This is a genomic window from Clostridium celatum DSM 1785, assembly GCF_000320405.1.
Taxonomy (GTDB): Bacteria; Bacillota; Clostridia; order Clostridiales; family Clostridiaceae; genus Clostridium; species Clostridium celatum.
In genome coordinates, this window is sequence record NZ_KB291649.1 from 50,280 (window position 1) to 140,620 (window position 90,341).

The 90,341-nt window shown below is 27.9% G+C and carries 78 protein-coding genes, 1 tRNA gene, 1 other RNA gene, 2 riboswitches and 1 other annotated feature; of the genes, 25 read left to right on the forward strand and 55 right to left on the reverse strand.

All coding sequences use genetic code 11. The annotated features are described in order from the left end of the window. The 12 genes from HMPREF0216_RS09215 to HMPREF0216_RS09270 all read right to left on the reverse strand — a co-directional run. Positions 1–78 (reverse strand): zinc-ribbon domain containing protein (locus tag HMPREF0216_RS09215; protein WP_040419604.1); only part of this gene is annotated, 78 nt, incomplete at its 3' end. A gap of 211 nt (positions 79–289) precedes the next feature. After that, complete coding sequence (locus HMPREF0216_RS09220; protein WP_005213774.1) at positions 290–1,015, reverse strand: DUF421 domain-containing protein; 726 nt, start codon at positions 1,013–1,015, stop codon at positions 290–292. Positions 1,016–1,601: 586 nt separating this feature from the next. Next, the gene (locus tag HMPREF0216_RS09225) at positions 1,602–2,582 is read right to left on the reverse strand and encodes an AraC family transcriptional regulator (protein WP_040419605.1); all 981 of its coding nucleotides are present in this window, start codon (positions 2,580–2,582) and stop codon (positions 1,602–1,604) included. Positions 2,583–2,663: 81 nt separating this feature from the next. Continuing rightward, positions 2,664–3,395 carry an SDR family NAD(P)-dependent oxidoreductase gene (locus HMPREF0216_RS09230; RefSeq protein ID WP_242824720.1) on the reverse strand — a complete coding sequence of 244 codons (732 nt, stop codon included), beginning with the start codon at positions 3,393–3,395 and terminating at the stop codon, positions 2,664–2,666. A gap of 598 nt (positions 3,396–3,993) precedes the next feature. After that, complete coding sequence (purD, locus tag HMPREF0216_RS09235) at positions 3,994–5,232, reverse strand: phosphoribosylamine--glycine ligase (RefSeq protein ID WP_005213777.1); 1,239 nt, start codon at positions 5,230–5,232, stop codon at positions 3,994–3,996. A 125-nt stretch (positions 5,233–5,357) separates the two neighbouring features. Beyond that, positions 5,358–6,863: a bifunctional phosphoribosylaminoimidazolecarboxamide formyltransferase/IMP cyclohydrolase gene (gene purH, locus HMPREF0216_RS09240; protein ID WP_005213778.1), complete on the reverse strand. Its 1,506-nt coding sequence runs from the start codon at positions 6,861–6,863 to the stop codon at positions 5,358–5,360. Positions 6,864–6,876: 13 nt separating this feature from the next. Continuing rightward, entirely contained in the window at positions 6,877–7,479 is a 603-nt protein-coding gene (gene purN, locus HMPREF0216_RS09245) for a phosphoribosylglycinamide formyltransferase (protein WP_005213779.1), read from the reverse strand. Continuing rightward, on the reverse strand, positions 7,467–8,468 hold the full coding sequence (purM, locus tag HMPREF0216_RS09250) for a phosphoribosylformylglycinamidine cyclo-ligase (protein ID WP_005213780.1): 1,002 nt from the start codon (positions 8,466–8,468) through the stop codon (positions 7,467–7,469). Before purM ends, purN begins: the two co-directional genes overlap by 13 nt. A gap of 10 nt (positions 8,469–8,478) precedes the next feature. Further along, positions 8,479–9,894: an amidophosphoribosyltransferase gene (gene purF, locus HMPREF0216_RS09255; RefSeq protein WP_005213781.1), complete on the reverse strand. Its 1,416-nt coding sequence runs from the start codon at positions 9,892–9,894 to the stop codon at positions 8,479–8,481. 104 nt (positions 9,895–9,998) lie between these two features. Next, entirely contained in the window at positions 9,999–10,703 is a 705-nt protein-coding gene (gene purC / locus HMPREF0216_RS09260) for a phosphoribosylaminoimidazolesuccinocarboxamide synthase (protein WP_005213782.1), read from the reverse strand. Then, positions 10,703–11,182, reverse strand: coding sequence for a 5-(carboxyamino)imidazole ribonucleotide mutase (gene purE, locus HMPREF0216_RS09265; protein WP_040419586.1), 480 nt, complete (start codon positions 11,180–11,182; stop codon positions 10,703–10,705). Before purE ends, purC begins: the two co-directional genes overlap by 1 nt. Positions 11,183–11,348: 166 nt before the next feature. After that, positions 11,349–15,095, reverse strand: coding sequence for a phosphoribosylformylglycinamidine synthase (locus tag HMPREF0216_RS09270; protein ID WP_005213784.1), 3,747 nt, complete (start codon positions 15,093–15,095; stop codon positions 11,349–11,351). Positions 15,096–15,435: 340 nt separating this feature from the next. On the opposite strand from HMPREF0216_RS09270, the gene HMPREF0216_RS09275 reads away from it, so the two are divergent. The 3 genes from HMPREF0216_RS09275 (at position 15,436) to HMPREF0216_RS17730 (ending at position 17,582) form a co-directional block, all read left to right on the forward strand. Further along, entirely contained in the window at positions 15,436–16,077 is a 642-nt protein-coding gene (locus HMPREF0216_RS09275; RefSeq protein WP_005213785.1) for an undecaprenyl diphosphate synthase family protein, read from the forward strand. 22 nt (positions 16,078–16,099) lie between these two features. Beyond that, the gene (locus HMPREF0216_RS09280; RefSeq protein WP_005213786.1) at positions 16,100–17,134 is read left to right on the forward strand and encodes a phytoene desaturase family protein; all 1,035 of its coding nucleotides are present in this window, start codon (positions 16,100–16,102) and stop codon (positions 17,132–17,134) included. Positions 17,135–17,222: 88 nt separating this feature from the next. Further along, positions 17,223–17,582: a phytoene desaturase family protein gene (locus tag HMPREF0216_RS17730; RefSeq protein ID WP_005213787.1), complete on the forward strand. Its 360-nt coding sequence runs from the start codon at positions 17,223–17,225 to the stop codon at positions 17,580–17,582. A 50-nt stretch (positions 17,583–17,632) separates the two neighbouring features. Here the strand turns inward: HMPREF0216_RS17730 and HMPREF0216_RS09285 are convergent, their stop codons facing one another. Next, positions 17,633–23,416, reverse strand: coding sequence for a glycosyl hydrolase family 95 catalytic domain-containing protein (locus HMPREF0216_RS09285; RefSeq protein ID WP_005213788.1), 5,784 nt, complete (start codon positions 23,414–23,416; stop codon positions 17,633–17,635). 347 nt (positions 23,417–23,763) lie between these two features. Between HMPREF0216_RS09285 and HMPREF0216_RS09290 the strand changes: the two genes are divergently transcribed. Then, on the forward strand, positions 23,764–25,944 hold the full coding sequence (locus tag HMPREF0216_RS09290; protein ID WP_005213789.1) for a HelD family protein: 2,181 nt from the start codon (positions 23,764–23,766) through the stop codon (positions 25,942–25,944). A 115-nt stretch (positions 25,945–26,059) separates the two neighbouring features. Here HMPREF0216_RS09290 and rbr read toward each other — a convergent pair whose 3' ends face one another. From rbr to HMPREF0216_RS09305, 3 genes are all read right to left on the reverse strand, one after another. Further along, a complete protein-coding gene (gene rbr / locus HMPREF0216_RS09295) occupies positions 26,060–26,650 on the reverse strand; it encodes a rubrerythrin (protein WP_005213790.1) in 591 nt (196 codons plus the stop codon). A gap of 406 nt (positions 26,651–27,056) precedes the next feature. Beyond that, positions 27,057–28,001, reverse strand: a complete 945-nt coding sequence (locus HMPREF0216_RS09300) for an SPFH domain-containing protein (protein ID WP_005213792.1) — start codon at positions 27,999–28,001, stop codon at positions 27,057–27,059. Positions 28,002–28,003: 2 nt separating this feature from the next. Further along, the gene (locus tag HMPREF0216_RS09305) at positions 28,004–28,432 is read right to left on the reverse strand and encodes an NfeD family protein (RefSeq protein WP_005213793.1); all 429 of its coding nucleotides are present in this window, start codon (positions 28,430–28,432) and stop codon (positions 28,004–28,006) included. Between the two features lie 331 nt (positions 28,433–28,763). Here HMPREF0216_RS09305 and HMPREF0216_RS09310 point away from each other — a divergent pair, with 331 nt between their 5' ends. Then, positions 28,764–30,668, forward strand: coding sequence for an NAD(+) synthase (locus tag HMPREF0216_RS09310; protein WP_005213794.1), 1,905 nt, complete (start codon positions 28,764–28,766; stop codon positions 30,666–30,668). A gap of 46 nt (positions 30,669–30,714) precedes the next feature. Here the strand turns inward: HMPREF0216_RS09310 and HMPREF0216_RS09315 are convergent, their stop codons facing one another. The 6 genes from HMPREF0216_RS09315 to HMPREF0216_RS09340 all read right to left on the reverse strand — a co-directional run bounded on the left by HMPREF0216_RS09315 (position 30,715) and on the right by HMPREF0216_RS09340 (position 37,056). Continuing rightward, entirely contained in the window at positions 30,715–31,368 is a 654-nt protein-coding gene (locus tag HMPREF0216_RS09315; protein ID WP_005213795.1) for a deoxynucleoside kinase, read from the reverse strand. A gap of 79 nt (positions 31,369–31,447) precedes the next feature. Continuing rightward, positions 31,448–33,376: an HIRAN domain-containing protein gene (locus tag HMPREF0216_RS09320; protein ID WP_005213796.1), complete on the reverse strand. Its 1,929-nt coding sequence runs from the start codon at positions 33,374–33,376 to the stop codon at positions 31,448–31,450. 117 nt (positions 33,377–33,493) lie between these two features. Continuing rightward, entirely contained in the window at positions 33,494–34,357 is an 864-nt protein-coding gene (locus HMPREF0216_RS09325; RefSeq protein WP_005213797.1) for an NAD(P)/FAD-dependent oxidoreductase, read from the reverse strand. 14 nt (positions 34,358–34,371) lie between these two features. Further along, entirely contained in the window at positions 34,372–34,686 is a 315-nt protein-coding gene (gene trxA, locus HMPREF0216_RS09330) for a thioredoxin (protein WP_005213798.1), read from the reverse strand. A gap of 155 nt (positions 34,687–34,841) precedes the next feature. Further along, entirely contained in the window at positions 34,842–36,551 is a 1,710-nt protein-coding gene (locus tag HMPREF0216_RS09335) for an ABC transporter ATP-binding protein (RefSeq protein ID WP_005213799.1), read from the reverse strand. 127 nt (positions 36,552–36,678) lie between these two features. Continuing rightward, complete coding sequence (locus HMPREF0216_RS09340) at positions 36,679–37,056, reverse strand: NUDIX hydrolase (protein ID WP_005213800.1); 378 nt, start codon at positions 37,054–37,056, stop codon at positions 36,679–36,681. 185 nt (positions 37,057–37,241) lie between these two features. Between HMPREF0216_RS09340 and HMPREF0216_RS09345 the strand changes: the two genes are divergently transcribed. Together HMPREF0216_RS09345 and HMPREF0216_RS16340 are read left to right on the forward strand one after the other, a co-directional pair. Then, positions 37,242–37,826 carry a restriction endonuclease gene (locus tag HMPREF0216_RS09345; protein ID WP_040419589.1) on the forward strand — a complete coding sequence of 195 codons (585 nt, stop codon included), beginning with the start codon at positions 37,242–37,244 and terminating at the stop codon, positions 37,824–37,826. Continuing rightward, entirely contained in the window at positions 37,816–38,334 is a 519-nt protein-coding gene (locus HMPREF0216_RS16340; protein WP_005213802.1) for a restriction endonuclease, read from the forward strand. The genes HMPREF0216_RS09345 and HMPREF0216_RS16340 overlap by 11 nt, the downstream gene beginning before the upstream one ends. A gap of 75 nt (positions 38,335–38,409) precedes the next feature. On the opposite strand, the gene HMPREF0216_RS09355 is transcribed toward HMPREF0216_RS16340, so the two are convergent. Next, on the reverse strand, positions 38,410–39,249 hold the full coding sequence (locus HMPREF0216_RS09355) for a CvfB family protein (protein WP_005213803.1): 840 nt from the start codon (positions 39,247–39,249) through the stop codon (positions 38,410–38,412). An 8-nt stretch (positions 39,250–39,257) separates the two neighbouring features. Next, entirely contained in the window at positions 39,258–39,761 is a 504-nt protein-coding gene (locus HMPREF0216_RS09360) for a gamma carbonic anhydrase family protein (protein WP_005213804.1), read from the reverse strand. Between the two features lie 133 nt (positions 39,762–39,894). Here HMPREF0216_RS09360 and HMPREF0216_RS09365 point away from each other — a divergent pair, with 133 nt between their 5' ends. Continuing rightward, positions 39,895–40,923, forward strand: a complete 1,029-nt coding sequence (locus tag HMPREF0216_RS09365; RefSeq protein ID WP_005213805.1) for a CehA/McbA family metallohydrolase — start codon at positions 39,895–39,897, stop codon at positions 40,921–40,923. 93 nt (positions 40,924–41,016) lie between these two features. Here the strand turns inward: HMPREF0216_RS09365 and HMPREF0216_RS09370 are convergent, their stop codons facing one another. Further along, positions 41,017–41,319: a hypothetical protein gene (locus HMPREF0216_RS09370; RefSeq protein WP_341349486.1), complete on the reverse strand. Its 303-nt coding sequence runs from the start codon at positions 41,317–41,319 to the stop codon at positions 41,017–41,019. Between the two features lie 204 nt (positions 41,320–41,523). Here HMPREF0216_RS09370 and HMPREF0216_RS09375 point away from each other — a divergent pair, with 204 nt between their 5' ends. Further along, positions 41,524–41,991 carry an Lrp/AsnC ligand binding domain-containing protein gene (locus HMPREF0216_RS09375; protein ID WP_005213807.1) on the forward strand — a complete coding sequence of 156 codons (468 nt, stop codon included), beginning with the start codon at positions 41,524–41,526 and terminating at the stop codon, positions 41,989–41,991. 84 nt (positions 41,992–42,075) lie between these two features. On the opposite strand, the gene HMPREF0216_RS09380 is transcribed toward HMPREF0216_RS09375, so the two are convergent. Beyond that, the gene (locus HMPREF0216_RS09380) at positions 42,076–43,818 is read right to left on the reverse strand and encodes a phosphoenolpyruvate carboxykinase (ATP) (protein WP_005213808.1); all 1,743 of its coding nucleotides are present in this window, start codon (positions 43,816–43,818) and stop codon (positions 42,076–42,078) included. Positions 43,819–44,001: 183 nt separating this feature from the next. Here HMPREF0216_RS09380 and HMPREF0216_RS09385 point away from each other — a divergent pair, with 183 nt between their 5' ends. Further along, complete coding sequence (locus tag HMPREF0216_RS09385) at positions 44,002–44,880, forward strand: ComEC/Rec2 family competence protein (RefSeq protein WP_005213809.1); 879 nt, start codon at positions 44,002–44,004, stop codon at positions 44,878–44,880. Positions 44,881–44,962: 82 nt separating this feature from the next. Here the strand turns inward: HMPREF0216_RS09385 and HMPREF0216_RS09390 are convergent, their stop codons facing one another. Then, the gene (locus HMPREF0216_RS09390; protein ID WP_005213810.1) at positions 44,963–45,814 is read right to left on the reverse strand and encodes a ribonuclease H-like domain-containing protein; all 852 of its coding nucleotides are present in this window, start codon (positions 45,812–45,814) and stop codon (positions 44,963–44,965) included. A 241-nt stretch (positions 45,815–46,055) separates the two neighbouring features. Between HMPREF0216_RS09390 and HMPREF0216_RS09395 the strand changes: the two genes are divergently transcribed. The 3 genes from HMPREF0216_RS09395 to HMPREF0216_RS16795 are packed head-to-tail and all read left to right on the forward strand — an operon-like array spanning position 46,056 to position 48,256. Then, entirely contained in the window at positions 46,056–46,277 is a 222-nt protein-coding gene (locus tag HMPREF0216_RS09395; RefSeq protein ID WP_005213811.1) for a FeoA family protein, read from the forward strand. Between the two features lie 26 nt (positions 46,278–46,303). Then, positions 46,304–48,061, forward strand: a complete 1,758-nt coding sequence (gene feoB / locus HMPREF0216_RS09400; RefSeq protein WP_005213812.1) for a ferrous iron transport protein B — start codon at positions 46,304–46,306, stop codon at positions 48,059–48,061. A gap of 54 nt (positions 48,062–48,115) precedes the next feature. After that, on the forward strand, positions 48,116–48,256 hold the full coding sequence (locus HMPREF0216_RS16795; protein ID WP_423219173.1) for a FeoB-associated Cys-rich membrane protein: 141 nt from the start codon (positions 48,116–48,118) through the stop codon (positions 48,254–48,256). Positions 48,257–48,326: 70 nt separating this feature from the next. Here HMPREF0216_RS16795 and HMPREF0216_RS17910 read toward each other — a convergent pair whose 3' ends face one another. The 3 genes from HMPREF0216_RS17910 to argS form a co-directional block, all read right to left on the reverse strand. Then, on the reverse strand, positions 48,327–48,953 hold the full coding sequence (locus tag HMPREF0216_RS17910) for an AI-2E family transporter (RefSeq protein WP_005213814.1): 627 nt from the start codon (positions 48,951–48,953) through the stop codon (positions 48,327–48,329). Positions 48,954–49,035: 82 nt separating this feature from the next. Beyond that, a complete protein-coding gene (locus HMPREF0216_RS17915) occupies positions 49,036–49,443 on the reverse strand; it encodes an AI-2E family transporter (RefSeq protein WP_005213815.1) in 408 nt (135 codons plus the stop codon). Positions 49,444–49,497: 54 nt separating this feature from the next. Further along, positions 49,498–50,868: an arginine--tRNA ligase domain-containing protein gene (gene argS / locus HMPREF0216_RS09415; protein ID WP_005213816.1), complete on the reverse strand. Its 1,371-nt coding sequence runs from the start codon at positions 50,866–50,868 to the stop codon at positions 49,498–49,500. Positions 50,869–51,041: 173 nt separating this feature from the next. Between argS and HMPREF0216_RS09420 the strand changes: the two genes are divergently transcribed. Further along, entirely contained in the window at positions 51,042–52,559 is a 1,518-nt protein-coding gene (locus HMPREF0216_RS09420; RefSeq protein ID WP_005213817.1) for a Ppx/GppA phosphatase family protein, read from the forward strand. A gap of 12 nt (positions 52,560–52,571) precedes the next feature. On the opposite strand, the gene HMPREF0216_RS09425 is transcribed toward HMPREF0216_RS09420, so the two are convergent. Further along, entirely contained in the window at positions 52,572–53,219 is a 648-nt protein-coding gene (locus HMPREF0216_RS09425) for a site-2 protease family protein (RefSeq protein WP_005213818.1), read from the reverse strand. A gap of 164 nt (positions 53,220–53,383) precedes the next feature. After that, complete coding sequence (locus HMPREF0216_RS16345) at positions 53,384–54,874, reverse strand: LCP family protein (RefSeq protein ID WP_005213819.1); 1,491 nt, start codon at positions 54,872–54,874, stop codon at positions 53,384–53,386. Positions 54,875–55,291: 417 nt separating this feature from the next. Between HMPREF0216_RS16345 and rocF the strand changes: the two genes are divergently transcribed. Beyond that, positions 55,292–56,188 (forward strand): arginase, encoded by an 897-nt coding sequence (rocF, locus tag HMPREF0216_RS09435; RefSeq protein WP_040419590.1) that lies wholly within the window; start codon positions 55,292–55,294, stop codon positions 56,186–56,188. Positions 56,189–56,400: 212 nt separating this feature from the next. Then, positions 56,401–57,027, forward strand: coding sequence for a 3'-5' exonuclease (locus HMPREF0216_RS09440; RefSeq protein WP_040419592.1), 627 nt, complete (start codon positions 56,401–56,403; stop codon positions 57,025–57,027). A gap of 61 nt (positions 57,028–57,088) precedes the next feature. Here HMPREF0216_RS09440 and pflA read toward each other — a convergent pair whose 3' ends face one another. Further along, positions 57,089–57,808 (reverse strand): pyruvate formate-lyase-activating protein, encoded by a 720-nt coding sequence (pflA, locus tag HMPREF0216_RS09445; RefSeq protein ID WP_005213822.1) that lies wholly within the window; start codon positions 57,806–57,808, stop codon positions 57,089–57,091. 489 nt (positions 57,809–58,297) lie between these two features. Here pflA and HMPREF0216_RS09450 point away from each other — a divergent pair, with 489 nt between their 5' ends. Genes HMPREF0216_RS09450 through HMPREF0216_RS09470 form a run of 5 tightly spaced genes read left to right on the forward strand, consistent with a single transcriptional unit; the run spans position 58,298 to position 62,609 of the window. Beyond that, complete coding sequence (locus HMPREF0216_RS09450) at positions 58,298–58,837, forward strand: helix-turn-helix domain-containing protein (RefSeq protein WP_005213823.1); 540 nt, start codon at positions 58,298–58,300, stop codon at positions 58,835–58,837. A 23-nt stretch (positions 58,838–58,860) separates the two neighbouring features. Then, on the forward strand, positions 58,861–59,904 hold the full coding sequence (gene potA, locus HMPREF0216_RS09455; protein WP_040419594.1) for a spermidine/putrescine ABC transporter ATP-binding protein: 1,044 nt from the start codon (positions 58,861–58,863) through the stop codon (positions 59,902–59,904). A 2-nt stretch (positions 59,905–59,906) separates the two neighbouring features. After that, the gene (locus tag HMPREF0216_RS09460; RefSeq protein ID WP_005213825.1) at positions 59,907–60,752 is read left to right on the forward strand and encodes an ABC transporter permease; all 846 of its coding nucleotides are present in this window, start codon (positions 59,907–59,909) and stop codon (positions 60,750–60,752) included. Then, complete coding sequence (locus HMPREF0216_RS09465; RefSeq protein ID WP_005213826.1) at positions 60,749–61,546, forward strand: ABC transporter permease; 798 nt, start codon at positions 60,749–60,751, stop codon at positions 61,544–61,546. The genes HMPREF0216_RS09460 and HMPREF0216_RS09465 overlap by 4 nt, the downstream gene beginning before the upstream one ends. Before the next feature lies 1 nt (position 61,547). After that, positions 61,548–62,609 (forward strand): ABC transporter substrate-binding protein, encoded by a 1,062-nt coding sequence (locus tag HMPREF0216_RS09470; RefSeq protein ID WP_040419595.1) that lies wholly within the window; start codon positions 61,548–61,550, stop codon positions 62,607–62,609. Positions 62,610–62,673: 64 nt separating this feature from the next. Here HMPREF0216_RS09470 and ndk read toward each other — a convergent pair whose 3' ends face one another. Continuing rightward, positions 62,674–63,087 carry a nucleoside-diphosphate kinase gene (gene ndk, locus HMPREF0216_RS09475; protein ID WP_005213828.1) on the reverse strand — a complete coding sequence of 138 codons (414 nt, stop codon included), beginning with the start codon at positions 63,085–63,087 and terminating at the stop codon, positions 62,674–62,676. 113 nt (positions 63,088–63,200) lie between these two features. Between ndk and HMPREF0216_RS09480 the strand changes: the two genes are divergently transcribed. Further along, entirely contained in the window at positions 63,201–63,473 is a 273-nt protein-coding gene (locus tag HMPREF0216_RS09480; protein WP_005213829.1) for an acylphosphatase, read from the forward strand. Between the two features lie 55 nt (positions 63,474–63,528). On the opposite strand, the gene HMPREF0216_RS16350 is transcribed toward HMPREF0216_RS09480, so the two are convergent. The 13 genes from HMPREF0216_RS16350 to HMPREF0216_RS09545 form a co-directional block, all read right to left on the reverse strand. Beyond that, on the reverse strand, positions 63,529–64,284 hold the full coding sequence (locus HMPREF0216_RS16350) for a glycoside hydrolase family 73 protein (RefSeq protein ID WP_005213830.1): 756 nt from the start codon (positions 64,282–64,284) through the stop codon (positions 63,529–63,531). Positions 64,285–64,534: 250 nt separating this feature from the next. Then, positions 64,535–65,941, reverse strand: coding sequence for an alanine/glycine:cation symporter family protein (locus HMPREF0216_RS09490; protein ID WP_005213831.1), 1,407 nt, complete (start codon positions 65,939–65,941; stop codon positions 64,535–64,537). A gap of 236 nt (positions 65,942–66,177) precedes the next feature. Continuing rightward, positions 66,178–66,272: riboswitch (glycine riboswitch) on the reverse strand. Beyond that, a riboswitch (glycine riboswitch) is annotated at positions 66,273–66,347 on the reverse strand. It abuts the riboswitch before it with no gap. A 68-nt stretch (positions 66,348–66,415) separates the two neighbouring features. Continuing rightward, a complete protein-coding gene (locus tag HMPREF0216_RS09495) occupies positions 66,416–67,918 on the reverse strand; it encodes a 2-isopropylmalate synthase (RefSeq protein ID WP_040419596.1) in 1,503 nt (500 codons plus the stop codon). A 101-nt stretch (positions 67,919–68,019) separates the two neighbouring features. Next, positions 68,020–68,215, reverse strand: a binding site (T-box leader). A gap of 65 nt (positions 68,216–68,280) precedes the next feature. Continuing rightward, positions 68,281–69,240 (reverse strand): D-2-hydroxyacid dehydrogenase, encoded by a 960-nt coding sequence (locus tag HMPREF0216_RS09500; RefSeq protein ID WP_005213833.1) that lies wholly within the window; start codon positions 69,238–69,240, stop codon positions 68,281–68,283. 102 nt (positions 69,241–69,342) lie between these two features. Further along, positions 69,343–69,430, reverse strand: a tRNA-Leu gene (locus HMPREF0216_RS09505). Between the two features lie 60 nt (positions 69,431–69,490). Continuing rightward, positions 69,491–70,255 carry a potassium channel family protein gene (locus tag HMPREF0216_RS09510; RefSeq protein WP_005213834.1) on the reverse strand — a complete coding sequence of 255 codons (765 nt, stop codon included), beginning with the start codon at positions 70,253–70,255 and terminating at the stop codon, positions 69,491–69,493. Positions 70,256–70,432: 177 nt separating this feature from the next. Continuing rightward, positions 70,433–71,929, reverse strand: a complete 1,497-nt coding sequence (malQ, locus tag HMPREF0216_RS09515; RefSeq protein ID WP_005213835.1) for a 4-alpha-glucanotransferase — start codon at positions 71,927–71,929, stop codon at positions 70,433–70,435. Between the two features lie 32 nt (positions 71,930–71,961). Then, positions 71,962–72,978, reverse strand: a complete 1,017-nt coding sequence (locus HMPREF0216_RS09520) for a LacI family DNA-binding transcriptional regulator (protein WP_005213836.1) — start codon at positions 72,976–72,978, stop codon at positions 71,962–71,964. Positions 72,979–73,291: 313 nt separating this feature from the next. Next, entirely contained in the window at positions 73,292–74,257 is a 966-nt protein-coding gene (locus HMPREF0216_RS09525) for a PucR family transcriptional regulator (RefSeq protein WP_005213837.1), read from the reverse strand. Between the two features lie 30 nt (positions 74,258–74,287). After that, positions 74,288–75,397, reverse strand: coding sequence for an ABC transporter ATP-binding protein (locus HMPREF0216_RS09530; RefSeq protein WP_040419598.1), 1,110 nt, complete (start codon positions 75,395–75,397; stop codon positions 74,288–74,290). A 361-nt stretch (positions 75,398–75,758) separates the two neighbouring features. Continuing rightward, complete coding sequence (locus HMPREF0216_RS09535; protein ID WP_005213839.1) at positions 75,759–76,076, reverse strand: hypothetical protein; 318 nt, start codon at positions 76,074–76,076, stop codon at positions 75,759–75,761. A gap of 28 nt (positions 76,077–76,104) precedes the next feature. Continuing rightward, positions 76,105–76,590: a thiol peroxidase gene (tpx, locus tag HMPREF0216_RS09540; RefSeq protein ID WP_005213840.1), complete on the reverse strand. Its 486-nt coding sequence runs from the start codon at positions 76,588–76,590 to the stop codon at positions 76,105–76,107. A 186-nt stretch (positions 76,591–76,776) separates the two neighbouring features. Further along, positions 76,777–78,795, reverse strand: a complete 2,019-nt coding sequence (locus tag HMPREF0216_RS09545; RefSeq protein ID WP_005213841.1) for a molybdopterin-dependent oxidoreductase — start codon at positions 78,793–78,795, stop codon at positions 76,777–76,779. Between the two features lie 228 nt (positions 78,796–79,023). On the opposite strand from HMPREF0216_RS09545, the gene HMPREF0216_RS09550 reads away from it, so the two are divergent. Beyond that, a complete protein-coding gene (locus tag HMPREF0216_RS09550) occupies positions 79,024–80,574 on the forward strand; it encodes a ClC family H(+)/Cl(-) exchange transporter (protein ID WP_005213842.1) in 1,551 nt (516 codons plus the stop codon). A 111-nt stretch (positions 80,575–80,685) separates the two neighbouring features. Here HMPREF0216_RS09550 and HMPREF0216_RS09555 read toward each other — a convergent pair whose 3' ends face one another. Beyond that, positions 80,686–81,351: a TVP38/TMEM64 family protein gene (locus tag HMPREF0216_RS09555; protein ID WP_005213843.1), complete on the reverse strand. Its 666-nt coding sequence runs from the start codon at positions 81,349–81,351 to the stop codon at positions 80,686–80,688. A gap of 243 nt (positions 81,352–81,594) precedes the next feature. Between HMPREF0216_RS09555 and HMPREF0216_RS16355 the strand changes: the two genes are divergently transcribed. Continuing rightward, a complete protein-coding gene (locus HMPREF0216_RS16355; protein WP_051040691.1) occupies positions 81,595–82,356 on the forward strand; it encodes an alpha/beta fold hydrolase in 762 nt (253 codons plus the stop codon). A gap of 52 nt (positions 82,357–82,408) precedes the next feature. On the opposite strand, the gene rnpB is transcribed toward HMPREF0216_RS16355, so the two are convergent. The 7 genes from rnpB to HMPREF0216_RS09590 form a co-directional block, all read right to left on the reverse strand. Beyond that, positions 82,409–82,774, reverse strand: an RNA gene (gene rnpB, locus HMPREF0216_RS16360) — RNase P RNA component class A. A 46-nt stretch (positions 82,775–82,820) separates the two neighbouring features. Continuing rightward, positions 82,821–83,045 carry a hypothetical protein gene (locus HMPREF0216_RS09565; protein WP_040419599.1) on the reverse strand — a complete coding sequence of 75 codons (225 nt, stop codon included), beginning with the start codon at positions 83,043–83,045 and terminating at the stop codon, positions 82,821–82,823. A 252-nt stretch (positions 83,046–83,297) separates the two neighbouring features. Then, a complete protein-coding gene (locus HMPREF0216_RS09570) occupies positions 83,298–84,083 on the reverse strand; it encodes a Nif3-like dinuclear metal center hexameric protein (protein WP_005213846.1) in 786 nt (261 codons plus the stop codon). 10 nt (positions 84,084–84,093) lie between these two features. Then, positions 84,094–84,786 carry a tRNA (adenine(22)-N(1))-methyltransferase gene (locus tag HMPREF0216_RS09575; protein WP_005213847.1) on the reverse strand — a complete coding sequence of 231 codons (693 nt, stop codon included), beginning with the start codon at positions 84,784–84,786 and terminating at the stop codon, positions 84,094–84,096. A 156-nt stretch (positions 84,787–84,942) separates the two neighbouring features. Next, positions 84,943–86,073 (reverse strand): RNA polymerase sigma factor RpoD, encoded by a 1,131-nt coding sequence (gene rpoD / locus HMPREF0216_RS09580; RefSeq protein WP_040419601.1) that lies wholly within the window; start codon positions 86,071–86,073, stop codon positions 84,943–84,945. 8 nt (positions 86,074–86,081) lie between these two features. Further along, positions 86,082–87,860 (reverse strand): DNA primase, encoded by a 1,779-nt coding sequence (gene dnaG, locus HMPREF0216_RS09585; RefSeq protein WP_005213850.1) that lies wholly within the window; start codon positions 87,858–87,860, stop codon positions 86,082–86,084. Between the two features lie 227 nt (positions 87,861–88,087). Further along, the gene (locus HMPREF0216_RS09590; protein WP_040419602.1) at positions 88,088–89,116 is read right to left on the reverse strand and encodes a deoxyguanosinetriphosphate triphosphohydrolase; all 1,029 of its coding nucleotides are present in this window, start codon (positions 89,114–89,116) and stop codon (positions 88,088–88,090) included. Between the two features lie 149 nt (positions 89,117–89,265). Here HMPREF0216_RS09590 and HMPREF0216_RS09595 point away from each other — a divergent pair, with 149 nt between their 5' ends. Then, a complete protein-coding gene (locus tag HMPREF0216_RS09595) occupies positions 89,266–90,315 on the forward strand; it encodes a CotS family spore coat protein (RefSeq protein WP_005213852.1) in 1,050 nt (349 codons plus the stop codon). Positions 90,316–90,341: the final 26 nt, after the last annotated feature.

The following is a 90,341-nucleotide window of genomic DNA, read 5'->3' on the forward strand; positions in this document are numbered from 1 at the left end:
TTTGTAGAATTCTTGTTCTCCTACTGAAAATATGAATTCGCTTCCGCAATCTCTGCATGTTATTGTCTTATCTGTCATAAATATTCCTCCTAAAATTAAAGATTCTAAATTGATATAATAATCTCTAATTTTTGAGAAACTATTTACCTAAATGAAACTTTCTTTGTTAGCAACTTTGCTACTCTCTTATAATAACATAGTATTTATTTAATTACAACCTTTTTAAGATTATTTTTATAAATATTTTTAAATTGATACATTTTTTTCCATAATCGCACATTATTAACCTTTATTCAATCCCAAATTTATTTTCTGAATTAAAATCATTAGGATACTTTTCTGAAATAATAAGCTTTTTATTTTTATCTACACCAGCATAAAAAACATCTTCAATATTTTTTATATTTTTTCTTTTAAGTTCAGACTGTAACCAACTTTTATCTATACCTGCTATTTCAAGATTCTTATCTATTATTTTTCCATCAATTATAATATCATTTATTAAAGAAAAACTCTTTACCTTTAAATCCATATCATATGGAGTTATTGGCTTCTTATTAGATTTTATTAAAACCGATAATTGACCACTACTCTCCATAATTGCAAATTGTACATCCTCTAAACTAAAAACATCCTTTTCTCTTAACTTCATTATAAGCTCATTTATTGTAATCCTAAGTCTTTTCATATTTTTATCAATAATACGTCCATTTTCTATTAATATCAAAGTCTTAGCATTTATTATTCTTCTAGCTGTATAACTTTTTAAATTTAAATAACTAGTTACTATAGTTAACAATGTAAAAATTATTAATGCTATAATTCCCGAAAAAACTACATGATCTTTATCAATTATAATTTTAGCAATCATTGATCCCATAGAAACACTCATTGCAAAATCAAAAAAATTCATTTGTAAAATAATTTTAATACCAATTAATTTACTAAGAATCAGTGCTAAAATATATATTAAAATACATTTAATTATTGTGCTTAATAATATAGTACTATACATTTAAAATTAATCTCCTTATCTAAAATATAGTTATATTTTAAGTAAGTAAATTAATTTTATTCATAATAACCTCGTAAATTAAAACCTCATTTACTTATGATGTGGTTCTCAGTATCAGTATTAAGTGATAAGTGAGCTTTTTCTTAATATAATATTTATTTAACTACAGCATTTTTAATTGTTTTTTGTATAATAATTTAAATTGATATAATATTAGTAAAAATTAAAATTTTTTAATCTTTTTAGTATAAACACTAATTGTCAAATACTTTATAAAAATTATTTAAACTTTAAACCAGATTGTACTGTATAATTTACATTTGTTTCTAAAAATGAAATGTAAATAATTAAAGTTTGATAATACTATTTACAGCAAGCATATTCTTAATAGTATTATTAAAATTTATAGTTTTACTTCTTGATAAAATATCAAAAAAAATAGTAGCCCCAACTCGTAATTGGAAACTACTGTTTTTTATTAAATAACTTTAATGCTATCAACTGCCCAAACAACTAAAATGGTATATTAGGCAAATCAGAATATTTTTTTATTTTATTCTTGTGTATATATTCTACATAATTATGCTTATAACAATTTCTTGTATTCACTCATACTTTTCCCTGTCCATACTGTAAATGCCCTAAGAAAAGAATTTAGCTCCTGATATCCAAGTAAATATGCTATATCACTTGTTGACATATCAGTGTTATTTATATAGTTAATAGCTAACATTTCACGTGTATTATTTAACTGTTTTTGAAAAGTTGTACCCTCATCTGAAAGCTTACGTTGTAATGTCCGCTTTGAAACTCCAAGTTTTAAAGCTACATCATCTATTCCAAACATTCCTCCAGGTAGAAGCTCCGTTAATGCAGTCCTTACACGTGCTCCCATAGAAGTATCCACATCAAGCTCTGATAATCTTTTGGATAGCTCCGGTTTAAAATAATTCCACATAGATTCATCGTAACTAATAAAAGGTTTTTGAAGATCCTCCATATGGTATGATATTATGTTTCTTTCTCCTTTTTCTACACTTATACCTAAAAACGATTCAAAAGCTTTTGTTTTAACTGGTATTCTCATTTCTACCTTTGCTGGTATTATTACTTCATTTGTGGCTCTTCTAATAATTTCAGTCAAGAAAACAAACTCTGTTTCCACAAGGAACTGTGGTAACTCATAATTTCCATCCTCTGTTGTATATTCAACAGACATAATACCATCCTTTTCTATTAAAAGCATTACCATTGGACCAATTAGTTTCTTATACTTTGAAAGTCGTTCTAAACATCTAACTCCATTCTTACTGCAATAAGCTGCAAAGATAGGTGGTGAAAAACATTCAATATTATCCATACTTGCCATCTTAACTGGCACTTCTGAATTTTCAATAAAACCACCCACTACCTCCATAAACTTAAAATACTCTTTCTGTAACATAGTACTGGACTTTTTACTAAATAAATCTTCTGGTAATTCTGCTTTTCTTAATACTTCTTCCATGTTAATTCCGTAATGTTTAAATAAATCAACATATTTTCCCTCCAGTATAAACCTTCTCAAAATATCACATCCAATATTATTTTTTTGCACTTCCTGCAATCTGTTGACTATATACAAAATCTAGCATTGCTTTTTTAGGCATTATTGGTGCAGAGACATAAATATTTTTTGCCATCCTGGTAATCCTGATATTACATTTAACTTACCAGATAACATTCCATTATAACCATCTCTTGCAACAGTATCAGGAGAAACAGCATTAGAAAATAATTTTGTATCTTGTAATCCTCCTGTTTTAGCAAATCCTGTTTCCATCGCTCCTGGCATTAATGCTGTAACAGTAACTCCAGTTCCCTTTAATTCTCTCCAAAGTGAATTAGACCAACTTGTAACATATGACTTTGTTCCATAATAAACAGCTTGTAGCGGTCCTGGGATTATTGCTGCTGTAGAAGATACATTCAATACTTTACCACTACCACGCTTAACAAAGTCAGGAAGAAACAACTTACAAAGTCTTGTTGGTGCTTCAATATTTACTGCTATCATAGACATATCCTGTGACATACTTCTATCCCTTGTAAAATCACCTTGTCCACCAAAACCAGCATTATTTATTAAATAATCAACTGTCCATCCATTTTCTCTACATGTATTATATATTTTTTCTGCCGCATCTAACTTAGATAGATCCACTGCTATTGTATGTACTATAACTTCATATTTCTTTTCAATTTCTTTCTTTTGCCTATCCAGTTTTGATTGATTTCTTCCTACCAGAATTAGTTCTCCACCCTTAGATGCATGAATATTAGCAAAACAAGTTCCAAGACCTCCGTAAGATCCTGTAATTAATGCTACTTTATTTTTCATAATAACATTCCCCTTTCCTACTTTGCATTTAACTGATAGTAATAATATAACCAAACAGCATTTTAATATGAACATCATTATGCGCCAAATTATCATTAGCTTATGCCACATTTCATCTTATATTTAAAAATAAAATTCTAGTAATTTTCTCTTTTCTTAATATAAACATTTATATAAAAATCAATTTATTATATAATTCTTAAGGTACTATACAGATTCCCTTAAGAATTATATTGTTTTAGTTTCTAAAATACATGTACAATTTTTTTAATAAATATTATATCCTTATTTTCGATACCTCTTCATTAAAATCACATACTATTAAATTCTCAGCTAAATGTATAGTAAAAAATATATTATTTATATTTATGCTTTTCTATCACTTATAAACTATTTTTCTTTTATATATCATATTTTTCATAATGCTGTCCTACTTTTGGCTATTAAAGTTGGCCTACGAAATCTACTTTAATATTGACAAAAGGAGTTTTTTCCATACTTACCGCTTAAGCTAATTGAACACACTTGCATAGCAAGTGGTTTTTTAAATACAAAAAACACCATCAGTATTTATACTGATGGTGTTTTTTCACATATATTATATATCTCTTCTAAAATATTTTCCTTCAAAATTAACCATTTCAGTTAACTTATAAGCTTCTTCTCTAGCTTCCTGAATACTTCTACCTCTTCCAACAACAGATAAAACTCTTCCACCACTAGTTCTTAAAACTCCATCAACTAATTGAGCTCCAGCTAAGAACACTTTATCCTTAATACTTTCATCAATAGTTATTTCAAATCCTTTTTCAAAAGTTCCTGGATATCCCTTAGAAGCTAAAACCACATTAACACAAGCTCCATCATACCATTTAACTTCTACTTCATGTAATCTGCCCTCTAAAGCTGCTTCTACTAAATCTACTAAATCACTTTCCATTAAAGTTAATACTGATTGTGTTTCTGGATCTCCCATTCTTACATTATATTCTAAAAGGTAAGTTCCCTTCTTTGTTATCATTAATCCAAAGAATATAATTCCTTTAAAATCAAAGCCTTCTTCTTGAATTCCTTTTAAAGTATTAGCTACTATGTTTTCTTCAAAATCCTTCATTACATCTTCAGTAACAAATGGGTTTGGTGCTAAAACTCCCATACCTCCAGTATTTGGTCCTTTATCTCCATCAAAGATTTGCTTATGGTCTTTTCCTGAAATAAAAGGTATTAAAGTTTTACCATCAGTAATTGAAAGAATTGAAGCTTCTACACCTTCAAGGAATTCTTCAATAACAACTTTTTGTCCAGCTCCCTTAAATATATCTGAAATCATAAAATCATCAATAGTTTTCATAGCTTCTTCTTTAGTTTCTGCAATTACAACACCTTTACCAGCTGCTAATCCATCAGCTTTAATAACTATTGGATATTCACAGTTTTCTAAATAACCTTTAGCTTCATCACATTCTGTGAAAGTTCCATATTGAGCAGTTTTAACTCCATACTTCTTCATGAAATCCTTAGAGAAAGCTTTACTTCCTTCTAATTGAGCTCCCTTGCTATCAGGACCAAAACATCTCAATCCTGCAGCTTTAAATTTATCTGTTATACCTTTTGTTAGTGGATCTTCTGGTCCAACAAAAGTTAACTCTATATTATTTTCTCTTGCAAATACCACTAATTCATCTATATCAGTGATATTAACATTTTCACATTTATTTTCAATTGCAGTTCCACCATTACCAGGTGCTACAAATATCTTACTAACTCTTTCACTCTTAGCTAATTTCCAAGCAATAGCATGCTCTCTTCCACCAGAACCAACTAATAATACTTTCATACAAAATCCTCCTTCTATCCGCCCGCAGGGTCACTCCATTTTTTTACAATATATCTCTATACAAGTAACTGCCTCAAAAATCACCAACTGTTAATAATTGGTCTGACCCCTGAGGCAGTTTTTTTCTAGTGTTTGAAGTGTCTTATTCCTGTGAATACCATTGCTATTCCATGTTCGTTACAAGCATCAATTGATTCTTGGTCTCTCATTGAACCACCTGGTTGAATTATTGCTTTAATTCCATGCTTAGAACATTCATCAACTATATCTCTGAATGGGAAGAATGCATCTGAAGCTAGTATTGTTGCCCCTTCACCTCTTCTTAAAGCATCCATTGTTGGCCAAATTCTATTAACTTGTCCTCCACCGATTCCTACAGCAACACCATCTTTAACTGTAACTATAGCATTTGATTTAACGTATTTAACTACTTTCATACCAAATACCAAATCTCTCATTTCTTCTTCAGTTGGCGCTTTTTCTGTAACAACCTTTAATTCTTCTAAAAGCTTAGTATCTTCTTCTTGTACTAAAATTCCTCCATCAACTGTTACCATGAATTTCTTATCACATGGCTTAACGTTGCATCTAATTACTCTTAAGTTCTTCTTAGTTCTTAAAACTTCTAATGCATCTTCATCAAACTCTGGAGCTGCAACTACTTCTAAGAATATTTTTACCATTTCTTCTGCTGTAGCTTTATCAATTTTCTTATTGATAGCAACTATTCCACCAAAGATAGAAGTTGGATCTACGTCATGTGCTTTAGTGTAAGCTTCTAAAGCAGTTTCACCTATTGCAACACCACATGGAGTATTATGTTTTAATGCACAACAAGCTGTTTCTTCAAATTCATTAGCAACTTTCCAAGCAATATCTAAATCCTTTATATTATTATAAGAAAGTTCTTTACCATTTAATACTTCAAAGTCATTCATACCACCATCAAATTCATTTGAAACATAGTATGCAGCACTTTGATGTGGATTTTCACCGTATCTTAAGCTTTGCTTTTTCTTATATGAAACTGAAAGATATTCTGGATATTCTTCTTCATCAGCTAACATAAAGTTAGAAATTGCTGCATCATATGCACTCATTAAATTAAATACTTTACCAGCTAACTTCTTTCTTAACTTATAGCTAACATCTCCTGTTTCTTTAATTTCTGCCATTACAGCTTCGTAATCAGAAACATCACTTATAACAACAACATCTTGGAAGTTCTTAGCTGCTGCTCTTAACATTGTTGGACCACCAATATCTATAAATTCAACTTTTTCTTCAAAACTTAAATCTTCTCTTACTTTTTCAAAGAAAGGATATAAATTAACTATAACCATATCTATAGTTTCAATATTTCTTTCTTTTATAGTATTCATATGCTCAGCATTTCCTCTTATAGCAAGTATTCCTGCATGAATAATTGGGTGAAGAGTTTTAACTCTTCCATCTAGCATTTCTGGAAAGTTAGTAACTTCATTAACTTCTGTTACAGCAACTCCATTTTCCTTTAAGTGCTTATAAGTTCCTCCTGTTGAAATAACTTCAACACCTTGCTCTGCTAAAAACTTTGAGAAATCTAAAATTCCAGTCTTATCAAATACACTAATTAATGCTCTTTTAATCATGTAAAAATCCTCCCTATTTTAAAATATTTACTCTACCATCTATAATCTCAATCTTACCTCTGCTAAATAAATCAATAGCTCTAGGTAATAATTTATGTTCTTCCACCAAAACTCTCTTTTGTATATCTTCTGCAGTATCTTTAAAATATACTGGTACTACTTCTTGAAGAATTATTGATCCCCCATCAACTTCTTCATTAACAAAGTGAACTGTACATCCTGTAAATTTAACTCCTGACTTTCTTACTGCATTGTGTACATGCATTCCATACATCTTATCCCCACAAAAACTTGGTATAAGTGATGGATGGATATTAATTATCTTATCTTTAAATTCTTTCAATATTTCCCCATCTAATATTGAAAGATATCCAGCTAAAACTATTAAATCAACTTTTCCTTTTGTTAATTCTAATATTTTATTAGAAGTTTCATTTCCATACTCTTTTCTTGAAACAACATGTATAGGAATCCCTGCATTTTTAGCTCTTTCTAACCCATAAATGCCATCTTTACTTCCAATAACCATTTCAACCTTAAAAGAATCTTGTCCATAATCTAAAATTGATTGGAGGTTTGATCCTCCACCAGATACAAGTACTGCTACTTTAAGCAAACTCCTTCACCTCCAGCTGTTACAACACCAATTTCATAAGCTTTTTCACCTAATTCAATAAGTTCTTTAATAACAGCATCAACATCTTTTTCATCAACGCATAATACAAAACCAATTCCCATATTAAATGTGTTATACATATGATCTCTATTTACACCTTTGTTAATCATATCTTCAAATATTGATGGTAATGGATAGCTGTCCTTTCTTATTTCAGCAGTTAATTCAGATCCATTAAACATTCTTGGAACATTTTCAATAAATCCTCCACCTGTTATATGAGACATCCCCTTAATATCAAACTTTTCAATTAATCTTAATATTGGTTTAACATATATCTTTGTTGGAGTTATTAATGTCTTCCAAACTTCTTCTCCATTAAATTCTTCATTTAAGTCTGTATATAATTTTCTAACTAAAGAGAACCCATTTGAATGTACTCCTGATGAAGCAATACCAATTAGCTTATCTCCCGGTTTAATATTTTTTCCGTTTATTATTTTATCTTTATCAACAATTCCTACTGCAAACCCTGCAATATCGTATTCCCCTTCTTTATAAAATCCAGGCATTTCAGCAGTTTCTCCACCAACTAAAGCACAATCTGACATTACACATCCATCTGAAACACCTTTAACTAAATCTGCAGCAACTTCTGCTTCTAGCTTTCCACAAGCTATATAATCTAAGAAGAATAATGGCTTAGCTCCATGACATAAAATATCATTTACACACATAGCTACACAGTCAATTCCAACTGTATCATATTTCTTAGTTTTGAATGCTAATTCAAGCTTAGTTCCAACACCATCTGTACCTGAAACTAAAACTGGTTTCTTATAACCTTCTGGTAATTCAACCATTCCAGCAAAACTTCCAAGTCCATTTAAAACATATTCGCTCATTGTTCTTTGTGCATATTCTTTTATAAGCTTTACTGATTTGTAACCTTCTTCTATATTAACTCCTGCGTCTTTATAAGTTATCATTGTAAATTACCTACCTTTCAGTTTCTATTGGTGTTGCAACAGGATATACTCCATTAAAACATCCTACACAATATCCTTGGTTTGCATTAAAGCACTTATACATACCTTCCATAGATAAATACCCTAAAGAATCACAACCAATTATTTCTCTTATTTCTTCTAAAGAATGGTTGGCTCCTATAAGTTCTTTTCTATAAGGAGTATCAATTCCAAAATAACATGGGTATTGAACTACTGGTGATGCAACTAAGAAGTGAACTTCTTTTGCTCCAGCTCTTCTAAGTGAATCTACTAAATGTTTTGAAGTAGTTCCTCTTACTATTGAATCATCTATAAGAATAACTCTTCTATCTTTGACATTTACTTTTAAAGGATTTAATTTAACAGCTACTGCTCTTTCTCTCACTTCTTGAGAAGGAGTTATAAATGTTCTTCCTACATATCTATTTTTAACAAATCCAGTATCGTAAGGAATTCCTGATGCTTTAGCATATCCTATAGCTGCTGGTATTCCTGAATCTGGTACTGCAACTACTACATCTGCATCTATTTGATTTTCTCTATATAATTGCTCACCTGCTCTTACTCTTGATTCGTGAACATCCAATCCATCTATTATAGAATCTGGCCTTGCAAAATATATATATTCAAAAGCACAAGTTTGACATTGTGTATTTTCAGAATATCTATATGATTTAATTCCATTTTCATCAATTACAACAATTTCCCCTGGATCAATATCTCTAACAAGTTCTGCTCCGATTGCATCTAATGCACAACTTTCAGATGTTAATATATATCCTTCTTCTATTTTTCCTGATGAAAGTGGTCTAATTCCATGTGGATCTCTTACACCTATAAGTTTATTCTCTGTTAATATAACCATTGCAAATGATCCTCTAACAGCTTGGATAGCATCTAATACTGCTCTTTCAATACCTTTTTTAGCACCTCTTGCAATTAAATTAGCAATTACTTCTGAGTCAATTGACGTGTGGAATACATGGCCACCATCTTCAAGTAATTCTTTTATAACATCGGCATTAACTAATGTTCCATTATGAGCCATAGCAATTGGACCAAGCTTTGTTTGGCTTAATAATGGTTGTGCATTTTCTATTCTTGTATCACCTGATGTTGAATATCTAACATGTCCTATAGCTGCAAAACCTTTTAAGCTATTTATATCCTCTTGAGAAAAAGCTTCTGTAATAAGTCCCATTCCCTTTTTAATATTTACTTCTTCACCATTCGCTACAGCTATACCGGCACTTTCTTGCCCTCTATGTTGAAGTGCATATAATCCGTAATATGTCATTGAAGCTACATCCATTTCTCTATTGCTGTAAACTCCAAAAACTCCACATTCATCCTTAAATTTATCATTACTTGGATCCATTATTATATTATCTAACTTTGGATTCATAACTTTTAACCCCCACCATTAAATTAGTTTTTAGTTAGTAGTTTAAAGTTAGCAGTTTAAGTTTATTTTTCATTAACTCCTAACTACTAACTTCTACCTCCTAACTATTCTTGTATTCTCTTTAATATTTCAACGTAAGCATCTTTAACATTTCCAAGATCTCTTCTAAATCTATCCTTGTCTAATTTTTCTCCAGTAGTTGCATCCCAGAATCTGCAAGTATCTGGTGAAATTTCATCTGCTAAAACTATTTCTCCGTTATATCTACCAAACTCTAATTTGAAGTCTATTAATCTAATGTTAGATTTTAAGAACATCTCTTTTAAAATATCGTTAATTTTAGCTGTTAAAGAATATATTTTTTCTAATTCTTCAAAAGTTGTTGCTCCAATACCAACTGCATGGTAATCATTTATTAATGGATCTCCCAGTGAGTCATCTTTATATGATAATTCAAATACTGTAGTTTTAAGTTCCGTTCCTTCTTCTAGTCCTAATCTCTTAGCCATAGAACCAGCCGCAACATTTCTCACGATAACTTCTAGTGGTACTATTTCAACCTTATTACATAATTGCTCTCTATCATTTAACTTTTTAATAAAGTGAGTTGGAACTCCTTTGTTGTTTAACATTTCAAATAACATTGAAGTTATAGCATTATTTAAAACACCTTTGTCTTCGATTTGGCCTTTCTTTTCTCCGTTAAAAGCTGTTGCATCATCTTTGTAGTAAACTACTACTTCATCAGATTTGTCTGTAGCGTATATTTTTTTTGCCTTACCTTCGTACATCATTTCTAATTTTTCCATTACAATTCCACTCCTTCACCATTTTCAGCAATAAACTTTTCTTTCATATTTTTTCTATATTCAACTAATTTAGCTTTTAATTCTTTATCATTAACTGAAAGCATTTGTACTGCAAGCATTCCAGCATTATAAGCATTATTTATTCCAACTGTTGCAACTGGAATAGATTTTGGCATTTGAACTATTGAAAATAATGCATCTAATCCTTCAATTGCTTCTTTACATGGAACTCCTATAACTGGCATTGTTGTTTGTGAAGCTATTACTCCTGGTAAGTGTGCTGCAAGTCCAGCTCCTGCAATTACAACTTCACATCCTTGTTCTTCAACTTCTCTTAAAGTTTCTTCTAATTTTTCTGGAACTCTATGTGCTGATAAAACAAATGCTTTATACTCAATACCAAATTCCTTTAAGCAATTAGCTGCTCCTCTCATTATTTCAGTATCAGATTTAGACCCAAAAAATATTGCTACTTTCATACTAACCTCCACCTTTTTAGTTAAGTAGTTAAGAAATTAAGTTTTCCACTTAATTTCTTACTATCTTAACCTTGCTTTAAGCAAATTTAACTTTTATTTATTCGCTTCTAATGTAACTTCGCTTTTACGAAGTAAGTTCATCTTGCTAAATCAAATATTTGTAGATTTACTTGAAGTATTTAACTCCTGATTCAAAAATCTTTTGATCAAAGCTTCCTGGTACATTCTTATAAAGGTTATCCCCTATTCTTTCAGAGTGACCCATCTTTCCAAGCACTCTACCATCTGGACTTGTTATCCCTTCTATTCCAAGCATTGAACCATTTGGATTGAATGGCATATTTAATGCTATATTTCCTTTATTATCAACATATTGAGTTGCTACTTGTCCATTTTTAATTAATTGTTTTAATAGCTTTTCTGGAGCAACAAATCTACCTTCTCCATGAGAAATTGCTACATTATGAATATCTCCAAGCTCTACCCCACTAAACCATGGTGATTTTCTAGAAACAACCTTAGTTTGAATTATTGAACTCATATGTCTATTAATTTCGTTATAAGTTAATGTTGCCATGTCTTCTTCTATATCAACAATTTCTCCATATGGTACTAAACCTAACTTGATTAATGCTTGGAAGCCATTACAAATACCTAACATTAATCCATCTCTATTCTTTAATAAATCCATAACAGCATCTTTAATTCTTTCATTCCTAAATACTGTTGATATAAATTTACCTGAACCGTCTGGTTCATCACCTGCAGAGAATCCTCCTGGTAACATTATTATTTGACTTTCTCTAATTTGCCTTTCTAATCTTTCAATTGATTCTACAAAAGCATCCTTAGAATAATTTCTAAATACTAAAGTTTCTGTTTCTGCACCAGCATTTCTAAATGCTCTTTCACAATCATATTCACAGTTTGTTCCTGGGAATACCGGAATTACTACCTTAGGTTTAGCAACCTTTATAATAGGTGACTTACTATTTTCTTCTTTATATAAAACTGTTTCTACTTTTTCATTCTTATATTCAGTCTTAATCTTAAATACTTTTGATAATTTACCTTCATAAGCTTCTTCTAATGATGTTAAACTTAAATTTAAATCATATTCTTCTGAAATTATTGCCTCATCTTCTATTGCATATCCTATTGCCTTATAAGCGCATCCTTCAAATTCTTTATCTATATTTACATCTTGCTTCACTTCTAAAACTAAACTTCCATAGTTTAATCCAAAAAGTTCTTCCTTATCTAGATTAAAGAATTTAACCCCAATTTTATTTCCAAAAGCCATCTTTGAAAGTGTTTCAGCAACTCCACCAAATTTAACTGATGCTGCTGATATTACTTTACCTTCTAAAATTAGCTCATGTAACCTTTCTAAGTTTTTCTTATATTCATCAACTTTCAATGTATAATCTTCATTTCTCTCTGCCTTTAAGAATACTAGCTTCGAACCTACTTCTTTAAGTTCTGCACTAATTATATTCTTTGCTTTTTCAACTCCAACAGCAAAAGCCACTAATGTTGGAGGAACATCTATCTCCCCAAAGCTTCCTGACATTGAGTCTTTACCACCAATTGCAGGTATTCCTAAATCTATTTGAGCTTGGTATGCACCAAGTAATGCTGCAAATGGTTTACCCCATCTTTCTGGATTTTTTCCTAGTTTTTCAAAGTATTCTTGAAGAGTTAATCTTGCCTTTCTGTAGTCGCCCCCAACTGCTGCAAGCTTTGTAACTGCTTCAATTACTGAGTAATATGCCATATGATAAGGACTCCATACTCCTAAATCTGGATTAAATCCATAGCTCATTACGCTAGCCTCTTTAGATACTCCATTTAATACTGGAATTTTAGCTACCATTGCTTCTTGCTCTGTATTTGAATATTTACCACCAAATGGCATAAGAACTGTTCCTGAACCTATAGTTGAGTCAAATCTTTCAACTAATCCTTTTTGTGAAGCTACATTTAACTTCTTTAAATTATTAAGCCATTCTTCTTTAACATCTACATCCCCAACTGTTAAAGGATATTCGCTTGGTAATTTAACTTCTATATTAGTTGATTGTCTTGCTCCATTTGTATCTAAGAAACTTCTTTTTAAATTAACTATTTCTTTGCCTCTCCAATACATTCTTAATCTTTCTGTATCTGTAACCTCTGCAACAACAACTGCTTCTAAGTTTTCTACTTTAGATAATTCTATAAATCTATCTGCATTTTCTTTATTTACTACTACAGCCATTCTTTCTTGTGATTCAGAAATTGCAATTTCAGTTCCATCTAAACCTTCATACTTCTTAGGAACCTTATCTAAGTTAATATCTAGTCCTCTTGTTAATTCTCCAATTGCAACTGATACTCCACCAGCACCAAAGTCGTTACATCTTTTTATCATCTTTGCAACTTCTGCATTTCTAAATAATCTTTGTATTTTTCTTTCTGTTGGTGCATTACCCTTTTGAACCTCTGCTCCGCATTCATTTATTGAATCTTCAGTATGTTCTTTTGATGAACCTGTTGCTCCACCAACCCCATCTCTACCAGTTCTACCACCTAAAAGTATTACTATATCTCCTGGATTTGGCTCTTCTCTAACTACATTTTCCTTTGGTGCTGCTGCTATAACTGCACCAACCTCCATTCTCTTAGCAACATAATTTGGATGATATACTTCCGAAACTTGTCCAGTTGCTAAACCAATTTGATTTCCATATGAACTATAACCATGTGCTGCACCTAATGTAATAGTTCTTTGTGGTAACTTACCTTTTATTGTTTCTTCTACTGGCACTGTAGGATCCGCTGCACCAGTAACTCTCATAGCTTGATATACATATGTTCTACCTGAAAGTGGATCTCTTATAGCTCCCCCTAAACAAGTTGCCGCTCCACCAAAAGGTTCAATTTCAGTTGGGTGATTATGTGTTTCATTTTTAAACATCACTAAGTATTCTTCATTCCCATTATCTGTTTCTATGTTAACTTTTATTGAACAAGCATTTATTTCCTCGGAAATGTCTAAATCATCTAACATCCCTCTTTTTCTCATTTCTTTCATAGTAATAACTGCTATATCCATTAATGTTTCATCTCTATCAGTTTCTCCATAAACGAAATCTCTTGATTTTAAATAAGCTTCATATGATTTTTGTACTGCATTATTTAATTTACCTATTTCAATTGTTACATCTTCAATTGCAGTACTAAATGTTGTATGTCTACAGTGATCTGACCAATAAGTATCAATTACTTTTATTTCTGTAATTGTTGGCATTTTGTTTTCTGATTTGAAATAATCTCTTATCATTACTAAATCATCAATACTCATTGCAAGTCCTAGCTCTTTATGGAATTCTTCTAATTGAGCTCTATTTTTGCCAACAAAATCTTCAAGGATTTCTACATCGTTAGGTTCTGCTAATTTTGAAGAAAGTTCAATATTATCTATTGTTACTTCTCTTGAATCTACTGGATTTATATAATAACTTTTTATCTTATTTACATCTTCTTCAGTTAAATTTCCCTTTAGAACTATTACCTTAGCTGACTTTACTTCTACCCTATCTTCAGCAGTTAATAATCCAATACATTCAGATGCTGAATCTGCTCTTTGATCGTATTGACCTGGTAAAAATTCAACAGCAAATGCTACTTCATCATCAGTTATCGGAAAATTTTCTTCATATAAATTGTCTACTGTTTTTTCAGCAAATATGGTATATAGTGATTTTTTATAATAATCTTCTTTTATTTGTCCCAATATATACTTATTAATAACTCTTACACCCTGAAGATTATCTATTCTAAGGTTACTTTTAAAATCTTCCATAAGACTTTTTGCTTCAACATTAAAACCGTCTTTCTTCTCTACAAAAATGCATTTAAATCCTAACATCTTATACCTCCACACCTTTTAAAAACACGAACATTTTTCATATTTTTTATTTAATATTTCGTATTGATTAAATTTTACCAATCCTTTTTTATTTTGTCAACATTTATTACATTTTATATTTCTATTTTTCGTCACTATTCCGAACTTTATTTTAATTATTATTTATTTTTTTCGGTATAAATTATTTTCTATAGATTTTTATCCCTTAATTATATTTTTCTAAATAATATTTTATATTTTTATTTTTATTAAAAATGGATAAATTAGTATTAATATCTATTAAATAAGCAATACTATATAGAAGAATTTATTTAACTATATTTATAGGGAGTGGTATTAAATGAAAATTCCAAATCATATTGGAATAATTCCTGATGGTAACAGACGTTGGGCAGAAAATAATGGCTTAAATAAAGAAAATGGATATAAGTGTGGTATAAATCCTGGTCTTTTTCTTTTTAAACTTTGTCATGAGCTAGGCATAAAAGAAATTACATATTACGGATTTACCACTGATAATACAAAAAGACCTAAAGTTCAAAAAGACGCCTTTACTCAAGCTTGCATTGATGCTGTAAATCTTTTATCTAAAGAAAATGCTGAATTATTAGTAGTTGGAAATACAGAATCTCCTTGCTTTCCAAAAGAACTCCTTCCTTTTACTGAAAGAAGAGTATTTGGTAAAGGAGGAATCAAAGTTAATTTTCTTGTTAATTATGGCTGGGAATGGGATTTAAATTTATCTAGACTTACTCATAAACAAAGAAAGCCTATTGATATAGCACTTCATTCAGAAGATATATCTAGGATTGATTTAATTATTCGTTGGGGTGGCAGACGCAGACTAAGTGGATTTTTACCAATACAATCTGTTTATTCTGATTTCTATGTAGTAGATGATTATTGGCCAGATTTTATACCTCAACACCTTTATGATGCCTTAGATTGGTATTCTGATCAGGATGTTACATTAGGAGGATAATAAGAATAAGGATGTGATTGAAATGAAAAAAGCTATTGTAATAGGAGGTGGAGTAAGCGGATTATCTATAGCTGCTAGACTTTTATATAAGGGATTTAATGTAGAGATTTATGAAAAAAACAAACATATAGGTGGTAAAACAAATTTTCTGACTCTTGGTGATTTTAGATTTGATTTAACTGCCTCTTTAATAATGATGCCTAATGATTATATCCAAGTGTTTACTGATTGCAATAAAAATTTTAAAGACTATTTTACTATTAAACCTATAAATACTTTATATAAAGTTTTTTACTATGATGGTACTTATTACGACTTCAAAACATCATTGCCACAGCTTTGTAAAACAATTGATAATATTAGCTATAATGACATTGCTAGCACCTACGGTTATTTTAACTTTATTTCTTCTAATTATAAAAAATATTTACTTTCTGAAAAATATTTTTTAAATAAACCTTTTATAAATAATCTTGATTTTTTTAATCCACTAACTTTAAATAAAGCTTCAAAACTTCATACATTAACCTCTTGTTATAAAGATTGTAGTAAATATATAAAAAATAATAAACTTAAAAATTATTGTCTATTTCAAAGCATGTATGTAGGTGTATCCCCATATTCATCACCTAATATATATAATTTAATTCCTGCTGTAACTCAATACAAAGGTCTTTATTACATACAAGGTGGAATGTATGCTTATGTAAAAGCTTTAGAAAAGTTAGTTCTTGATTTAGGCGGATCCATTAATACTAGCTCCGCTGTAAAAGAAATAATATTTAATAATAAAAAAGCTGTTGGAGTTAAAGTTAAAAATAGAACTAAATTTTCTGATATAGTAGTTTGTTCTACTGATTATTCTTATGCTATGTCAAAACTTATTAGTTCAAAAAAAATTGAACCATTTAAAACTGATATTAATAATTTTAAATACTCCTGTTCAACTTTTATACTATACTTAGCATTAGACAAAAAATATCCTGTACTTAATATACACAACATATACATAAATAAAGATTTTAAAAAAAATTTAGAGGCTCCTTTTTATCAATAAGCTATCTAAAGATCCATCCTTATATATTTATTGTCCTAGTTCAATAGATAACTCACTTTGTCCTAAGAATTGTGAAACAATAAATGTAATGGTTAGAGTACCAAACTTATTATCAAAAGATATAGTTTGGAATACATCGACCATAAAAAACATTGAAAAAAGCATATTTAAAATCTTATGTGGCATAAAAGGCCTTGAAGATATTAAATCTCATATAGTGTATAAATCCTATCTTACTCCTGAAGATTTTAAAAATACTTATAATACATACTATGGATCAGCTTTTGGTATTAGCCATAATTTAAATCAAAGCTTAATATTTAGACCTCAATACTCTATACCTAAGATTCATAATCTTTATTTTACTGGTGCTTCTATCCACCCTGGAAATGGAATATCAATGGTTTTAAAATCTTCTAAAATATGTGCTGACTCAATAAAAAATTAATAGAAGGAGTTAAAACTAACTCCTTCTACATCTTAATTAATAAATAGTAATTATCTTTTTCTTTTAAATAATACTATACCTGCAACAGCTAATATTCCACCAACTAATCCAACAGCCATAGCTGATCTTCCACCTGTTTGTGGTAATTTACCACTATTAGATGTACTTCCACTATTTCCTGAATTGTTTGCTGTGCTATTATTTGATGTATTATTTGAACCATTACTATTTTCTGCATTACTTGAATTATTATTTTCATTTCCTGCATTTGATTGTAATGAATTCATAGCATTTCTTAAATTAGCTTCAGCTTTTGCAATTTCTTCTGAAGTTGCATCTTCACTTGCAAATACTTTATTTGCTTCTTCTAATGCTTTTTCAACTGCTTTAAAGCTTGCAACTGTATATTTATTACTATCTAAGCTTTCTGCTTTATTTATTAATTCTTCTAACTTATCCTTACTTGGTTTTAATCTTAATTGTAAGAATGATTTTAATAATCTTGTATAAGTTTCTGATACTTCATCTTCCATTGCATTTTCATCTGCTATTACATTATTTGCAATAGTTAATGCATCTTGCATTTTGCTCCAAGTTGAAGCTATATATTCTGACTCATTTAATCCGTTAATTCTTTCTATTAATGTTATTAAAGCTGTCTTATCGCCCTTCTTGAATTCTAACATTTGCATTGCATTACTTAATCTATCAAATGATGCATTTACTTCTTCTTGAGTTGCTTCATCATTTGCTAAAATTTCTTGTGCTTCTGCAAGTGCTGCTTTAAATTCATTTGCAACTGCTGGCACTACATTAGAAAGTTCTTCATCAGTTACTTCTAAAGCAGTTTCTACAGCTATTTCTAAATGTAATTTAATTACATTGCTTGGAGGTGTTACTGGCTTTTCTACTAAAGCTTCAATTGCTGCTTCTAAAGCAGATTTTGCAGTATCAACCTCTTCTTGAGTTGCTTCTTCATTATCCAATACTTTATTTGCTTCTTGTAAAGCAGTAGTTAACTTACTCCAGCTTTCTTGAGTATATTCACTTTCAATTAAAGTGTTAGCATTATCAACTACAACTTGTAATACTGATTTATCAACTTCAGGTGTTGGTGGAACTTCTTCTCCATTATCTGATGTTGTGAAGTTTACGCTTGCTGGTACTAATGAAGTATTTCCAGCTGCATCTACAGCAATTACTTTAACAGTATAATTAATATCTTTATTTAATTCTTCTAAAGTATAAGTTAATTCTGATACTTCACCTTGAAGAACTCCATTTAAATAAACTCTGTATGCAACTACAGCAACATTATCAGTAGCTTCACTCCATGTAACTTCTGCAGTTGTTTCAGATGTAACATTTACGTTAATAGCTTCAATATTACTTGGTCTTTCTTTATCTGCACCTACTGTAGTTATAGCAGTAACAGCTTCAAAAGCACTTGCTCTCCCAGCTTCATTTACAGCTTTAACAACAAAAGTATATTCAGTATTTTCATTTAAGTTTGAAACTCTGTAGTAATTGCTTACTGTTTCACCAATCTTTACATCACCTTCATAGATTTCATAAACTACAGCTTCATCTATTACTGGCCATGTAAGAACTAATGTAGAGCTTTCAACACCAATAGCTTCAACCTTTGAACCTGCTGGAATAACTGGCCCTTGCGCTTCTTGAGCAACTAAAGCATTTGCTTTTTCAGTAAGCGTAGCTACTGCATTTGCTACTTCTTCAACAGTCGCTTCATCATTATTCATTACAGTTACAGCATTATTATAAGCATTTTTAAATTCGCTCCATGTTTCAGCTGTATAGTTAGCTTCAGCTTTGTGGCTGTGTTCTTCAATTACATTTTGTAATTCTGATTTATTAACAATTTCACTATCTACTGGTTTTAATACCTTGAAGTAGTCTAAGTTAACTGCATTTTTACCATCACGAGCTACAGCTGTCATTAAAATAGTGTGTTCACCATTTTCTAAATCTTTAAATGCTGCGACTAAAGATTGGTCATCTCCAGTACTACTTCCTGCTAATGAGAAGTTTCCTTGCGCTTTTCCATCAATTGATATATCAAAGCTTGCAAAGTTTGCATGTTTTTGAGCATAAACTTCTATGCCAGTTCCTGTGAATGTGTAAGAAATTGTAGCACCTGTACTTGATTCTGTTTTAGTTCCACCATGGTGTCTATCTGATTCACCAGCCCAAACTGACCAGTTTCCACCCCAAGTTATATCTGGATTTTTAGTATTATCCATATATCCATCTTCAACTATCACTTCATTAACATTTACTTCTGCAAGAGCTACTGTTATATCAACATAGCCACTTATAGAAGCATCATCTTTTGAAGTTGCTGTAACTCTAACAGTTCCATTAACTTCACCAGTAGTTAATACTCCATTTTCATCAATAGTTGCAATAGTAGAATCATTTACAGACCATGTAACATCTTTATTAGTAGCATCATTTGGAAGAACTGTTGCTACCATTTGAACTTCACTATTAGCCTTACCTACAGTTGTTATTCCTGATTTAGTTCCAACTGATATTGATGTTGGCTTAACAGATGAATTATCTAATACTTTAAATGCATCAAGTTCAACTTTAGTTCTACTTGCAGCATCAACCTTTGTATTTGTTGCTTTAACAACAATTGTATGCTTGCCATATTCTAAATTTTCATTAGAATATACAACCTTTTGTCTTACTGTAGAAGCACTATATGTGCTAACTTCACCTTGGCTAACTCCATCAATAATTATTTCAAACTTACCTCTATCGTGATTAGTACAGCTAATTACTTCTATTCCTGTACCAACGAATGTTAAAGTAGCTGTTTCTCCACCAACTGGACTTTCAATAAATTTAATTGTTCCAGCATAGTTTACAGACTCACTCCAGTTACCCCATTCACCTGAATAAGAAATACGCGCATCTCTATCATCAATATATCCAGACATATTTCTTAAGTCGTTTACTGATACACTTGAAGATATATTTGATTCTATTCCATTTACTACTGCTGAAACGCTATAAGCAAATGTACCTAATATATCTTGTGCATTATTATCTTCAAAAGTAACTTCTGAAATATTTTCTGCAACTAGTACAACATCACCATTATTAACTTGACGATATACATTATAAGTAACATTGTCTCCTTCAACTGCATCCCATGATAAATTTACTGAACTATCTAATATTCTTTCTGCAGTTAAACCTGTAGGTGCATCTAACTTTTCTTCAGCTCCTGGAATTTCAGTTATTGTATAAGTTTCACCAACTTCTGTATTAAATGAAATCTTATCTTCTTCAACAACTGTAAACTCTATATTTTCTCCCTTAGAGTTAGTTACTTTAGCAAGATTTAATCCAGCATACTTAGCTACTGCTTCTCCACCATTGTTAGATTTAACAGTTAATTCATATGCAACTCCATTTGACCATTTTGCACCAACTTCAAAGTTTCCTCTTGCAAGTAATCCATCATATGAACCATCAGCCCATGTATCTGGAAGTGCTGGTAAGAAGTATACATATCCCATATTACTTTGCATTAACATTTCAGCTATTCCTGCTGTTGCTCCAAAGTTACCATCGATTTGGAAAGGTGGATGTGCATCCCAAAGGTTAGAATAAGTTCCTCCCCCGTTAGCTTGTCCTGTTCCAACTCTCTTTAATTGCTTAGTTAATAATTCATAAGCTTTATTTCCTTCACCTGCTCTAGCCCAAGAATTAATTCTTTGTCCCATTCCCCATCCAGTAGATTGATCTGTTCTATTATTTAATGATACTAAAGCAGCATCTAAAAGCTCTGGAGTTTCAACTGAAATAGAATCTCCTGGGAATAATCCTAAAAGATGAGACATATGTCTATGTCCGTATCCTTCACTTGGAATACTATTTAAAGTAGTTTCTTCAAACCATTCTTTAATTTGACCATCATCACCAATTTGAATTGGATCTAATTTAGATTGAGTATCTTTCCACTCTACAACTAAATCTGCATCTACACCTAATGTTTCTGCAGCTGTAATTGTATCTTCATATAATTGCCATATTAATGTTTGTTCGTATGTGTTACCAACTGTTCTTGGTCCATGTTCTGGAGAATATGTTGGTGAAGAAACCATTCTTTGTTGTACTTCATCCCATACTAACATATTTTCATAAAGATTTACTTCTTCTTTCATCATTGGATAAATTACATCTCTCATGTATTCAACATCACCAGTGTATTCATACATTTCCCAAACATTTTGTAATATCCATGGCACTGCTGCTGGAGACCATCCCCAGTCAAAGCTCCAACCTGGACAAGTCCATCCAAATGGAGTATTTTGAGTATGAGCCATAAATCCATTTGCTTCAATATATTCTCCATTTTCATCCTTAGCACTTTCTACTCCAGCATAAATTCTTGCTGTTTCACGTCCTGGCTCTCTTAATGAATCAATATACTCAACTAAAGGAGTAGCACATTCAGCCATATTAGTAGAATAAGTTGGCCAATAATTCATTTGAAGATTTACATTCATGTGGTAATCTGAACTCCAAGCAGGGTTATTTTTATTATTCCACACCCCTTGTAAGTTAGATGGAAGTTGAGAATCTTCTCTTGAAGAAGCAATTGTTAAATATCTTCCATATTGGAAGAACATTACTTCAAGAGCTCTTCTTGCTTCTTCAGAAACTGTGTTGTTTCCATATCCACTTAAAAGTTCATCTGTTGGAATATTGGGTAAAGCTTGTCCTAAATCTAAATCAACTCTATCAAATATACTTTTATAATCAGCTATATGATCAGCTTTAACCTCTTCATAAGATTTTCCATCTAAAGCTTCAATAACATCTCCAACTCTAGCATCTAATTCTTCAGCAGTTTCTCCTGTACGATACTCAGGATAATCATTTTTATAATCTGTAGCTGCTGATATATAAATTGTAGCTGAAGTTGCATTTTCTACTGTTAACTTATCAGTACCTTCTGTAACTTCACCATCATCACTTACTATCTTTAATTGTGAGTTATATTTTAATTGATTGTCTGATACTTCACCTTCTAATGTAATAGTATCATTTTCTACTATAGTTGTTGCTCCTTGCTTTGAAGGGAAACTTACATCGAAATTAAGTTTATTTTCACCATTAGCCTCAACTCTTATAACCATAACATCATCTGGATGACTTACGAAGTTTTCTCTAATATATTCAGTATCTCCATAAGTATAATTTACAGATGAAATAGCATTTCTTAAATTAAGATCACGAACATAATCTGTTACGTTATTTTCGTCAATTCCAATAAAATCTAAATTTATTTCTCCCCAAGCTTGATATGCTCCATATCCATCACTAATACCAACTAATTGATTACATAAAGAACTAGCTGTAGCATCACCTTCATCTGTATGAAGTGCAAAATTTTCTCTAACTTGTTGTAAAATTTCATACATTGGTGTTATACCATCATTAGCATATTCCTTGTTACCACCATTATAATTAGGACGTTTGTCACTTGGACCGCCTGTCCAAAGTGTCTTTTCATTAAATGTGATACGTTCATGTACTATTTCTCCGTATACATTCCCTCCAATATCTCCATTCCCAATAGGTAAAGTATACTCTTGCCACATATTATCTTCAGTAAGCCCAGCTGCTCCTTGTGAAGAAGGCTTTGTGTACCACAATCTCAAATCGTTTTCATCAAAATGTGAGTTCTTATTGGCTTCAGTATTTGTATCAGCTACAACAGTTTGGCATAAAGATACTGCCATTGTACCTGCTAATACTGCAGACAAAATCTTTTTTCTTCTTTTTCCCATATTATCCTCCTCATTATTTTTAATTAGCTTCCCCTTTAACCTAATTGCAATCCAGTTTTTTTCAAAAAAATATATTTTTCCCTGGATAATTTCATATTATCAAACTTAACTTTTTAGGTCAATAAAATAGCAATTTAGTTACTTTTTTTGCCAATATATTTATATAAAAAAAAAATTGCCGCAAGCCTAAACTTACGACAACAAATCCTACGTAACCCTAAAGGGTTATTTATATTATATCCGTTTTCTAGCACATTTATTCATAAATAAAGTTAATATTCCTTACTTGACACAAATTAATATAAACATTAAAATTTAATGACCGTTATTATAAGGAGAATGATGAAATGTTAATTGGAAAAAACATTAATGATGAAAATAAATATTTAAAAAATACTATAAAAAAAATAAATGAACTTTTAGATTCTTATGGTGTTTCAAGTGAAAAACAAGATAAAGAAATTATTAATCACAGAAAATTCTTATGGGATAATAGAGCTGAACTAGATGAAATTGAAATAAATGAAAATTGTAGCCAAGTTGCTTTAAATGAACAGCTACACTCTAAAAAACTTTCAAGAATAAGAACATTAGAAAAACAACTTAGCAATCCATATTTTGCAAGATTAGATTTTAAAGAAGATGGTGAAGAACTTGAAAGCTTTTATATAGGATTATCTACCGTTGAAGATGAAGATAATTTTGAAATGTTAGTTTTCGACTGGCGTTCTCCTGTAGCAAATATGTTTTATGATTTTGAAGTTGGTCCTGCATATTATGATGCTCCTGTAAGAAGAATTTCAGGACAAATTGATTTTACTAGACAATATAATATAAAAAATGGTGAAATTGTGTTTATGCATAATTCTGATGAAAGTTTATGTGATGAAGCATTAAATTCTATGCTTAGCAATAATGCAACAGATAAAATGAAAAACATAGTAGCAAGTATTCAAAAAGAACAAAATGATATTATTAGAAGTGATGATAGTAAAATATTATTTATACAAGGCGCTGCTGGTTCTGGTAAAACTTCAATTGCATTACATAGATCTGCTTATCTTTTATATAAGCATAGAAAAAATCTTACTGCAGATAACATTTTAATCTTCAGTCCTAACGAAGTATTTGCTGAATATATTTCTGACGTATTACCTGACTTAGGTGAAAGTAATATTCGCCAAACAACTTTTGAATTATATGCTAAAAAGTTCTTACCTCAAAACTTTATTTATGAAAATAAAAATGATCATTTAGATTATATTTACTCTAATGATAATAACTTAAGTGAATTTAAAACACGAGCTAAATCAATGGAATATAAAAATACTAAAGAGTTTATGGATGTTCTTAATAATTTCGTAATAGATATTCCTAAATTAATAACTAATATTAAACCTATTACTATTGAGGGAACTCAAATAATTTCTAAAAAATCAGTAGAAAATACAATTTTTGAACGTTTTAACGATATTCCATTCTTAAATAGAATTGATGTTATTAAGCAAAGTCTTTTCTCACAAGTTGAAAATAAATATTTATCTAAAAAAGATAATTCTAATTTTGACTATGTAGAGGATAAAAAATTATTCTATGATTATTGCCTTGAGCAAGTTAACTTACAAGTTGATAATATGATAGATACTTTAAATAGCGTTTCTATTTATAAATTACTATGGGAAAACATAGAAAAGTATACTGATAGTAACTTAGATGAAATTAAGAATCTTACATTAAAGTATATTGGATATAACGAAGTAAAGTATGAAGACATTACCCCTATAATATATATTAGAGCCGCATTAGAAGGTTTTAGAAGTTATGGAAACATGAAACATGTTCTTGTAGATGAATGTCAAGATTATAGTCCATTATTCTATGAAATAATAAAGAAATCTTTCCCTAATGCTTCAATAACTATTATGGGAGATTTAAATCAAAGAATAGATAAACATTCAAATGTAAAAAATAGAAATAGTATTACTGAAGTATTTGATGATGTTAAAACAGTAGTTTTAACTAAGAGCTATCGTTCTACTTATAACATAACTACATTCACTAAGGATATATTAGATACTCATGAACCTATTGAAGCTGTAGATAGAATTGGTGAAAATCCAACTATTCATATTACAGATAGTAATGTGGAAAGTTTAATTTCTTCTACAATTTCATCAATGAAAGATAAAGGATATAAATCAATAGCTATAATCTGTAAAAACAAAGAAAATTGTGAAAAACTTTATGATAAATTAAAAGCAATTAATTCTCATATAAACTTAATAACTAGTGATAAATGTGAATTTAAAGTTGGTGTAAATGTAATATCATCTTATTTAGCCAAAGGCTTAGAATTTGATGGTGTTATATTAGCAGATGGTGAAAATTATCTAGGTTTAGAAGACAAGCATCTATTCTACACAGCCTGTACGAGAGCATTACACGAATTACACATATACACTAATAAATCACTAGAAGCTATCCTTCCAAAGGATACTACCCTTTACACAATCACAAGTGAATATTAAAATTAACTATAATGCCGAAAAGTTTGTTATATATCCTTCAGGAATATAACAAACTTTTCTTTATAACCTACTTTAATAATAATACTAAAGTAGCTAAACCTAAAATTTAATACTCTTATTCAAAAGGAGTATTTTCAAATTCCATGAAAAATCCCTTAGGATGTAGGCATACTGGACATGCTTCTGGTGCTCCATTTCCTTCGTAAATATATCCACAATTAGTACACATCCATTGCATTTTAGTTTCATTCTTAAATAACGAATTATTTTCTAACTCTTTTGCATATTTAGAAAATCTATTTGCATGTACTTTTTCAATAGAAGCTATTTTTTCAAATAAAATAGCTATATCTTTAAAACCTTCTTTTTCAGCTACTTCTGCAAAATTCTTATATATTTCATCATGCTCTGCATTTTCATGTTCTGTTGCTAATTTTAAAAGACTTAATGTATTTTCTCCACTTTCTGCTGGATACCCTGCTGTAATAACAATTTCCTCACCTGAAAAATCTTTTAATTTTTTCATAAATTCTTTTGCGTGAGCCTTTTCTTGATTAGCTGTATAATTAAATAAATCCTGTAAAATTGAATATCCTTCTTTTTTTGCTACTGATGCAGCAAATTCATATCTATTTCTCGCTTGACTCTCTCCTGCAAAAGCCCTCATTAAATTCTTTTTAGTTTCACTATTTTTAAAATCAACCATACTTTACCTCCCTTTATATACTAACTTTATATAAGTAATTATATACACTTTTCCCATAAATATACATATAATAATGTTGTTTATTTCTCAATTTCATTTATTACTTATATTAATATACTTTAATCTCTTTTGTATATTTATCAATTTATTTTATTAATCTACTATTTGAATAATTTCTATTAATAAATTTATCTTTAAAATATTAAAAAGTAAAAATGGCAAATGAAAGCTTAAATTCTCTAAAAGTTTATTGAAATAATTAAATTTAATCTTATTCAATAACATTCAACTTTAAGAATTTATTCCTTCAATTTGCCGTTTTATTTTAATTTACTATTTTAAGTTCATTTTTTATAATATTTTTAGCTATAATAATTATTTTTTAATACTATCTTAATGTTTTTATTTATTCTTTATTACCTTTTAGCATTTCTCCAATAGCAGCAATACTTCCAAGTGAAGATAATGTTTCATTTGGTAATATAAGTTTATTAGCTGGATTATTAGCCATTTCTTTTAATGCTTCAACTTGTTTTAATGCTATAACTGTCTCGTTAGTTCCTGATTCAATAATAGCTTGGTTTACTTTCCTAATAGCTTCTGCTTCTGCTATTGCTATTTGTTCTATAGCCTTAGCCTTACCTTCTGCTTCAAGTAATTGAGATTCTTTTAAACCTTCTGCTCTTCTAATATTAGCTTGTTTTTCAGCTTCTGCTCTTAATATTTGTGATTGCTTTTCACCTTCAGCCTTTTCAATTTGAGATTGTCTTAAACCTTCTGCTTGAAGAATCATAGCTCTCTTATCTCTTTCAGCCTTCATTTGTTTTTCCATAGCTTCTTGTATTTCAGCTGGTGGAATTATGTTTTTAATTTCTACTGATAACACTTTTATTCCATAAGCATCTGTAACTTCATCAATTATACCTAATAACTGTTGATTTATAGCATCTCTTCCTGCTAGAATTTCGTCTAAACTCATATTACCTAAAATATTTCTTATATTAGTAGTTGCTGAATAAACTAAACCTGATTTATAATCTTCAATATTATATACAGCATCTTTAGCATTTAACATTTTATAGAAAATAACATTATCAACTGAAATCTTAACATTATCTTTAGTAATAACTGATTGTGGTGGTACATCTAAAATTTGTTGTTTAGTTGATACCTTTTTTCTCACAAAATCTATACCTGGAATTATGAAATGCCATCCTGGTTCTAAAATTCTATGGAATTGTCCTAACCTTTCTACTACATATAAATACCCTGTATTTACAACTTTGATTGATGATAATAACAAAATTAATATAATTACTAATAATGCTACTAAAAATATCATGCCCATCATAATTAATCCTCCTTTAAACTTACAACTAATTTATTTCCTTCTATACCTATTATAGTATATTGTTCACCTTTTTTTATAATTTTTCCTTTATTATAAGCAGTCCAATAAATACCACTTACTTTTATTTTAGATGTTTCTCCCATATCTTCTTCTGCAGTCATAACCATCCCAATGTAGTTTTGTTCCATTGTTTTTACATGATTTACATCAGCTTTGAATTTTTTCTTTGCCCAAGGATAACCAATAGAAACCGTTGCAACACCTATTATTAAGAATGCTACTATTTGCCACGTTACTGATACACCTATTAAAGAAAGAATTATTGCAACTAAAGCTCCGATAGAAAACCACATAAATATAAAACTACTAGTAACAATGTCAATAGCAATTACAACAATAGCAACAATTATCCAAGTAATTACCTCCCACATTCACTTTCCCCCTTCCACTTACTTTATTCTATAAATTTAATAGACTACTTATGATTATATTAATTTAATTATACACCATTTTATTCTATTTTTTCATAAATTAATATTTATTAAATATTAACTACAATCTTATTATAATTTATCACAAACTATTTTGCAAGTTATTTTTTATCTTTAAAAGAGTTATTTTTTATCACTTAATTCTTTTTAAATTGATTCTCCGTTGAATTTCATTGATTTTCTAAGGTTTTCCTTTTATTATTTACTTATGTGTATTTTATTAGCTCACTAATACAATACTAAATTTATATAATGTAATGGAGATGATAATATGGATTTTATTAAAGTAGGATCTGCTTGTCCTAAAACCAAAGTAGCAGATGTTCTTTATAATGTTGAAAATATATGTTATTGCATTGATAAATCTTATGATAGTAATGTAAAGTTTCTTGTTTTTCCTGAGCTTTGCATAACTTCATACACTTGCTCTGATTTATTCTTAACTTCCACTCTTTTAAATAAAGCATTAGACGGTATTAAATTGATTTGTGAAAAAAGTGTTGATAAAGATATGCTTTTAGCCGTAGGTGCACCTTTAATACATAATAATGTTTTATATAATTGTGCCATTATTATATTTAATGGGAGGATTTTAGGTATTGTTCCTAAATCATATATTCCTAATTATAGTGAATTTTATGAAAAAAGATGGTTTACAGAAGGTGTTAATCTAATAGATGAAATAATAAATCTACCTTTCCAAGAAAATATTCCTTTTGGAACTAATTTAATTTTTGCAGCTGGCGACTATAAATTTGGAGTAGAAATTTGTGAGGATCTTTGGGTTACTATTCCACCTAGTTCATACCTTTCACTTTTAGGAGCAAATATTATAGGAAACCTTTCTGCTTCAAATGAACTTGTAAGTAAAAAGGATTATAGAGTTTCATTAATTTCTAATCAAAGTGCTAGATGTATGTCATCATATATTTATTCTTCTGCAGGAGTTCACGAATCCACTACTGATCTTTTGTTTAGTGGTCATTTAGTAATAAGTGAAAATGGTTCTATCCTAAAGCAAAATGATAGATTCCAAAGAGAAAATGAAATTATAACTTCTTGTATTGATATATTTAGACTTAATGCTGAAAGGCTTAAAAATTTAAGCTATAGGGATGCAAGTAAAATGGTTCCTTTTAAAGCTAAAAATATATATTTTAATTTTAAAGATACCAATATTAAAGAATTTGATAGATATGTTGATAAGCATCCATTTGTTCCATCAAATGAACATGAAAGAGAAGAAAGATGTAAGGAAATCTTCAACATTCAAGCTTCAGCTCTTGCAAAGCGTTTAGAGCATACTAACTTAAAGAAAGCTGTTATAGGTATTTCTGGTGGTCTTGATTCTACGTTAGCTCTTTTAGTTGTAGTTAAAACTTTCAAGCTACTTGGTATTGATAATAAGAATATCATAGCAATAACTATGCCTGGCTTTGGTACAACAGATAGAACTTATAATAATGCTTTAACTCTATGTAAAGAATTAGGTACAGACTTACGAGAAATTAATATAGTAGATGCTGCTCTTCAACATTTCAAAGATATTGGTCATGATAAAGATATACATGATGTAACTTATGAAAATGTTCAAGCTAGAGAAAGAACTCAAATTCTTATGGATTTAGCTAATAAAGAAGGTGGATTATTAATTGGAACTGGAGATTTATCTGAACTTGCTCTTGGATGGTGTACTTATAATGGGGATCATATGAGTATGTATTCTGTAAATCCTTCAATTCCTAAAACTCTTGTTAGATACTTAGTTAAGTATGTAGCAGAAAAAGAATCTAATAAAGAAGTATCTCATACATTGTTAGACATTTTAGATACTCCTGTTAGTCCTGAACTTTTACCTAAGAGTGAAAAAGGTGATATAGTTCAAAAAACGGAAGATATAGTTGGACCATATGAATTACATGACTTTTTCTTATATCATTTTATAAAACATGGATCTTCTAAAGAAAGAATACAATTCTTAGCTGAAATTGCATTTAAAGATGATTACTCTAAAGAAGAAATTAATAAATGGTTAGATAAATTTATTTATAGATTTTTCACTCAACAATTTAAGAGAAGCGCACTTCCTGATGGCCCTAAAGTTGGTTCAATTTCTTTAAGCCCACGTGGAGACTGGAGAATGCCTTCTGATGCTTCTTTCAATTCATTTAAATAAAGTTAAATTAAAAATAGCTGTTGCATAAATTGCAACAGCTATTTTATTATTTATTTCTAACTTCTTTTAATTTATCTTCTACCATTTTTATTAATTTATCTTTATCTTCTTCACTATTAACCACATCCATATTGTCCATATCTACAATAAGAACTTGTGATGCTTTATAATGGTTATTAACCCAATTATCATAATCTCTCCATAAGAATTGATAATATTCTTTTAAACTATCGTCAACCTCAAAATCTCTACCTCTAAGATTTATTCTATTTATAACAGTTTCAAATGATCCTTTAAGATAAATCATAATATCTGGAGCCTTCTTTGGTAAAGATTCAAGCTCTTCCATCATATTATTTAATAAATTTTCATATATATTCATTTCTAATTCTGAAATTCTACCAAGCTCCATATTTTTCTTAGCAAAATACCAATCTTCGTATATTGATCTATCTAAAATATTATTATCATTTATTAATGCTTCTTTAATACTTTTAAATCTAGTATTTAAGAAATATAATTGTAATAAAAATGGATATCTCTTTCTTTGAATCTCTTCCTCTGATTCACTGTAAAATAGAGGTAAAAGCGGATTGTCATCCACACTTTCATAAAAAACATCTGATTTAAAATGTTCACCTAATATCTTTGCTACAGAACTCTTTCCAAGTCCTATCATTCCACCAACAACTAGCAACATACTTCACCTATCCTTCATCCTTAGTGCACGTTTTATAATACTTTGTAATATTTTCTGTGTCAAGCTTTGAATTAAATCTCTAATTTAAATATCCTATACTCTCATCTGCCATCATATTTAAAGTTGCACTTACTTCTTCTATTACATCTACATAGCTTAAAAATAAATCTACTTTTATTTCTGAAAAATCTTCACTTATATCAGTTATTTCTCCATAAATAATTTTTCCATAATCAATAAGATTTTTTAAAATTACATTTTCACTCTTAGGAATATACCCTAATAAATATCCATTGTCAGCTAAAATCATTATAGAATTCTTATCATATAAATTATCTTTTTCCCTTTTTAAAAATACTTCTTTTCCCTTTATAAGTTTTTCTTCTATTATAGTTAAATCTCTATATTTAATTCCTGCTATATGAGTTTGTAATAAGAAAATATCTTTTGAATGTGGTTTTACCTTAACATCTTCTATGTTAATAAAACGACTTTCTTTTTCTTCATCATTTCTATTATTTAAAAAACGTTCCATACTTCTTTTTAAATTTTTATCATCCTCTAAAGAACATGCTATTTTAATTTCCTCATTAATTTCTTTGCTTTTATATTCATAAAAATTCTTTAAATTAGCAAAAGCTGCTCTTCTTGTAGCTATATATCGTGTTTTTAACGCTTTAATATTAATATCTATATAGTCTTTAGCTAAGTCTTCCATATCTGAAATTATTAGATATAAAGCAATATCTTGTGCATATCTATAATCTATATATTCTTTATTTATTTCTTCCTCGTATATAGTTTCTTTTTCATAATTTATTTTATCAAAGTCAATATTTTCACATGCAAATTTTATTAAATTATTCTTATCTAACTTGTCCTCTTTTTCTAAAATATATTGATAAATGTAATTATTAAATGGCTCGTACTTTAATACATCTTTAAAATCATTAAATTTTAATTCAATATCAAATACACTTGCAATATCAATTGCTATTTTTTTATCATAACTCCCAAAACTTATTTCATCTTTTATTATTTCTTCATAATTATAAGATAAAATTTTATTTGTAATATTATCTCTTAATTCCTTTTCAAATTCTGAAAGTTCACTTGCCATTTTATTATCTTCATCATATAGTAACATCAACATACTATACATTACATATAAATTATCAAAATTAATATCAAATTTTTTATAGTACTCAAAATATAGATTTATTATCTCAAATGTTATATATTCTCTCAATGTATCTTCAATCTGACACAATAACTTTAAATTTCGTGTAAATATTTCATACTTATTTTTTGTTTTTCTACCGCTACCAAAATAATTTAAATAATCATATTCATTAAATTTTAATATAAGTAATACCTCTTCTAAAATGTTATTTAAACTTCCCTCTTCTATAATCCATTCTTTAATTTCTTCAGTTAGTGGTTCCAAATTACTTACAGCAATAATCTTCCCATACCCATTGCTTGCTTTAGCAATATTGAAAATAATAGAATTACACATACTATATTCTTTTATTGCCTCTATGCAATAAAAGATAAACTCATTGTGATTTGAATATATCTTTAAAATTTCTAATGCATCTATATTATCTGCAAATCTTAATAATGTTAATCCTAATTTAATTCCTTCGCTCTCTTCACATTCATTTGCATAATATTTTCCTGTAATAAACAATTCCTCTTTAGTTATCATTCTTTCTTTCAATAAAATTTTTATTTTATCTATAAATATAAAATAATAATCTATTATAGGAAATCTTTTTATAAATCTAATAACATCTTCAGCTTTTCCCTCATATTTGAATGATTCTATTAAAATTTCTAATAACCCATTAGCTAGTTCTTCTTTTTCCCTTGCTGTAATAGATTGATCTAAATAAATTGCGTCACATTCTTTTTCCCCAGCCATTAGCATATCAATTTTTTCATAGGGTTTATATTTATACTTATTCCACCATTCCATTAAATCTACAAACTTTTTTGTTTTCATACCCCACCTCTTTATCCCATTATTTTAAGTACTTATATTATATTATATTTTATCATATCATTTAACGTTTTAGTAAAAAAAATGATACCTTAAAGATTTAAGATATCATTTTTAATATTATTTATTTTTTAAAGAATCTATATATTTTACTGCACTTAAAGCTGCAATATTTCCTTCTCCAGCTGACTTGATATATTGATATGGCTTTCCTACACAATCTCCGGCTGCAAAGCATCCTGATATATTTGTTTTCATTTCTCTATCAACATTAATGTGTCCATCCACTATCTCTAGTCCTGGTACTAATTGACCTGGTGATATGCTATCTTTTAATACAAATACACCATCAGTTTGTAATTCTGTATTTTGAAGTTTTAAACTTGAAACTTTTCCTTCACCAATAATTTCTACTGGTTTTTCTTCTATAACTTCTACATTTTCACCAATATCATAATTATCTTTATACATAGGTACATAATATACTTTGCTAGCAAGTTCACTTACGTACTTAGCTTCTTCTTCAGCTTCTTTATTATATCCAACTATAGATACAACCTTATCTCTATACAATGGTGCATCACAAGTTGCACAGTATCCAACACCTTTTCCTAAAAGTTCAACCTCACCTTTAATAGGCTTATTGTATTCCATACCAGTAGCTAAAATTACAGAAGTTGCTTCATACATTTTATCATTTACCATTAAAGCAAAATAATCTCCCATGGCGTAAATATTATTAACTCTTTCCTCAGTAATTTTGATCCCCATTTTATTAATATGCTCTAAAAACATGTCCTTAAGTTCACTACCATTAGAACCATAAAAACCCAAATAATTATTAATTTTTGGAGCTTTAATAAGCTTATTACTTAAATCTTTATGTCCGAAGATAATAAAACTCTTATTTCTTATCTTTGCATTTAGAGCTGCTGATAATCCAGCTGGGCCGCTACCTACTATGGCTATATCATATCTCTCCATAGTATTCACCTTTTTTATAAATGTTTTGCAACAGCATCTTTTAATTGAGTTTTAGGCATAAATCCAACTAAAGTATCTATAGGAGCTCCATTTTTGAACACCATAATTGTTGGTATACTTGCAACTCTATATTTTCCTGCTAAATTTGGACATTCATCAACATTAACCTTTGTGAATTTAGCATTAGTTAATTCTCCTGCTACTTCTTCATATATAGGCCCTATCATCTTACATGGTCCACACCAATCTGCCCAGAAATCTACTATACTAACACCATCAAATTCAACAACTTCTGAATTAAATTCATTTTCTTTTAAATGTTTAACCATTATACTTCCTCCTAATACCTATTATGGCATATTATTATTTTTATTAATTGTACAGCGATAATAATTATTAGTCAATAATTTTATGTTCCTAATAAATTTACCTTTGTACTTATTTTACCCCTTTTAACTTTAATAATTCTATGACTTAGTCACTTTTAGTTAGCTTTTGCATATTTATTTAAATTATTATAAATTCCCTTCTTTTTGATTAACTCATCATGGCTTCCTCTTTCCTCAATTCCATTATCAGTTAATACTATTATTTCATCTGCATTTTTAATAGTTGATAATCTATGTGCCACAACTATTGTTGTCCTATTTTTACAAAGCTCTTCTAAAGATTTTTGGATTAAATATTCAGTTACATTATCTAATGCCGATGTAGCTTCATCTAAAATTAATATAGGTGGATTTTTCAAAAATACTCTTGCTATAGAAATTCTTTGTTTTTGTCCACCAGATAATTTCACACCTCTTTCCCCAATAAAAGTATCATATCCATCCTTTAAACTCATTATAAACTCATGAATATTAGCTTTTTTTGCAGCTTCAATAATCTCTTCATCTGTTGCATCTAACTTACCATAGCTTATATTTTCTTTTATTGTTCCTGTATACAAAAATACATCCTGTTGAACTATACCTATATTTTGTCTTAATGAATCTAACTTTAAATCATAAATGCTAGTCCCATCAATTTTAATATCTCCACTATCAACATCATAAAACCTTGGTATTAAACTACAAAAAGTTGTTTTTCCTCCACCAGAAGGTCCAACTAAAGCTAACATTTTTCCACTATCAATAGATAAAGAAAGTCCATCTAAAATTTTTTCATTTTCATATGCAAAAGTAACATTATCAAAAGTTATTTTTCCTTGTACTTCCTTAAGTTCTATTGCATTATCTTTTTCCTTTTCGCATTCAACTTCCATAATATCCATAAATCTTTTAAAGCCTGTCATTCCATTTTGATATTGCTCAACAAAATTTATAAGTTTCTTTATTGGGTCAGTAAATAATTTTACGTATAAAAGATATGCAAAAAAATCTCCTAAATTTATTGTTCCATAATAAGTAAATACTCCACCAGCAATAAGAACTACATAATCAAGTATATCTACTCCAAAATTAACACCTGAAAAATACTCAGCCATAACTTTATAAGCCTGTCTTCTTACTTCCTTAAATCTATTATTACCATCATTAAATTTTTTCTTTTCATACTCATGAGCAACAAAAGCTTTAGAAATTCTAATTCCTGCTATTGAATTTTCTAATGTAGAATTTATTTCTGAAGTATGTACTCTAGTTTCCATAAAGCATTTATTCATTTTTTCTCTTTTCTTTAAAGTATAAATAACTATAAAAGGAACAAATGCAAATATAATAATAGTAAGTGGAACATTAATTGTACATAAAATTATAAATGATCCTAAAAACATTATAATTGATATAAATAAATCTTCTGGACCATGATGAGCAAGCTCTGATACCTCCATAAGATCATTAACCATTCTACTCATTAAATCACCTGATTTATTATTATCAAAATATGAATTTGGTAAATTTTCAAGATGATTAAACATATCTCTTCTCATATCACCTTGCATTCCAACACCAACAAGATGTCCAAAATATTGCATGAAATACGTACATCCCGCTTTTACTAAATACAGTATTATTAGAACTATAGCAAATATCCCTATTACTTTAATATCATTATTAGGAATTGCTTCATTTACTAAATTTCTAGTCATCATTGGATATATTAAATTGCATATTGTTGCCACAGTTGCAACTAACAAATCTAAAAAGAATAATGTTTTATATGGTTTATAATATGATATAAATTTTTTTATCATTACACCCTCCCCTTTTCTATATTACAAAAATAAGAACAAGGAACTGTACACCTTGTTCTTTAAAATATTATTATGTAAAAATCTAAAAACATTTCTTATTATTTAACGTTCAAAATTTGCTTTTATTTTAATTATTAAAGAAATCTTCTAAAATTTTCATATCTTCATCATTAAATTTATAGTTACTAACTTCTTTTTTATTTATCCACTTAATACAATTTATATTTCTATGGCAAGTCATATATTCTTTTACAGTGCCCTTAAAAACTTTTAGTGTTTCTTCTGTTTCTCCTAATTTATATTCTTTAAAAGGTTCTAAATCAAATATAGTACATTTTAATTCTTTATCTATAGCTTTACAAATACACTTATCCTCTGTTTCTTTCCCTTTCATTTCTTTTCCAAATAATCCCCAAATTTTATCTACCTTTTTTCCTCTCTCTGCTATTAGCACATTATTAAAGTCATCATAAATAACAATTGAACATCTTACTACTTTCCCCATTTGTACCTCCAATAATATAAATATTAGCTTATGCTATACCTGTATACTTAATATTAATTATAATACCTTTAAATAGATTTTTAAATATTTTTTTACATAAATATGCTAAATTTTAGCTTATTTTGCTTTAATTATCTGTATATACTTGTAATTTATGGATAATAATTATATAGGAGGTGATTTTTTTGATTATTAAATATATTCCACTTTTAGTACTATTATTTTTTTCCTTAAAACTTTTAATTTCATACGTAGAAAAATCTACAAATTCCTTAAAAAACAAAGTAGAGGATTCTAAAATAGAAAATGGTATTTTATCAATAAAAGATTTGCAAAAAAATAATTATGATAGATTTATAAAAACAATAGAATATTATTTGAAATTTAATGGCTTTACCAATATATCATTAATTGAAAATGGAACTAGTGAATTAACAAGCTTTACAGCAACTTTAAATAATGAAAAAATCTATATAAGTTGTTCTCAAAATACTTTACTTGGTAAAGAAGCTAAAGATGAAGATAATTGGTCATTAACAGGCAGACCTGATATCCAATGCTTTTTAGCTAGAATAATTAGCAATAATTATTCTAAAGGTATTTTTATTACTAACAGTTCATTTACCCCATTAGCCATTGATTTTGTTAATGAAGTAAATAATAAAAATTCTAATATAGAATTAAAACTTATTAATGGCTATGAATTAACTAGATCAGTTAGAAACTTTAATGATTATTGTTTTAAGGAGGATTTAATTAATGAGGTTTAATACATTATTTGGTTATTTTATATTAATAACATTTTCTCCTTTAATAGGAAAATTAATTAAAAATATTATTTTACTTTATAAGCAATATAAAAAATTTAAAACGCCTAATTCATTGGTACAATTAATATATAGGCTAACCCCTTATGAATTTGAAATTTGGAGTGGTGAATACCTTACAAAATTAGGCTTTACTAATGTAACTGTACTTCCTTTAGAAATGGATGGAGAGAAGGACATAATTTGCTATAAAAATAATGAAAAATACTATGTAAAATGTAAGAGGTATTCTCTAACTAACTCAGTTACTTTATATCAAGCAGAAAAATTATTAGGTGCAATGATTGCTGATGATGTAGATAATGGAATAATAATCACAACAGGACATATTTCAAAGGATGCTAAAGCTTTCTTATCTTCATTAAAAAAACCCTATAATATAGATATAATAAGTGCTGATGATTTAACCTTAACATATTCCCAATACATTTTAGAAACTAAAACTTCCTAATTATATTAAAATAAAAAAGCTAAAGACTATATCAAGCACACTTATTATAGCTTGATATAGTCTTTTAATTTTCACCTAAAGAAGTCTACTTCCTTCTTTGTCTTGTGCAAGCTTTCCTGCTTTCATAAGACCACCTAATGCCATTTTAAAGTAATTTTTACTAGTTCCAAAAGTAGCCTTTATATCTTCTGGATTAGATTTATCATTAAATTCCATAAATCCTCCATTTTTTCTCATATATGCTACTATTTTTTCTTGAAGCTCCTCTCTTTCACTTAATCTAGTTTTTCTTGGTGTTAATCCTATAACCCCATCTTCATAAATTCTTTTAACTCTTAATTTCATTTCATATCCTGGATGAACTTCATCATAATATTCATTAGGTAAAACTAGTCCACGATATTTAGCATCAATTGCAACATTTAATGTTCCAGATGGTGTTTTTGAAAATACCATTGCAGTTACTTCATCTCCAACTTTAAAAGTTCCCTCTTCTGCAATTTCTATATAATTTTCTACTTCTGTAGTTGCTGCAAGTCTTCCTGTCTTATCTAAATATATGTAAAATAAATATTTTTTACCTGTATGTAATTTATATCTTTGCTCTTTTAATGGAACAAATATATCTCTATCTAATCCAAAATCAACAAAGGCACCAAAATCGCCTTGCTGTACAACCTTTAAATAAGCAACATCACCAACTGTAGCTAATGGCTTTTTAAAAGTTGCTATTGGTCTATCTTTAGAGTCTCTATAAATAAATACCTCTACTTCCTTTCCAACTTCAACTCCCATACCTTCTGCTAGCGATTTTGGTAATAATACATCCTCTTTACTTTGTTTGTCAAGTAGATAGAACCCAAAATCTTTTTCTCTATCCACTAATAAAGTATTATACTCACCTATTCTTAACATATATCCTCCTATTTTGTATATTTTTTACTTAAGTTAACATAGTTATTAGCTGAATTCTTTATGCTTTCTATTTCAGCTTCACTTAATTCTCTAACAACTTTTGCTGGATTTCCTAAAATAAGAACACCCTCTGGAAATACTTTTCCTTGAGTTATCAAAGATCCTGCTCCTATAATAGTATTCTTTCCAATTTTAGCATTATTTAATATTATTGATCCCATTCCAACTAATACATTATCACAAATTTCACATCCATGTATAATAGCTCCATGACCTATAGTTACATCTTTACCTATTAAACATGGGCAATTTTTATCTACATGGACTACTGTATTTTCTTGAATATTAGTGTTTTTTCCAATAACTATTTTATTCATATCACCTCTTAATCTAGGTCCAAACCAGATATTAGCATTTTCTTCAATAGTTACATCACCAATTATATCAACACTTTCTGAAATATATGTACTTTCATCTATTCTAGGAATATTCCCCTCAAACTCTTTTATCATTCTGAATCTCCTTATGACCTTTTAAATTACCATAAAAGTTTAACTTTATTTTATCACCCTTTATAATTATTGTCATTATTTTAATGTATTAAGTACTATATATTAGTAATGAATAATTTTAAGAGGCGTATATGTGAGTAAAAGTAAGCATAAAAATAAAATAATATTTGATCAAAATAAAATTAAATACTACTATGGTATACCTCATTGTCATTCTAGCTACTCAACGGGGAAAGGTACTCCTTTAGATTTATATGAATATGCTATTAAATGCGGTTTGGATTTTCTATTCATAACTGATCACAATGACTTTTTAATAAATAAGGCTACAATAAAAAGCAATACTGTGAATAGATGGACTGCTACTAATTATTATGCAAATAAAATTAAAAAAAATAAAGAAAGCTTTTTGCCTATAGTTGGTTTTGAATGTAAAACAGTTTCTTATGGTGACTTAAATATAATTAATCCACTTAATTTTTTTAGTGGTACTGTTAAAGACATAAGATTACTTACACTATGGATGTTAAATAATAGTAATGCATTTATTAGCATTAATCACCCCCATAGAAACGTCACAACTTTACCTTATAATGAAGTTTTAAATAAACTAATTACATCAATTGAAGTTTTTAATGGAAATCCTGCATCTAGATATACAAATCATGAGAAGCAATATTATACTTTGTTAGATCAAGGCTGGAAACTTGGTGCTATTAATGGTCAAGATAATCATAAGGTTAATTTCGATGAATCTGAAAACCTAACTGTATATATAGGAAATAGCCTAAATAAGGACTCTCTTATAGATGCCTTTAGAAATCATAGAACATATTCTACAGAATCTAGATTTTTAAAACTTTATTTCACTATTGATGATACCTTTATGGGTGATACCCTATTTGTTAGCTCTTCAAAAATAAAATTTTGTATCTTTGCTGAGGATATAAGATATAAAATTAATGAGATTCAAATTTTATCAAATGGTGGAAAAATAATAAAAAAAATAACAGACATAAATTTAAGCAGTATCAAATACATTTACGAACATACTACCTCATTGGAGGAAAACTGGTATGTTATAAAACTTCTTCAAGATAATAAAAAAGTAGCTATAAGTTCTCCTATTTTTATAAAACATCCTGATCGAAGTTACATCTAAATAATAAAACACCAGAATATTCTGGTGTTTTATTGTTATTTCTTTTCATTATTTTTATTATTATTTAAATGTTTAACTCTATTTGGTTTTGCCTTAGGCACAATTTTTAATTTCTTTTTCCTTCTTCTTTGGTCCTCCAGTAGTTTGGATATCTAAGAACCATAAGAAGAAAGTTAATGTTATTATCATTAATATAAATGAAACCCACCAAATGTTTCTACCTAAAATCGTAGGCATAAACAGTTGTAATACAAAAAATGCAATTGCTATTCCTAAAGGTATATACTTATTAATCTTAACTTTTGAAAATATGTATTTTCTACCTAAAATCATTATACCAAACATGATTGCTAATATTATTACAAAATATAGTATTGTAAATAAAAAATTTCCCATCAATATTTCTCCTTCCTTTAACTTTCTCATAGTATATATTACCGATTATTTTACATATTTTCAAGATACTTTCCCTTCCAAATTTTATAAATTGTTAATTTTATTATTAGTTTCGTAAAAGAATTTTATTTTTCACTTCATTTTTCATATAATATTTGATAAAATGTATTAAAGATATTATAAATTTATTAAAGGGGTGTTATCATGGGTTTAAATCAGTCCTATCAACTTGATGAATTAGATTTTCAAATTTTAGATATATTAATAAAAGATTGTAGAACTCCATATTTAGAAATAGCTAGACTTTGTCACGTTAGTGGTGGTACTATACATGTTCGTATGAAAAAAATGGAGGAACTTGGAATTATAAAAGGCACTAAAATATTATTAAACCTTCCAAAACTTGGATATGACGTTTGTTGTTTCGTTGGTATATATATAGATAAAACATCTTCATTCTCTGCTGTATTTGATGAAATATCTAAAATTAATGAAGTTGTTGAATTACATTTAACTACTGGTGATTACTCTGTATTTGCTAAAGTTATATGTAAAAACATTAGTGATCTTCAAGATATTCTACTAAATAAAATCAATGTAATACCAGGAATTCAAAGAACAGATACAATAATTTCATTAAATCAACCAATCGATAGAAATATATCTATATAATTATATATTAATCCCCTCTCTAAAGTAGATAAATTTAATTATCTTCTTTAAAGAGGGGGATTTTAATTAGTTCATAATCTATTTTTATAAATTATTTATTATATTAAATAATTCTATAGCAGCTTTTCTTGGTCCATTTTGTTCTTCACCCTTAATTCCTAAGCAAGTTTTTATTTGTCCAACTTTTACATTTTCTTTAAACATAATCTCAAAATAATCATTTATTAATATTTCCATTTCTTCTTTCTTTTGAGCTGGTCCAAATGGGTTAGCAAAATAACTTTCCACAAATCCTTTCTCAGATGTAGTCCCTTTTGCCATTCTTGGCCCTGATTTGAATAAATTAATTGCATCTTCTACATTTTCAAAATACTCAATAGATTTTTCATCTTTATTAACCTTAGTAAAGTTATTAGCATATAAAAATAAATCTACTTTATATCCCTTTACAATTTCACTATATGGTGCAATTGGCATAACTAATCTAGCATTAATCTTATCTGGATTCATAAATATACTTCTATCAATTTCTCTAAATGCATACCCTTGTGATAAATCGTCTAACCTAACAAAAGCTCCAATCTCAGTTCCATAACCGTAAATTCCATCCTCTTTCTTTTTAAATGTCCCCATATCATCAAAAATAACTGTCATATTACTAATATATTCTTCACTTAAAGTACGAAAAGCTTCTAAACTTTCTGATTTACCTGCTCCACTGTCTCCCATTATCACTACATTAGCACTCTTTCCATTTTTCAATTCAACATTTACCATTGCACCATGTATAGGTAAATTTCCTCTTTTTATCATTATTAGGTTATGCAATGTTAATATCATCTTTTTCATATATCCAAAATAATCAATTTCTTCTGAATAATTTATATAACCTAACATAATATTATTCTCATCATCATCATAAAATATAGTTTTTAGCTCTTCTTGATCATTAGCTCCAAATACAAAAACTATATCTGGCTTTCTTCCTCTACACTCTTCTATCTTTGCCATTTCAAATAAATTACATAGAGTAATACCATGACTCATAAAATCTCTATGAAAATAAACATATGCAATTAATTCTCCTACCTTTGCTGGATAGCAAAACCAATGATCCTTATTTATATGCATATACTTTAATGGATTATACTTAACCTCAGTAAACATCCCACTTCTAGTATTTTTCTTTGGATATGTTATAAAAGGTGGTTCTAAAAGAATACAATCTATAAAATTAATATACTCTAGTGCTTCATAATCATTAGGTACTGGCCACAAAAGTCTCCCTATCATAACACTACAATTTCCACCTGCTGTTATTTGTCTAAATACTTGTGGACTTCTTCCTAAAACATTTTGTTCTACTTTTCTATAAAGCTTCAATATAAGCTTTGAAAAAGATGAATTTGCCTCTGTAAAATTCATAGCTGCAAGACCTTGACTCACCTTATCATTTTGAATAATTGTATATCTCTCGAGATTTCTCCAAAATAAATAAAAATCTTCTATTAGATTTATAAACTCGTCCTTATTTCCTAAAAGTTCTAAATATGATGGATTAAGTTCTATAACTTCTTTAACGCCCATTATTGTTAAGCATTTAAAAACTTTAGTAAGAGTATCTCTTATCTCATTTTTATCCTCTGTATTTAAAGTTCTAACTAAATATCTATAAGATAGACTTCTTTTCTTCTCTGATTTTTTTAAATATACATTTAGTACCCTTCTAAATCCCTCACTTTCTAATAAACTCTCAAAATTATTACAAAATTTTGTTGAAAAGTTTATCAGCACCTTATTATTGCTTATTGAAAATTCATTTTTCACATATAGCCCCCCTTTGATAAACTATCTAATTTTTCTCAAACAATCTATTATTTGATTATACCATTTTTTACCTAATGTTTCATTAAACAAATTTTTATTTAATTTTTAATTAACTGTAAATATTATTTATTTAAAATTTGGATATAATTTATACTACTATGATAAGTTTATAAGGGGTGATTTATGCGATTAAAAAAACTAATATATTTATCCTTATCTTTATTTATTTTATTATGCTTATTTAAATCTCCTATAAATTTCTTTAATAAAAATATAAATTCCAATAATCTACTTATTCACTATATTGATGTCGGTCAAGGTGATTGTATTTTAATTCAATTAAATAATAAAAATTTATTAATCGACTCAGGCCCTAAAGATAGTAAAAAATCATTAATTTCATATCTTGATAATTTAAATATTAAAGTTATTGATTATTTAATAGCTACCCATCCACACGAAGACCATATTGGCAATATGTCTACAATTATAAAAAGGTATGCTGTAAAAAAATTTTATGCCCCAAAAGTTTCTCATACATCTACAACATTTGAAAATATGGTTTCAGCATTAATTGATAAAAATCTAAAAATAAGTATTCTTAAAGAAGGTACAGATAGTATTACCTTAGGTTTAAACGCTAAATTTTCTGTGTTTTCTCCACCTGAAAATCTTATTTCTGATAACTTAAATGACTATTCTCCTATTATTAAGCTTGAATACTTAAATACTTCTTTTTTATTTACAGGTGATGCTGAAAGTATATCTGAAAATTATGTTTTACTCTCAAAATATAATTTAAAAGCTGATGTTCTTAAAGTAGGCCATCATGGTTCTTCAACTTCAACTAGTTCAAACTTTTATAATTCTGTAGCTCCCTCTATAGCTATAATATCAGTTGGATTAAATAATACTTATAATCATCCTACTTCTGAAACATTAAGCATATTAGAATCTAACAATCCCCTTATTTATAGAACAGATATTAATGGAACTATAATCTTAAATTCTGATGGTAATAAAATAGAAATAACTACCAAAAATAAATACTCCTATAAATGATAGATGCTCCTAAAAAATTTAGGAGCATCTATCATTTAAGGATATTAATCCTTAAAATAATACAAATCTATCAATTTGTAACTTATTCTAAAAGATATCTATCTTCAGTATTATTTTTTTCTTCTTCACTTTCTTCTAGGCTATCTTCACTACTTTCTATATTATCGCTCTCATCATTATCGCTATCATCAACTTCTTCAATTTCATCTATATCTATGTTTTCAACATTTTCTAAAGATTCTTCTATACTATTATCCATATCAATTTCTTCATCTTCAATGCTATCTTTACATTTTATATACTTTTTCCAATCAACAAATATTTTATATAAATTCACTACATCTTGTTCATTATATAATAATATAGTTTCAATTTTTTCTTTCGGCATTCTTAGTATATATTCTTTATCTTTTAATACTTTATGGAAAGTTTTAGCTAAATTAGATCCACTAATAACTTCACTTTCTCTATATATTTCAAATACTTTCTCTAAATTTTTAAGTCCTATAGATGTATTCATTTCTTTTTCATATTCTTTTTGAATATCAACTGACTTAAATTCTTTTTCAAAATCATAATAAATATTGAATTTATTAAATAAATATTTAATAACAGTAAAATCATTATTTCCCGAAAAAGTGACTATTACCTTTTTACCTAACCTTTTCATTCTCATGAAATACCTTTTAGCTAAAAGAAGTATTTCAACTACCTCTCCTTTATTTTCAATCATATATTGAGTAACATATATTTTCTTATCACTTTTATTATATACACATGCTCCAAATACACCTATACATTTTGGTTTCTTATATACATAATGTTCTAAATCAAAAAATATAATTTCTTCTGGACTACACTCTCCCTCCTTACTTTTTAATATTGTTTGTAGATTATATTCTCCTACATCAATAACATTTTCTCTAATTATCACACTATCACTCTTTCTTACATTTATTTTATCTCCTGTATTAAAACTAATGCTAGTATTTTTATCTTTTTATTATACCATGTAATTAAATTAGTGAATACCTTTTAAATTGCCTAAAAACACCTAATTCTATACTTATCTAACACTTTACTCTGCTCCTCCTAATATTGACCTTTTTTTTATTTTCTGATATTATATTTGTATAAATTTATTTGATAATGATTTTCAATTTGAGGTGAAATAAATGTGCATTTGCGATTTAAAACTTGGTGAAAAAGCCAAGATAGAACAAATAAATGGAGATTCAAAATTAGCTAAAAGACTTTCTGCCTTAGGTCTTATACAAGGTACAGAAATTGAACTTAAAAGAGTTGCCCCTTTAGGCGATCCTTTAGTAGTAAACTTAAGAGGTTTTGATTTAGCCATTAGAAAAAAAGATGCAAAAAATATATTATTAACAGCATAGTTTATAAATTAAAAGGGGATGACAAAATGAAAACTATTGCTCTACTTGGTAACCCCAATGTTGGTAAAACCACACTTTTTAACAGCTTAACAGGAGCTAATCAAAGAGTTGGAAATTGGGCCGGAGTAACTGTAGATAAAAAAGAAGGTTCTTTTAATGATTTTAATATCATAGATTTACCTGGAATATATGCAATGGATACTTATTCGAACGAAGAAAAAGTATCAAAAGATTTTTTAGAAAACGGACAAGTTGATTTAATATTAAATATTATAGATGCTTCAAATATAGATAGAAATTTATATTTAACAATGCAATTAAAAAGATTTAAAAAGCCTATTATATTAGCTGTTAATATGATAGATGTTGCTGAAAAAAAAGGAATAAATATTGATTATGATAAGTTATCTAAACTTCTAGATGTCACTGTAATTCCTATACAAGCATCTAAAGAAGAAGGAATAGACGATATTAAAGCTGCATTAGAAAAAATTAATTATAAGACTATAGATGAAAATGATTATAATTTTTCTTCTGAAAAAGAAACGTATAAATACATAGAAAATATATTAGATGATTGTACTGAAAAAGTTAATAGCACACATAAGTCTACAAAAGAAAAATTAGATAACATAATGCTTAATCCATGGCTTGCATATCCAATTTTCTTTGCAATTATGGCATTAACTTTCCAAATTACTTTTTCATGGATTGGACAACCACTTTCTGATCTATTAGATACATTGCTAAATGATTCATTAGTTCCACTTATAGAAAACTTAATTCATGGAATGTCACCATGGTTTCAATCACTTATTCTTGATGGTATCATAGGTGGAGTTGGTGGAATATTAGTTTTACTACCTATAATTTTATCACTTTTTGCTTGTATTACTGTCTTAGAAGATAGTGGTTATATGGCAAGAGTTGCTTTTATAATGGATAAAATCATGAGAAAAATGGGGCTTTCAGGTAAAGCTTTCATCCCAATGATTGTTGGATTTGGATGTTCTGTTCCTGCAATTATGACTGCAAGAACTTTAGAAAGTGAAAAAGATAGAAAACTTACTGCGCTTTTAATTCCACTTATGAGTTGTAATGCAAGATTACCTGTTTATAGTGTATTTGCTGCTGTATTTTTCCCAGATAAAATCGGGCTTATAGTTGCCTCTCTTTATTTCCTAGGAATTTTATTAGCATTTATACTTGGTATTATATTTAAGCATACAATATTTAAAAATGAAGAAGAACCATTACTTATAGAGTTACCAGAATATAAGTTACCATCACTAAAAAATCTTTTTAATCAACTTTATGAAAAAACTAAAGGATTTTTAGTTAAAGCAGGTACTTTAATCTTTGCAATGAGTATTGTTCTTTGGTTCTTATCAAACTTTAACTTTAACGGAATGACTGATGTTAATAATAGTATTTTATCTTCAATAGGAGGATTTATAGCACCTATATTTAAACCACTTGGATTTGGTAACTGGCAATCTTCAGTATCATTATTAACTGGTTTAATAGCTAAAGAAACTGTTGTTTCTTCAATGGGGGTAATATTTGCTGGAGATTTATCAGCTATGCTTCCACTTCACTTTACAACACTTTCAGCTTTATCTTTCTTAGTATTTGTATTATTATATACACCGTGTATAACAGTAGTTGGTACTATGAAAAAAGAATTTGGTACAAAAATTACTTTATTCTCAGTATTTTATCAACTATCTTTAGCTTGGATAGTTTCATTCTTAGTATTTAATATAGGTTCGTTATTTATATAAATACTTTTAAATTTAGTTTAGATAAAGTAAAGTTTTCGAACTTTTAAAAAGAAGGTGACTTATTTGGAAATTATAATTACAGCGCTTTTGCTTGTAGCTTCAGTATATATATTATTTAAGAATGTAAAAAAATCTTCAAAAGGAAACTGCAACTGCGGAAGTTGCTCTTCTAAGTGTGATAAATATAAAAAATAAGGAGTTGCATTTGTAACTCCTTATTTTTTAATTTATAAATACATTTTTAAAGATTATTGTTTCTTTATTATTAATCATTTATTCCGCTAAGAGCTTTTTTATTTTTCTCTAATAGCTTTCCATAATATATTTTTATAGTTGCTGCTGTAGGAGAGGCTAATAGCATACCTATTGGTCCAAAAAAACCTCCTCCAATAACAACTGAATATATTATCCAAAAAGGTCTAACTCCTACCTTATCTCCTATAAGCTTAGGATCTAAATACCACCCATCAAACATTTGCAACGAAAATAATACTAAAAATACTACTAACCCCTTAAAAGGTGATACAAATACATTTATTAAAAAACCAATTATCTCTCCTATAAATGGTCCAAAATACGGTATCATATTTGTTATTCCAACTAATATTGCTATTAAAATAGAATATTCAGATTTAACTATATTTAGTAATATAAATGCTAAAATACCTATTATAGTTGAATCTATAGCCTTTATCCCTATGTATGTTCCTATCATAGAATTATATGTTTTTATGAATTCTATTATTTTATCTGAATTCTCCTTCTTAAAAATTAAATACATAACTCTTTTTGCTTCAAATAATAGCCTTTCTTTATCAATAAGGATATATATAGCAACTAATAATCCTAAAATAAATTTTACTATTAGAGATGAAATACTAACCATCTTCATAAGTGAACCTTCTATAGCTGCTATTGCAATTTCTCCAGCTCTATCTATGTAATAATCAATATTTATTTTTGTTCCTGTTGTGCTAATTAAGTGTTTGTATTTCTTGCTTATCTAAAATATCATTAATAAATTTTTCAACAGAATTTATATATTCAGGAATATTACTTACTATATCCTTAATATTCTCTATAAGCTCTGGAATACAATATAATGCTAACAATGATATAGCTCCTATTAAAACAGCATAAGTCAATACAATAGATACTCCCCTACTTAGCTTTGCTTTTTTTTCAAATATTTTAACTAACGGATTTAAAACATATGCTATAACTATTCCGTATATGAATGGCATTGAAAATGATATTATTTTTCTTAAAACCCCTACTAAAACATCTAAATTGTCTATTAATTTAAATATAACTAGAGATACCCCTATTATAATTATTACAGCTATTATTAATTCTTTATATCTATTACTCTTAAAAATCAAAGCCTTCCCTCCTTTTTATTTATCTATTAAATTGATTATAACAAAAATATAGTTCTAAAGTAATTCTATCCCAATTAAATCTAAAGTATTTTTAATAATTTTACAGCCTGATTTAATTAAAACTACTTTTTCTTTATTTAATTTCAATTCTTCTCTATTTAAAGCTTTGTAGATATCGTTTAAAACATTAATAAGTTCTATAATATATCTACTTAATATTGATAAATCTAAATTTACTGTACATTTGTTAAGTACACTTGGAAAATCCTCTAAAATTTTAATTAACTTGCTCTCTTCATTTAATAACTTTTTATTTAAATTACATATTTCTTCATTTTCATTTAGGTAACCACAAAGTAATTTTAATCTATTATATGAATTTAACACATATATATAATTTTTCTCTTTATATGAAATAATTTTGTCTAGTTCAAATAATATTGTTTTTTTATTTGAATTATTTATATAATAAAAAACTATTGAATCTCTTACTATTTTATTTATTGTATTGCTATCATATAATATCCCATTTATATTATGATAATTTAAAATCTTTGCTGAAAACTTCTCTATTAAAGAATCTAACGACAAGAATTCATCTTTTCTTATGAAAATGTTATTTTCTAAAATCTTAACTATTCCCAGCTTATAGCAAGAATAATTTTTAGTATTACCATATCCACTAACTTCTAGAATCTTTACTAGTTGCTTAAAATGAGTATATTGTGATGAATTTATAATATATATATTCTTGTGATAACTATATTTTCTATTATATCTTGTAGCTTTATTTAAAATAGTTGCATTAATGGTATTTATTTTTCCTTCATTTGATATTATATACGGGGGCATATTATATTTGTCCAATAATATAACCTCACATCCATTTTCATAAGTCACTAGATTTTTTGCTTTAAAGTCTTCTATTATGTTTTTTATATTTTCTTCATTATTTTCTTCATTCATATTATTGGGGTATTCTATTTTATACCCCTGATTTTCAAATACTCTTTTTAATGATTGCATTGATATTTCTAAAAAAACTCGCTCTATAGCAGAAATTTTATCCATATTTATTCCATAATATTCAATAACTACACTTTTACTTTCTTCTCCACTATTTTTTTTATAAATATAATTACTTTTTAATATTTCTTTTATAATATAAGTTTTATCTATAAAAAAATTTAAATATGCACCTACACTCTCTGTCCTTTCAAAATATATACTATTTATTTGTTCTTTCAATTCTCTAGCTATAATAATAGGTGATTTTTCAATCTTATCTACTAATTTAAAACACGGTAAAGTGAAATCTCCCATATAAGCTTCTTTAGGAACTTCTATTAGATTTTCTATTATATCCTCTTCTAGCTTCAAGTTCTTACTTAGTTCCTTAACTAATTTTTTTTTATAATCAATCATACTATTCTCCTGTATATTTATTAAAGGATATTATATGTGCTAAGCGAAAATATTTTAATTATTTTTAGATATATCAAATATTTATTAAATATTTTTTATTAATAATCCTTTATTTTTTCTACTATTTTATATATTATTATAATTAATAATTAAAATAATAGGAATGGTGAACTATGATTAGAGTAGGAATAATTCATATAGGATCAAGTAAAATTAGATTATTACTTGCCGAGATTGATAATTCGGGTTATTTTAAAATTATTGATGAATTAAAAACGCCTTTTAAAATATGCTATGAATTATCAAAGGAGTGTGTTTTATGTAATGAAAAATTTAACTATATTTTATCTACATTAAAAACGTACAAATCCCTTTGCGAAATATCTGGGGCAAAAGAAATTTTTACTATAACAACAAGCTTTTTTAATACCTTAAAAGATAGTGATAATTTAATTGCCATGATAAAAAATGATCTTAATTTAGATTTAAAAATTCTCTCTCCAGAAGAAGAAATTAAATATACAGCTTTAGGTGTTAATAAAAGCTTAAATGTTTCTAATTCACTTGTAGTTGAAATAACTGGTACATCTACTAATTTAATTGATATGAAAAATGGAGAAATAAAAAATTGGATTTGTCTACCATTTGGTGGTATAAATTTAGCATATACCTTTAACATAACAGATAGAATATTAAATTCAAACTTAGATACTAGCTCTAATTTTGTAATAGAAAAACTTAAAGATATAGAATGGCTTAATACAAATTTTGATTCAATAATTTTTGTAGGTGAACTTTCTAAAACATTAGTTAAAATTGACAAGTTTAGAACACACTATCCTTTAGAAATTTTTAATAATTATGAATTATCCCGCGTTGGAATACATGAACTTTATAATATATTCAAATGTAAAGATTTAAAATTACGTCGTAAAGTTGAAGGTATCGACTTAGATATGGTTGATAGTATTTTTAGTTCTTTACTAATCCTCAATGAAATATTAAAAATAACCTCTATTGATATTATAAAAGTTTCAAATAATACCCTTAGAGAAGGTATGATTTATGAATATCTTTATAATAATTACGATGTTAATGATGATATATTAGACTATAGTATTTATGGTATATTAAACTCGTTAAATTCTAATATTCAACATGCCGAACAAGTTTATTTTATATCTTCTTTACTATACAATGAATTAAAACCACTTCATAAGCTAGGTGACAATTATTTAAATATTTTAAAAACTGGTGCTATGCTTCATGATTGTGGAATTAGTATAAATTATCAACAACATCATAAGCATTCATTTTATATAATTTTGAATTCTTTTATTAATGGTCTTACTCATAAAGAGCAACTTATGAGCGCAGCTATTGCCGCTTCTCATAGATTTAATAATTATCATTTACCTTTGGTGCAATTCTCTTATTTAGTTAATAAACTAGATATAGATATAGTAACTAAAATAGGTGCATTAGTAAAAATAGCTGAAGGACTAGATAGAAGTCTTGTAAGTGTTGTAAAAAAATTAAAAGTATCTTTTGATGATGAAAAAGTAGTAATTACAGTTTCTTCACCAAGTAACTTAGATGTTGAAATACATCAAGCTTTAAGAGGAAAATATTTCTTCAAGGAAATTTATAAAAGAGATTTATATATAGAAAAGGAAAAGTGGCAAGACTAACTTGCCACTTTTTTATATCCCAAATATTAATTTTCCTATTGTTAAAAATAAATTATAAATAAAACTTACTGGTATTGAAAGAATTCTTCCACCAACTAAAATAATTGCTATAAGAATTAAAAATTGATATTGATATATCTTATCTGATACCTTATAAAATGTTTTTGGCCATAAATCTCTAAAAATATCAAATCCAGCTAATCCCGGAAGAGGTAATAATGTAAATACAAATAAACTTATATTTATTGAAGCTGTATATCCTATCATCCTACTTAAAATATAAAATGCAGTATCTGGTAGTATGTTAAGCAAAAATTTATAACAAAATACATATAATATCATTGCTATAAATCCAACTAATAAGTTTGCAATTGGTGCAGCTATAGATACTTTTATAGCATCTTTATACCCTCTTTTATATGCACTTGGATTAGTATTTATAGGTTTAGTCCATCCAAATCCAACAAGTAAAATCATTAAAAATCCTATAGGATCAATATGTGCTGCTGGATTTAAAGTTAACCTTCCTTGAAATCTTGGTGTCTTATCTCCTAGTTTATCTGCAACTAACGCTCTAGCATATCCTTGAGCTGTAAAAGCTATTAATGCTCCAGGAATAGTTAATATTATCGTTAATAAATCAAAATTAAATAATCGCATCTTTTCACCTTCTCATATTATTTCTTAAAACATTATATCACATAATATGTAAAATTTATTTTTATTTAATAATAATTTCATAAAATTTATTTATATAAAAAATTAAGGAACTATTATTAAAATAGTTCCTTAATTAAAATATAATTTATATTCACTTTTTTATCTTATTCTATACTTTCTCCACTTACTGGAGGTGCTACTTCTTCTGTAGGTGGTGTTACTCCTCCATCTGGTGTTTCCTCTATTCCACTTCCATCTGGATTTGTACCAGTTGATCCATCTGGATTTGTTTGATCTCCTCCAGTTGTTGGTGGCGTAGTAGTTCCACCTTGATTTTGATCTGATCCCCCTCCACCAGTTGTTGGTGGTGTTGTAGTTTCACCTTGATTAGAACCATCAGTATTTGGTGTTGATGGTGTTGATGGTGTCGATGGAGTTTCTGGAGTTTCAACAGTTCCACCATTTGGATTAGAAGGTGTTACACTACCATCTGTAGATGAATTATCATTTGAATTATCCTCTGAGTTATCTATAGATGTTTCTGGTTGTTTTTCTGGCAACTTATCTTCAGCATCAATATAATCTTCTGGGTTTATATTATTTATATTATTATAGTATCCTTCTTGTGCCGCATAATCAGCTAATACTTGATTTAAATGTTCATAATCATACTCATCTGGATTTGGTATTTTATCTTCATAAATAAAGTCTTTTAATACTTTAGCATTTTGCTCTTTATCAATTAAAAATACCCATCCTAAATCTTTATATAATCTACCTTCTGCTAATTCAGTTACTGGAATATATAGTTGCTCTGTTTCTAAAGTTGGAAATTTATAAATAGTATAAGCCATATTTAATGCTTGAAGTGGCTCAATATTAGTTTTTATATAATCTATCATTTTGTTCATAATACCTAAATATTTGCTTGGTTTAGTTTCCTTTAACTTTTCTGCAAGCTTAAATAAGACTTCTCTTTGTCTTTCAGTTCTACCATATTCATCTCCAACATTATATCTTATTCTTGCATAAGATAATGCTTGCTTACCATTTAATACTTGTAATCCTGGCTCTGTAACTGGGCAATCATTACCTCCTGTTGATTCTCCTATATATTTATTTAATTCTTCTATTACATAATCTTCAACATTTAATTCTAAGCCACCAATTTGATCTATTACTGCTTCAAATCCCCAGAAATTTATTACTACATATTTGTCTAAATTTATATCATATGTATCTCTAATAGTTTCCATTAACAATTCAGGACCACCTAATGCATAAGCTGCATTAAGCTTTGCTTCTCCGTATCCTGGAATATCCACTAATGTATCTCTAAATAATGATGTTAACTTAATTTTCTTATTGTTATTATCTAATGTTGCAACAATTATTGAATCTGCCCTACAATTTTCATCTAAATCCCTAGCATCTATTCCTACTAATAAAACATTTGTTATTCCTTCAACCTCTGTGTATTCTCCATTTGATATAGATGTTGATGGATTATAAATTTTACTTCTAATGTACAGATATCCCGAAACTAGTATACCTATAATAAAAATAAAAACACATAATGTAGAAACAATTGCCTTCTTTTTATTAGACCACTTTTTTTTATTTCTATTACTTCTCTTTCTTCTTTGCTCACTCATTTTTTAGCCATCCCTTCAACAGAATTAAATTTTAAACATAGTGTAATTTTGTTTTATTATCATAAAATAATGTAAATTATTTTACATTATTTCATTTATATTATAATATCATACTTTATTATATATTTTATGTTTTTTTATCAAATTTTAAAAGATATTTAATATGTTTTTTATTAAATATCTCAATATATTGCTTTTATCTACAGATTTATTAAAATAATTGAATATCATCCTTTCAATACGTAAATAAAATACTTCTTTTAGTGATTCTAAAAAAACATTAAGGGTATACTAATAATATATCTATAATTGTAACTCTGATTTTTAATATTTTTATTATTTTTTTATTTACTTATATAATTTAAAGTATTATTATAAAGATTGTGTAAAAATCAGTTTATTGATGGAGGTCTTTTTATGAATATAAGTATTATTGGAATGCCTCTTTTTTATGGTTGCGATAGGCCAGGAGTAGAAAAGGGACCGGATGAATTAAGAAATAACAATTTAATTGATATTTTCGAAGAAAATCATACTGTTTATGATCTTGGAAATATTGATGTTGAGTACATACACCCAGAAAATAAATATTTAACTAATTCTAAATTAAAATATTTAGATCAAGTTGTTAAAGCAAATAATGGACTAGCTTCCCAAGTTTTAAATGCCTTAGAAAATAATACTTTACCTTTTATTGTTGGTGGAGATCATTCTCTTGCCTTAGGTTCTTTAGCTGGAAGCAGTAAATTTTTTGGTGATGATTTAGGTGTAATTTGGATTGATGCCCACGGAGATATAAATACTCACGAGACCTCTCCATCCGGAAATATTCATGGCATGCCTTTAGCTGCCTCAATGGGTATTGGTTACGAAAAACTTACTTCAATATTTTTTAACAAATTTAAAATAAAGCCTGAAAATGTGTTTATTTTAGCTTGTAGAGATTTAGATAAAGGTGAATTAGAATTAATTGATGAATTAAACATTAAAATTTGGAGCAATAAAACTATTAAAGAAAAAGGAATATCTACAGTTACAAGTGAATTACTTGATTGCATAAAAGAAAAGAACTTAAAAAATATCCATCTTTCTTATGACATAGATTGCTTAGATCCTGAATATGTTCCTGGAACAGGTACACCAGTAGAAAATGGTTTAAACTTCGAAGAAAGTAAGACATTACTTGAAGGTATATTTAGTACAAGCTTAGTAAGATCTATGGACTTTGTAGAGTTTAATCCTGATTTAGATATAAACGGAAAAACTACAGAAACTTGCGTAGAATTATTAAAACTTATATCTAAAAATTTATAATAATTTTAAAATTGAATAAATTAAAAGTTGTATTAAAAATATATTAGTTAAAATTTCATTGTTAATAACTAATATTTAATACAACTTTTTTTAATTATAAATTTAACCACGAGAAATTCAATTAGCTAAATAAATATTTTGAATTTCACTTTTGAGTTTTCATTAACTTATGATATCATTAAGTAATGAAATACTATTATTGGGAGGCAAAAATGAAACTATTATTTTTCGATACAGAAACTACAAGCGTAAGACCTGGTCATATATGTCAGTTAAGTTATATAGTCGTGGACACTTCTACCAAGCCACAAACAACTATAGGTAAAAACTTCTTCTTTACTGTTGATGAAATGGATGAAGGTGCTGAACAAGTTCATGGTTTTTCTCTAGAAAAATTATACGAATTATCTAATGGTTTAGAATTCTTAGAACAAATACAAGATTTTATGGGTGACTTCTTCGATGCAGACTTTGTAATTGGTCATAATGTTCAATTTGATGTTAAATTTTTAAAGCACGAAGTCAATTCATTATATGAAGCTGGTATGATTGATAGCACTTGGGAGCCAAAGAAAACTTTCTGTACAATGGCATATTATAAAAACATTTGTAATATCCCTTCTGTGAATGGTAATGGTATAAAAAATCCAAAATTATCTGAAGTTATTAATTATCTTGGAATTTCTGATGATCAAATTGCTAAAAAGGCAGATGAACTTTTCCAGGGTAGTGGAAATTACCACGATGCAAGATTTGATACAGCAGCTGTATATCTTTTAGTAATTGAGGGAATGAAGAAAAAATTAATTAAACCTGGATTCTTCTCAAGTCAAATTTAAAAAATACTACATTTAAAATCAAAAATAGAGATATCCTCTCTCAAGAATATCTCTATTTTGCCTATTTATTAAAATCTAATAATTTATATAATTCTTTACATCTATCCTTATCCATTGCTGGAGTTCCATCTAATCTATACTTTAATCCCATAGTTTCATACTTATTAACGCCTAATAAATGATATGGAAGTAATTCTACCTTCTCAACATTATCTAAAGTCTTAATGAACTTACCTAATTCTGTAATATATTCTTCACTGTCTGTCATACCCGGAACAACCACTTGTCTTATCCATAGTTTAGTTCCACACTTCTTACATGCTTCTAAGAATTTTAAGCTTTCATCTATTTTCACAGCTGTCATATCTTTATATCCTTCTTCAGTTAAATGCTTAACATCAAAAAGAACTAAGTCAGTATACTTTAATATTTCTTCATAATCTCCAAAACCAACTCCAGAAGTATCTAGTGTTGTATGTATACCTTGCTTCTTACATAGCTTTAAAGCTTCCTTTAAAAATTCTGGCTGTCTTAATGGATCCCCACCTGAGAAAGTTACCCCACCACCTGATCTTTCAAAATAACTTCTAAATCTTGCAATTTTATTAACTAACTCTTCTGGAGTTAATTCTAATGATTCTTCACACTTATTAGCCCATGTATCTGGGTTATGGCAATATTGACATCTTAAAGCACACCCTTGCATAAACACTACTACTCTTATACCTGGACCATCTACTAAGCCCATAGTTTCAATTGAATGTATCGTTCCTTTTATCATAATCCATCCTCCGTTTTAACATAATAACATTATTATACACCCATATAAAAATTTTGTTAATACCTACCTTTTATTATTTTTTAATAATAATTATTATTTACATAAATATATAAAATTCTTTTATCTAATTTAATTATAAAAATAGTATAAATCATTAATCATTTACCAAATATAACTTTATAACTAATCTTATATTATCATTATTATGTACCAAATAATTTTTTACACAATTTGTAATTTCAAATATTTTTATACTCATTTTAACTTTCTTAGTACAAGTAAACTTTTAATGTATTATTGTTAAACTCACTTTAAGTTAAACTCCCTTTAAAGCTTTATTTTATAAGCATATTTATAAACTTTAAAATTTTACAAATTTTATTGATTTTTTACTCATAAATATATATAATATCATTTGTTGTTTAGTAATTTTAAACCTTTTGTTTAGTAATAGTTACTACTAAACTACTTGAAAGGCGAGGTGAAATTGTGGAAATTGGTGATAAAATAAAACGAATGAGAATTGAAAAGGGACTAACACAAGAAGATCTTGCTAATAGATGTGAATTATCAAAGGGATTTATTTCTCAACTTGAAAATGATCTAACTTCTCCATCTATTGCCACTCTAATAGATATTCTTGAAATATTAGGGACAAACCTTAAAGAATTCTTTAATGATGATAAAGATGAAAAAATTACTTATACATATGAAGATATGTTTGAAACAGAAAATACTGATTTAAAATATACTCTTATGTGGCTTGTTCCAAATGCACAAAAAAATGAAATGGAACCTATTATGATAACTCTTGAACCTGGTGGAAAATATATAGAAGAAGAACCCCATGAAGGTGAAGAGTTTGGCTATGTTTTATCTGGTAGTATAGTACTACATCTTGGTGATAAATCTTACAAAGTAAAGAAAAATGAAAGTTTTTATTTTAAGCCAAAATCTAATCATTACATTAGTAATAATGGTAAAACAACTGCTAAAGTGATTTGGATTTCTACTCCACCATCATTTTAATATAAAAGAAAGAGGTGTTTTTTTTGAATCAAAATATTATTGAAATTCAAGGTGTTTCTAAAACATATGGAGATAACACCGTTTTAAATAATTTAAATTTAAATATAAAAGAAAATGAATTTTTAACTTTACTTGGTCCAAGTGGATGCGGTAAAACAACAACTCTTAAAATTATAGCTGGTTTTGAGACTGCCGATAATGGAAAAGTTCTTTTTGATGGAAAAGATATATCTATCTTACCACCATACAAAAGACAGTTAAATACAGTTTTCCAAAAGTATGCATTATTCCCTCATATGAATATATATGAAAATATCGCTTTTGGCTTAAAGATAAAAAAACTACCTAAAAATGAAATTGATAAAAAAGTTCACGAAATGTTAAAAATGGTCGCATTAGAAGGTTTTGAAAATCGTTCTGTTGACTCTTTAAGTGGTGGACAACAACAAAGAGTAGCAATAGCAAGAGCTCTTGTAAATGAACCTAAAGTCTTATTACTTGATGAACCACTGGGTGCTCTAGACTTAAAACTTAGAAAAGAAATGCAATTAGAACTTAAAAAAATTCAAAAAAGACTTGGTATTACATTTATTTTTGTTACTCATGACCAAGAAGAAGCTTTAAGCATGTCAGATACTATCGTTGTAATGAATAAAGGAGTTATTCAACAAATGGGTAGTCCTGAGGATATATATAACGAACCTGCTAATGCTTTTGTCGCTGACTTCATAGGTGAAAGTAATATATTAGATGGTACTATGTTAGAAGACTATAAAGTAGAATTTTCTAATAGAGTTTTTGAATGTGTAGATAACGGATTTGATAAAAATGAAAAAATAGATGTTGTTATAAGACCTGAAGACATAGAAATTACAACAGTAGAAAAAGGAATATTAGTAGGAAAAGTTAATTCTGTTACATTTAAGGGTGTTCATTATGAAATAGAAGTTGAAACTGAAAATACTAAGTGGATAATACATAATACAAAAAATGCTACAGTTGGTAGTACAGTAGGTTTAATTATTGATCCTGAAGCAATTCATAAAATGAGAAAGGTAAATGATTAAAAATGAAAAAGAAAAATAGTCAAGGTATTCTTCCAGCATCACCTTATATCGTCTGGAGTTCACTTTTTATTGTTATTCCACTTTTAATAGTAGTTTTCTTCAGTTTTACTGTAAAGTCAGGTGATAATTATAAATTTTCACTTGAGAACTTTCAAAGATTAATGGATCCAATATATTTAAAAGTTTTTTGGAGAAGCTTAGTTTTAGCATTTAAAGCAACAATAGGTTGTTTAATATTAGGTTATCCAGTTGCTTATTTAGTTTCTAAAATGCGTGAAGGTAAAAGAAATATATTAATAATGTTATTTATTGTTCCAATGTGGATGAATTTCTTACTTAGAACTTACGCTTGGTTACCTATATTAGGTAAAAATGGCCTTATTAATACGTTCTTTTCTAACTTTGGAATTGGACCATTTAATATTCTTTATAATGATTTTGCAGTACTTTTAGGTATGATTTATAACTTCTTACCATTTATGATATTACCTATTTATACAGTACTTATAAAAATGGATAATGATTTGATAAATGCTGCTTCAGACTTAGGCGCTGATAGAAAACATATATTTATGAAAATCATTCTTCCTTTAAGTATGCCTGGTGTAATTTCTGGTATTACAATGGTATTTATGCCTGCTGTATCTACATTCGTAATTTCTAGAATACTAGGTGGTGGACAATACATGCTACTTGGTAACTTAATTGAAACACAATATACAACAATGAATGATTGGAACTTTGGTTCTGCCATTGCAATATTTATGATGTTAATAATTTTATTATCAATGGCCTTTATGAATAAGTTTGAAGGTGCTGATGATAAAGAAGGAGGAAGCTCCCTATGATGAAAAAACTTGAATCCTTTATAAAGAGATTTTATTTATTTATAATCTTTATATTTCTTTATACACCAATAGTTACTTTAATGGTATTTTCTTTTAATGATTCAAAATCAATGGGAAAATGGAGTGGTTTTACTTTTAAATGGTATAGCCAGCTTTTTGAAAACCAAAGAATAATGGAAGCATTAAAGTACACACTAATAATAGCTGTAATTGCCTCTGTAGTTGCTACTATAATTGGTACATTTGCAGCAATTGGCATTCATAAAATGAAAGGGCTACCTAAAAAAGCCTTATTAAATATAAATAATTTACCAGTATTAAATCCTGATATTGTTACAGGTGTATCTTTAATGAGTTTATTCATATTTGTTATGCCATTTTTAAATATACAATTTGGATTTATGACTATGCTTATAGCTCACATTACTTTTAATATCCCATATGTTATATTATCAGTATTACCAAAGCTAAAGCAATTGCCTACAAACATAACAGAAGCAGCCTTAGACCTAGGAGCAACTCCTGGTTATGCAATGAGAAAAATAATATTACCTCAAATAAAACCTGGTATTATTTCTGGTCTATTAATGGCATTTACGATGTCTATTGATGACTTTGTAATAAGTTTCTTTACTACAGGACCTGGAGTAACTAATCTTTCAATAGAAATCTACTCTATGGCTAGAAAGGGAATAAACCCTTCAATAAATGCATTATCTACTTTAATGTTTTTAACAGTACTTATTTTATTATTAATTGTAAATAGAAAAGAATTTACTTCAAGGGGTGAATAAAATGAAAAGATTTAAAAAATTAACTGCATTAATTGCAACAGCTTTATTAACAACTTCCATTTTTGCTGGATGCTCTAATAATAGTGCTGGCGAAAATGGTACTATCAATGTTTTTAACTGGGGAGAATATATTGATGAATCTTTAATTAAAGACTTTGAAAATGAAACAGGAATTAAAGTAAATTACTCAACTTATGATACAAATGAAATTATGTATCAAAAAATTAAAACTAATCCTGGAACTTACGATATAGTAATTCCATCAGATTACATGATTGAAAAAATGATTAAAGAAGATTTACTTGAAAAAATAGATTTTAATAATATTCCTAACTATAAATATATAGGCGAAAAATTTAAGAATCTTCCGTATGATCCAACAAATGAATATTCAGTTCCATATACTTGGGGTACAGTAGGTATTATTTATGATAGCACAGTTGTTACTGAACCTGTAACTAGTTGGGATATATTATGGAATGAAAAATACAAAGATAATGTTTATATGTATAATTCATTAAGAGATTCTTTAGCAATTACATTAGTGAAGAATGGATATTCACTTAACTCAACTAACGCTGATGAAATAAATGTAGCTAAAGAAGATTTATTAAAACAATTAACTTTAACTAATCCTATATACGTTATTGATGAAGTAAGAGATAATATGATATCTGGAGAAAAAGCATTAGCTGTAGTTTACTCTGGAGATGCTTCTTACATAATGAGTCAAAATCCTGATATGAAATATGTTGTTCCAAATGAAGGTTCAAATAAGTGGTTTGATGCAATTGCAATACCAAAAGACGCTCCAAACAAAGCAGGCGCTGAAGCTTTCATAAACTTCTTATGCGATCCTGAAAATGCAAAGACAAATATTGAGTATATTGAATATTCAACTCCAAATACAGGTGCATTTGAATTATTAGATGATGAAGTTAAAAATAATCCTGCTGCATATCCTTCTGATGCCGTATTAGAAAGATGTGAAGTTTTTACGGATTTAGATCCTCAGACATTAAAATTATATGAATCTGCTTTTACAGAAATCCTTTCTCAATAGAAAAAATAATGCAGAAACCTTTAAAAGTTTCTGCATTATTTTTTTATTTTATTCTTTCTATATATCATTCTCCTTTAAAATTAGGAAACCATATCTTTATTTCTCTTTTTGAACTCTCTAAAGAATCAGAAGCATGTACACAATTTTCAGTTATTCCCTTTGCGTATTTCTTTCTTATAGTACCTGGCTTTTGTTCTTCAGGTTTTGTTGCTCCATTTATTTCTCTCACCTTAGCAATACAATTTTCCCCCTCAAGTATCAATGCACATATAGGGCTTCTTGTAATGAAGTCTATTAATTCTTGATAAAATACTTTACCTTTATGCTCTTTATAATGAGTTTCTGCAGTTTCTCTACTTACTTTTTCCATCTTTAATGCAATAACCTTTAAATTTGCTTCTTCATATAAGCTTATTATATTTCCAATTATATTTTGCTCTACAGCATCAGGTTTAATTAAAACCAAAGTTTTTTCCATGTAACCCCTCTTTAAGCTAAATTATCTATATAAGTATATGATACTTTTTTTAATCTTAGAAATACTATTTATATGCTATAATTTTTATATAGTTATATTTTAAGGAGGAGCTTATGAATAGATATTACATAGTTGTAGAAGGCAGAGTTCAAGGCGTAGGCTTTAGATTTTTTTGTTCTATGACTGCTAAACCATTAGATTTAACTGGTTGGGTTAGAAATATGGATAATGGTATGGTAGAACTTGAAGTTCAAGGATCTGATGAATCAATTGAAAAATTTATAAGAACTATAAAAAAAGGCAATCGTTTCATTAGAGTTGATGAACTTTATCAAAAGAAAATCCCTATTATCCAAAATGAACGTACTTTTACAGAACGCTACTAAAATTATTTTAAACAATTGTGGTGCCAAAAAATTTATGATATCATTCTGAAAATAATTAAACAATTTGTTTGTCATAATCCATCAGGTGATATTTCTCAATAATTGCTATTAATTTATCGGCATATATTGGCACTCCACTTTCATCTTTTGCTGTACTATATCCTGCATCTTCTAAAGCTTGTGCTTGCTCTATATAAGTCTTCCCTTCAAATAATCCATTATCTCTATATCTATCACTATCAAATAAAAACCTTCCATGATCCTCTATTGATTCCTCAATAGAATCATATTTTCTAAAGTTTGATATATAACTATCATTATAGTTTTCTTTAGAATTTATAGCAGCTACTGCACCATCCCATCTTGAATCTGCTTTTATTCCAAATAAATTATTGTGACTTACTGCCAATTCTGATTTTCCCCATCCAGACTCTAATATAGCTTGCCCTATTGTTATTGATGGTAAAATTTTATACTCTTTATAATTTTCTATTGCTCCATCTAATATTAAATTTATAAAGCTATTTTCTTCCTCATTTAAATAAGAATTTACATATACTTGTTTTTCAGTATTATCCTCTATATTGCTTTCATTACTTTTATTACTTTCATTATTTTCACTTAATCGTAAGTCCTCATTATTGTATCCAGCATCTATATTATTTGTAAATACTAATCTTTTCAAAAGATTACCACTACTTATTATCAATACAATAACTAAACTTAATATAATTACTGTATTTATTATATTTCCCCTCTTATCTATTGCTTTATAATTATCTACTCCATTGTAAATTAAATTTCCTTTCAATAGTCCCCTCCCAATAAAAATTTATTTAAATAACTTTTCATAATTAAATATATATTTTTCAAGAATATAATATTCTCATCATTATAAAAAAATGGAGCCGACTCTAAATAGCTAGTACTTTGTGAAAAATAAATTATATTAACAAATATTATAAAAGCACACCATAAGAACATTTAATCTTACTGTGTGCTTTTTATTTGGAAAGCTTCAAGACTAATTGGTAAATTATAATTTTGAGGCATACTTATTTTTAATTTATTTGTAATTTACTACTTTTTTCATCTTTGCTTTCATTTTTAATTTTCTTAAAATACTCATTAGTTTCATTTATAACAACATGTCTCAATGCTATTAATCCAACTAAATTGGGTAATGCCATTAACCCATTAACAATATCAGCTATTATAAAAACTAAATCAAGTGATAAAAATGGCCCTATACCAACAAAAGCTATAAATACAATTTTATATAATTTTATTCCTTTTACTCCAGTTAAATATTCAATACATCTCTCTCCATAATAATTCCACCCTATTATAGTTGTGAATGCAAAAAATATTAATCCTATATTAACCACATACTTTCCTAATACAGCAAATGGCAATCCACTTTGGAATGCTAAGGTAGTTATTTCTGCACCTTCTAACCCACTATTAAAACTTCCTGTTAATATAATTGCAAGTCCTGTCATTGTACATATTATTATTGTATCTATAAATGTACCTGTCATAGAAATCAACCCTTGCTTAACTGGAGATTTTGTCTTAGCTGCTGCTGATGCAATAGGTGCACTTCCAAGCCCTGCTTCATTTGAAAAAACACCTCTGCCAACACCTCTTTGAATTGCTATTGCAACTGTTATTCCTGCTGTTCCTCCAAGAGCTGACTTAGGATTAAATGCACTAGTTATAATTAAATTAATAGCATTTGGAATAGCTTTATAGTTAAATATTAAAACCATTAGTGCTCCTAATATATATAATATTGCCATGCTAGGAACTATTTTTTCTGCAACTGATGAAATTCTTTTTATTCCTCCTAAAGTAACTAACGTAACTAACGCTGTAACAATTATTGCAGTAACTACTACTGGAATATTAAAACTTATCTTAGCTGCTGATGAAATAGATTTTACTTGTCCAAATGTTCCTATCCCAAGTAACGCAACAGCAACCCCAAATATAGCAAACATCTTTGCTAAAAATTTATTTCCTACACCCTTTTCTATATAATACATCGGTCCACCTGACATTTGACCATTTTCATCTACTTCTCTATATTTTATAGCTAGTACACCCTCAGCATACTTAGTTGCCATTCCAAAAAAAGCAGCTATCCACATCCAAAATAAGGCCCCTGGCCCACCTGTAGATATAGCAGTTGCAACCCCTACTATATTTCCTGTTCCTATAGTTGCTGATAATGCGGTGCAAAGTGCAGCAAAACTTGATACATCACCTTCTGCTGCTTCATCATCTGCTTCATCATCTTTAGAAAATAAATATTTTAATGCAAGTGGCAATTTAGTAATTTGAAGTAACCCAAGTTTAAAAGTAAAATAAATACCTGTTCCTACTAGTAATATTAGTAAAGGTGCTCCCCATACTATTCCATTAATACTGTTTAATACATTTTCAATTTCTTTAAAAAATTCCATAAAAAAATCCCCCTTAAAAATAAATTTCTAGGAGGAGATTAAAGTTAGTTATAAAAGTAAGGATTATAACTAGTATTTTTAATATAAAAGTTCTTATAGATCTTGTATATTGCTTTATTTAAATAAATAATTAATAACAACTACAAATGCTAATATTTATTATAAATACTTATCATCGTTATAGTTAATAATTATTTATTTAAATTACTAATTTATAATATTCACTTATTACTATACTTTATCCCCTGTCCTTTTACCTGAGAGTTTCAATTTAATTATAAAAATTAAACCTTGCTCCTTCGGTGCTCTCATCTGAGTCTCTCCAGAGGCTCGTCCAGTAACGGTCCTAATACCTGAAAGATTTACTTCTTCGGTGGATTCTAAATCGCTCTCCCATTACCTTCATCCGAACATATTAAATTATATTGGTATTATAATATAGCTTTTCAAAAAAAATCAAGCATTTTTATCTTTTTAATTTCTTAATTTATTTAATGCATTCATATATGCCATTAAACTTGCCTCTATTACATCTGTACTTATTCCCATACCTAATACTTTTTTACCATCTAAGGATAACTTAACTTTAACTTCACCAAGCGCATCTGAACCTGATGTTATAGCTTGTATAGAATAATCCTCTAATACTGGACTAATATCAATTGACCTTTCTATGGCCTTATAAAGGGCACTTACTGGTCCATCACCACAAGCTGCTTCTACTTTTTCAATGTCGTTGTAAAGTATTTTTACTGTAGCTGTTGCTGATATGTTTTTAGCTGTAGAAACATTAAATACTTCAACCTTATAATAATCTTCAATTGAAACTACTCCTTGGTTTATTATTGCTTCTATATCCTTATCAGAAATTTCCTTCTTTCTATCAGCTAAATCCTTAAACTTTTTAAAACCTTCATTTAATTGTTCCTTAGTTAAATTATATCCTAGCTCTATTATCCTATCTTCAAACGCATGTCTACCTGAGTGTTTTCCTAAGACCATATTATTAGTTTTAAATCCTACCGATTCCGGCGTCATTATCTCATAAGTTTCTCTATTTTTTAGCACTCCATCTTGGTGTATTCCTGATTCATGTGCAAAAGCATTTGCTCCTACTATTGCCTTATTAGGTTGTACTGATATCCCTGATAAATGTGCAACAATACTTGAAACTCTATAAATTCTTTCTGTAGATATCCCTGTATCACACTTATATATATCCTTTCTTGTTCTAAGAGCCATTACAATCTCCTCAAGAGCTGCATTGCCTGCTCTTTCTCCTAATCCATTAACTGCACACTCTACTTGTTCTGCCCCATTTTCAATAGCAGCTAATGAATTTGCAACTGCTAATCCTAAATCATTATGACAATGTACACTTATTTTTGCCTTACTTATATTAGGTACATTTTCTTTTATGTCTTTTATTAATTTTCCAAACTCATTTGGAGTTGAATACCCTACTGTATCAGGAATATTAACTACAGTTGCACCAGCATCAATAACATTTTCTAAAACTTTATATAGAAATTCTCTTCTTGTTCTTGACCCATCTTCTGGTGAAAACTCTACATCATCAACTAGTGTTTTAGCATATGATACCATTTCTGTTGCCCTTTTTAGCACTTCTTCTTCACTCATTTTTAATTTATATTTCATATGAACATCAGATGTAGCTAAAAATGTGTGTATTCTTTTTTTAGGAGCATATTTAATTGCTTCATATGCCCTATCTATATCTGATTTGTTAGCTCTAGCTAAAGCATTTACCGTTGAATTTTTAATATTTTTTGCAATTAACTTAACACCTTCAAAATCACCATTGGATGATATTGGGAAGCCAGCTTCTATTACATCTACCCCCATTGCTTCTAATTGTTTTGCTATTTCTAATTTTTCTTGTGGATTTAATGCTACTCCCGGAGTTTGTTCCCCATCTCTTAATGTTGTGTCGAAAATATAAATCTTTTTCATAATTAAAAGCCCCCTGTTATTAATTAGTAGTTTTTAGTTAGTAATTAAATTTAAACTCTACTGATAAATTTTTTATTAATAAAAAAATCGCGCAAACTCTCCAGTATTGGAGCGTGTTTGCGCGGTACCATCCAAAATTATACTTAATTAAAATAACGGTTTTTACCCGATAAAAGTTACTATAATTTTCACCTTTATTGCTCATGAGCGAGTTCAAAAATACTAATTTATAGACTTTCAGCAACCGTCTACTCTCTGAAAAATTAATTACTTTCTACTACTCTCAATCCTTGCCTTTTTATTCTTTTTAATAATATTACTATATAAGAATATTTTTGTCAACAGACGTGAGTTTTATTATTTTTCTATTTATCTACTCTATTTCTTACTTCTCCTCTATAAAATGCTTTTATATTTTCCACTACTTCCTTAAATAATCTATCCCTAGACTCAACACTAGCCCATGCTATATGAGGAGATAATATTAATCTATCCTTATTTTTGATATTTAACAGTTCATTATCCTCCTTAATTGGCTCTATTTCGAAAACATCTAAAGCTGCCCCTCTTATTTCTTCTTCATCAATAGCTTTAGCTAAATCTTTTTCTACCACTATAGGTCCTCTACCCATATTTATCAGTATTGCTGATTTTTTCATTTTGCATAATGCTTCATAATTGATTAATCCTAATGTATTATTATTCAATGGCGCATGTATTGAAATTACATCACTTTGTTTTAACAGCTCATCTAATGAAACTCGTTCAAATTCTTCACTGGAATTTTTTCCAGATGTAGAATAATATATAACCTTAGCTCCAAAGGCTTCTGCAATTTTGGCAACTCTTCTTCCTATATTTCCAAGTCCAATTATCCCCCATATCTTTCCTTCGATTTCATAGTATGGTTTATCAAGACAAGTAAATAATCCTGATGCTGAATACTGTCCTGATTTAACAAAATTATCATAAAATAATACTTCGTCAAATAAAGCTAATGCAGTAGCAAGAGTATGTTGTACCACTGCAGTAGTTGAATATCCTGCAACATTTGCAACAGCTATTCCTCTTTCTTTAGCATAGTCTATATCTATATTATTAAATCCTGTAGCTACTTCTGCAATAAACTCTAAATTTTTAGCCTCTATAAGATTTTCTCTATTTAAAACCACTTTATTAGTTAAAACTATATTTGCATCTTTTATTCTATCACTTACTTCATTTTCTAATGTTGTATCATAATAAAAAACTTCACCTATTTCTTTTAATTTTTCTAATTCAACATCGCCTAATGCTTTTCCATCAAGTATTACTATTTTTTTCATTATTCTATCCTCCCTTATTATATACCTATTATATTATAAATTAATAAAAAAAGAGAATTATCTCAAAAATATCATTGAAACAATTCTCATTTACTTAATTCTTGGTGCAGATAGTGGGACTTGAACCCACACGAAGATATTCCTCAATAGACCCTCAATCTATCCCGTCTGCCTATTCCAGCATATCTGCAAAAATTTTAATCTATATATTAATTGTAATTTATTAACATTTCAAATTCAAGTCTTACTTCTATTTCTTCAGTGACTTTAATATCTTTGCTATATTATCTATATCCTCACTACTCAAATCTTCAAAATTATCTAGCATTTCCTTTACTTCGTTTATAATCTTTTCTTTATATGTAGTTGTTTTTTTCTTTTTTTCACCAAGTAGATATAAAGTTAAAGTTGTTGTTATAACACCTATAACCCCTATTCCTATAACCATTAATAAAATACCAATACTTCTTCCTAAATTAGTTTTTAATAGAACATCTCCATACCCTACAGTTGTAAATGTAACAAAACTCCACCATAGTGCATCTCCAATCGAAATTCCTTCAACAAGTGATATAGCTACTGCTCCAATAACTATAAAAATTGTTGATACTACTAATAAAAAATTTAATCTACTTTTGTGTATTTCATCTTTAACTTTTATTTTAAATTTAATAATACAAATTATTAACATAATACATTTTAATATTTTTACTATTATTGGTCCTCTGATAATACTAGGTAACATAGTAATATTAACTACTCTTATATATAACCTTAATGAAAATATCGATAATAAATCTATAATGTTTTTCTTTAAGAATTTTAGTTTCTCTTTGCTAATGGCAAGTCTTACAAAATAATCTCCAATAAAAATAAGCCTTACTATATTATCAATATAATAAAAGGCCCATCTAACTTCCCCTGGAATATCAATAAATATTTCTATTATTAACATTAATGAAAGCATTAGTGCTAATAATCCAATAAAAAAATCATATACACTCTTTCTATTCATATATTTTTAACCCTCTTACACTTCTAATTACTATATTTATATTTATGTAACCAAAAAATAAATTATGTAAGTTAAAATTTATTTTAATAAAATTAAAGAATAGTAATCTTTAGTAATTACTATTCTTTAAAATTTCAAAGTGTTTATAGTTAATTTTTTATTGTGGTAAAAAACTTATTAACATCTTCCATACATTTTTGTATATTTGTATATTTTATTAGCTAATTCATCTGTATAGCTACCACCTCTAACTCTCCATGTCCAATTATGACCAAGTGTTGATGGCGTATTAATTCTACTTTCTCCCCCAAGATTTAAAAAATCTTGCATTAAAGCCATAGATAAATTAGCTACACTACTCCATGCACCTCTAATAAATCCCCAATTATACCCTTCTTCTTCAGAAAGTGCTAGATATTCTTTAGAGTATTCAACATCTTCTTTATTTCCTGTTAATTCAAACCATCCTCTAAAAGTATCATTATCATGAGTACCTGTATACACTATACAATTTCTTATATACGTATGAGGTAAATAATTGCTTTCTTCTCTTGCATCAAAAGCAAATTGTAATACTTTCATACCTGGAAATTTGGTTTGTCTTAAGAATTCTATAACTTCATTTGTCAAAAATCCTAAATCTTCAGCAATTATATTAACTTCTCCTAATTCCTTCTTTATAGCATCAAATAGTTTAATACCTGGACCTTTGATCCATTGTCCATTTACTGCAGTTTTGTCACCATAAGGTATTTCCCAGAAACTTTCAAGACCTCTAAAATGATCAATTCTAACTACATCATAAAGTTTTAAACTTTCTTCAACTCTTTTTACCCACCATTTGTATCTATTTTTCTCCATATAGTTCCAATCATAAATTGGATTTCCCCACAATTGCCCAGTATCAGAAAATGCATCTGGTGGACATCCAGCTACAACTATAGGTTTTAATGTTTCAGTATAAATTAAATATGCCTCAGGATTGCTCCAAACATCTGCACTATCCTCTGCTACATAAATTGGAATATCACCAATTATCTTTATTCCCTTTGAATTAGCATATTTTTTAAGTTCATTCCATTGCTTAAAAAATAAAAATTGTACAAATGACCAAAATTCAATCTCATCTACTAATTTATTTTTATATTTATTCATAGCAGAACTTTCTCTTTTCTTTATATCGTCATCCCATTCCTGCCAACTCTTAAGATTAAACTCTTCCTTAATAGCCATATAAAGAGCATAGTCATCTAACCAAAATTTATTATCCTCTTTAAAATTATTCATGCTTTCTTTTAAAGCAATATCATTCATATTTTTAAAATTATTATATGCCCTTCGTAAAACCTTATATTTCACTTTAAATAATAATCCATAATCAATATACTCTTCATTTTCCCCATACTCTTCATTTAAATATTCTTCTTCCTTTAACAAACCTTCTTTTTTAAGTATATCAAAATCAATAAAATATGGATTTCCAGCAAAAGCTGAAAATGATTGATAAGGTGAATCTCCATATCCAGTTTGTCCTAAAGGTAGAATCTGCCAGTATTTTAAACCCGCTTTAAACAAAAATTTTACATAATCATATGCTTCCCTTCCAAAAGTCCCAATACCAAATTTTCCTGGCAAAGATGCAATATGCATGATAACTCCTGCACTTCTATCCATATTTCCCCACTCCCTTTTATTTCAACCATAATTTACTTATATAAATCTGCACATGATTCTCGTTCTATTAATTCTGTATCTAATAAAATGTGCTTGTTTTCCCCTGTTCCTTTAAGTAAATCAAATAAAATTTCTACGCTCTTTATTGCCATTTCTTCCTTAGGCTGTTTTATAGTAGTTATACCAGGATTATAAAAACAACTTACATCCATACCATCAAAACCTATTATAGATATATCTCTTCCAACTACTAAACCACTATCTATTACTGCCTTTGCTACTCCAATTGCCATAAAGTCTGAAATTGCAAATATAGCCGTAATATCCTTACGTTCTTTCAAGAAATTTATTGTTACTTCATACGCTTTATTTGTATCATAATCTCCTACAAGTAAATTATTATCATTTAATTCAATTCCATTATCTTTTAATGCCTTTATATATCCCTTGTATCTCCACCAACTTACGCAAAAATCATTTTCTTCCCCTATCATGAATGCAATATTCTTATGACCCTTTTTTATTAAATATTCAGTAGCATCATATGACGATTGCAAATTATTTATCCCTACAGTTGAATACCTATTTCTACCTAGTGGTGAAATAGTATTAACAGATGTTAATACTACTGGCACATCAAGATTTTTGAAGCTTTCTTCATCTAAATCAGTGAAATTTCCACCTAAACATATAATTCCTTGTAATCTTTTTTCTTTAACAAAAGATATAATATTTTCAACTTCATGTTCTAATACATAATCATTTTGTTGTAATATCATTGTATACTTGGATTCATTAATTTTGCTTCCAATAACATTTATAAGCTCCGAGAAAAATGGATTAAAAACCCCTTTCACAAGTACTCCTATATTTTTAGTATTATTTTGTTTAAGAATTCTTGCACTATTATTAGGTACATAATTACTTTCTCTTATTATACTTAAAACTCTTTCTCTAGTACTTTCCTTAACATCTGGATGGTTATTTAGCACTCTAGATACAGTACTAACCCCTACTCCTGACATTTTTGCAATATCTCTTATATTCATAAAACATTTCCTCTCTTACTGCAGTTTTTAGGTATTGTCTCCTTTAATAAATGTAAATAAAATATTTTTAAGCATATTAAGATTGTTATACCGTATCGATTCCAATTATATTTTACTCTTATTTGGAATTTTTTTCAACATTATTTAATATCAATATATTTTTATACATTAAAGTATATTTAATTTAATTCTATATAAAAATTTACTACCAAAGCCTAAGTACTAAAAAGGCTTTGGTAGCTTCATGTTAGTTTTACATTAACTTTGTTATAAAACTTAAGTGTGTTGGTATCGTTTCCATTATTATTATACCTTATTCTGAAAACATTTTCAAGTAAAAATTATTCTTTTCTGTCCATATAAAGAAAAGAATTTTTACTAATATAGCATTATTAAAATCTCTTATATCATATGATATATATCGTTGTATTTTATCTAATCTATATATTAATGTATTTCTGTGAATATATAGTTCTTTTGCTGCATCACTTAAATTTAATCCACATTTAAAAAATACATCTATAGTTTTTATCATTTCATTATCTAATTTTGATATTCCCTCATTGAATGCGTTATATATATGATTCTTTTTATCCTCTGACACCGAATCAATAATACTTTCCAAAATTAATTTTTTTTCATCAAATATATTTTCATTAACTTTATACTTAATAGCTAACTTTAATTTATTTTCAGATGTTTCATATGCCCTTTTTAAAGATAAATAATTTTCTACATTACAGTAACTTATATAGCATTTTCCCGAAACACTATTAACAATAGTTTCTCTTATACTTATTGCATGATCCAATACATCTTCAAAATCACCAATAAGCAGTATATTTTTATTATATAATACAACTTCTATATTACTTTCAGCATAACTTTCTTCTATACAAAAAAGAATTTCTTCATTGTATTTTTCTATATATATATTAATTAAATTGAATTCTTTATTTATTTCTGGAAAAATTGCTGTAACTAATTCTTTTTCTACTTCTTGTCCTTTTAATATTAGTGAAATAATGCTGCTTTTTTTAATAAATACTTCATTTAATTTTTCTTTTATACAAAATTCTAATAAGTTTAATGTAATGCTAAAAGCTGCATTTACTCTTATGCAGCATTTAGTATCTTTATAGTTAAAATTTTTTTCCGAGAATTCTTGTATATTATTAAATTCCTTTGAAGTATATTCCCCTACTCCATCTATTATTAATTGGAAAGGTATATTAGAACTCATATATATTTCGTCTACTAATTGCTCAATGTATTTCACAATATCCCCTCCTAATAAAATTTTATTTAATTATACAATTCTCATTTCTGTTTCTTTATCAAATACATGTAATCTTTCAGCTCTTAAATAAAGATCAGCAACTTCTCCTATTTGTAAGCTAGTTGTACCTTCAACTCTTATATTCATTGAGCTTTGTCCACATTTAGTGTAAATATAGCTTTCTGCTCCCATAAGCTCAATAACTTCAACATTACCTTTTACTATACTATTTGGATTAGCTGCTATAAGTTCTTTATCATCACTTAAATGTTCTGGTCTAATACCTAATGTAACAGTTTTTCCAACGTATCCTGCACTTACTAGTTTTTCTGCATTTTCCTTTGGTAATACAATTCTATTATTTTCAAATATTGCTACAATATCATTTCCTTCTTTTTCGATTTTACCATTTAAGAAGTTCATTTGTGGACTTCCAATAAATCCTGCTACGAAAAGATTTGCTGGGTAATTATAGATATTTTGTGGTGTATCAACTTGTTGAATAATTCCATTTTTCATAACAACTATTCTTGTACCCATTGTCATAGCTTCTACTTGGTCATGTGTTACATATATAAATGTTGTTTGTAACTTTCTATATAATTTTATTATCTCAGTTCTCATTTGAACCCTTAACTTAGCATCTAAGTTTGATAAAGGCTCGTCCATTAAGAATACTTTTGGATGTCTAACAATAGCTCTTCCTAACGCAACTCTTTGTCTTTGACCTCCTGATAAAGCTTTTGGTTTTCTCTTTAATAAATGTTCTATATCTAGAATCTTAGCTGCTTCTGTAACCTTTTGTTCAATTTCAGCTTTTGGAACCTTTCTTAATTTTAAAGCAAACGCCATATTATCAAAAACAGTCATATGTGGATATAATGCATAGTTTTGGAATACCATCGCTATATCTCTTTCCTTTGGTTCTACATTGTTAACCAGCTTGTCCCCTATATATAATTCTCCTTTAGATATATCTTCAAGGCCTGCAATCATTCTTAATGTAGTTGATTTACCACATCCTGATGGTCCAACGAATACAATAAATTCCTTATCTTCAATTTCTAAATTAAAATCTTTAACTGCCGTTACATCTCCTGGATATATTTTATAAATATGTTGTAATGATAACTTTGCCATTTTTCTTCCCCCCATAAATTAACTTTTCTTCATATAATTATTGTACATGCTGAAACTGTTTTCAGCTATATGTAATAATCACAAATATGTAACTTAGTTTTTGTAATATTATCTAAATTATACATCATTATTTATTTATAATCTACTTTTTATTTATTTCATATAACTACTTATAATTACATCACCAATAAATGCCATTGTAAAATTGAATATTAAATATTTATCTATTTATATGAATTCAAATACCGTTTAAAATTATAAAAAGTATGATATAACCTTAAGAAATAATAGAATCATACTTAATTTCTCTAGTGTTATATCATACCTTTTTAAAATTAATTTTAGCTCATAATTTAGCTATTTAATGATCTTCATTTTCCATTTGTTTTTTTAATTCTTTAGCAAATTCTTTTTGCTCTTTTCTATCTTCTTTTTCTAAATCTCTTATTCCTTTATCTAAATTTTTTGCAAATTCTTTTGCTTCTTTTTCCTCTTCTTTATAATCCTTTTTTTCTTGTTTTAAGTGATGTTTTTCTTCTTTTCTCTCTGTCTTTACTTCTTCTTTCATTTGATGTTTTATTTCATGAGCAAATTTTTTTTCTTCGTGTCTTTCATGTCTTTCTTCTTTTTTTTCTTCATGATGGATTTTCATTTCATTGATTGTTTCTTTAATACTCATAATAAAATGTCTCCTTCTATAAAAAGTTTTATTTTACTGCATTTAAGGCACTTTCATAATCTGGTTCATTAATTACATCCTTACAATATTCAACATAAGTAATTTTATTATTTTCATCAACTACAAAAATTGCTCTTGCTAAAAAACCGAACTCCTCTATTAATGTTCCATATTTTTTACCAAAGCTTTTTTGCTTATAATCTGAAACAGTTATAACTTTATCTATTCCAGCATTACCACACCATCTAACTTGTGCAAATGGTAAATCCATTGATACTACATATACAGTTACATCACTTAGTTTAGAAGCTTCTTCATTAAATTTTCTTACTTCCATATCACAAACTGAAGTATCTATAGACGGTACTACAACAAAAATTCTTTTTCCTGAAGTATCTTTTAAAGTTACATTTTTTAAAGTGTTATCAACTACTAAAAAATCTGGTGCATCATCTCCAACCCTTAGTACAGGACCTACTAAAGTAATAGGATCACCATTAAAAGTTATTTTCATTTTAAAGCACCTCCTCTTATAATTACTTATTTCATTTATTATCTTCCCCTAAAGCTATAATTTTATATGCTGTAAATTTATCAATTAAAGTTGCTTATTATAAATTAAAGTCAATGATTTGTATATTTTACAATTATCATTGACCTAAATTATGATTATTCATTTAACTATGTTAAAATATTAATTTTAAATCTTATTAATCTCTACAAAGGTTTCATTATAAGTTACTTGTCCACCAATATCTGATATTCCGCTATAAGTAATATAGTTAGGATTACCATGCTCTTTCCACCATCCAACATACATCATAACTATATTATCCCCTATAGAATCATCAATAGTAATTTTAACTTTTATGCATCCATTATTTGATTTTATCTTCACAGTTTCATCGTTAACTACTTCTAATTTATCTGCTGTTTTACTATTAATAAATGCTTTTGATATTCCCTCTTCATCCATAAAATGCTGACTAGATAAACTATCTCTTCCATGATTAGTTAAAAGCCTAATTCTTCTACTATTTTCTTCATTACTACTAAGTTTTTCTTCCAAATTTAATAACTCAAACCTACCACTCTTTGTCAAAAATTTTTTCTCTTCCCAAGCTATATTTTTATGAAGCGTAATATAATTCTCCTTAATAAACTGTAAACTTATATTAGGATAATATTCTTTTAATGGCTCAATTACTTGAATTAAATATTCTTTTTTCGAAACCTGAGGGTAATTTTTAATTTCTAATTTTTTAGCTAATTCTCCAAAGAAATAATATTCATCCATAAGTTCTTCTTTAGGTTCTACTAATTTTTCATTATAAACTAAATAAGGATTCATCATAGAACTAAATAATAAATCTTCACTTTCTAATGTGCTAGTTGTAGGAATAAATAAATCACATTCTTTAGCTGTATCTGTCATAAACATATCAAAACATACTTTGAATTCAACTTTAGCTAACGCTGCCTTTAAAGAATTCAAATCTGCCAATTGATTTAAAAGGTTACTCTTAGTTATTACAGCCATTTTTATTGGTATATTTAACTCTTGTATATCTTCTTGATATTTATTTATAACTAATTTATCATTTATAAATATTTTATTTTTATATAATGTTTTTCCTTCAATTGCTTCATTTATAAATGAACTCATTTCATTTGTATAAAAATATCTATTATTTGCGTATTTAAAACTATTATATGGATCTGTATTTAAAACTTTAGGATATACCTTATTCGCATAATTTACTCCACCACCGCTAAAGCCTATTTGCCCTGTTATTGCACCTAATGCATCTATTGCTCTAACTGTACTTCCGCCGTTACTATATTTTTGCATTCCAAACCCTAATAAAATAGTTGAGTATTTATTGCTATATAGTTGTGCTAGCTCTTTAATTTCTTCAATACTTATTCCACATATATAACTTAACTCTTGTATATCTAAAGAAAGTATATTTTTTTTATAATTTTCAAAGCGATTAACATATATATTTATATAATTTTCATCAATTAAATTTTCTTCTATTAATACTTTTCCCATTGCTAAAGCTAATGCTAAATCTCCATTAGCTTTTATTCTTACATATTTATCTGATAGTTTAGCTGTAGCAGTTTCTATTGGATCTATAACTATTATTTTACTTCCATTATTTTTTGCTTTTTTTATCATTTGCATTGTATGTATTGTTGTATTTGCTGGATTTTTACCCCACACAAAAATATTTTTGCTATTCATCATATCTTCTAAAGAATGACTTTTAGAATCTCCAAAATCTAATTTTTGTGCTTCAATCCCTGCACTCCAACAAGGACCACCTTTAGATAAGCTAACTCCACCAAAGAAATTGAAAAATATTTCCCCTATGCTTTTAAGCAAAGATCCATTTCCATATTGTTCATAATACATTATAGAATTAGATGTAAAATTCTCCTTATAAAATTTCATTTTTTCAGACATTATTTCTATAGCCTCTTCAAATGAAATTTCTTTCCACCCTTCATTTGACTTTAGTAAAGGTGTTAAAATTCTTTTTTTATGTTTTAGCCTATCTAAATGAGCTAAACCTTTTTTACATATAAACCCCTTCGTATATGGATGATCTTTATCACCCTCAATTTTTATTATATTATTATTCTCTACATATACATTAAATTTACAACAATCTGCACAATCTAAAGTACATCCATGACTTAATTTTTTCAAAATTAGTTCCCCCCTTATTACATTAACTGCTAATAAACTTTGTCTCTATAATATAAAATTATACTTATAAATATTTCTCTTTCTCTATTATTAATCCTAGTTGAATAAAGCATTCTTTAAAATAAATTTATATAGATATTTTCCTATATTTTCTTCTATTTATCTACTTTATTATATTTTATTTAAAATGTATACTATAAAAGTATACTACTTTTGGAGGTGATAAAAATGAAAAATTTCGACGTTATTACTCATGCTGAAGAACGTCATGTAAAATTAGTGCTAAAAGGTCTTTTAGTTGGAATAGTAACTGCATTTATAGTTGTTTTATACCGATTTGCTTTATCTTATGCTGAAGATCTTGCATTCTTTATATATGATTTCATTAAGGTAAAAAAATATCTTATACCAATATGGTTTTTAGTACTAATTTGTTTAGCTTTCATTGTTGGAAAACTTATTGATAAAGAACCTTTTATTGGCGGTAGTGGTATACCTCAAGTTAAAGGTGTCATGGGAGGCTACTTAAAAAATAGACCTATTTCTATAATTATTAATAAATTTATTGGCGGAACCATATCTATTATAAGTGGTTTATCACTAGGTAGAGAAGGTCCTTCAGTTCAACTTGGAGCTTGCACTGGTGATATAATAAGCAAAAAATTTAAAAGTACTAGATTGGAACGTCGTCTTCTTATGAGTAGTGGTGCCACTGCTGGTCTTGCTGCTGCTTTTAATGCTCCCCTATCTGGAGTATTATTTTCACTTGAAGAAGTTTATAAATATTTTTCTCCGCTAGTATTACTTGCAACAATTACTTCTGCTGTTGCTGCTGATTTTATATCAAAACAATTTTTTGGATTAGACCCAGTATTTAATTTTGCTAATACTAACCCTATGCCTTTAGGTAATTATTGGCTACTACTAATACTTGGTTTATTCTTAGGTGTTTTTGGTTCTTTTTATAATTGGTTTACTTTAAAAGTACAAAACTTTTATGCTAAGCTAAAATGTTCAACTTCTATTAAACTAATGATACCTTTTTTACTTGCAGGAATTTTAGGACTTCTTTTTCCTGTAGTTCTATGTGGTGGGCATGCAATTATTGAAGAACTTAATCTTAACTCTGCATTAAGTTTACTTTTATTAATGCTAGTAGCTAAATTTTTATTTTCTATGATAAGCTTTGGTTCTGGTGCCCCTGGTGGAATATTCTTTCCTCTTCTTATAATTGGCGGTACATTTGGAGCTGTATTTGGATACATAGCTATTAATTATATTGGAATAAGTCCTGAATTCTTTAATAATTTTATAATACTTTCTATGGCTGGATATTTTACTGCAATAGTTAGAGCTCCCATTACTGGAATAATTCTAATTACTGAAATGACAGGATCATTTTCTCATTTATTATCTTTAACTATTGTATCAATAATTGCTTATATAGTAGCTGATTTATTAAAAAGCACACCTATATATGATTCTTTACTTGATAATCTTTTAGCTAAAAATGATATCAATGAATATCACAGTACTAGCAAGAAAAAAATTATTATTACAAATGTAGTACACTTTGGATCTCAAATTGAAAAAATGACATTAAGTTCTATCGAGTTTCCTGAAAATACACTTGTTGTATCAATAAATCGTGGTGAATATTCAATTGTTCCAAAAGGTAATACTGTTATCAAGGCCGGTGATACAATTCTTACAATGACAGATTTAAAAGATGAATGGCGTGTTAGAGAACTTATGGATTCCTTAACAACCCTAGAATAGCAAAGTTATTACTTTAAAACTATTTTTGAAAAAAAGTATGATATAACCTAACGAAATTATAAAAATTTCTAAAGGGGTATATCATACTTTTTATTTAACTTTAAGTTATATTTATTTACTACAGTCATTAGATAGAGTGGATTTTAAATCCCTCCAAAGCTTTATTGAAAGAATTCCACTTATTAATAATGTAGCTATTATAAAGATAGTATTAAAAATAGATCCCTCAAAGCTTTCACCTAGATAACTATATAAAAATAGTGCTGGAATATTTGCTCCTATAAATATCATTACAAATCTTATAAAGCTCATTCCCATATAAGAAGATAAAAATACTATTACATCTGTTGGTGCTATAGGACATAATACCCCTATAGCTAATATCTTATAATTATATCTATCTATGAGTTTTACTAAATCTGGATATTTATTTGAAACTTTCTCTTTAAGTCTTTTAAATAAATTTCCCTTTGCAAGTAAAAATATTAATGTATCACTTAATACTATTCCTATTAATGATAATAAAAATGCTTTACTTGGATCAAATATTAGTCCTCCTAATAGCATTAATGTTACACCTGGAATAAAAGCTATTAATCTTATCCCCCAAAGCAGTATAAAGAATAGTTTTGAATACTCACTTCTATCAATCCACTTTCTTAAAGTGTCTATACTAAAATCTATCTTTATATTATCTCCTATTATATTTACTGCTAAAAATAATACTATTATTGTAATAACAGATAAAGTTATATATACAAGTTTGTTGTTTTTCATTATTTTTTGTTCACCTCATAATTTTTGTCTACTTTTTATTATAAATGAAAAATTATAATATTTTTTACTTATAATATTAACATTCTATTAATTATAAGTATTAATTAACCAGCTGCTTCTATCCATTTAATTACATTATTTTCTTTTTATTGTATAATTATTAGTAATAATATCTTTTCCGCTTTTAGAATACTACTTAAATTCTATTTTTAAATATATTACATTAATAAAGGAGTGAAAATTTTGAGTTATATTGTTTCTAATAATAATGCAAAAATATATTATAATACTTTTGGAAGTGGTCCTGCCCTTTTACTAGCTCATGGTATGGGAAATACTAAGGAAATCTGGAATGAAACTGGATGGATTGATATTTTAAAAAATCATTTTACAGTAATACCATTTGACATTAGAGGTAATGGTGAAAGTAGTAAATCTTACGAACCTAGCTTTTACTCATCAGATAATATTCTTAATGATATAAATAATTTAGTTACTCATTTAGGTTTTACTAAATTTAATTATTTTGGACATTCTTATGGTGCAACTATAGGCCTTCAACTTTGCAAATATAATAATAATTTAGAAAAATGCATCTGTGCTGGTACAAGCTTTGGAGATTTATTTTTTAAAACGTCTCTTCCTAACTGGATAAAACAATATGAAAAATATCAAGATATTAAAGATAATCATGTATTTGCTGGTGAAAATTTATCTTCGGAAGATATTAATTGGTTAATGCAAACTGACTTATTACTTAATATAGCACAAATGAAAGCATGGACTCATTGGACAGGCATTGAACCTAGTGATGTAAAATGTAAGCTTTCTATATATTCAGGTACTAAAGATAATCCCCTTACATTAAATTCTCTTTTAAAAAACAAAGCAAATTTTATTGACTATAATATTGAAATGAAAATATTTGATGAATTAAATCATAAAGATTTAATTAGCAATTCTAAAATAGTCTCTCCGTGGATTTTAAACTTTTTGAATAGTTGATACTTTATTAGTATAAAAGAAAAACACTAGGCTTAAACCTAGTGTTTTTCATGTTGTGAGATAGTCCGTAAGCGGAGTTCTGTATTAAGCAATCATCTATCTAGACTTACTGTTACCAGTAAGTTCAAGCGACACACCACACGGCGGGACGGGCAATCCCATAATGCCGTTACTCGGTCTTGCTCCAGGTGGGGTTTACATAGCCATGATGTCACCACCATGCTGGTGAGCTCTTACCTCGCCTTTCCACCCTTACCAGTCATAAAAATTAACTCAGTTAAATAACTTCTGGCGGTATATCTCTGTTGCACTATCCTTCAAGTCGCCTTGACTGGCCGTTAACCAGCACCCTGCCCTATGGAGCTCCGACTTTCCTCTCCTAACATCTAGTGTTAGCAGCGATTGCATGTACTACTCACAGCATTTATAATAACATAATTTAATTAACAATACAAATAGTTTTTTTAAACAAAAAATAAAATTATAAACAACATTATTAATACTATCCAACTGTAAATACCTATGCCTGAAAATAAAAGTGTTATTCCCATAAGTACTAATATACATATTCTAGCCCTTGGATTTGGACAAGTTGGTTGCTTAGGTTTTGCTGATGGACTTTTTATAGCACATATAATATCATTTACAGTTTCTCTAAAAACCTTTCCCCAATCAGTTTTTTTTGACATTATTTCAACTCCATACATTCTTTACATTAATAATATATGCGCTCAATATTTTTTCATTATTAATTTATTTTTAAAATTAATTATTTTAAAAATAAATTAATAAACGAATACTTTTTTGTATAATCTTATATTACTTACATATCATTGCTAAATATGCTTAAATTGAAATTTATTAAATAATAGATAAGGAAGTTTCTTTTAAAACTTCCTTATCTACCCTATTTATATATAAATTACTTATTAAACTATCAATTAAGCAAAACTATATGGATCTTCTTCTACATTAGAGGTAATAAATTCAACATCTTTGATCTTATCTTTAATATTTTTCATAACGCTAAAAAAAGTTATTTGTTCTGATGCAAAATGTCCAACATCAATTATATTAATACCCATTTCCTTATAGTCTGAAGCAAAATGGTAAGTTGTATCTCCGGTTATTATTAAATCAGCCCCTTGACTTACTGCTTTTCCTATAAAGTCTTGACCACTACCATTTATTATAGCTACTTTAGATACTTTTTCTTTACCTCTAACGACTCTTAAATTATTAATTCCTAATGCATTTTTTACCTTATTTATTATTTCATCTAAAAAAACTTCATTATCTAATTTTACTATTCTACCAAGCCCTGCCGAAGCATCTCTTTTATTAACTTCCAGAATTTCGCTATTTCCAAAACCTAAAATAGATACAATAGTAGAATTTAAACCATTCTCTGCTGAATCTAAATTAGTATGACTAGAATAAAGTGAAATATCATTTTTTATTAACTCAATAATTTTTTTACCTTGAAGAGTATCTGTTGTTATACTACTAGGTTTTCTAAAAATTAAAGGGTGATGAGTTATTATTAAATCTACATTTTCTCTTTTAGCCTCTTCTACAACCTTTAAAGTACAATCTAATGCAAGTAAAACCTTTTTTACTTCCTTATCTCTATCTCCAACCATTAAACCTACATTATCAAAATCTTCTTTTAAAAATATAGGTGCTAAAGCTTCTATTTCTCTAATAATATCTCTTACCTTTTTCATAAATATCCCCTTATAAATAATTTAACATAGATGTAATTATCTCTATTTTTTCTTTTATATCTTGTCTTCTCTTATTAGCACTTACAGTAGCTTCTGTAATAAAACCTAAAATTCTATTATATTCATCTAACTTAAATTGTATATAATCTTTCATTAATGGATGCTTAGTTCTTAATAACACTGGGCTTATTTCATAATATATACTATCTAATTCTGTTGCATGTCCTTCCGAACTTCTTACCTTAAATAATTCATAATATATTCCTTCATCATAGCAAAGATCTTCTTTTATAATCTCATAGTTGTTTTTGTACAAATACTCTCTTAAAACTTCTGGATTTTGTGCAGGAACTAAAATTAAGTAATCTACTTCTTTAACTTTTTCAGTATCAGCTTCTAATATATCTCTTATAAGATTTCCTCCCATGCCTGCAATTACAACTTCATTAGCTTCACCTAAATTTAAAGGAGCAAATCCCCCTCCTAATCTAAATTCTAATTCATCGCCTCTACCTTCTAACACAGCATTTAATCTTGCTTTATCTAAAGGATCTTTATTAATATCACATGCAATTGCTTTATTGCAAATATCTCTATCTAAAGCTATTAATGGTACATACCCATGATCAGTCCCTATATCTGCAAGTGTATTTACCTTTTCTAAATTTTCAATTATAAATTCTATTCTTTTACTAACTTCCATTTTAACTCCCTCTGATATTATCCTATTTAATCTTTTGCTTTAATTTTTAATTTTTATTACAAATATATTATTAAGTTATGTTATTTTATTTAAATTTATTTACTTAAATTTATCTATTTAATGCAAAAATTAGCACCAATGATTGGTGCTAATTTACTAATCTAAGTAATCTTTTAACTTCTTACTTCTAGATGGATGTCTAAGCTTTCTTAATGCCTTTGCTTCAATTTGTCTAATTCTTTCTCTTGTAACATTGAACTCTTTACCAACTTCTTCAAGTGTTCTAGCTCTTCCATCATCTAATCCAAATCTTAATCTTAATACCTTTTCTTCTCTTGGAGTTAGAGTATCTAAAACATTGATTAATTGTTCTTTAAGCATTGTAAAAGCAGCAGCCTCTGCTGGTGCTGGTGCATCATCATCTGGAATGAAGTCACCTAAGTGAGAATCTTCTTCTTCTCCTATTGGTGTTTCAAGTGAAACTGGTTCTTGAGCAATTATTTGAATTTCTCTAACCTTTTCTACTGGAAGGTCCATAACTTTTGAAATTTCTTCTGGGAATGGATCTCTACCAAGCTCTTGTAATAATTGTCTTTGAACTCTTATTAGCTTATTAATTGTTTCTACCATATGAACTGGTATTCTAATTGTTCTTGCTTGGTCAGCTATAGCTCTTGTAATTGCCTGTCTTATCCACCATGTAGCATATGTTGAGAACTTATATCCTTTTCTATAATCAAACTTTTCTACAGCTTTAATTAATCCAAGGTTACCTTCTTGTATTAAATCTAAGAATAACATTCCTCTTCCAACATATCTTTTAGCTATACTAACAACTAGTCTAAGGTTAGCTTCTGCTAATTTCTTTTTAGCATATTGGCTACCTTCTTCAATTTTTTGAGCAAGGTTTATTTCCTCTTCTGATGATAAAAGTGGAACTTTACCAATTTCTTTTAAGTACATTCTAACTGGATCATCAATTGCTATACCTTCTGGAACTGATAAATCTAATTCCTCTTCAACGATATCCATATCATTAGCTTCACCTTGAACTTCGATTCCCATTGATTCTAATACTTCATAAATCTTCTCGATTTGTTCAGGGCTTAAATCTATGTTCTCTACCTCATCTAGTATTTCCTTATATGTTAGTACTCCATTTTTTTTACCTTTATCAAGTAAGTTTTTAACAATATTCATTCTATTGTTTCTATCTTGATTACCTGATGGCTTGCTTTTATTTACTTTTGTTTTTTCTTCCACTAGCTGATTACCTCCTTCCGTTATATGACCAACTACTCTCTCCTACCTTCTTTAAGTTGCTTGTTAATACTTGCAAGTTCTATGGCCAACTTAATAGATTCTTCTATTTTGCCTTGGTTTTCGAGATTTTTTTGTTCTTTTTTTAGTTGATCTATTCTTTGCTTTAATTTGTAATTATGAATTTCTTTAATAAAATCCTTAATTTGACTTTCAACATCTTCAGCAAAGAATACTTTTTGTTCCTTAACCTTTACCAACTCTCCTATAGCTTTTACATCACTTAGTTTTGATTCAATAAATGACTCTATACTATTTATATTTTCCCCTTTAGATGCTATAATAACAGTGAAAATTTGTTTATGTTCTGGTAAAATAAAGTCCTTTTCACATATTCTATCCTCAATATAACTTAAATAATCCTTATTTTCTAACATAAGCTTTAAAAGAATTCTTTCTGCTTTTAAAAAGGCAGGCTCTACATGTAACTTTTGACTTTGTTCTTTACCATTTCTAAATTCATTTGTACTATTATCACTTATCTTACTGCGTAGGATATCATATAAAGCTTGTTCTTTTATCCCTGTGTTTTCAGATGCCTTTTTTATATATACATCTTTTTCAACAGGATTTAAGTCTGCTATTATCTCCATTATTCTCTTAGAATATAATATTATAGATTCACTACTCTTAAAATTAATTCCCTCTTCAGCTTTTTTTATTCTATAATCTATTAATGGTTCTGCTGAATTAATTAACTTTAAAAAAGCTTCTTTTCCATTACTTCTAACGAATTCATCTGGATCTTTGCCTTGCGGAATACTAAGTACCCTAACATCAAAACCTGCAGTTCTTAAAATTTCAAGTCCCCTCATAGTTGCCATTTGTCCTGCCATATCTGCATCATAAGATATAACTACTTTATCAGCATATCTTTTAAGCAACCTAGCTTGATTAATAGTAAGCGCAGTTCCAAGTGAAGCAACTACATTAGTTATACCATATTGATGAAGTGATATTAAATCCATATATCCTTCAACAATAATAAAATACCTTTCTTTCATATTATGTTTTAAAGCAAAATTTAATCCATATAGATTAGTACCTTTTTGAAAAACTAAAGTTTCAGGTGAATTTAGATATTTGGGTTTAGAATCATCAAGTACTCTTCCTCCAAATCCAATTACTCTTCCTTGATAATCAAAAACAGGAAACATTACTCTATTTCTAAACCTATCATATTTAGTTCCCTTTTCTTTATTTACAGATATTAGTCCAGCCTCTTCTAAAATATTATCGTTTATGCCTTTTCTTCTTAAATAATACATTAAATTATTCCAACTATCATTAGCGAAACCTAATCCAAACCTTTTGATAGTTTCTTCTTTAATACCCCTATTTAAAAAGTATTCTTTTGCATCTTTATTATTCATGAGATTTGAAAAAAAGAATTTTGCTGCTTCAACATTTACTTTATATAGCAACTCTTTTTTTCTAGATACTGGATTTTTTTCGTTTTTTCCAAATTCTAAAGGTATGTTAGCTCTACCTGCTAAATATTTTACTGCCTCTATGAAAGGTAAATTTTTATCTTTCATAACAAAAGAAATTACATTTCCAGCTTCTCCACAACCAAAACATTTATAAATTTGTTTTTCTTGTGATACTGAAAACGATGGGGTTTTTTCGTTATGAAAAGGGCATAAACCAGTGAAGTTTCTACCAGCCTTCTTAAGTCTAACCCTTTCTGATATTACATCGACAATATCATTTTGCGATTTAATTTTTTCTAGAATTTCTTCAGAAATCTGCAAGGAGATCCCTCCTTACTATAAAAAATTTTTATCCATTCTTTATAATTCGACACAATATTATAAATTCCTTCTTATTTTAAAAATTAATTTATTTTATTTTGTCTTTCCTTTTATATTTTTATTGAGCTTTTAACTCTATTATTATTTATTCTATTTTAAATCTTAAAATCCTTTTTATTCTACAAAATTTATTGTTCCCAATTTTTTTGTATTATACAACTTTTTTACTAATAAATTACAAACTTTGGCACATAAATTTTATTAAACATAGAAATACAATAATCATCAGTCATTCCAGCTATATAATCTGCTACACCTCTTTTTAATCCTTCCTCATTTATTATCTTTCTATACAATTCTGGAAGTTTTTCTGGATTTTTATAAAAATATTCAATTACATGATGTAAAATAAATTTTGCTTTATTTCTTTCTTCTTTTAATACATCTCCTAAATAAACATTTTTAAACATATATTTCCTCAGTTCTACCATTGCTTCTTTTACTTCTTTGCTTTGGCTTATATCATACGTTCCGCTTTCTAAAGTTTTTTTTGTTTCTGTTATCATATCACTTACTAGTGTTTCTATTCTTTCTGAATGACCCTTACCTAAAACTCTTATAGCTTCTTTGGGCAAATCGTCTTCACTTATTAGGCCTGCTCTTATGGAGTCATCAATATCGTGATTTAAATATGCAATTTTATCACTATATTTTACTATTCTACCTTCTAATGTACGTGCAATATTATCCTTTTGTCCTAATCCACTATGATTTAATATTCCATCAATAACTTCATGGGTTAAATTCAATCCTAATCCATTTTTCTCTAATCTATTTACTACTCTGACGCTTTGTTCATTATGCCTAAACCCTGATTCTAAAAATTCATTTAACACTTCTTCTCCATTATGTGCAAAAGCAACATGCCCTAAATCATGGCCTAATGCAATTGCCTCTATTAAAACTTCATTTAAACCTATTCCTACACCAATAGTTCTACCTATCTGAGAAACTTCCAATGTATGAGTAAGTCTAGTTCTATAGTGGTCTCCAAATGTTCGTATGTATACTTGTGTTTTATGCTTAAGCCTTCTAAAGGATTTACAATGAATAATTCTATCTCTATCAACCATAAAGCAAGTTCTAATTTTATCTTGTTCTTCATACTTTACTCTACCTATGCTATCCTTACTATGAATAGCCTGTGAAAGCAAAGTCAAGCCTTCATTGACCTCTATTTTTTCTCTTATATCCATTCTATTCACCTCTAATTTTTTCATTCTATATTTTTCTCAAAAATCCTTTATTTTATATATTATAAAATACAATTGCACACTCTCTTTATGTATATTTGTTAATTTTTCATAATAATATAGTAATAATAAAGTATACGAGGAGTTTTATAATGAGTGAGCAAGATAATATTATTAGTATAGAAAATATAAAAAAATATATTTTACCTGCATATTCTTTATATAATGCAGATATCACTATGGTTAAGTTTAAAGACACAGATAAACAACGTGCTGTATTTAAAGTTATATTAAATAATAAAAGCTATTGCTTAAAAAAAGTTTATTATGATGAAGAAAATTTACTTTTTGTATATTCTGCTATGGAATGGCTTTATAGAAATGGAGTTAATGTTCCTAAATTACTACCTACTAAAGATAATAATAGGTTTTTTTATTTTGAAAATATGCTTTTTATCCTTACACCTTGGGTTAGTGGAGAGAAATGTAATTTTGATTCCATTTACGATGTCAGGCTTTCATCTAAAACCCTTGCTAAACTACATAAAGTTACTAAAAACTTCACATCAATACCTGGTAGTAAAGAACGTTTTGGCCTTGAGGATTATCACTTATCAATAAGTAAACACTTTAATGACATACTTCAAAATGCTAATTTAGCTAATAACTACAATGATAAATTTTCTAAAATATTTTTAGAAAATTTAAATAGTAACTTAGAACTTGCTAAACTTTCACTTGAGATTTCTTCATCTATTAAAATGGACAATCTAAGCACATCTTTATGCCACGGTGATTATGTTAATAAAAATATAATTATCTCATCTAATGAAGATATTTGGATTATAGATTTTGATAAATGCAAATATGATTATTGTGCTCATGATATTGCATACTTTTTGAGGCGACTATTAAAAAGACCTAATACTAATTGGAATTCTGCTTTAACAATAGATGTTTTAAATCATTATATGTCAATTAACGATCTTAATTCATCTGATTTAAAATATATATTAGCATATTTAGCATTTCCTCAAAAATATTGGAAAATATCTAGAGATTACTATAAAAATATTAATAAGTGTAAGAACGCCTTTGTTGCAATTTTAGAAAAAGGATTAAATCGTTCTCAAGAACAGCTTGATTATATTAATAATATGATGGAAGTTCTAGAGCGTTACTACAACGTTAAATTTAAATAAAAAAATAAGGAGCAATAAATTGCTCC

What these genes read in the sequence shown, in the direction of transcription:
- HMPREF0216_RS09395 (WP_005213811.1), top strand. Translation starts at nt 46,056, where the DNA reads ATGTGCATTTGCGATTTAAAACTTGGTGAAAAAGCCAAGATAGAACAA.
- HMPREF0216_RS09305 (WP_005213793.1), bottom strand. Translation starts at nt 28,432, where the DNA reads ATGTGGGAGGTAATTACTTGGATAATTGTTGCTATTGTTGTAATTGCT.
- HMPREF0216_RS09500 (WP_005213833.1), bottom strand. Translation starts at nt 69,240, where the DNA reads ATGAAAAAAATAGTAATACTTGATGGAAAAGCATTAGGCGATGTTGAA.
- purE (WP_040419586.1), bottom strand. Translation starts at nt 11,182, where the DNA reads ATGAAAGTAGCAATATTTTTTGGGTCTAAATCTGATACTGAAATAATG.
- rbr (WP_005213790.1), bottom strand. Translation starts at nt 26,650, where the DNA reads ATGGTTGATTTTAAAAATAGTGAAACTAAAAAGAATTTAATGAGGGCT.
- HMPREF0216_RS09480 (WP_005213829.1), top strand. Translation starts at nt 63,201, where the DNA reads ATGAATAGATATTACATAGTTGTAGAAGGCAGAGTTCAAGGCGTAGGC.
- HMPREF0216_RS09440 (WP_040419592.1), top strand. Translation starts at nt 56,401, where the DNA reads ATGAAACTATTATTTTTCGATACAGAAACTACAAGCGTAAGACCTGGT.
- feoB (WP_005213812.1), top strand. Translation starts at nt 46,304, where the DNA reads ATGAAAACTATTGCTCTACTTGGTAACCCCAATGTTGGTAAAACCACA.
- HMPREF0216_RS09375 (WP_005213807.1), top strand. Translation starts at nt 41,524, where the DNA reads ATGGGTTTAAATCAGTCCTATCAACTTGATGAATTAGATTTTCAAATT.
- HMPREF0216_RS09490 (WP_005213831.1), bottom strand. Translation starts at nt 65,941, where the DNA reads ATGGAATTTTTTAAAGAAATTGAAAATGTATTAAACAGTATTAATGGA.
- HMPREF0216_RS09315 (WP_005213795.1), bottom strand. Translation starts at nt 31,368, where the DNA reads ATGTTGCTAGTTGTTGGTGGAATGATAGGACTTGGAAAGAGTTCTGTA.
- HMPREF0216_RS09470 (WP_040419595.1), top strand. Translation starts at nt 61,548, where the DNA reads ATGAAAAGATTTAAAAAATTAACTGCATTAATTGCAACAGCTTTATTA.
- HMPREF0216_RS09570 (WP_005213846.1), bottom strand. Translation starts at nt 84,083, where the DNA reads ATGAAAAAGGTAAGAGATATTATTAGAGAAATAGAAGCTTTAGCACCT.
- purD (WP_005213777.1), bottom strand. Translation starts at nt 5,232, where the DNA reads ATGAAAGTATTATTAGTTGGTTCTGGTGGAAGAGAGCATGCTATTGCT.
- purH (WP_005213778.1), bottom strand. Translation starts at nt 6,863, where the DNA reads ATGATTAAAAGAGCATTAATTAGTGTATTTGATAAGACTGGAATTTTA.
- purF (WP_005213781.1), bottom strand. Translation starts at nt 9,894, where the DNA reads ATGAATCCAAAGTTAGATAATATAATAATGGATCCAAGTAATGATAAA.
- HMPREF0216_RS09460 (WP_005213825.1), top strand. Translation starts at nt 59,907, where the DNA reads ATGAAAAAGAAAAATAGTCAAGGTATTCTTCCAGCATCACCTTATATC.
- rocF (WP_040419590.1), top strand. Translation starts at nt 55,292, where the DNA reads ATGAATATAAGTATTATTGGAATGCCTCTTTTTTATGGTTGCGATAGG.
- ndk (WP_005213828.1), bottom strand. Translation starts at nt 63,087, where the DNA reads ATGGAAAAAACTTTGGTTTTAATTAAACCTGATGCTGTAGAGCAAAAT.
- malQ (WP_005213835.1), bottom strand. Translation starts at nt 71,929, where the DNA reads ATGGATAGAAGTGCAGGAGTTATCATGCATATTGCATCTTTGCCAGGA.
- HMPREF0216_RS09575 (WP_005213847.1), bottom strand. Translation starts at nt 84,786, where the DNA reads ATGGAAGTTAGTAAAAGAATAGAATTTATAATTGAAAATTTAGAAAAG.
- HMPREF0216_RS17910 (WP_005213814.1), bottom strand. Translation starts at nt 48,953, where the DNA reads ATGAAGATGGTTAGTATTTCATCTCTAATAGTAAAATTTATTTTAGGA.
- HMPREF0216_RS16345 (WP_005213819.1), bottom strand. Translation starts at nt 54,874, where the DNA reads ATGAGTGAGCAAAGAAGAAAGAGAAGTAATAGAAATAAAAAAAAGTGG.
- HMPREF0216_RS09550 (WP_005213842.1), top strand. Translation starts at nt 79,024, where the DNA reads ATGAAAAATTTCGACGTTATTACTCATGCTGAAGAACGTCATGTAAAA.
- HMPREF0216_RS09370 (WP_341349486.1), bottom strand. Translation starts at nt 41,319, where the DNA reads ATGGGAAATTTTTTATTTACAATACTATATTTTGTAATAATATTAGCA.
- HMPREF0216_RS09590 (WP_040419602.1), bottom strand. Translation starts at nt 89,116, where the DNA reads ATGGATATAAGAGAAAAAATAGAGGTCAATGAAGGCTTGACTTTGCTT.
- HMPREF0216_RS09595 (WP_005213852.1), top strand. Translation starts at nt 89,266, where the DNA reads ATGAGTGAGCAAGATAATATTATTAGTATAGAAAATATAAAAAAATAT.
- HMPREF0216_RS09355 (WP_005213803.1), bottom strand. Translation starts at nt 39,249, where the DNA reads ATGTTAAGAATAGGTGAGTATAATACTTTATTAGTGGATAGAGAAAAA.
- purC (WP_005213782.1), bottom strand. Translation starts at nt 10,703, where the DNA reads ATGGAAAAATTAGAAATGATGTACGAAGGTAAGGCAAAAAAAATATAC.
- HMPREF0216_RS09270 (WP_005213784.1), bottom strand. Translation starts at nt 15,095, where the DNA reads ATGTTAGGATTTAAATGCATTTTTGTAGAGAAGAAAGACGGTTTTAAT.
- HMPREF0216_RS09465 (WP_005213826.1), top strand. Translation starts at nt 60,749, where the DNA reads ATGATGAAAAAACTTGAATCCTTTATAAAGAGATTTTATTTATTTATA.
- HMPREF0216_RS09565 (WP_040419599.1), bottom strand. Translation starts at nt 83,045, where the DNA reads ATGTCAAAAAAAACTGATTGGGGAAAGGTTTTTAGAGAAACTGTAAAT.
- HMPREF0216_RS09300 (WP_005213792.1), bottom strand. Translation starts at nt 28,001, where the DNA reads ATGATGGGCATGATATTTTTAGTAGCATTATTAGTAATTATATTAATT.
- argS (WP_005213816.1), bottom strand. Translation starts at nt 50,868, where the DNA reads ATGATTGATTATAAAAAAAAATTAGTTAAGGAACTAAGTAAGAACTTG.
- HMPREF0216_RS09535 (WP_005213839.1), bottom strand. Translation starts at nt 76,076, where the DNA reads ATGAGTATTAAAGAAACAATCAATGAAATGAAAATCCATCATGAAGAA.
- HMPREF0216_RS09510 (WP_005213834.1), bottom strand. Translation starts at nt 70,255, where the DNA reads ATGAATAGAAAGAGTGTATATGATTTTTTTATTGGATTATTAGCACTA.
- HMPREF0216_RS09335 (WP_005213799.1), bottom strand. Translation starts at nt 36,551, where the DNA reads ATGATAAAAAAATTTATATCATATTATAAACCATATAAAACATTATTC.
- HMPREF0216_RS09385 (WP_005213809.1), top strand. Translation starts at nt 44,002, where the DNA reads ATGCGATTAAAAAAACTAATATATTTATCCTTATCTTTATTTATTTTA.
- HMPREF0216_RS16340 (WP_005213802.1), top strand. Translation starts at nt 37,816, where the DNA reads ATGAGGTTTAATACATTATTTGGTTATTTTATATTAATAACATTTTCT.
- HMPREF0216_RS09275 (WP_005213785.1), top strand. Translation starts at nt 15,436, where the DNA reads ATGAAAATTCCAAATCATATTGGAATAATTCCTGATGGTAACAGACGT.
- trxA (WP_005213798.1), bottom strand. Translation starts at nt 34,686, where the DNA reads ATGGTTAAACATTTAAAAGAAAATGAATTTAATTCAGAAGTTGTTGAA.
- HMPREF0216_RS09280 (WP_005213786.1), top strand. Translation starts at nt 16,100, where the DNA reads ATGAAAAAAGCTATTGTAATAGGAGGTGGAGTAAGCGGATTATCTATA.
- HMPREF0216_RS09320 (WP_005213796.1), bottom strand. Translation starts at nt 33,376, where the DNA reads ATGAAAACAAAAAAGTTTGTAGATTTAATGGAATGGTGGAATAAGTAT.
- HMPREF0216_RS09290 (WP_005213789.1), top strand. Translation starts at nt 23,764, where the DNA reads ATGTTAATTGGAAAAAACATTAATGATGAAAATAAATATTTAAAAAAT.
- HMPREF0216_RS09220 (WP_005213774.1), bottom strand. Translation starts at nt 1,015, where the DNA reads ATGTATAGTACTATATTATTAAGCACAATAATTAAATGTATTTTAATA.
- tpx (WP_005213840.1), bottom strand. Translation starts at nt 76,590, where the DNA reads ATGAAAATAACTTTTAATGGTGATCCTATTACTTTAGTAGGTCCTGTA.
- pflA (WP_005213822.1), bottom strand. Translation starts at nt 57,808, where the DNA reads ATGATAAAAGGAACGATACATTCAATTGAAACTATGGGCTTAGTAGAT.
- HMPREF0216_RS09520 (WP_005213836.1), bottom strand. Translation starts at nt 72,978, where the DNA reads ATGAATATAAGAGATATTGCAAAAATGTCAGGAGTAGGGGTTAGTACT.
- HMPREF0216_RS09325 (WP_005213797.1), bottom strand. Translation starts at nt 34,357, where the DNA reads ATGGAGAGATATGATATAGCCATAGTAGGTAGCGGCCCAGCTGGATTA.
- purM (WP_005213780.1), bottom strand. Translation starts at nt 8,468, where the DNA reads ATGATAACTTATAAAGACGCAGGAGTTAATATAGAAGAAGGTTACAAA.
- HMPREF0216_RS09310 (WP_005213794.1), top strand. Translation starts at nt 28,764, where the DNA reads ATGGATTTTATTAAAGTAGGATCTGCTTGTCCTAAAACCAAAGTAGCA.
- HMPREF0216_RS09530 (WP_040419598.1), bottom strand. Translation starts at nt 75,397, where the DNA reads ATGGCAAAGTTATCATTACAACATATTTATAAAATATATCCAGGAGAT.
- HMPREF0216_RS09285 (WP_005213788.1), bottom strand. Translation starts at nt 23,416, where the DNA reads ATGGGAAAAAGAAGAAAAAAGATTTTGTCTGCAGTATTAGCAGGTACA.
- HMPREF0216_RS09420 (WP_005213817.1), top strand. Translation starts at nt 51,042, where the DNA reads ATGATTAGAGTAGGAATAATTCATATAGGATCAAGTAAAATTAGATTA.
- HMPREF0216_RS09360 (WP_005213804.1), bottom strand. Translation starts at nt 39,761, where the DNA reads ATGATAAAAGAGTTTGAGGGGAATATTCCTAGAATAGATGAAAGTACA.
- HMPREF0216_RS17730 (WP_005213787.1), top strand. Translation starts at nt 17,223, where the DNA reads ATGGTTAGAGTACCAAACTTATTATCAAAAGATATAGTTTGGAATACA.
- HMPREF0216_RS09555 (WP_005213843.1), bottom strand. Translation starts at nt 81,351, where the DNA reads ATGAAAAACAACAAACTTGTATATATAACTTTATCTGTTATTACAATA.
- HMPREF0216_RS09425 (WP_005213818.1), bottom strand. Translation starts at nt 53,219, where the DNA reads ATGCGATTATTTAATTTTGATTTATTAACGATAATATTAACTATTCCT.
- HMPREF0216_RS09230 (WP_242824720.1), bottom strand. Translation starts at nt 3,395, where the DNA reads ATGAAAAATAAAGTAGCATTAATTACAGGATCTTACGGAGGTCTTGGA.
- HMPREF0216_RS09340 (WP_005213800.1), bottom strand. Translation starts at nt 37,056, where the DNA reads ATGGGGAAAGTAGTAAGATGTTCAATTGTTATTTATGATGACTTTAAT.